The sequence below is a fragment of the Escherichia sp. WS568 genome, assembly GCF_046486085.1.
In the GTDB taxonomy this organism is placed as follows: domain Bacteria; phylum Pseudomonadota; class Gammaproteobacteria; order Enterobacterales; family Enterobacteriaceae; genus Escherichia; species Escherichia coli.
On sequence record NZ_JBJQMC010000009.1, the window covers coordinates 1 to 115343 of the forward strand.

General features: G+C 52.2%; 96 protein-coding genes and 1 rRNA gene (1 of these 97 running past the window's edge). 64 read left to right on the top strand and 33 right to left on the bottom strand.

The window, feature by feature from the left end; translation table 11 throughout:
• Both rrf and kgtP read left to right on the top strand, forming a co-directional pair.
• A 5S ribosomal RNA gene (gene rrf / locus ACJHWR_RS11915) occupies positions 1-103 on the top strand; the annotation flags it as partial.
• Between the two features lie 324 nt (positions 104-427).
• Positions 428-1726, top strand: coding sequence for an alpha-ketoglutarate permease (gene kgtP / locus ACJHWR_RS11920; RefSeq protein WP_000841104.1), 1299 nt, complete (start codon positions 428-430; stop codon positions 1724-1726).
• On the opposite strand, the gene ACJHWR_RS11925 is transcribed toward kgtP, so the two are convergent.
• From ACJHWR_RS11925 to trxC, 5 genes are all read right to left on the bottom strand, one after another.
• Positions 1723-2046 carry a YfiM family lipoprotein gene (locus ACJHWR_RS11925; protein WP_071601965.1) on the bottom strand — a complete coding sequence of 108 codons (324 nt, stop codon included), beginning with the start codon at positions 2044-2046 and terminating at the stop codon, positions 1723-1725. The genes kgtP and ACJHWR_RS11925 overlap by 4 nt on opposite strands.
• A 45-nt stretch (positions 2047-2091) precedes the next feature.
• Positions 2092-3447, bottom strand: a complete 1356-nt coding sequence (pssA, locus tag ACJHWR_RS11930; RefSeq protein WP_000949265.1) for a CDP-diacylglycerol--serine O-phosphatidyltransferase — start codon at positions 3445-3447, stop codon at positions 2092-2094.
• 113 nt (positions 3448-3560) lie between these two features.
• Positions 3561-6221 carry a peptidyl-lysine N-acetyltransferase PatZ gene (gene patZ / locus ACJHWR_RS11935; RefSeq protein WP_000083012.1) on the bottom strand — a complete coding sequence of 887 codons (2661 nt, stop codon included), beginning with the start codon at positions 6219-6221 and terminating at the stop codon, positions 3561-3563.
• Positions 6222-6252: 31 nt separating this feature from the next.
• Positions 6253-6951 carry a tRNA-uridine aminocarboxypropyltransferase gene (gene tapT, locus ACJHWR_RS11940; protein ID WP_001361606.1) on the bottom strand — a complete coding sequence of 233 codons (699 nt, stop codon included), beginning with the start codon at positions 6949-6951 and terminating at the stop codon, positions 6253-6255.
• Between the two features lie 68 nt (positions 6952-7019).
• Positions 7020-7439 (bottom strand): thioredoxin TrxC, encoded by a 420-nt coding sequence (gene trxC / locus ACJHWR_RS11945; RefSeq protein WP_001098726.1) that lies wholly within the window; start codon positions 7437-7439, stop codon positions 7020-7022.
• 206 nt (positions 7440-7645) lie between these two features.
• Between trxC and ACJHWR_RS11950 the strand changes: the two genes are divergently transcribed.
• The gene (locus ACJHWR_RS11950; protein ID WP_000997403.1) at positions 7646-8683 is read left to right on the top strand and encodes a tRNA/rRNA methyltransferase; all 1038 of its coding nucleotides are present in this window, start codon (positions 7646-7648) and stop codon (positions 8681-8683) included.
• Positions 8684-8730: 47 nt separating this feature from the next.
• Here the strand turns inward: ACJHWR_RS11950 and ung are convergent, their stop codons facing one another.
• Positions 8731-9420 carry a uracil-DNA glycosylase gene (gene ung, locus ACJHWR_RS11955; protein ID WP_001262723.1) on the bottom strand — a complete coding sequence of 230 codons (690 nt, stop codon included), beginning with the start codon at positions 9418-9420 and terminating at the stop codon, positions 8731-8733.
• 304 nt (positions 9421-9724) lie between these two features.
• Here ung and grcA point away from each other — a divergent pair, with 304 nt between their 5' ends.
• Positions 9725-10108 carry an autonomous glycyl radical cofactor GrcA gene (gene grcA, locus ACJHWR_RS11960; RefSeq protein WP_000627804.1) on the top strand — a complete coding sequence of 128 codons (384 nt, stop codon included), beginning with the start codon at positions 9725-9727 and terminating at the stop codon, positions 10106-10108.
• A 54-nt stretch (positions 10109-10162) separates the two neighbouring features.
• On the opposite strand, the gene eamB is transcribed toward grcA, so the two are convergent.
• The gene (gene eamB, locus ACJHWR_RS11965) at positions 10163-10750 is read right to left on the bottom strand and encodes a cysteine/O-acetylserine transporter (protein WP_000189211.1); all 588 of its coding nucleotides are present in this window, start codon (positions 10748-10750) and stop codon (positions 10163-10165) included.
• Between the two features lie 102 nt (positions 10751-10852).
• Between eamB and ACJHWR_RS11970 the strand changes: the two genes are divergently transcribed.
• A complete protein-coding gene (locus tag ACJHWR_RS11970; protein WP_000365853.1) occupies positions 10853-11734 on the top strand; it encodes a LysR family transcriptional regulator in 882 nt (293 codons plus the stop codon).
• A 32-nt stretch (positions 11735-11766) separates the two neighbouring features.
• Here the strand turns inward: ACJHWR_RS11970 and srmB are convergent, their stop codons facing one another.
• Complete coding sequence (srmB, locus tag ACJHWR_RS11975; RefSeq protein WP_000219193.1) at positions 11767-13101, bottom strand: ATP-dependent RNA helicase SrmB; 1335 nt, start codon at positions 13099-13101, stop codon at positions 11767-11769.
• A gap of 131 nt (positions 13102-13232) precedes the next feature.
• Between srmB and trmN the strand changes: the two genes are divergently transcribed.
• Complete coding sequence (trmN, locus tag ACJHWR_RS11980; RefSeq protein WP_001295363.1) at positions 13233-13970, top strand: tRNA(1)(Val) (adenine(37)-N(6))-methyltransferase TrmN; 738 nt, start codon at positions 13233-13235, stop codon at positions 13968-13970.
• Here the strand turns inward: trmN and nadB are convergent.
• Positions 13955-15577: an L-aspartate oxidase gene (gene nadB, locus ACJHWR_RS11985; protein WP_001094468.1), complete on the bottom strand. Its 1623-nt coding sequence runs from the start codon at positions 15575-15577 to the stop codon at positions 13955-13957. The two genes, trmN and nadB, sit on opposite strands and share 16 nt — an antisense overlap.
• Positions 15578-15832: 255 nt before the next feature.
• Between nadB and rseD the strand changes: the two genes are divergently transcribed.
• From rseD to shoB, 13 genes are all read left to right on the top strand, one after another.
• Entirely contained in the window at positions 15833-15988 is a 156-nt protein-coding gene (gene rseD, locus ACJHWR_RS11990) for a rpoE leader peptide RseD (RefSeq protein WP_001303621.1), read from the top strand.
• Positions 15985-16560, top strand: coding sequence for an RNA polymerase sigma factor RpoE (gene rpoE, locus ACJHWR_RS11995; RefSeq protein WP_001295364.1), 576 nt, complete (start codon positions 15985-15987; stop codon positions 16558-16560). Before rseD ends, rpoE begins: the two co-directional genes overlap by 4 nt.
• 32 nt (positions 16561-16592) lie before the next feature.
• A complete protein-coding gene (rseA, locus tag ACJHWR_RS12000) occupies positions 16593-17243 on the top strand; it encodes an anti-sigma-E factor RseA (RefSeq protein ID WP_001168459.1) in 651 nt (216 codons plus the stop codon).
• Entirely contained in the window at positions 17243-18199 is a 957-nt protein-coding gene (gene rseB, locus ACJHWR_RS12005) for a sigma-E factor regulatory protein RseB (RefSeq protein ID WP_000812053.1), read from the top strand. Before rseA ends, rseB begins: the two co-directional genes overlap by 1 nt.
• The gene (gene rseC / locus ACJHWR_RS12010) at positions 18196-18675 is read left to right on the top strand and encodes a SoxR-reducing system protein RseC (RefSeq protein ID WP_000589054.1); all 480 of its coding nucleotides are present in this window, start codon (positions 18196-18198) and stop codon (positions 18673-18675) included. The genes rseB and rseC overlap by 4 nt, the downstream gene beginning before the upstream one ends.
• Before the next feature lie 196 nt (positions 18676-18871).
• Entirely contained in the window at positions 18872-20671 is a 1800-nt protein-coding gene (gene lepA / locus ACJHWR_RS12015; protein WP_000790168.1) for a translation elongation factor 4, read from the top strand.
• Between the two features lie 15 nt (positions 20672-20686).
• Complete coding sequence (lepB, locus tag ACJHWR_RS12020; RefSeq protein WP_000002542.1) at positions 20687-21661, top strand: signal peptidase I; 975 nt, start codon at positions 20687-20689, stop codon at positions 21659-21661.
• A gap of 272 nt (positions 21662-21933) precedes the next feature.
• The gene (gene rnc, locus ACJHWR_RS12025) at positions 21934-22614 is read left to right on the top strand and encodes a ribonuclease III (RefSeq protein ID WP_001068343.1); all 681 of its coding nucleotides are present in this window, start codon (positions 21934-21936) and stop codon (positions 22612-22614) included.
• Positions 22611-23516, top strand: coding sequence for a GTPase Era (gene era / locus ACJHWR_RS12030; RefSeq protein ID WP_000020737.1), 906 nt, complete (start codon positions 22611-22613; stop codon positions 23514-23516). Before rnc ends, era begins: the two co-directional genes overlap by 4 nt.
• 11 nt (positions 23517-23527) lie before the next feature.
• Positions 23528-24256 (top strand): DNA repair protein RecO, encoded by a 729-nt coding sequence (gene recO / locus ACJHWR_RS12035; protein WP_000399393.1) that lies wholly within the window; start codon positions 23528-23530, stop codon positions 24254-24256.
• Between the two features lie 11 nt (positions 24257-24267).
• Entirely contained in the window at positions 24268-24999 is a 732-nt protein-coding gene (gene pdxJ / locus ACJHWR_RS12040; protein ID WP_001571773.1) for a pyridoxine 5'-phosphate synthase, read from the top strand.
• Complete coding sequence (gene acpS, locus ACJHWR_RS12045) at positions 24999-25379, top strand: holo-ACP synthase (protein WP_000986047.1); 381 nt, start codon at positions 24999-25001, stop codon at positions 25377-25379. The genes pdxJ and acpS overlap by 1 nt, the downstream gene beginning before the upstream one ends.
• Before the next feature lie 420 nt (positions 25380-25799).
• A complete protein-coding gene (shoB, locus tag ACJHWR_RS12050) occupies positions 25800-25880 on the top strand; it encodes a type I toxin-antitoxin system toxin ShoB (protein WP_000128777.1) in 81 nt (26 codons plus the stop codon).
• A gap of 193 nt (positions 25881-26073) precedes the next feature.
• Here shoB and yfhL read toward each other — a convergent pair whose 3' ends face one another.
• A complete protein-coding gene (gene yfhL, locus ACJHWR_RS12055) occupies positions 26074-26334 on the bottom strand; it encodes a 4Fe-4S dicluster ferredoxin YfhL (RefSeq protein WP_001196285.1) in 261 nt (86 codons plus the stop codon).
• Positions 26335-26389: 55 nt separating this feature from the next.
• Positions 26390-27238 carry a MurR/RpiR family transcriptional regulator gene (locus ACJHWR_RS12060; protein ID WP_410226698.1) on the bottom strand — a complete coding sequence of 283 codons (849 nt, stop codon included), beginning with the start codon at positions 27236-27238 and terminating at the stop codon, positions 26390-26392.
• A 208-nt stretch (positions 27239-27446) separates the two neighbouring features.
• Here ACJHWR_RS12060 and yfhb point away from each other — a divergent pair, with 208 nt between their 5' ends.
• Together yfhb and tadA are read left to right on the top strand one after the other, a co-directional pair.
• Complete coding sequence (gene yfhb, locus ACJHWR_RS12065) at positions 27447-28082, top strand: phosphatidylglycerophosphatase C (RefSeq protein WP_000190644.1); 636 nt, start codon at positions 27447-27449, stop codon at positions 28080-28082.
• Positions 28083-28139: 57 nt separating this feature from the next.
• Positions 28140-28643 (top strand): tRNA adenosine(34) deaminase TadA, encoded by a 504-nt coding sequence (gene tadA / locus ACJHWR_RS12070; protein WP_001297409.1) that lies wholly within the window; start codon positions 28140-28142, stop codon positions 28641-28643.
• On the opposite strand, the gene mltF is transcribed toward tadA, so the two are convergent.
• Positions 28640-30196: a membrane-bound lytic murein transglycosylase MltF gene (mltF, locus tag ACJHWR_RS12075; protein ID WP_000734234.1), complete on the bottom strand. Its 1557-nt coding sequence runs from the start codon at positions 30194-30196 to the stop codon at positions 28640-28642. The two genes, tadA and mltF, sit on opposite strands and share 4 nt — an antisense overlap.
• A 260-nt stretch (positions 30197-30456) precedes the next feature.
• Between mltF and purL the strand changes: the two genes are divergently transcribed.
• The 5 genes from purL (at position 30457) to glnB (ending at position 38949) form a co-directional block, all read left to right on the top strand.
• Positions 30457-34344 carry a phosphoribosylformylglycinamidine synthase gene (gene purL, locus ACJHWR_RS12080; RefSeq protein ID WP_012311809.1) on the top strand — a complete coding sequence of 1296 codons (3888 nt, stop codon included), beginning with the start codon at positions 30457-30459 and terminating at the stop codon, positions 34342-34344.
• A 576-nt stretch (positions 34345-34920) separates the two neighbouring features.
• A complete protein-coding gene (gene qseE, locus ACJHWR_RS12085) occupies positions 34921-36348 on the top strand; it encodes a two component system sensor histidine kinase QseE/GlrK (protein ID WP_001297612.1) in 1428 nt (475 codons plus the stop codon).
• A 164-nt stretch (positions 36349-36512) separates the two neighbouring features.
• Positions 36513-37226 carry a two-component system QseEF-associated lipoprotein QseG gene (gene qseG / locus ACJHWR_RS12090; protein ID WP_001215893.1) on the top strand — a complete coding sequence of 238 codons (714 nt, stop codon included), beginning with the start codon at positions 36513-36515 and terminating at the stop codon, positions 37224-37226.
• Positions 37216-38550 carry a two-component system response regulator GlrR gene (gene glrR, locus ACJHWR_RS12095; protein WP_001298983.1) on the top strand — a complete coding sequence of 445 codons (1335 nt, stop codon included), beginning with the start codon at positions 37216-37218 and terminating at the stop codon, positions 38548-38550. Before qseG ends, glrR begins: the two co-directional genes overlap by 11 nt.
• A 60-nt stretch (positions 38551-38610) precedes the next feature.
• The gene (gene glnB / locus ACJHWR_RS12100; RefSeq protein ID WP_000717694.1) at positions 38611-38949 is read left to right on the top strand and encodes a nitrogen regulatory protein P-II; all 339 of its coding nucleotides are present in this window, start codon (positions 38611-38613) and stop codon (positions 38947-38949) included.
• 44 nt (positions 38950-38993) lie between these two features.
• Here the strand turns inward: glnB and hmpA are convergent, their stop codons facing one another.
• Positions 38994-40184, bottom strand: coding sequence for an NO-inducible flavohemoprotein (gene hmpA / locus ACJHWR_RS12105; protein ID WP_000883103.1), 1191 nt, complete (start codon positions 40182-40184; stop codon positions 38994-38996).
• A 327-nt stretch (positions 40185-40511) separates the two neighbouring features.
• Between hmpA and glyA the strand changes: the two genes are divergently transcribed.
• Positions 40512-41765, top strand: coding sequence for a serine hydroxymethyltransferase (gene glyA, locus ACJHWR_RS12110; RefSeq protein ID WP_000919159.1), 1254 nt, complete (start codon positions 40512-40514; stop codon positions 41763-41765).
• Positions 41766-41828: 63 nt separating this feature from the next.
• On the opposite strand, the gene ACJHWR_RS12115 is transcribed toward glyA, so the two are convergent.
• The gene (locus ACJHWR_RS12115) at positions 41829-43022 is read right to left on the bottom strand and encodes an ROK family protein (RefSeq protein ID WP_001299519.1); all 1194 of its coding nucleotides are present in this window, start codon (positions 43020-43022) and stop codon (positions 41829-41831) included.
• Positions 43023-43139: 117 nt separating this feature from the next.
• Between ACJHWR_RS12115 and ACJHWR_RS12120 the strand changes: the two genes are divergently transcribed.
• The 6 genes from ACJHWR_RS12120 (at position 43140) to ACJHWR_RS12145 (ending at position 52069) form a co-directional block, all read left to right on the top strand.
• Positions 43140-46421 (top strand): DUF5107 domain-containing protein, encoded by a 3282-nt coding sequence (locus tag ACJHWR_RS12120; protein ID WP_012311811.1) that lies wholly within the window; start codon positions 43140-43142, stop codon positions 46419-46421.
• 96 nt (positions 46422-46517) lie between these two features.
• On the top strand, positions 46518-47501 hold the full coding sequence (locus ACJHWR_RS12125; RefSeq protein WP_001124888.1) for a substrate-binding domain-containing protein: 984 nt from the start codon (positions 46518-46520) through the stop codon (positions 47499-47501).
• Positions 47502-47523: 22 nt separating this feature from the next.
• A complete protein-coding gene (locus ACJHWR_RS12130) occupies positions 47524-49035 on the top strand; it encodes a sugar ABC transporter ATP-binding protein (protein WP_000493507.1) in 1512 nt (503 codons plus the stop codon).
• A gap of 24 nt (positions 49036-49059) precedes the next feature.
• Entirely contained in the window at positions 49060-50058 is a 999-nt protein-coding gene (locus tag ACJHWR_RS12135; RefSeq protein ID WP_001276657.1) for an ABC transporter permease, read from the top strand.
• A 32-nt stretch (positions 50059-50090) separates the two neighbouring features.
• Complete coding sequence (locus tag ACJHWR_RS12140; protein WP_000700787.1) at positions 50091-51185, top strand: zinc-dependent alcohol dehydrogenase family protein; 1095 nt, start codon at positions 50091-50093, stop codon at positions 51183-51185.
• A gap of 11 nt (positions 51186-51196) precedes the next feature.
• Entirely contained in the window at positions 51197-52069 is an 873-nt protein-coding gene (locus ACJHWR_RS12145) for an aldose 1-epimerase (RefSeq protein ID WP_000158523.1), read from the top strand.
• Between the two features lie 47 nt (positions 52070-52116).
• On the opposite strand, the gene ACJHWR_RS12150 is transcribed toward ACJHWR_RS12145, so the two are convergent.
• The 6 genes from ACJHWR_RS12150 to hcaE all read right to left on the bottom strand — a co-directional run bounded on the left by ACJHWR_RS12150 (position 52117) and on the right by hcaE (position 56853).
• Positions 52117-52539: a DoxX family protein gene (locus ACJHWR_RS12150; protein ID WP_001087250.1), complete on the bottom strand. Its 423-nt coding sequence runs from the start codon at positions 52537-52539 to the stop codon at positions 52117-52119.
• Between the two features lie 96 nt (positions 52540-52635).
• Positions 52636-53838 carry a phenylpropionate dioxygenase ferredoxin reductase subunit gene (gene hcaD / locus ACJHWR_RS12155; RefSeq protein ID WP_000660760.1) on the bottom strand — a complete coding sequence of 401 codons (1203 nt, stop codon included), beginning with the start codon at positions 53836-53838 and terminating at the stop codon, positions 52636-52638.
• A gap of 9 nt (positions 53839-53847) precedes the next feature.
• A complete protein-coding gene (gene hcaB / locus ACJHWR_RS12160) occupies positions 53848-54660 on the bottom strand; it encodes a 3-phenylpropionate-dihydrodiol/cinnamic acid-dihydrodiol dehydrogenase (RefSeq protein WP_001281368.1) in 813 nt (270 codons plus the stop codon).
• The gene (locus ACJHWR_RS12165) at positions 54657-54977 is read right to left on the bottom strand and encodes a bifunctional 3-phenylpropionate/cinnamic acid dioxygenase ferredoxin subunit (protein WP_001080102.1); all 321 of its coding nucleotides are present in this window, start codon (positions 54975-54977) and stop codon (positions 54657-54659) included. The genes hcaB and ACJHWR_RS12165 overlap by 4 nt, the downstream gene beginning before the upstream one ends.
• Positions 54977-55495: a 3-phenylpropionate/cinnamic acid dioxygenase subunit beta gene (gene hcaF / locus ACJHWR_RS12170; RefSeq protein ID WP_001276076.1), complete on the bottom strand. Its 519-nt coding sequence runs from the start codon at positions 55493-55495 to the stop codon at positions 54977-54979. The genes ACJHWR_RS12165 and hcaF overlap by 1 nt, the downstream gene beginning before the upstream one ends.
• Positions 55492-56853 carry a 3-phenylpropionate/cinnamic acid dioxygenase subunit alpha gene (gene hcaE, locus ACJHWR_RS12175; RefSeq protein ID WP_000211170.1) on the bottom strand — a complete coding sequence of 454 codons (1362 nt, stop codon included), beginning with the start codon at positions 56851-56853 and terminating at the stop codon, positions 55492-55494. The genes hcaF and hcaE overlap by 4 nt, the downstream gene beginning before the upstream one ends.
• 135 nt (positions 56854-56988) lie before the next feature.
• Here hcaE and hcaR point away from each other — a divergent pair, with 135 nt between their 5' ends.
• Entirely contained in the window at positions 56989-57879 is an 891-nt protein-coding gene (hcaR, locus tag ACJHWR_RS12180; protein WP_000423250.1) for a DNA-binding transcriptional regulator HcaR, read from the top strand.
• A 159-nt stretch (positions 57880-58038) separates the two neighbouring features.
• On the top strand, positions 58039-59178 hold the full coding sequence (locus ACJHWR_RS12185) for a 3-phenylpropionate MFS transporter (RefSeq protein WP_000244188.1): 1140 nt from the start codon (positions 58039-58041) through the stop codon (positions 59176-59178).
• Here ACJHWR_RS12185 and csiE read toward each other — a convergent pair.
• The 3 genes from csiE to suhB form a co-directional block, all read right to left on the bottom strand.
• Positions 59170-60450, bottom strand: a complete 1281-nt coding sequence (gene csiE / locus ACJHWR_RS12190; protein WP_000983022.1) for a stationary phase inducible protein CsiE — start codon at positions 60448-60450, stop codon at positions 59170-59172. The genes ACJHWR_RS12185 and csiE overlap by 9 nt on opposite strands.
• Positions 60451-60640: 190 nt before the next feature.
• The gene (locus ACJHWR_RS12195) at positions 60641-61495 is read right to left on the bottom strand and encodes an alpha/beta hydrolase (RefSeq protein WP_233336598.1); all 855 of its coding nucleotides are present in this window, start codon (positions 61493-61495) and stop codon (positions 60641-60643) included.
• A gap of 144 nt (positions 61496-61639) precedes the next feature.
• Positions 61640-62443, bottom strand: a complete 804-nt coding sequence (gene suhB, locus ACJHWR_RS12200) for an inositol-1-monophosphatase (protein ID WP_000553451.1) — start codon at positions 62441-62443, stop codon at positions 61640-61642.
• Positions 62444-62561: 118 nt separating this feature from the next.
• Between suhB and trmJ the strand changes: the two genes are divergently transcribed.
• The 11 genes from trmJ (at position 62562) to sseB (ending at position 71428) form a co-directional block, all read left to right on the top strand.
• Entirely contained in the window at positions 62562-63302 is a 741-nt protein-coding gene (gene trmJ, locus ACJHWR_RS12205) for a tRNA (cytosine(32)/uridine(32)-2'-O)-methyltransferase TrmJ (RefSeq protein ID WP_000940019.1), read from the top strand.
• 270 nt (positions 63303-63572) lie between these two features.
• Positions 63573-64061: a Fe-S cluster assembly transcriptional regulator IscR gene (gene iscR / locus ACJHWR_RS12210; RefSeq protein WP_001241357.1), complete on the top strand. Its 489-nt coding sequence runs from the start codon at positions 63573-63575 to the stop codon at positions 64059-64061.
• Positions 64062-64172: 111 nt separating this feature from the next.
• Positions 64173-65387: a cysteine desulfurase gene (iscS, locus tag ACJHWR_RS12215; RefSeq protein WP_001295373.1), complete on the top strand. Its 1215-nt coding sequence runs from the start codon at positions 64173-64175 to the stop codon at positions 65385-65387.
• A gap of 27 nt (positions 65388-65414) precedes the next feature.
• Positions 65415-65801: a Fe-S cluster assembly scaffold IscU gene (iscU, locus tag ACJHWR_RS12220; RefSeq protein WP_000331707.1), complete on the top strand. Its 387-nt coding sequence runs from the start codon at positions 65415-65417 to the stop codon at positions 65799-65801.
• 16 nt (positions 65802-65817) lie between these two features.
• Positions 65818-66141: an iron-sulfur cluster assembly protein IscA gene (iscA, locus tag ACJHWR_RS12225; RefSeq protein ID WP_000028953.1), complete on the top strand. Its 324-nt coding sequence runs from the start codon at positions 65818-65820 to the stop codon at positions 66139-66141.
• Positions 66142-66236: 95 nt separating this feature from the next.
• Positions 66237-66752 carry a co-chaperone HscB gene (gene hscB, locus ACJHWR_RS12230; protein WP_000384408.1) on the top strand — a complete coding sequence of 172 codons (516 nt, stop codon included), beginning with the start codon at positions 66237-66239 and terminating at the stop codon, positions 66750-66752.
• 16 nt (positions 66753-66768) lie between these two features.
• On the top strand, positions 66769-68619 hold the full coding sequence (gene hscA, locus ACJHWR_RS12235) for a Fe-S protein assembly chaperone HscA (protein ID WP_001196609.1): 1851 nt from the start codon (positions 66769-66771) through the stop codon (positions 68617-68619).
• Position 68620: 1 nt separating this feature from the next.
• On the top strand, positions 68621-68956 hold the full coding sequence (gene fdx, locus ACJHWR_RS12240) for an ISC system 2Fe-2S type ferredoxin (protein WP_001124469.1): 336 nt from the start codon (positions 68621-68623) through the stop codon (positions 68954-68956).
• An 11-nt stretch (positions 68957-68967) separates the two neighbouring features.
• Positions 68968-69168 (top strand): Fe-S cluster assembly protein IscX, encoded by a 201-nt coding sequence (iscX, locus tag ACJHWR_RS12245; protein WP_000523611.1) that lies wholly within the window; start codon positions 68968-68970, stop codon positions 69166-69168.
• Positions 69169-69226: 58 nt separating this feature from the next.
• The gene (pepB, locus tag ACJHWR_RS12250) at positions 69227-70510 is read left to right on the top strand and encodes an aminopeptidase PepB (protein ID WP_000133588.1); all 1284 of its coding nucleotides are present in this window, start codon (positions 69227-69229) and stop codon (positions 70508-70510) included.
• Positions 70511-70651: 141 nt separating this feature from the next.
• Positions 70652-71428: an enhanced serine sensitivity protein SseB gene (gene sseB, locus ACJHWR_RS12255; RefSeq protein ID WP_012311892.1), complete on the top strand. Its 777-nt coding sequence runs from the start codon at positions 70652-70654 to the stop codon at positions 71426-71428.
• Positions 71429-71459: 31 nt separating this feature from the next.
• On the opposite strand, the gene timP is transcribed toward sseB, so the two are convergent.
• Together timP and sseA are read right to left on the bottom strand one after the other, a co-directional pair.
• Complete coding sequence (timP, locus tag ACJHWR_RS12260) at positions 71460-71585, bottom strand: small toxic inner membrane protein TimP (protein WP_004974226.1); 126 nt, start codon at positions 71583-71585, stop codon at positions 71460-71462.
• Positions 71586-71924: 339 nt separating this feature from the next.
• A complete protein-coding gene (gene sseA, locus ACJHWR_RS12265) occupies positions 71925-72770 on the bottom strand; it encodes a 3-mercaptopyruvate sulfurtransferase (RefSeq protein ID WP_000108610.1) in 846 nt (281 codons plus the stop codon).
• A 206-nt stretch (positions 72771-72976) separates the two neighbouring features.
• Here sseA and yfhM point away from each other — a divergent pair, with 206 nt between their 5' ends.
• The 14 genes from yfhM to ACJHWR_RS12335 all read left to right on the top strand — a co-directional run bounded on the left by yfhM (position 72977) and on the right by ACJHWR_RS12335 (position 101269).
• Positions 72977-77935, top strand: a complete 4959-nt coding sequence (gene yfhM, locus ACJHWR_RS12270; RefSeq protein WP_000736183.1) for an alpha2-macroglobulin — start codon at positions 72977-72979, stop codon at positions 77933-77935.
• Positions 77936-80248 (top strand): peptidoglycan glycosyltransferase PbpC, encoded by a 2313-nt coding sequence (pbpC, locus tag ACJHWR_RS12275; RefSeq protein ID WP_001137706.1) that lies wholly within the window; start codon positions 77936-77938, stop codon positions 80246-80248.
• A gap of 148 nt (positions 80249-80396) precedes the next feature.
• A complete protein-coding gene (gene ndk / locus ACJHWR_RS12280; protein ID WP_000963841.1) occupies positions 80397-80828 on the top strand; it encodes a nucleoside-diphosphate kinase in 432 nt (143 codons plus the stop codon).
• A gap of 149 nt (positions 80829-80977) precedes the next feature.
• The gene (locus tag ACJHWR_RS12285; protein ID WP_000003317.1) at positions 80978-82132 is read left to right on the top strand and encodes a bifunctional tRNA (adenosine(37)-C2)-methyltransferase TrmG/ribosomal RNA large subunit methyltransferase RlmN; all 1155 of its coding nucleotides are present in this window, start codon (positions 80978-80980) and stop codon (positions 82130-82132) included.
• A 284-nt stretch (positions 82133-82416) separates the two neighbouring features.
• Positions 82417-83427, top strand: a complete 1011-nt coding sequence (gene rodZ, locus ACJHWR_RS12290; RefSeq protein ID WP_001090830.1) for a cytoskeleton protein RodZ — start codon at positions 82417-82419, stop codon at positions 83425-83427.
• Between the two features lie 26 nt (positions 83428-83453).
• Entirely contained in the window at positions 83454-84572 is a 1119-nt protein-coding gene (gene ispG, locus ACJHWR_RS12295; protein ID WP_000551813.1) for a flavodoxin-dependent (E)-4-hydroxy-3-methylbut-2-enyl-diphosphate synthase, read from the top strand.
• Positions 84573-84682: 110 nt separating this feature from the next.
• Positions 84683-85957 carry a histidine--tRNA ligase gene (gene hisS, locus ACJHWR_RS12300; protein WP_001107167.1) on the top strand — a complete coding sequence of 425 codons (1275 nt, stop codon included), beginning with the start codon at positions 84683-84685 and terminating at the stop codon, positions 85955-85957.
• Between the two features lie 17 nt (positions 85958-85974).
• A complete protein-coding gene (yfgM, locus tag ACJHWR_RS12305) occupies positions 85975-86595 on the top strand; it encodes an ancillary SecYEG translocon subunit YfgM (protein WP_000409205.1) in 621 nt (206 codons plus the stop codon).
• Between the two features lie 10 nt (positions 86596-86605).
• Positions 86606-87784, top strand: coding sequence for an outer membrane protein assembly factor BamB (gene bamB / locus ACJHWR_RS12310; RefSeq protein WP_001177032.1), 1179 nt, complete (start codon positions 86606-86608; stop codon positions 87782-87784).
• 117 nt (positions 87785-87901) lie between these two features.
• Positions 87902-89374 carry a ribosome biogenesis GTPase Der gene (der, locus tag ACJHWR_RS12315; protein WP_001309661.1) on the top strand — a complete coding sequence of 491 codons (1473 nt, stop codon included), beginning with the start codon at positions 87902-87904 and terminating at the stop codon, positions 89372-89374.
• A 62-nt stretch (positions 89375-89436) separates the two neighbouring features.
• Complete coding sequence (locus tag ACJHWR_RS12320) at positions 89437-89652, top strand: zinc ribbon domain-containing protein (protein ID WP_001196900.1); 216 nt, start codon at positions 89437-89439, stop codon at positions 89650-89652.
• Between the two features lie 209 nt (positions 89653-89861).
• Positions 89862-92036 carry an intimin-like inverse autotransporter SinH gene (gene sinH, locus ACJHWR_RS12325; RefSeq protein ID WP_012311748.1) on the top strand — a complete coding sequence of 725 codons (2175 nt, stop codon included), beginning with the start codon at positions 89862-89864 and terminating at the stop codon, positions 92034-92036.
• A gap of 55 nt (positions 92037-92091) precedes the next feature.
• A complete protein-coding gene (locus tag ACJHWR_RS12330; RefSeq protein ID WP_000802332.1) occupies positions 92092-93084 on the top strand; it encodes a SinI family autotransporter-associated protein in 993 nt (330 codons plus the stop codon).
• 109 nt (positions 93085-93193) lie between these two features.
• On the top strand, positions 93194-101269 hold the full coding sequence (locus ACJHWR_RS12335; RefSeq protein WP_410226699.1) for an adhesion domain-containing protein: 8076 nt from the start codon (positions 93194-93196) through the stop codon (positions 101267-101269).
• 53 nt (positions 101270-101322) lie between these two features.
• Here the strand turns inward: ACJHWR_RS12335 and xseA are convergent, their stop codons facing one another.
• On the bottom strand, positions 101323-102690 hold the full coding sequence (gene xseA / locus ACJHWR_RS12340) for an exodeoxyribonuclease VII large subunit (RefSeq protein ID WP_000937902.1): 1368 nt from the start codon (positions 102688-102690) through the stop codon (positions 101323-101325).
• Between the two features lie 161 nt (positions 102691-102851).
• On the opposite strand from xseA, the gene guaB reads away from it, so the two are divergent.
• Both guaB and guaA read left to right on the top strand, forming a co-directional pair.
• Entirely contained in the window at positions 102852-104318 is a 1467-nt protein-coding gene (guaB, locus tag ACJHWR_RS12345) for an IMP dehydrogenase (RefSeq protein WP_001299507.1), read from the top strand.
• Between the two features lie 68 nt (positions 104319-104386).
• A complete protein-coding gene (gene guaA, locus ACJHWR_RS12350) occupies positions 104387-105964 on the top strand; it encodes a glutamine-hydrolyzing GMP synthase (protein WP_000138282.1) in 1578 nt (525 codons plus the stop codon).
• 94 nt (positions 105965-106058) lie between these two features.
• Here the strand turns inward: guaA and ACJHWR_RS12355 are convergent, their stop codons facing one another.
• From ACJHWR_RS12355 to ACJHWR_RS12365, 3 genes are all read right to left on the bottom strand, one after another.
• A complete protein-coding gene (locus ACJHWR_RS12355; RefSeq protein ID WP_000755178.1) occupies positions 106059-106598 on the bottom strand; it encodes a DUF5384 family protein in 540 nt (179 codons plus the stop codon).
• 15 nt (positions 106599-106613) lie between these two features.
• Complete coding sequence (locus ACJHWR_RS12360; protein WP_001295476.1) at positions 106614-107132, bottom strand: glycine zipper 2TM domain-containing protein; 519 nt, start codon at positions 107130-107132, stop codon at positions 106614-106616.
• A 310-nt stretch (positions 107133-107442) separates the two neighbouring features.
• A complete protein-coding gene (locus ACJHWR_RS12365) occupies positions 107443-107634 on the bottom strand; it encodes a YfgG family protein (protein WP_000076001.1) in 192 nt (63 codons plus the stop codon).
• 17 nt (positions 107635-107651) lie between these two features.
• On the opposite strand from ACJHWR_RS12365, the gene ACJHWR_RS12370 reads away from it, so the two are divergent.
• Positions 107652-107804: a hypothetical protein gene (locus ACJHWR_RS12370; protein WP_000017565.1), complete on the top strand. Its 153-nt coding sequence runs from the start codon at positions 107652-107654 to the stop codon at positions 107802-107804.
• A 181-nt stretch (positions 107805-107985) separates the two neighbouring features.
• Complete coding sequence (gene pdeF, locus ACJHWR_RS12375) at positions 107986-110229, top strand: cyclic-guanylate-specific phosphodiesterase PdeF (protein WP_000772740.1); 2244 nt, start codon at positions 107986-107988, stop codon at positions 110227-110229.
• Between the two features lie 38 nt (positions 110230-110267).
• Here pdeF and ppx read toward each other — a convergent pair whose 3' ends face one another.
• From ppx to purM, 4 genes are all read right to left on the bottom strand, one after another.
• On the bottom strand, positions 110268-111809 hold the full coding sequence (gene ppx, locus ACJHWR_RS12380) for an exopolyphosphatase (protein ID WP_001121363.1): 1542 nt from the start codon (positions 111807-111809) through the stop codon (positions 110268-110270).
• Between the two features lie 4 nt (positions 111810-111813).
• Entirely contained in the window at positions 111814-113880 is a 2067-nt protein-coding gene (ppk1, locus tag ACJHWR_RS12385; protein ID WP_000529576.1) for a polyphosphate kinase 1, read from the bottom strand.
• Between the two features lie 171 nt (positions 113881-114051).
• Positions 114052-114690, bottom strand: coding sequence for a phosphoribosylglycinamide formyltransferase (gene purN, locus ACJHWR_RS12390; RefSeq protein WP_001028626.1), 639 nt, complete (start codon positions 114688-114690; stop codon positions 114052-114054).
• On the bottom strand, positions 114690-115343 hold the 3' portion of the coding sequence (gene purM / locus ACJHWR_RS12395) for a phosphoribosylformylglycinamidine cyclo-ligase (protein WP_001295474.1). Its footprint extends 384 nt past the window's final position; the window shows 654 of its 1038 coding nt (coding positions 385-1038); its start codon lies beyond the right edge, outside the window — the gene reads right to left on this strand; it ends in the stop codon at positions 114690-114692. The genes purN and purM overlap by 1 nt, the downstream gene beginning before the upstream one ends.

Sequence of the window (115343 nt, forward strand, 5' to 3'; positions counted from 1 at the left end):
GCGCGGTGGTCCCACCTGACCCCATGCCGAACTCAGAAGTGAAACGCCGTAGCGCCGATGGTAGTGTGGGGTCTCCCCATGCGAGAGTAGGGAACTGCCAGGCATCAAATTAAGCAGAAGGCCATCCGTCAGGATGGCCTTTTTGCATTGGTGCAGAAAAAAATGCCTGATGCGATGCTGCGCGTCTTATACTCCCACATATGCCAGATTCAGCAACGGATACGGTTTCCCCAACTTGCCTACTTCCATACGTGTCCTCCTTACCAGAAATTTATCCTTAAGCTCCTCAATAACCATTTTCCTGCTAACTAAATTCATGGTTAAGGTTGCATAATGATACGCAACAAATGTATAACATTTTTTTACCAAAAAAAATAAACAACAGCGACTGACAAAAGCATCGGATTACGGCAGGAGACATAATGGCATGGCTGAAAGTACTGTAACGGCAGACAGCAAACTGACAAGTAGTGATACTCGTCGCCGCATTTGGGCGATTGTGGGGGCCTCTTCAGGTAATCTGGTCGAGTGGTTCGATTTCTATGTCTACTCGTTCTGTTCACTCTACTTTGCCCACATCTTCTTCCCTTCCGGGAACACGACGACTCAACTACTACAAACAGCAGGTGTTTTTGCTGCGGGATTTCTGATGCGCCCAATAGGCGGTTGGCTATTTGGCCGCATAGCCGATAAACATGGTCGCAAAAAATCGATGCTATTATCGGTGTGTATGATGTGTTTCGGCTCACTGGTTATCGCCTGTTTGCCAGGCTACGAAACAATCGGTACCTGGGCTCCGGCATTATTGCTTCTTGCTCGTTTATTCCAGGGATTATCCGTTGGCGGAGAATATGGCACCAGCGCCACCTATATGAGTGAAGTTGCCGTTGAAGGGCGCAAAGGTTTTTACGCATCATTTCAGTATGTGACGTTGATCGGCGGGCAACTGCTAGCTCTACTGGTTGTCGTGGTTTTACAACACACCATGGAAGACGCTGCACTCAGAGAGTGGGGATGGCGTATTCCTTTCGCGTTAGGAGCTGTGTTAGCTGTTGTGGCGTTGTGGTTACGTCGTCAGTTAGATGAAACTTCACAACAAGAAACGCGCGCTTTAAAAGAAGCTGGATCTCTGAAAGGATTATGGCGCAATCGCCGTGCATTCATCATGGTTCTCGGTTTTACCGCTGCGGGCTCCCTTTGTTTCTATACCTTCACCACTTATATGCAGAAGTATCTGGTAAATACTGCGGGAATGCATGCCAACGTGGCGAGTGGCATTATGACTGCCGCATTGTTTGTATTCATGCTTATTCAACCACTCATTGGCGCGCTGTCGGATAAGATTGGTCGCCGTACCTCAATGTTATGTTTCGGTTCGCTGGCAGCCATTTTTACCGTTCCTATTCTCTCAGCATTGCAGAACGTTTCCTCGCCTTATGCCGCTTTTGGTCTGGTGATGTGCGCCCTGCTGATAGTGAGTTTTTATACTTCAATCAGTGGAATACTGAAGGCTGAGATGTTCCCGGCACAGGTTCGCGCATTAGGCGTTGGTCTGTCATATGCGGTCGCCAATGCTATATTTGGTGGGTCGGCGGAGTACGTAGCGTTGTCGCTGAAATCAATAGGAATGGAAACAGCCTTCTTCTGGTATGTGACCTTGATGGCCGTGGTGGCGTTTCTGGTTTCACTAACATTGCACCGTAAAGGAAAAGGGATGCGGCTTTAGTGACGAGTCAGTTGCCAGACGGTATAGCCGGTGCTTGCACCGGCGATATCCCAGGCAAAATCCTTCCAGCTCCAGCCGCTCCCCTCAGGGCGGCTATCCCAAAGCTCTTTTGACGCCCCCAGACTGACAGAGAACATCAATCCAAACATGGCACTGCGATCCCGGCTCATCCCCTGATGCTGTGCATATTCATTTCCGGCGGCGGAAAGCATCGCCGAGGCGATAAAGTGTTGAGCTTTATCCTGCCCGCTCCAGCTATCGTTAGCCATATGGCTGCATCCAGAAAGTAACAATAGCGAGCAGACAAAAAGAATACGCAAAACGTGGCCTCCAAAAAACAAACCCCGTACAGGACGGGGTTGTGATTACAGGATGCGGCTAATTAATCGGTCGATGCGGATACGGCGCAAACGACGGATGAGTTTACGAACCTTCACCGGATAATCGGCAATACTTTGCAGATCGCGATAGTGCTTAACGATGGTGGTATGCTCGCGGATCAGCTCCAGTTCTTTCTCTCGCTGTGGCGCAAGCTCCAGTTGCGGATCGTGGATCAAAATGGCGTTTTCCAGATCCAGACGCCAGGCGCGCGGGTTCAGGTTATTACCGGTGATCAACATCCACTTATCATCAACCCACATCCCTTTCAGGTGATAGGTGTTGTCGTCATCTTTCCATAACCGAACCACTAATTGGTCAGTATTGACGTAATACTGCAAACGGCTCAGGAAACGACGCAGATTGATCTCATAGAGATAAGGCAATGCGCCAATTATCTTGAAAGGTTCATCTTCCGGAATGTAGAAGTCATTCGCGGTTTTATCACCAACAATAATTTCGACCTTTTTCCCTTCGCGCAGCAACTGGATAATATTGCGCACAAGGATTGCTGGCAGGTTGAAGTAAGGTGTGCAGATGGTTAGTTTCTGCTCGGCACAAGGCATAAGATGGAAAATAGTCTTGTTCAACAGACTCGATTTCCCCAGCCCCACTAGCGGCGTTACGGAAAGCTGATCGTTGTCGGCATCGCCCTGGAAATGATAAGCGGCATCACGCAGCTCCTGGCGGAACAGGCGAATGTCGTTCTTGATTTCCGGGCTTTTTGGCCGATTAACATCATCCAGACGATTAACGCCGCGGCCATTCATAATATTCTGTGTAACCCATTCAAACATAATGTCTGACATCTTACGGTTACGGATCAGATGATAACGGTCGTAGCGATATTTATCGTGCTGATGCAGGTAAACATCGTTCAGGCTGGCACCGCTATAAAGTACGCTATCGTCGATGATAAAGCCTTTAAAGTGCAGAACACCAAGGGCTTCACGGGTATTGATTGGAACGCCATAAACCGGAACATCTACGCCCGGATTTTCCTGCGCCATGCGGCAGTACCAGTCAGCGTTAGTGTTAGATGCCGCAGCGCCAATGCGTCCACGTTGTGCACGATGCCAGTCGACCAGCACCCGCACATCCAGTTCCGGACGCTGCCTTTTAGCCTCATACAACGCGTTCAGAATGCCTTTGCCACCGTCATCCTGTTCGAGATACAGGGCGACAATGCAAATGCGCTGCTTCGCGCTGGCTATTTTTTCCAGCAGCGTCTCCCGGAAGTCGGCGGGAGCGTAAAAGAAATCGACATCATCAACTGATTGAGAAATCTTGGGTAGTTGGGCAAGGTGTTGTTGATGTTTATTACGCTTAAATTTTGACAACATCACAGTGCATTTCTTCTCTGTTCATTGAAGGGTCCTCTGTGCAATGCAGACGACATAAGCGGGCAATAATAACACCAGTCCCGATTAAGTGGTCAACATTTCCAGTACCTTACTCATGATTCCTCGCGCTGGGCAAGATTTAGCGTAAGCCCAACGATCCCCTCTTCGAGCTGGATATCAACGTTAAACCCGAGCTTGCGGGCCAGCGCCACCATGCCACGATTGTTTGGCATCGTAATACCATTCAGACGTTGCAGTCCGTGATCTCGCGTATAGGTAATCAACTTTTCCATTAAGCGTCGACCTAAGCCTAACCCTTTGAGATCCGAGCGAACCAGCACGGCAAATTCGGCATCGATGTTATCAGGGTCGGAGATCGCACGCGTGACGCCGAGGATCTCTTCCGTTTGATCAATACGTCGTACCGCTACAAATGCCATTTCCCGATCGTAGTCGATCTGCGTCATGTTGGCTAAATCTTCATGGGTAAATTCGTTGATCTCGCTAAAGTAGCGGTAATAAAGATCTTCTTTGGTGACTCGCGAAATGAACTGCTGAAGTTGTGGCTCATCTTCTGGCAAAATCGGGCGGAACAAGCAGCGTTCACCGTTTTTCAATTCTACCCACTCTTCCAGCTGATGCGGATAAGGGCGCACTGCCAGCCGGCTCTCGTTATCGCCTTCAAACGGCGCGATATCCAGCGTGACATCCAGCGCGGTAAATTCACTGCCAGAAGCCAGCAAAGGATGAATATCCAGACGTTGAATTTCCGGACAATCGACAATCAAGTTGGAAACCTGTACCAGAAGCTGGCTCAAGCCTGCAACATCCAATGGGCGTAGCGCACTGCGCGCACGAATCTTTTTACTTTTGATCCCCTGAATAACCAGATAGCGGGCCAGGTTCATGTTCAGCGGTGGTAACGCGACGACGGCTTGATCTTCAGGACGCCACTCCACACCGCCTTCGCCCAGCATGATCAACGGCCCGAAAACCGGATCGTGCTCAACCACAACCCGCAACTCCTGAGCGCCAGCACGGTTAGCCATACTTTGCACCAACAGGCCGTGGATCCGCGCCTGCGGCCAGGCCATTTTTACGCGATCGAAAATAGCGTTTGCCGCTTGCTGGACTTCATTAGCTGTACGCAGGTAGAGCATGACGCCCTGAACTTCCGATTTATGTGGAATATCCGGCGAACGCAATTTCAGCGCCACCGGATAACCAATCTGTTCGGCAATATGCACCGCTTCGGTGCTATCGCTGGCAATCCAGGTGGGGAGCGTGTTCATGCCATATGCTTGCAGGATGGGCTGAACTTCATGGGTATCGAGTGACGTTGCTCCTTCGGCAATCGCCTGTTGCAACAGAAGATGCGCTTCTGCGGTATTGGAGGTCAGATTGCTGGGCAACGCCGGCGTTTCGCGTAGTTGCTTCTGATTACGCCGGTACTCCACCATATGCATAAAAGCAGTGATGGTTCCTTCCGGCGTGCGATAGGTCGGCAGCCCGGCTTCACTGAATAATCGTCGTGCCTCTTGCGAGGAGTGCTCGCCACACCAGTTCGTCAGCAGAGAAACATACTTGCTGCGGGGATGATGCTTTACCGCTTCAATTAATGCTTGCGCGCTTTCTGTTGCGGGAGCAGCGGCGCTGGGCGAATGAATAACCATCAGCGCGTCAAAATCCTGGCTGTGGAGCAGGATATCCAGCGTTTTAATATAGTGCTCACTGCTGGCGTCATCGCGTAGATCGAGCGGGTTAGAGATTGCCACATGTTCTGGCAGTGCATCGCGCAGTTTCTGGCAGGTTTCTTCGCTTAGCGTTGCCAGCTTGCCATTGCGTGACCATAAGGCATCCAGCGCCAGCGCGGCAGGCGCAGCACCGTTGCTGATAATCATCAACCGGTCACCACGCAGCGGGCGCATATGGCTAAGGGTTTCCACCGCCGAAAACAGTTCGTGGGTATCCTGTACCCGCAACAAACCGGCACGCTGAATAGCCGCATCCCACGCTGGATCCATTCCTGCCGTGGTGTTCAACAGACGTTGAGCCGCCGGGCTACGTCCGCTTTTAATCACCAGAATCGGTTTATTGCGCGAGGCACTACGGGCCGCCGAAACAAAGCGTCGCGCGTCGCTTAACTGTTCGAGATAGAGCAGGATGGCGCTGGTTTTACTGTCGCGCGCCAGATAGTCGAGCAATTCATCAACGTCGATATCCAGGCTGTCGCCGAGCGCAATAAAGTAGGAAAAGCCCATCTCACGCTGTTGCGCCCAGTCGAGGATGGTGTTGGAGACAGCAGCCGATTGCGAAATAAACGCCAGCTTGCCGCGTTTAATCGGCACAGGCGAAAAGCTGGCATTCAGACCTTGCCAGGGAGCCAGTAAACCCAGACTGTTTGGTCCAAGCAGGCGCATGTTATGGCGCAGGGCGCAGGCGCGGAGATCTTCGTGTTGCGATGACGGGGCGGAAAGAATAATGCAGGTTTTACAGCCTTTCTCGCCGAGCTCTTCCAGAAGAGCAAGATTACGGCTGGCATTGGTACATAAAACCGCAAGGTCTGGTGTAAAGGGCAAGCTGGCAATATCCGGCCAGGCCAACACACCCAACACTGCTTTCCAGGCAGGCGTCACCGGGAGTACCGGTCCGTTAAAGCCTCCCGCCAGCAGGTTACGCATCATCAGGTAACCTGCGCGATTGGGTTTCATCGATGCGCCAATTACCGCAATCGATTTTGGTCGCAGTAGTGCTTCCAGTCCTCGCTGACTCATACCGGTCTCCCGCAGAAGTGACCGAATGATTTTAAACGCTTTCTAACTGTTCTGCTGTGATGCTACCCAGATGTTGCGTTTTTCCTGCCAGATAGCGTGTTTTAAAGCGGGTAAAATGCTCGCCTAACCCTGCCGCCGCCCCGGTATCGCCGACCATATCTAACAGTGCGATGGCTACCTCGGCAGTACAATATTGGCCTTCAGCCTGGGCTTCACGCAGGCGATAGGCAGAAAGCCGGGAAAGATCGACGGAAATGACGGGAAGATTATCCAGATACGGACTTTTACGAAACATCTTGCGAGCTTCCGGCCAGGTACCATCGAGCATGATAAATAGCGGAGGCTTACCGGCAGGTGGTGTGAAGATCACTTCCCGTTGCTCATCAGCATACGAGGCGGGAAAGACCACCATTGGCTGATAGTCCGGGTTTTGTACCAGATCCAGCAAATCTAGCGAGGGTTCGGTACGCGACCATTGAAACGCAACGGTATCAGGCAAAATATCAGCAATCAGACGCCCGGTATTACTGGGCTTCATTGGCTCGGTGTCGAACATCAGCAAACAGAAGCGACTTTTTGCTTGTGCTGGGGTAATTGTCGAACAGAGACATAATTTCTCTGGCAAAAGACAGCGTTGGCAGCGACGAACGCGATTACCGCGGGCAAGAAAAGGACGTGTTGCGCGCGCAATACGCTCGGCGCGTAACTGGAGAACAGCGTTTTCGGTCATAAGAGAGCGTCGAAAAAACGCCATTGTCGCAGAGGAGAAAACGGGGCACAAGATGCGCCCCGGTAAGATTAAAGAGATTCGTTCAGCCAGCTATCAAACGGCGCTTTCGGTACTGCGCCATTAAGCATGTCGACAACCTGACCGTTTTTGAAAATCATGATCGTCGGTATACTACGAATTCCAAAGCGACTGCTTAATTCACGTTCAGCTTCGGTATTCACTTTCACAAAGCGCACTTTACCGCTACGCTCTTGCGCGACATCTTCAAAAATTGGTGCGAAATTACGGCAGGGGCCGCACCACGGTGCCCAGAAGTCGATCACCACAGGTAGATCATCTTTCAGCAATTTGTCGAGCGTTTCACCGGTCGCATTAATCACCTCTCCGTCAAACAAGTCGTGACCGCAGCGTCCGCATTTTGCCGCATCTTCGATCCGATCGTCGGGAATGCGATTGATGGCCTGACAATGGGTACAAACGGTATTCATAACTAACCTCGGGATGAGTAAGGAGACTTATCGGCAACGACGCCGGTATGTTTCTAATATGTTACATATTATCGGGGACATTGTTCCAGACAACAATCTGTTTTATTCAATGGGTATGATAGACACAGGCTTTGGAACGAAATCATGGCGAACCGCGCGGACTTCGGGTAATCTGCGCGCTTCGCGCAGCGCTGGTGGAGAAAAGCATGAACGATGAAATGAAAGGTAAAAGCGGCAAGGTCAAAGTGATGTATGTCCGCAGTGATGATGATTCTGATAAACGTACCCACAACCCGCGTACCGGGAAAGGGGGCGGGCGTCCAGGAAAATCTCGTGCTGACGGTGGCCGTCGCCCCGCCCGCGATGACAAACAGAGTCAGCCCCGTGACCGCAAGTGGGAAGATTCGCCGTGGCGCACGGTTTCCCGCGCGCCGGGTGATGAGACGCCGGAAAAGGCCGATCACGGTGGCATCAGTGGTAAAAGTTTTATTGATCCGGAAGTTTTGCGTCGTCAGCGTGCGGAAGAAACCCGCGTCTACGGAGAAAACGCCTGTCAGGCACTGTTCCAGAGCCGTCCGGAAGCGATTGTTCGCGCCTGGTTTATCCAGAGCGTAACGCCACGTTTTAAAGAAGCCTTGCGCTGGATGGCGGCAAACCGCAAAGCGTACCATGTGGTGGATGAAGCGGAACTGACAAAAGCGTCAGGCACGGAACATCACGGCGGCGTTTGCTTCCTGATCAAAAAGCGTAACGGTACAACCGTGCAGCAGTGGGTAAGCCAGGCTGGCGCGCAGGATTGTGTACTGGCCCTGGAAAACGAATCTAACCCGCATAACCTGGGCGGCATGATGCGTAGCTGTGCGCACTTCGGCGTGAAAGGTGTTGTGGTGCAGGATGCAGCACTGCTGGAGTCTGGGGCGGCTATCCGTACCGCAGAAGGCGGCGCAGAGCACGTTCAGCCGATTACTGGCGACAACATTGTTAACGTGCTGGATGATTTCCGTCAGGCGGGTTACACCGTAGTGACAACTTCCAGCGAGCAGGGTAAACCGCTGTTCAAAACCAGTCTGCCAGCGAAAATGGTACTGGTGCTGGGTCAGGAATATGAAGGGTTACCGGATGCCGCACGCGATCCGAACGATCTGCGCGTGAAGATTGATGGTACTGGCAACGTTGCCGGGCTGAATATCTCTGTCGCAACCGGCGTTCTTCTTGGCGAATGGTGGCGTCAGAATAAAGCCTGATAAATCAGCCGGGTGGCAACTCTGCCATCCGGCATTTTCCCGCAAATTTACTCACTCTCTGCCGGTAATACTGGCATCCAGTCAATCGGCGTCTCGCCACGTTGTTCCAGCCACTGATTTGCCAGCACAAAATGGTTGCAGCCAAAGAATCCACGATGCGCCGAAAGCGGCGACGGATGCGGTGCTTTCAGTACATGATGGCGTTGCTTATCTATAATCGCCCCTTTCTTTTGCGCATGCGATCCCCACAACAAAAACACCACGCCTTCGCGATGCTGGTTAATCAGGCTGATCACTTTATCGGTGAAGGTTTCCCAGCCGAGGCTGGCGTGGGAATGCGCCTGACCTGCGCGTACCGTCAACACAGTATTGAGTAGCAGAACGCCCTGACGCGCCCAGCTTTCAAGATAACCATGATTAGGGCGGGTGAAACCGGGAATAGTATTTTCCAGCTCTTTATACATATTCAGCAGTGACGGCGGTGTCGCAATGCCGGGGCGAACGGAAAATGCCAGACCATGCGCCTGTCCCGGTCCGTGATAAGGATCCTGGCCGAGAATCACCACTTTAACGTCACCCAACTCTGTAAAGCGGAACGCGTTAAAGACATCCTTTTGTGGCGGATAGATAGTGACGCCGGACTGCCGCTCGCTGGCGACGGTCTGAAGGGTATTAAGAAAATAGGGTTGCTGCTTCTCTTCAGCCAGCACATCATGCCAGGTTAATTCGTTAGCCATCTCGCTCTCCTGCGAATCTTCAATCCGCCTAGCTTAACTGCTTCTTTCTACAGAACAAAATCATGCTCATTTTTTAGACTTAAACGAGTGCAAAAAAATGTAAATTGGTAAAATTTCACACCTGCATAAGTTGATGTAAAACAATAAAATCCATTTGTGACCACATTCGATATGTGGTTTCTATTGATTTAAATCAAAGAATCAAGGGTGTTTGAGGAGTATATATACACTCAAGCAACAATGGTTTTACCAATTGGCCGCGACAGGCTGAACAAATCAAATAATTTTGCCGGGGAGGCATCACATGATTACAGGTATCCAGATTACTAAAGCCGCTAACGACGATCTGCTGAACTCTTTCTGGCTGCTGGACAGCGAAAAAGGCGAAGCGCGTTGCATCGTTGCGAAAGCAGGTTTTGCAGAAGACGAAGTGGTTGCAGTAAGCAAACTGGGTGACATTGAGTACCGTGAAGTTCCAGTAGAAGTGAAACCAGAAGTTCGCGTTGAAGGTGGTCAACACCTGAACGTAAACGTTCTGCGTCGTGAAACTCTGGAAGATGCAGTTAAGCATCCGGAAAAATATCCGCAGCTGACCATCCGTGTATCCGGTTATGCAGTTCGCTTTAACTCTCTGACTCCGGAACAGCAGCGCGACGTTATCGCTCGTACCTTTACTGAAAGCCTGTAAGGCTTAAGTAGCAAGTTACTAAGCGGAAGAGGGCGACCTCTTCCGCTTTTTTCATTAATAGAAAATGCGTACCGCGCAATAGACCAGCAGCAGCGCGAGCACGATATTTAACTGGCGACCATACTGGCGAAACAATCGCTGAAACAGGTGCCCCGCCAGCGCCCAGCACACATTGCCAAACGTCCCAATCATCGCCAGCAAAACGCTGACGCCAATCACCCAGCTTAACGCCTGCGTTTGTGGCAGGACAAATGTCGACAGTGCTGTAATGCCATACAAAATGATTTTGACGTTCACAAACTGCAAAGCAAAGCTGGCCCAAAAACTGATTGGTTTTGTCTGAAGCCCATCTTCCTTTGTTGGACTGGTAGCGATTTTCCACGCCAGCCAGACAATATATGCCGCCCCCGCCCAACTCAAAAGGTGTACCACTGCCGGGTCAATCACTGCCAGTGAAAATGAAATGCCCGCACACAGTAACATCACAATCAAAAATCCCAGACTCATCCCTGCCAGCACGCGAGTACTTTGACGAAATCCATGCGACGTAGCAGAGCTAAGGGCGAGAATATTGTTCGGTCCTGGCGTCATGGCGGTAATCAGGGTGTAAGTCCAAAAAGCACTTAAAAGGGTCGGTGTCACTTGTTATCTCCTCTGTTTTGGTAGACAGTACCCGACACGAAACATTTAAAAAAATGAATGTTTTAATATTCTAAATTCGATATTTTCGATAGGTTTGGGGTTATGGATCTGCGCCGTTTTATTACACTTAAAACCGTGGTGGAAGAGGGTTCCTTTTTGCGAGCTTCGCAAAAATTGTGCTGCACACAATCGACGGTGACTTTTCATATTCAGCAGCTTGAGCAGGAGTTCTCAGTCCAGTTATTTGAGAAAATTGGTCGACGAATGTGCCTTACCCGCGAAGGAAAAAAGCTGCTGCCGCACATCTATGAACTCACCAGAGTGATGGATACCCTTCGTGAGGCTGCCAAAAAAGAGTCGGATCCGGACGGGGAACTACGCGTTGTTTCAGGCGAAACGTTGCTTTCTTACCGAATGCCGCAGGTGTTGCAGCGTTTTCGGCAACGCGCACCAAAAGTGTGTTTATCGTTGCAGTCTCTGAACTGTTACGTGATCCGTGATGCGCTACTGAATGATGAGGCTGATGTCGGCGTCTTTTACCGCGTAGGGAATGATGATGCTCTGAACCGACGAGAGTTGGGTGAACAATCGCTGGTGCTGGTAGCTTCACCGCAAATTGCAGATGTCGATTTTACTGAGCCGGGAAGACATAACGCCTGTAGTTTTATTATCAATGAACCGCAATGTGTCTTCCGCCAGATATTTGAGAGCACGCTGCGCCAGCGACGGATCACGGTGGAAAACACCATTGAGCTTATAAGTATCGAAAGCATCAAGCGTTGTGTCGCGGCAAATATCGGGGTCAGTTACCTGCCGCGCTTTACAGTGGCAAATGAACTTGCGAGTGGCGAATTAATCGAATTGCCTTTTGGCGAACAGTCGCAGACCATTACGGCAATGTGCGCTCACCATGCCGGAAAAGCGGTTAGCCCGGCGATGCACATTTTTATTCAGTGTGTTGAAGAGTGTTTTTTGCCGGGATAAAAATAATGCCGGGCTTAAACCCGGCATTGAGATTACTCTTCTGTCGTTTGCGGTGGCACGCCCGTTCCGCTCGGTTTACGGCGCTTACCAATATTTTTGGTGTCGCGATGGCGTTTTTTCACCCGCGGCTTCTCTTTCTCTTTAGCTTTTTTCTTCTCGGCGCGTTTTGCCAGTACTTTCTTCGATGGCTTGCCGGTCTGCTTCTCGCTTGGCGCACGCGTTTTCGGGCGTAACTCGTCAATTACGCGAGCTTTAATTGGCTCTTCAATATAGCGACCAACTTTGCCCAGCAGCAGATGGTCATGGGCTTCCACCAGCGAAATCGCGGTGCCTTTACGACCGGCGCGCGCGGTACGTCCGATACGGTGCAAATAAGTATCGCCACTGCGCGGCATATCGAAGTTAAAGACGTGGCTGACGTCAGGAATGTCGATACCGCGCGCGGCAACATCGGTTGCAACCAGTACGTTTACGCGACCTTCGGTCAAACGCTTGATCGCTTCGTTACGCTTGCCCTGTACCATCTCACCTTCGAGATAGCAGTTGTTGATGCCCGCTTCGCGCAGCCAGTTTGCCAGCTCATGCACACGCTCACGCTTACGCACAAACACAATTGAGCGGGTCGCTTCCGGCTGTTTTAACAGGTGCACCAGCAATGCGGTTTTATGTTCCAGGTCATCGGCGCGGTAATACCACTGATGAATTTTTTTGCGCTCACGGGTGGACGGATTGGCAGAAACCTCCACCGGATCTTCCAGCAGACGCTCGGCAAAGTCCTGAATCGCATCGCCTTCCAGCGTTGCCGAAAAGAGCAGGGTCTGTTTACGCCAGCGCGTTTCGCCAGCAATATGTTCGATATCCTGAGCGAAGCCCATATCCAGCATACGGTCTGCTTCGTCGAGGATCAGCGTTTCAACCGCGCGGCAATCGAAGTTCTCTTCTTTTATGTATTGCAGCAGACGTCCGGTCGTGGCGACCACGATGTCCTGATTTTCGCTGAACACTTCCGCGTGGTTCATATAGGCCACGCCGCCGGTGATGGTGGCGATATCCAGATGCGTATGTTTCGCCAGTTCGCGGGCATGATCGGCCACCTGCATCGCCAGCTCGCGAGTTGGGGTGAGGATCAAAATACGCGGCGGACCGGATTTCTTACGTGGGAAATCGAGCAGGTGCTGCAACGCTGGCAGCAGATACGCCGCCGTTTTACCGGTGCCTGTCGGCGCAGAACCGAGTACATCACGGCCATCGAGCGCAGGCGGAATGGCGGCAGCCTGAATGGCGGTCGGGCGAGTGAAACCTTTATCCTGGAGGGCTTCCAGCAGGCTTTCGTCGAGTTCAAGTTCGGAAAAAGTCGTTACAGTCATGTTCTACCTCTGTGTGGGGCGCTGATTATAGACGTTACGGCTGCAATCTTCATCTGTTTGTATGGATATCGCTTCTCGGGTATTGTTCTCACCCGGTGCTATCGCCGTTTTTCCTGCAAGGTTTTATTTTCATGTCACAGTCTACATCCGTGCTTCGTCGTAATGGATTTACTTTTAAACAGTTTTTTGTTGCTCACGATCGTTGTGCGATGAAAGTGGGAACGGATGGCATTTTGCTGGGCGCATGGGCACCGGTGGCTGGGGTAAAACGTTGCCTTGATATCGGCGCGGGTAGCGGGTTGCTGGCATTAATGCTGGCGCAGCGAACCGATGACAGCGTAATGATTGATGCAGTTGAACTGGAAAGTGAAGCTGCCGCGCAGGCGCAGGAAAATATCAACCAGTCCCCGTGGGCAGAGCGGATTAACGTCCATACGGCGGATATTCAGCAGTGGATCACACAGCAGACAGTACGCTTCGATTTAATCATCAGTAACCCACCTTACTATCAGCAGGGAGTAGAGTGCTCGACACCTCAACGGGAACAGGCTCGCTATACCACTACGCTTGATCACCCATCGTTGCTGACCTGTGCGGCGGAGTGCATTACCGAAGAGGGATTTTTCTGCGTGGTGCTGCCAGAGCAGATTGGTAATGGTTTTACTGAACTGGCATTAAGTATGGGCTGGCATTTACGTTTGCGGACGGATGTGGCGGAAAACGAAGCGCGACTGCCGCATCGGGTGCTGCTGGCATTCTCCCCGCAGGCGGGAGAATGCTTTAGCGATCGCTTAGTCATTCGTGGGCCAGACCAGAACTATTCCGAAGCGTATACGGCGCTGACCCAGGCTTTTTATCTGTTTATGTAATGATTGCCGGGAGAAAGGATCGACGGACCGGAATGGGTGAGCAGTTCCGGATAATCCAGCGTGAAATGCAACCCCCGACTCTCCTTGCGCATCATCGCACAGCGAACAATCAACTCGGCAACCTGTACCAGATTACGCAGCTCCAGCAAATTATTTGAGACGCGGAAATGGGCGTAATATTCGTCTATTTCTTGTTGGAGCATGGTTATCCGCCGCAGGGCGCGTTCCAGGCGCTTCGTTGTGCGCACAATGCCAACGTAATCCCACATAAACAGACGTAGCTCGTGCCAGTTATGTTGAATCACCACCCGTTCGTCAGGGTTCTCAACACGGCTTTCATCCCACGGCGGTAACGTACTGACGTCGTGGGCATAAGGCATACGCCTGGTAATATCCTCCGCCGCTGACCAGCCGTAAACCAGACACTCCAGTAATGAATTCGAGGCCATGCGGTTAGCGCCGTGTAAGCCGGTATAACTCACTTCGCCAATGGCGTACAAACCTTCGACGTCCGTACGCCCATGATCATCCACCATTACACCACCGCAGGTATAGTGTGCAGCAGGCACAATCGGCACAGGGCCTTTCGTGAGATCAATCCCCAGTCCCAATAACTTTTCATAAATCATCGGGAAATGCTGACGAATAAAATCGGCGGGCTTATGGCTGATATCGAGGAACATACAATCTGCGCCGAGGCGTTTCATTTCGTGATCAATAGCACGGGCGACAATATCGCGCGGAGCCAGTTCGCCGCGCTCATCAAAATCGGGCATAAAACGCGTGCCATCCGGGCGCTTGAGATAAGCGCCTTCGCCGCGCAGTGCTTCTGTTAACAGGAAATTGCGTGCCTGTGGGTGATACAGCGCGGTAGGGTGGAACTGATTAAATTCGAGATTGGCAACCCGGCAGCCTGCGCGCCACGCCATAGCAATGCCATCGCCAGAAGAAATATCCGGATTGGTGGTGTACTGATAAACCTTCGACGCACCGCCGGTTGCCAGTACCACTGCTTTTGCGTGGCAGGTTTCCACCGTTTCTTTATTTCGGTTCCATACCCACGCGCCAACAACCCGTCGCGTGCCCGGCAGGCCAATTTTGTCAGAAACAATCAGATCAACCGCGTTGCTGCGCTCCAGCACGCGAATATTCGGATGGTTCAGCGCCTTGCTCACCAGCGTGGTTTCTACTTCTCTACCGGTGGCGTCGGCGGCATGAAGAATTCGACGGTGACTATGTCCACCTTCACGGGTCAGATGGTAGCTTTCTGCGCCATTCGGTTGAATGTGGGTATCAAACAACACCCCCTGGTCGATTAGCCATTGCACACAGGATCGTGCATTGCTGGCGACAAATTCAACTGCATGACGATCGCAAATACCAGCCCCGGCAATCAATGTGTCTTCCACATGCGAGTCAATGCTGTCAGTCTCATCAAACACGGCGGCTATACCGCCCTGGGCATAAAATGTTGAACCTTCCGTTACCGGGCCTTTACTTAGAACGATGACCTGATGCTGGTCAGCCAGGCGTAGCGCCAGTGAAAGTCCAGCTGCGCCGCTACCGATAATCAACACGTCACATGAATGTTCAGGGAGAGTATTCATTTTCTTTGTTTAATTTACTAAACATGGTTTGGTCAGCATAGCATCATGTTGTGCGAATAAACACCTGCTATTTTAATATTTGTTACAGTTGCTAAACACGCTGACGCAGGGCGGCGAGAAAAAGAGAAGTTACTGGCTGGTGGAGGATTAGGTGGTGAAATAAAAAGGCCGTTGGGTTACTCTTCAGGCAGTTAAATGGGCATTTCTACACAGATAATGCGATGTTCAGATTCTGTAGACTTATAATGATAGATAATGATCCGTCTACAGCATGACAAACAAAAACAGATGCGTTACGGAACTTTACAAAAACGAGACACTCTAACCCTTTGCTTGCTCAAATTGCAGCTAATGGAGTGGCGTTTCGATAGCGCGTGGAAATTTGGTTTGGGGAGACTTTACCTCGGATGAGCGAGCAGTTAACGGACCAGGTCCTGGTTGAACGGGTCCAGAAGGGAGATCAGAAAGCCTTTAACTTACTGGTAGTGCGCTATCAGCATAAAGTGGCGAGTCTGGTTTCCCGCTATGTGCCGTCGGGTGATGTTCCCGATGTGGTACAAGAAGCTTTTATTAAAGCCTATCGTGCGCTGGATTCGTTCCGGGGAGATAGCGCTTTTTATACATGGCTGTATCGGATTGCTGTAAATACAGCGAAAAATTACCTGGTTGCTCAGGGGCGTCGTCCACCTTCCAGTGATGTGGATGCCATTGAAGCTGAAAACTTCGAAAGTGGCGGCGCGTTGAAAGAAATTTCGAACCCTGAGAACTTAATGTTGTCAGAAGAACTGAGACAGATAGTTTTCCGAACTATTGAGTCCCTCCCGGAAGATTTACGCATGGCAATAACCTTGCGGGAGCTGGATGGCCTGAGCTATGAAGAGATAGCCGCTATCATGGATTGTCCGGTAGGTACGGTGCGTTCACGTATCTTCCGAGCGAGGGAAGCTATTGATAACAAAGTTCAACCGCTTATCAGGCGTTGACGATAGCGGGATACTGGATAAGGGTATTAGGCATGCAGAAAGAACAACTTTCCGCTTTAATGGATGGCGAAACGCTGGATAGTGAGCTGCTTAACGAACTGGCTCATAACCCAGAAATGCAGAAAACCTGGGAAAGCTATCACTTAATCCGTGACTCAATGCGGGGTGATACTCCCGAGGTGCTCCATTTCGATATCTCTTCACGAGTGATGGCCGCCATTGAAGAAGAGCCAGTACGTCAACCGGCGACATTGATCCCGGAAGCCCAGCCTGCGCCGCATCAATGGCAGAAAATGCCATTCTGGCAGAAAGTACGTCCGTGGGCGGCACAGCTTACCCAAATGGGCGTAGCCGCATGCGTATCGCTTGCAGTTATCGTTGGCGTCCAGCACTATAATGGACAATCTGAAACGTCCCAGCAGCCCGAAACGCCGGTATTTAATACACTGCCGATGATGGGTAAAGCCAGCCCGGTAAGCCTGGGAGTACCTTCTGAAGCGACCGCAAACAATGGTCAACAGCAGCAGGTACAGGAGCAGCGTCGTCGCATTAATGCAATGTTGCAGGATTACGAACTGCAACGCCGACTCCACTCTGAACAGCTTCAGTTTGAGCAGGCGCAAACCCAGCAAGCCGCTGTACAGGTGCCAGGAATTCAAACTTTAGGAACGCAATCGCAGTAATGAAGCAACTTTGGTTTGCCATGTCATTAGTGACAGGTAGCCTGTTATTCTCTGCTAACGCCTCGGCCACTCCCGCGTCCGGGGCGTTATTACAGCAGATGAACCTGGCCAGTCAGTCACTGAATTACGAGCTGTCATTCATCAGCATCAATAAACAGGGTGTTGAGTCTCTGCGTTATCGACATGCACGCCTCGATAACCGTCCTCTTGCACAATTGTTGCAAATGGATGGCCCGCGCCGGGAAGTGGTACAGCGCGGCAATGAGATCAGCTATTTTGAACCGGGACTTGAACCGTTCACGCTTAATGGCGATTACATTGTTGATTCTCTGCCATCGCTCATCTATACCGATTTCAAACGCCTTTCTCCTTACTACGACTTTATCTCCGTCGGGCGCACGCGTATTGCTGATCGTCTTTGCGAAGTTATTCGCGTGGTTGCCCGAGATGGTACACGCTACAGCTACATCGTGTGGATGGACACCGAATCGAAATTACCGATGAGGGTTGATCTCCTTGATCGCGATGGTGAAACGCTGGAACAATTTCGCGTGATTGCTTTTAATGTCAATCAGGATATCAGCAGCAGTATGCAGACGCTGGCGAAGGCAAATTTGCCGCCGTTGCTTTCTGTTCCTGTAGGTGAAAAAGCTAAATTCAGCTGGACGCCAACCTGGTTGCCACAGGGTTTTAGCGAAGTTTCCAGTAGTCGACGTCCGCTACCGACGATGGACAACATGCCTATTGAATCACGTCTCTATTCCGACGGATTATTCAGCTTCTCGGTAAACGTTAACCGCGCTACGCCATCGAGCACCGATCAGATGTTGCGCACCGGACGCAGAACCGTCAGTACAAGCGTACGTGATAACGCCGAAATCACCATTGTCGGTGAACTGCCGCCGCAAACGGCGAAACGCATTGCCGAGAATATTAAGTTCGGGGCAGCGCAATGATCAAAGAGTGGGCTACCGTCGTCTCCTGGGAAAACGGGCAGGCGCTGGTTAGTTGTGATGTTAAAGCCTCATGCAGCAGCTGCGCTTCACGCGCCGGTTGCGGTAGCCGCGTGTTGAATAAACTTGGCCCGCAAACCACGCATACCATTGTCGTACCCTGTGATGAACCGTTAGTGCCGGGGCAAAAAGTAGAATTAGGAATCGCCGAAGGCAGCCTGCTTAGCTCCGCATTACTGGTTTATATGTCGCCGTTGGTGGGACTATTCCTCATCGCTTCACTATTTCAGCTACTCTTTGCTTCAGATATTGCAGCATTATGCGGTGCGATTCTCGGTGGCGTTGGTGGATTCCTGATTGCACGTGGCTGCTCTCGAAAGTTTGCTGCCCGGTCTGAATGGCAACCGATCATCTTAAGCGTGGCCTTGCCGCCTGGCCTTGTGCGATTTGAAACATCTTCGGAAGACGCGAGCCAGTGATTTCACTGGCTTTGTTGCATTTTGCATAACAAATGCGAGGACGTTTCCAGATACCCAATCCATACGGTATGAACATTTCCTCGCCTCAATGTTGTAGTGTAGAATGCGGCGTTTCTATTAATACAGACGTTAAGCTCAGAACAGCGACTTCTAAAAGCCTGGTTAACCGGGCATTAAGGCACAATAATCATACTTTATGAAGAATATACGTAACTTTTCGATCATAGCTCACATTGACCACGGTAAATCGACGCTGTCTGACCGTATTATCCAGATCTGCGGTGGCCTGTCTGACCGTGAAATGGAGGCGCAGGTTCTCGATTCCATGGATCTTGAGCGTGAGCGTGGCATTACCATCAAAGCGCAAAGCGTGACGCTGGACTACAAAGCGTCTGACGGCGAAACCTATCAGCTTAACTTTATCGACACCCCGGGCCACGTAGACTTCTCCTATGAAGTTTCCCGTTCGCTGGCTGCCTGTGAAGGTGCATTGCTGGTGGTCGACGCCGGGCAGGGCGTAGAAGCGCAAACCCTGGCAAACTGCTACACCGCCATGGAAATGGATCTCGAAGTGGTGCCGGTACTGAACAAGATTGACCTGCCGGCAGCCGATCCTGAACGCGTGGCGGAAGAAATTGAAGATATCGTCGGCATCGATGCCACCGACGCGGTGCGCTGTTCAGCGAAAACCGGCGTTGGCGTGCAGGACGTTCTCGAACGTCTGGTGCGCGACATTCCGCCGCCGGAAGGCGATCCGGAAGGCCCGTTGCAGGCACTCATTATCGACTCCTGGTTCGACAACTACCTGGGCGTTGTTTCACTTATCCGTATTAAAAACGGCACCCTGCGTAAGGGCGACAAAGTGAAAGTCATGAGTACCGGGCAGACCTATAACGCCGACCGTCTGGGCATCTTCACGCCGAAGCAGGTTGACCGTACTGAACTGAAATGTGGCGAAGTAGGCTGGCTGGTATGTGCTATTAAAGATATCCACGGCGCTCCAGTAGGCGATACCTTAACGTTGGCGCGTAATCCGGCAGAAAAGGCGCTGCCTGGCTTTAAGAAAGTCAAACCGCAGGTATACGCCGGTCTGTTCCCGGTAAGTTCCGACGACTATGAAGCCTTCCGTGACGCGCTGGGCAAACTCAGCCTGAACGATGCTTCACTGTTCTATGAGCCGGAAAGCTCCAGCGCGCTGGGCTTTGGTTTCCGCTGCGGCTTCCTCGGCCTGCTGCACATGGAGATCATCCAGGAACGTCTGGAACGTGAATACGATCTGGATCTGATTACCACTGCGCCGACCGTAGTGTATGAAGTTGAAACCACGTCAAGAGAAGTTATCTACGTTGACAGCCCATCCAAGCTGCCTGCGGTAAATAACATTTACGAACTGCGCGAGCCGATTGCAGAGTGTCACATGCTGCTGCCGCAGGCATATCTCGGCAACGTTATTACGCTGTGCGTAGAAAAACGCGGCGTGCAGACCAATATGGTTTACCACGGTAATCAGGTGGCGCTGACGTACGAGATCCCGATGGCGGAAGTGGTGCTCGACTTCTTCGATCGCCTGAAATCTACCTCGCGTGGTTATGCGTCTCTGGATTACAACTTCAAACGCTTCCAGGCGTCCGACATGGTACGTGTAGACGTATTAATCAACGGTGAACGTGTTGATGCGCTGGCGTTGATCACCCATCGTGATAATTCGCAAAACCGCGGTCGCGAGCTGGTGGAGAAGATGAAAGATCTGATCCCACGCCAGCAGTTTGATATCGCCATTCAGGCAGCGATTGGTACGCACATCATTGCGCGCTCCACCGTGAAACAGCTGCGTAAAAACGTACTGGCTAAATGTTATGGCGGCGATATCAGCCGTAAGAAAAAGCTGCTGCAGAAGCAGAAAGAAGGTAAGAAACGCATGAAGCAGATCGGTAACGTCGAGCTGCCGCAGGAAGCGTTCCTCGCCATTCTGCACGTCGGCAAAGACAACAAATAACCCTTAGGAGTTGGCATGGCGAATATGTTTGCCCTGATTCTGGTGATTGCCACACTAGTGACGGGCATTTTATGGTGCGTGGATAAATTCTTTTTCGCACCTAAACGGCGGGAACGTCAGGCAGCGGCGCAGGCGGCTGCCGGTGACTCACTGGATAAAGCAACGTTGAAAAAGGTTGCGCCGAAGCCTGGCTGGCTGGAAACCGGTGCTTCTGTTTTTCCGGTGCTGGCTATCGTATTGATTGTGCGTTCGTTTATTTATGAACCGTTCCAGATCCCGTCAGGTTCGATGATGCCGACTCTGTTAATCGGTGATTTTATTCTGGTAGAGAAGTTTGCTTATGGCATTAAAGATCCTATCTACCAGAAAACGCTGATCGAAACCGGTCATCCGAAACGCGGCGATATCGTGGTCTTTAAATATCCGGAAGATCCAAAGCTTGATTACATCAAGCGCGCGGTGGGTTTACCGGGCGATAAAGTCACTTATGATCCGGTCTCGAAAGAGCTGACGATTCAACCGGGATGCAGTTCCGGCCAGGCATGTGAAAACGCGCTGCCGGTCACCTACTCCAACGTGGAACCGAGCGATTTCGTTCAGACCTTCTCACGCCGTAATGGTGGGGAAGCGACCAGCGGATTCTTTGAAGTGCCGAAAAACGAAACCAAAGAAAATGGAATTCGTCTTTCCGAGCGTAAAGAGACACTGGGTGATGTGACGCACCGCATTCTGACAGTGCCGATTGCGCAGGACCAGGTGGGGATGTATTACCAGCAGCCAGGGCAACAACTGGCAACCTGGATTGTTCCGCCGGGACAATACTTCATGATGGGTGACAACCGCGACAACAGCGCGGACAGCCGTTACTGGGGCTTTGTGCCGGAAGCGAATCTGGTCGGTCGGGCAACGGCTATCTGGATGAGTTTCGATAAGCAAGAAGGCGAATGGCCGACAGGTGTGCGCTTAAGTCGCATTGGCGGCATCCATTAATAGCCCATCTTCGTTCACGTTGTCGCCGTTATGGCGACAACGTGAATTATTTATGAGATAAATCTCCCGTGGCTAACGACATCCCCCGTCGTTGTGTATAGAATATTCCCCCGAAGTTTAAGGTTGGCACCTCCAGGTTGCCACGGCACACGAAACAGCGTTGGTCCCCATATACCGGTAAACTGAAACTGCAGCGAAGCAGTTAGCAGAACCATGTATATCAGGTCTGTTTCGTGTGCTGAATTGTTGACGCATTTATTTATTGGTATCGCATGAACCCCATCGTAATTAATCGGCTTCAACGGAAGCTGGGCTACACTTTTAATCATCAGGAACTGTTGCAGCAGGCATTAACCCATCGTAGTGCCAGCAGCAAACATAACGAGCGTTTAGAATTTTTAGGCGACTCTATTCTGAGCTACGTTATCGCCAATGCGCTTTATCACCGTTTCCCTCGTGTGGATGAAGGCGATATGAGCCGGATGCGCGCCACGCTGGTCCGTGGCAATACGCTGGCGGAACTGGCGCGCGAATTTGAGTTAGGCGAGTGCTTACGTTTAGGGCCAGGTGAACTTAAAAGCGGTGGATTTCGTCGTGAGTCAATTCTCGCCGACACCGTCGAAGCATTAATTGGTGGCGTATTCCTCGACAGTGATATTCAAACCGTCGAGAAATTAATCCTCAACTGGTATCAAACTCGTTTGGACGAAATTAGCCCAGGCGATAAACAAAAAGATCCGAAAACGCGCTTGCAAGAATATTTGCAGGGTCGCCATCTGCCGCTGCCGACTTATCTGGTCGTCCAGGTACGTGGCGAAGCGCACGATCAGGAATTTACTATCCACTGCCAGGTCAGCGGCCTGAGTGAACCGGTGGTTGGCACAGGTTCAAGCCGTCGTAAGGCTGAGCAGGCTGCCGCCGAACAGGCGTTGAAAAAACTGGAGCTGGAATGAGCATCGATAAAAGTTACTGCGGATTTATTGCTATCGTCGGACGTCCGAACGTTGGCAAATCCACATTGTTGAATAAACTGTTGGGGCAGAAGATCTCCATCACCTCCCGCAAGGCGCAAACAACTCGTCACCGCATTGTGGGGATCCATACTGAAGGCGCGTATCAGGCGATCTACGTTGATACCCCTGGCCTGCATATGGAAGAAAAACGCGCCATTAACCGCCTGATGAACAAAGCGGCGAGCAGCTCTATCGGCGACGTTGAGCTGGTGATTTTTGTCGTAGAAGGCACCCGCTGGACGCCGGACGATGAAATGGTGCTCAACAAACTGCGCGATGGCAAAGCGCCGGTAATCCTCGCGGTGAACAAAGTGGATAACGTGCAGGAAAAAGCCGATCTGCTGCCACACTTACAGTTCCTGGCAAGCCAGATGAACTTCCTCGATATCGTGCCGATCTCTGCCGAAACCGGGCTGAATGTCGACACTATCGCGGCAATCGTGCGTAAGCATCTGCCTGAAGCGACTCATCACTTCCCGGAAGATTACATCACCGATCGCTCACAGCGTTTTATGGCGTCTGAAATCATCCGCGAAAAACTGATGCGTTTCCTCGGCGCTGAACTGCCGTACTCCGTGACCGTGGAGATCGAACGTTTCGTCTCTAACGAGCGCGGCGGTTATGACATCAACGGTTTGATTCTCGTTGAGCGTGAAGGGCAGAAGAAGATGGTCATTGGCAACAAAGGGGCCAAGATCAAAACCATCGGGATTGAAGCGCGTAAAGACATGCAGGAAATGTTCGAAGCGCCTGTTCACCTTGAGCTGTGGGTAAAAGTGAAATCCGGTTGGGCCGACGACGAACGCGCACTGCGCAGTCTCGGTTACGTTGACGATCTTTAAGAGTAACTCCGATGGAAGGCTGGCAGCGCGCATTTGTCCTGCATAGTCGCCCGTGGAGCGAAACCAGCCTGATGCTGGACGTCTTCACGGAGGAATCGGGTCGCGTGCGTCTGGTTGCCAAAGGCGCACGCTCTAAACGCTCTACTCTGAAAGGTGCATTACAGCCTTTCACCCCTCTCTTGCTACGTTTTGGCGGGCGTGGCGAAGTCAAAACGCTGCGCAGTGCTGAAGCTGTCTCGCTGGCGCTGCCATTAAGCGGTATCACGCTTTACAGCGGTCTGTACATCAACGAACTTCTCTCCCGCGTACTGGAATACGAGACGCGCTTCTCTGAACTCTTTTTCGATTACTTGCACTGCATTCAGTCACTTGCAGGTGCCACTGGTACGCCAGAACCCGCGCTGCGCCGCTTTGAACTGGCACTGCTCGGGCATCTGGGCTATGGCGTCAATTTTACTCATTGTGCGGGTAGCGGCGAGCCGGTAGATGACACCATGACGTATCGTTATCGCGAAGAAAAAGGGTTTATCGCAAGCGTCGTTATCGACAATAAAACGTTCACCGGAAGGCAGTTAAAAGCGTTAAACGCGCGGGAATTTCCTGACGCAGACACACTGCGCGCCGCGAAACGCTTTACCCGCATGGCGCTTAAGCCGTATCTTGGCGGTAAACCATTAAAGAGCAGGGAACTGTTCCGGCAGTTTATGCCTAAGCGAACGGTGAAAACACATTATGAATGATGAGGATTGTCATGGCTGAATTACTGTTAGGCGTCAACATTGACCATATTGCAACGCTGCGTAACGCACGCGGTACTGCTTACCCAGATCCGGTGCAGGCGGCGTTTATTGCTGAGCAGGCGGGAGCGGACGGCATTACCGTGCATTTACGTGAAGATCGCCGCCACATTACCGACCGCGATGTGCGCATCCTGCGTCAGACGCTGGATACCCGCATGAATCTGGAGATGGCGGTGACCGAAGAGATGCTGGCGATCGCCGTTGAGACGAAGCCACATTTTTGCTGTCTGGTACCGGAAAAGCGTCAGGAAGTAACAACCGAAGGCGGCCTGGACGTCGCTGGACAGCGTGAAAAAATGCGCGATGCCTGCAAACGTCTGGCGGAGGCCGGGATCCAGGTTTCTCTGTTTATCGACGCCGATGAAGAGCAGATCAAAGCTGCGGCAGAGGTTGGCGCACCGTTTATCGAGATCCACACAGGTTGCTATGCTGATGCCAAAACTGACGCCGAACAGGCGCAAGAGCTGGCGCGTATCGCCAAAGCCGCGACCTTTGCCGCTAGTCTCGGTCTGAAAGTTAACGCTGGTCACGGTCTGACCTATCACAACGTGAAAGCCATTGCCGCCATCCCTGAGATGCATGAACTGAATATCGGTCATGCCATTATTGGTCGTGCAGTGATGACTGGACTGAAAGATGCGGTGGCAGAAATGAAGCGTTTGATGCTGGAAGCGCGTGGCTAATGGCAATATTAGGTTTAGGTACGGATATTGTGGAGATCGCTCGCATTGAATCGGTGATCGCCCGATCCGGTGAGCGCCTGGCACGCCGCGTATTAAGCGATAACGAATGGGCAATCTGGAAAACGCACCACCAGCCGGTGCGTTTTCTGGCGAAGCGTTTTGCTGTGAAAGAAGCGGCGGCAAAAGCGTTTGGCACCGGGATCCGCAATGGTCTGGCGTTTAATCAATTTGAAGTATTCAATGATGAGCTCGGCAAACCACGGCTACGGCTATGGGGTGAGGCATTAAAACTGGCGGAAAAGCTCGGCGTTGTAAATATGCATGTAACGCTGGCAGATGAACGCCACTATGCTTGTGCCACGGTAATTATTGAAAGTTAAAAAAATACCGTTCTCTTTATAAAGTAAAACCCCCGAACTGGTAAGGAACGGGGGTTTTACTTTACAACTTTAATTTTGTGCAGCACACGATTCCAACGGAAATGATTATGGATCAATTTAGTTGACCTGTACAAGCAACTTGCAATCTCTGACATAAAAAACGCGAGCCTTTACGAAGAAATCGACATTGATGAAAAGATTAACGTGACCGCTTTTTGATAAGTACATTAAAATCGGTTTCGTTATTGGCAATTTTGCTGTGCTTTACACCATGCCACTGAATTCCCCCATTGAAACGAGTGGTGTCGTCAAAGCTCTGGTGTGGAGTGCAGCACTCGATTCCAATAACTCGCACGTTCAGTTTTGGGGTGATGTAAGGGCTAATCTGAACGGCTGCATTCCTTGTTTAAGGAAAAACGAATGACTGATTGCCGATACCTGATTAAACGGGTTATCAAAATCATCATTGCTGTTTTACAGCTGCTCCTTTTGTTCTTATAACACAAGGAAACGTACTTAAGGTGCGTCCGGTGAACCAATCGGACGCGCCTTTAATAACTATAAATAAGTGTCTGGGCAGATACTATATAAATTTACTTAGTGAATGATTATGCTAATTTCATCATTTAAATAAATATAATAGCGTTAAGGTTTCTCTATAAAATAATTAACACTCTACTTCCAGAGCAGAATATTAAATTTTATCCGCGTGGTGCATCAGCACAAATTTATCCCACAACTGTTCTTCCGTCTCTACATGTTGCGGATCTTTCACAATAGTATTGGGGATCGGGCACACCTTCTGGCAGGTTGGTGTCTCGTAGTGCCCTACGCACTCGGTACACTTATCGCTGTTAATCTCGTAGATATGATCGCCCATTGAAATCGCCTCATTCGGGCATTCGGGTTCACACATATCACAATTGATGCATTTTTTAGTGATTAACAGCGCCATAAGGAAACTCTCAAAACAACACAAACCGGGCGGGCATTATACGCGCATTCTTTACTCAGACCAGTTTTTTCACCAGCGCTTCACTATGACGAATACGTTCTGGTGCCAGTTCCAGATCCTGCTGAATCAGCGCAATGAACAGCAAATCCGTTAACATTCCCTGCGCGTGACAAGCAGAGATTGAAGCACTGTTTGTCGCTTGTTCTTCGGCAATGGTATACAGGCAATGAGAAGCATGCTGTTGCAGGGCATTGGGAGTAAAGCCGGTAATCGCCAGCACTTTTCCGCCCACTCGCAGCATCTCATCTGCCGCCAGGTTTAACTCGCGTCGTACACCGGTGTAGGAAATGGCTAATAACAGATCGTCAGGGGACGACGCCTGTACTGTAGCGAGTAGCGCATGCATATCGCGCACTGCGGCAGCATTGAAGCCAATCTTCATCAGCTTCCAGGCAAAGTTTTGCGCCACCAGACCCGAAGCGCCAATACCGGTCAGAATTATCCGCCGCGCAGAGCGCAACATTGTTACGCATTCATGCAGTTTCTCTTCACTATTAACGTTTAGCGTTGCGTACATGGCGGCAGTATTTTCTTTAATCAGTTTTTCGCCGACCAGCCGTAACGGATCATCACCGCGGATTTGGTTATGAATGGGCACGGAGGGAGATTCCGGCTGGCTTGCCAGCGCTTCACTCAACGCCAACTTAAGTGCCGGAAAACCTTTATAGCCGAGTTTTTGCGCGAACTTCACGACGCTGGACTGACTGACTCCGGCTTCGTTGGCCAGTTGCTGAGAGCTTAAATGGCGCGCCGTATCAGGTTGTAGCAGCAGATAATCCGCCAGTTTTTTATCACTCTGGGCAAGCCCCTGGTAACGCTGACGGATACGAAGTAAGCCGTTCATATCTTTCCTCGCGATGAAATAGTGGCGACAACAGGCAATATGAGACAAACGCGAGTGAATTTTATATTCCATTGCCGCTAATTGCCATGAATTAAAAATTCCAGTTAGCCATGATGCGGTCGATTGTTGCCGGAAAAGTGATGATCTATCTGTTAGGCTATGTAGTAGCGAAAATTAATCAGGATGTTTCAGTCCAGAGGAGTATGGTTTGGCAACTCACGAGCGTCGTGTGGTGTTTTTTGACTTAGATGGAACATTGCATCAGCAGGATATGTTCGGCAGTTTTTTGCGTTATTTACTGCGTCGCCAACCGCTGAATGCGTTGCTTGTCCTGCCGTTGTTGCCGATCATAGCCATTGCGTTATTGATAAAAGGCCGTGCGGCACGCTGGCCGATGAGTCTGCTTCTGTGGGGATGCACTTTTGGTCACAATGAAGCGCGTTTGCAGGCGTTGCAGGCCGATTTCGTACGCTGGTTTCGTGACAATGTTACCGCCTTTCCGCTGGTTCAGGAGCGATTAACCACCTACCTGTTAAGTTCCGATGCTGATATCTGGTTGATTACCGGCTCTCCGCAGCCGCTGGTTGAAGCGGTTTATTTCGATACGCCCTGGTTGCCGCGGGTTAATCTTATCGCCAGTCAGATTCAGCGTGGCTATGGTGGTTGGGTATTGACGATGCGTTGCCTCGGGCATGAGAAGGTCGCGCAACTGGAGCGCAAAATCGGCACGCCGCTGCGGCTGTACAGTGGCTATAGCGACAGTAATCAGGACAACCCGCTGCTTTATTTCTGTCAGCATCGTTGGCGAGTAACCCCGCGCGGTGAACTCCAGCAACTGGAATAGAGTAAAGCATAGCGTCCGTGTATAATGCGCCGCGCTTTTATAACCGGAGTTTTCTTTTTGTCTGAAGTCGAATTTAGCCACGAATACTGGATGCGTCACGCGCTGACGCTGGCAAAGCGTGCCTGGGATGAGCGGGAAGTGCCGGTCGGCGCGGTATTAGTGCATAACAATCGTGTTATTGGCGAAGGCTGGAACCGTCCGATTGGTCGACATGATCCCACCGCACATGCAGAAATCATGGCCCTGCGGCAGGGCGGTCTGGTGATGCAAAATTATCGACTGATCGACGCCACGTTGTATGTCACGCTTGAACCCTGTGTAATGTGTGCCGGAGCGATGATCCACAGTCGCATTGGTCGCGTGGTCTTTGGTGCGCGTGACGCGAAAACTGGCGCTGCGGGATCTTTAATGGATGTGCTGCATCATCCGGGTATGAATCACCGAGTGGAAATTACCGAAGGAATACTGGCGGATGAGTGCGCGGCGTTGCTCAGTGACTTCTTTCGCATGCGCCGCCAGGAAATTAAAGCGCAGAAAAAAGCGCAATCCTCGACGGATTAATTTTGTTTCTCTTCACTCCCTTTCCTGGAAAACAGCAGAGAGGGAGAGTGGGTCAAATAGTTTGATGACGACTGGGAAAGAAACGAGAGAAAAGGAAATTTCTCTTTGCCCAACTCCGTAGGCGATACCGCCGGATAATCCTGCGCCAGTTGCATCGCCGCTTCTGTAGCCTGCTTCTCTTTCTCTTGCAGATAACCCACCAGGCTAATCTGATACTTACGAATATTTTCGACATAAGCGTAGGCTTCATGCCCACGAGCGTAGCCGTAAGTCAGCTTGCTGTAATAGGGTTTCTGGCTAAGTAAAGGCAGACGCTGTTTTACGTCAGCCCAACTGTCAGGATTCCCTTTGGTTTTTGCCGTCAGAGCGCGGGCATCCAGCATATGCGCATAGCCCATATTGTACGCGGCGAGGGCAAACCAAATCCGTTCGTTCTCCGGCACACTTTCCGGCACTTTACTCATCATATCCTGCAAATAACGCACGCCGCCGCTGATGCTCTGTTCGGCATCGGTACGATCCGTAATGCCGAGGCTTTGCGCGGTGTTTTTGGTTAACATCATCATGCCGCGCACACCCGTCGGTGAAGTGGCCTGAGCATCCCAGTGCGATTCCTGATAAGCAATAGCGGCCAGCAAACGCCAGTCAATTTCTTCGGCGTATTTCTCAAACAGGGGCTTTAACTGCGGCAGTACCGCATCGACGGCGCGTAAAAATGTGCGCGTATCGACGTAATCAAAATCATCGCCATGCCCCAGGTATTTCTCTTCAATGCGTGCCAGCGTACCGTCTTCATTCATCTCATTGAAGAAATCGAGCAGAGCGGCGGAAAGGGTATTATCGCCATCTAACGGGCTAAACCAGGTCACCGGTTGTTCATCGGTGATATCGAGCGCTACGGCGAGTTCCGGATGAACGCGCTGAAACAGGCTAATGGCAACAGAATCAGCAATGGTGTAATCGAGTTTTCCTTCGATGACATCTTCCATTAATTCCGCAGAGCCTTTTTTGTCGTCAACCTTCCAGCTTAATTCCGGGAATTTTGTTTCTTTCAGGGTCTGGAGATCGTTAACCACCACATGACCCGGTGCAACGGTGAGTTGCTCCGCCGTCAGGTTGCCCAGTGTACGTGGGCGATACTGACCCACTTTATAAACCAGTTGTTGTGACACGGAATAATAGGTAGGGCCAGGCTGATAATTTTTTACACGCTCACTGTTATAGACCAGGCCTGCCGCCAGCAGGTCGGCGTTACCATTATCGAGGTCGTCAAACAGCTGGCTGATATTCTGCCGCACGGTCACTTTCAGTTTTACGCCGAGGTAATCGGCAAACTGTTTCGCCAGTTCGTAATCCAGGCCAAAAGGTTTCCCGTTGATTTCGTTATACGTCAGGGGAGTATTAATGGTGCTCACACGCAACTCTCCCCGCGCTTGAATGGCGGCGATACGGTTGTCGGCTTTACCAAACCAGGGAATGGATGGCCAGAGAGCGACCGCGAGCAGCAGTGCCAGAATGCCGATGAACAGATAATTAATCTTTAATTTTTTCAATTAGTTAATTCTCTGTGTCGTGCGCGTCCCAGCTTGAAAAAACGTAATAATAGTGAAAGGTTTACTCATAAATGAGCGGCATTTTGCGTAAACCTGCGCCAGTTGGCAACTTATTACAGCCATTGGCGGCACGCGTTGCTAATTCACGATGGTGATTTTATTTCCACGCAAACGGTTTCGTCAGCGCATCAGATTCTTTATAATGACGCCCGTTTCCCCCCCCCCTTGGGTACACCGAAAGCTTAGAAGACGAGAGACTTATGATGGAAATTCTGCGTGGTTCGCCTGCATTGTCGGCATTCCGAATCAACAAACTGCTGGCACGTTTTCAGGCTGCCAGGCTCCCGGTTCACACTATTTACGCCGAGTATGTCCATTTTGCTGACCTCAATGCGCCGTTAAACGATGATGAGCACGCACAACTTGAACGCCTGCTGAAATATGGCCCGGCACTCGCCAGCCACGCCCCGCAAGGCAAACTCCTGCTGGTGACCCCGCGTCCTGGCACCATCTCTCCCTGGTCTTCGAAAGCGACCGATATCGCCCATAATTGCGGTCTACAACAGGTAAACCGCCTTGAGCGCGGCGTGGCTTACTATATAGAAGCCGGTACGCTGACCAATGAACAATGGCAGCAGGTGACCGCTGAACTGCACGACCGCATGATGGAAACGGTCTTTTTTGCTTTAGATGATGCAGAGCAGTTGTTTGCTCATCATCAGCCAACCCCGGTCACCAGCATTGATTTGCTGGGGCAGGGCCGTCAGGCGCTAATCGACGCTAACCTGCGTCTTGGTCTGGCGCTGGCGGAAGATGAGATTGACTATCTGCAGGATGCGTTCACAAAGCTTGGTCGTAACCCGAACGACATCGAGCTGTATATGTTCGCGCAGGCGAACTCCGAGCACTGCCGTCACAAAATTTTTAACGCCGACTGGATTATCGACGGTGAACAGCAGCCGAAATCGCTGTTCAAGATGATCAAAAACACCTTCGAAACCACGCCAGACCACGTTCTCTCTGCTTATAAAGATAACGCCGCCGTAATGGAAGGTTCTGAAGTGGGTCGCTACTTTGCCGACCACGAAACGGGCCGCTACGATTTCCATCAGGAACCGGCGCATATTCTGATGAAAGTTGAAACCCACAACCACCCGACGGCGATTTCTCCGTGGCCGGGCGCGGCGACCGGTTCCGGCGGTGAAATCCGCGATGAAGGTGCCACCGGCCGCGGCGCGAAGCCGAAAGCTGGCCTGGTCGGTTTCTCCGTATCCAACCTGCGTATTCCTGGCTTTGAACAACCGTGGGAAGAAGATTTCGGTAAGCCTGAGCGCATTGTCACCGCGCTGGACATCATGACAGAAGGTCCGCTGGGCGGCGCGGCATTTAACAACGAATTTGGTCGTCCGGCACTGAACGGCTACTTCCGTACCTATGAAGAAAAAGTGAACAGCCACAATGGCGAAGAGCTGCGCGGTTATCACAAACCGATCATGCTGGCGGGTGGGATCGGCAACATTCGCGCCGATCACGTACAAAAAGGCGAGATCAACGTTGGTGCGAAGCTGGTCGTTCTCGGCGGCCCGGCAATGAACATCGGTCTTGGCGGCGGCGCGGCGTCTTCTATGGCATCTGGTCAGTCTGATGCGGACCTCGACTTTGCTTCCGTACAGCGCGACAACCCGGAGATGGAGCGTCGCTGCCAGGAAGTGATCGACCGTTGCTGGCAGCTTGGTGATGCCAACCCAATCCTGTTTATCCACGACGTTGGCGCAGGCGGTCTTTCTAACGCCATGCCGGAACTGGTGAGCGACGGCGGGCGCGGCGGTAAATTTGAACTGCGCGATATCCTGAGCGACGAGCCAGGCATGAGCCCGCTGGAGATCTGGTGTAACGAATCCCAGGAACGCTACGTGCTGGCGGTTGCTGCCGATCAGTTACCGCTGTTTGACGAACTGTGTAAGCGTGAACGAGCACCCTACGCGGTGATTGGCGAGGCCACCGAAGAATTACATCTTTCTCTGCACGATCGTCATTTTGATAATCAACCCATCGATCTGCCGCTGGACGTACTGCTTGGTAAAACGCCGAAGATGACCCGCGAAGTACAAACGCTGAAAGCGAAGGGTGATGCGCTGGTTCGTGAAGGGATTACCATTGCTGACGCGGTGAAACGCGTGCTGCACCTGCCGACCGTGGCGGAGAAAACTTTCCTGGTGACCATTGGTGACCGCAGCGTAACCGGCATGGTAGCGCGCGATCAGATGGTGGGTCCGTGGCAGGTGCCGGTCGCTAACTGCGCGGTCACTTCCGCCAGCCTCGATAGCTACTACGGCGAAGCGATGGCGATTGGCGAGCGTGCGCCGGTTGCGCTGCTGGATTTCGCCGCCTCTGCCCGTCTGGCGGTCGGTGAAGCGTTAACCAATATTGCCGCAACACAGATTGGCGATATCAAACGCATTAAACTTTCCGCCAACTGGATGGCGGCGGCAGGCCACCCTGGTGAAGATGCGGGCCTGTATGAAGCCGTTAAAGCTGTGGGCGAAGAACTTTGTCCGGCGCTGGGCCTGACGATCCCGGTGGGTAAAGACTCTATGTCGATGAAAACCCGCTGGCAGGAAGGTAACGAAGAGCGCGAAATGACGTCGCCGCTGTCGCTGGTGATTTCTGCATTTGCCCGTGTGGAAGATGTGCGTCACACCATCACGCCGCAGCTTTCTACCGAAGATAACGCATTACTGCTGATTGATCTGGGCAAAGGCAATAACGCGCTGGGCGCAACGGCGCTGGCGCAGGTTTATCGTCAGCTTGGCGACAAACCGGCAGATGTACGCGACGTTGCCCAACTGAAAGGCTTCTATGACGCGATTCAGGCGCTGGTTGCACAGCGTAAGCTGCTCGCGTACCACGACCGCTCGGATGGCGGCCTGCTGGTAACGCTGGCGGAAATGGCGTTTGCTGGTCATTGTGGCATTGACGCAGATATCGCCTCTCTGGGTGACGATCGCCTGGCTGCGTTGTTTAACGAAGAACTGGGTGCGGTGATTCAGGTTCGTGCCGCTGACCGTGAAGCGGTCGAGTCCGTACTGGCACAGCATGGACTTGCGGATTGCGTCCATTATGTAGGGCAGGCGGTTTCCGGTGACCGTTTTGTGATTACCGCCAACGGGCAGACTGTATTCAGCGAAAGCCGCACTACGTTGCGTGTCTGGTGGGCAGAAACTACCTGGCAGATGCAGCGCCTGCGTGACAACCCGGAGTGTGCCGATCAGGAACATCAGGCGAAATCTAACGACGCCGATCCGGGCCTGAATGTGAAACTGTCGTTTGATATCAACGAAGATGTGGCAGCACCGTATATTGCCACCGGTGCGCGTCCGAAAGTTGCCGTGCTGCGTGAGCAGGGTGTGAACTCGCATGTTGAAATGGCGGCAGCTTTCCACCGTGCAGGCTTCGATGCAATCGATGTGCATATGAGCGACCTGCTGGCTGGACGCACGGGACTGGAGGATTTCCACGCCCTGGTCGCGTGCGGTGGTTTCTCCTACGGTGATGTACTGGGTGCCGGTGAAGGTTGGGCGAAGTCTATCCTGTTCAATGACCGTGTACGCGATGAGTTTGCAACCTTCTTCCACCGTCCGCAAACGCTGGCGCTGGGGGTATGTAACGGTTGCCAGATGATGTCTAATCTGCGCGAACTGATCCCAGGCAGTGAGTTGTGGCCACGTTTTGTGCGCAATACCTCCGATCGCTTTGAAGCGCGTTTCAGCCTGGTTGAAGTAACCCAAAGCCCGTCTCTGCTGTTGCAGGAGATGGTGGGCTCGCAAATGCCGATTGCTGTCTCTCATGGTGAAGGGCGCGTGGAAGTGCGTGATGCGGCGCATCTGGCGGCGCTGGAAAGTAAAGGGCTGGTGGCACTGCGCTATGTCGATAACTTCGGCAAAGTCACTGAAACCTACCCGGCTAACCCGAACGGTTCTCCGAATGGTATTACGGCGGTCACGACTGAAAGTGGTCGAGTCACTATTATGATGCCGCACCCGGAACGTGTTTTCCGTACTGTCAGCAACTCCTGGCATCCGGAAAACTGGGGCGAGGATGGCCCATGGATGCGCATTTTCCGCAATGCACGTAAGCAGTTGGGGTAAGCCGTCAAACTCATTGTTTTTGCAGCCCGGATGAGGCATTCACGCCGCATCCGGCATTAAGCACCAACCGCTATTATAAGCTCCCAACTTCGGGAGCTTTTTTGTGTCTGTAAATCACGACAATGGGTGGTTTACCGTGTCGCTTTCTGGCGACACTTAACTGATTGATTTTAATATTATCTAATAAGTTTATCTTAAGTTGTCTCTTTTTAGCGACACAGTGGCTGATTTACATTCAAATAGCGAAGAAGCCATAAATCCCTCAAAGCAGCGTATAATCAGTACGTTACCAAACTATTTTCTTTATTGGCACAGTTACTGCATAATAGTAACCAGTGGCTCATTCACCGACTTATGTCAGCCCCTTCGGGACGTGCTACATAAAATTCGAATGACGCACAACAAGGTGCCTGCCGTCCAACTTCTGATATCAGCGTAGCTATATCAACCCTCGGGCGAAACGTCGAGTTAGGCACCGCCTTATTCCATAACAAAGCCGGGTCATTCCCGGCTTTGTTGTATCTGAACTTCCCCTCGGTTAGCATCAGGCTATTCGCGTCTGACGAGAGTAACACCTTGAAACGCTGGCCCGTTTTTCCCCGCTCATTACGACAACTGGTAATGCTGGCATTTTTGCTGATTCTGCTACCCCTGTTGGTGCTGGCATGGCAAGCCTGGCAAAGCCTGAATGCGCTTAGCGATCAGGCGGCGCTGGTTAACCGCACTACGCTTATTGATGCCCGGCGCAGTGAAGCGATGACCAACGCGGCGCTGGAGATGGAGCGTAGCTACCGTCAGTATTGCGTGTTGGACGACCCAACCCTGGCGAAGGTTTATCAAAGCCAGCGCAAGCGTTACAGCGAAATGCTCGATGCCCACGCAGGCGTGCTGCCGGACGATAAACTCTACCAGGCATTACGTCAGGACTTGAACAATCTGGCTCAACTTCAGTGTAACAACAGCGGTCCCGATGCCGCCGCCGCCGCGCGTCTGGAAGCCTTTGCCAGTGCCAATACCGAAATGGTGCAGGCCACGCGCACAGTGGTGTTCTCTCGTGGGCAGCAACTTCAGCGTGAAATCGCCGAACGTGGGCAATATTTTGGTTGGCAATCGCTGGTGCTATTTCTGGTGAGTCTGGTGATGGTGCTACTTTTCACGCGGATGATTATCGGGCCGGTGAAAAATATCGAGCGCATGATCAACCGGCTGGGGGAAGGGCGTTCTCTGGGCAATAGCGTCTCGTTCAGTGGACCGAGCGAGTTACGCTCGGTTGGGCAACGTATTCTTTGGTTAAGTGAGCGCCTGTCATGGCTGGAATCCCAACGCCATCAATTTTTAAGACATTTATCTCATGAATTAAAAACCCCGCTGGCGAGTATGCGCGAGGGCACTGAATTACTGGCAGACCAGGTTGTCGGGCCGCTTACGCCCGAGCAAAAAGAGGTGGTGAGCATCCTTGATAGCAGCAGCCGCAATTTGCAAAAACTGATCGAACAACTGCTTGATTACAACCGTAAACAAGCGGACAGTGCGGTGGAACTGGAGAATGTTGAGTTAGCACCGCTGGTGGAGACAGTAGTTTCTGCTCATAGCCTGCCCGCACGGGCTAAAATGATGCATACCGACGTTGATCTCAAAGCAACAGCTTGCCTGGCGGAGCCAATGCTGCTGATGAGCGTACTGGATAATCTTTACTCCAATGCGGTGCACTACGGGGCTGAATCCGGTAACATTTGCCTTCGCAGCAGTTTACATGGTGCGCGGGTTTATATTGATGTCATCAATACAGGCACGCCCATTCCGCAAGAGGAACGCGCCATGATCTTCGAACCCTTTTTTCAGGGAAGCCACCAGCGAAAAGGGGCGGTGAAGGGCAGCGGTCTGGGATTAAGCATTGCCAGGGATTGTATTCGCCGTATGCAAGGGGAACTGTATCTGGTCGACGAGAGCGGGCAAGATGTTTGTTTCCGCATTGAATTACCGTCGTCGAAAAACACGAAATAATGCTAACAGCCTATCCCATCAGGCTATTTTATTTGCCAGTTTGGCCCCGGGCAGTGCTCGAAATCTTCACGTACGACATGTACGCTCCGGTTTCTCCGCGCTGTCCATGTCCAAACTGCCTGCAACAATTACGCCCACTGGGATAGGCTTTAAGTCTGGTGAATATGCGACACATTTTTCAACGATTATTGCCCCGACGGCTGTGGCTGGCAGGGCTGCCATGTCTGGCATTGCTGGGTTGCGTGCAGAGTCACAATAAGCCAGCCATTGATACGCCAGCAGAAGAAAAAATTCCGGTTTATCAACTGGCTGACTATCTTTCTACTGAATGTAGCGACATCTGGGCGCTGCAAGGTAAATCAACCGAAACCAATCCGCTTTACTGGCTGCGGGCGATGGATTGTGCTGATCGTTTAATGCCTGCGCAGTCGCGTCAGCAAGCCCGCCAATATGACGACGGCAGCTGGCAAAATACCTTTAAACAAGGGATTTTGCTCGCCGACGCCAAAATTACGCCGTATGAGCGCCGCCAGCTGGTCGCGCGCATTGATGCGCTAAGTACCAAGATCCCGGCACAGGTTCGCCCTCTGTATCAACTCTGGCGCGACGGTCAGGCGCTGCAACTGCAACTGGCGGAAGAGCGCCAACGCTACAGTAAACTCCAGCAGTCCAGCGACAGCGAGCTGGATACTTTGCGCCAGCAACATCACGTTCTACAACAGCAACTGGAACTCACCACCCGCAAGCTGGAAAACCTGACTGATATTGAACGCCAGCTCTCGACCCGCAAACCGGCTGGAAATTTCTCGCCGGATACGCCACACGAGAGTGAAAAGCCCGCGCCATCCACCGATGAGGTCACTCCTGATGAGCCATAAACCTGCGCATTTATTATTGGTCGATGACGATCCGGGATTGCTGAAACTGCTTGGCCTGCGTCTGACCAGCGAAGGCTACAGCGTGGTCACAGCGGAAAGTGGCGCTGAAGGATTACGGGTACTGAATCGCGAAAAAGTAGATTTAGTCATCAGCGACCTGCGGATGGATGAAATGGACGGTATGCAGCTGTTTGCTGAAATCCAGAAAGTGCAGCCGGGAATGCCAGTAATTATTCTTACCGCGCATGGTTCTATTCCTGATGCCGTTGCTGCAACACAGCAGGGCGTGTTCAGTTTTCTCACCAAGCCTGTCGATAAAGATGCGCTATATCAGGCAATTGACGATGCGCTGGAACAATCCGCGCCAGCCACCGACGAACGCTGGCGCGAGGCGATTGTCACCCGCAGCCCGCTGATGCTGCGCTTGCTGGAACAGGCGCGGCTGGTGGCACAATCAGACGTTAGCGTTTTGATTAACGGCCAGAGCGGCACCGGGAAAGAGATTTTCGCCCAGGCTATCCACAACGCGAGCCCGCGCAACAGCAAACCATTTATTGCTATTAACTGTGGCGCATTGCCCGAGCAGTTGCTGGAGTCGGAGCTGTTTGGTCATGCACGTGGCGCGTTTACTGGCGCTGTCAGCAATCGCGAAGGTTTATTCCAGGCGGCGGAAGGCGGTACGCTATTTCTTGATGAGATTGGCGATATGCCTGCACCGTTGCAGGTCAAACTGCTGCGCGTGTTGCAGGAGCGTAAAGTGCGCCCGCTGGGCAGTAACCGCGATATTGATATCGACGTGCGGATTATTTCTGCCACTCACCGCGACCTGCCAAAAGCGATGGCGCGCGGGGAATTCCGCGAAGATCTCTATTACCGCCTCAACGTTGTCAGCCTGAAAATTCCGGCACTGGCGGAGCGCACAGAAGACATTCCGCTACTGGCAAATCACCTGTTGCGCCAGGCGGCAGAGCGACATAAACCGTTTGTCCGCGCGTTCTCCACCGATGCGATGAAACGCCTGATGACCGCTAGCTGGCCGGGTAATGTGCGCCAGTTGGTCAACGTGATTGAACAGTGCGTGGCGCTGACCTCATCTCCGGTGATTAGTGATGCGCTGGTGGAGCAGGCGCTGGAGGGTGAAAATACGGCGCTGCCAACCTTTGTTGAGGCACGTAATCAGTTTGAACTCAACTATTTGCGTAAGCTGCTGCAAATTACCAAAGGCAACGTCACCCACGCGGCGAGAATGGCGGGGCGCAACCGGACAGAATTTTATAAACTGCTTTCCCGACACGAGCTGGATGCAAACGATTTCAAGGAATGAATTGGCGTTATGTGTTACGTTTAGCAGATCAAAAGACAGGCGACCTTTTCAAGGAATAGCATGAAAAAGATTGATGCGATTATTAAACCCTTCAAGCTGGACGATGTTCGCGAAGCACTGGCTGAAGTCGGCATTACCGGCATGACGGTCACTGAGGTGAAAGGTTTTGGCCGCCAGAAAGGCCATACCGAGCTGTACCGCGGCGCGGAGTATATGGTGGATTTTCTGCCGAAAGTGAAAATTGAGATTGTCGTACCGGACGACATTGTCGATACCTGTGTCGATACCATTATTCGCACGGCGCAAACCGGCAAAATCGGTGACGGTAAAATCTTCGTCTTTGACGTGGCACGGGTCATTCGTATCCGTACCGGTGAAGAAGACGACGCGGCAATTTAAACCGCGTCAAGGGTTGCCGGATGTTTCCATCCGGCAACATCAAATCACAGCACCTTATGCGGGCCAAAGCATTCGTAATGAATGTTTTCCTGCTTCACGCCCAGATCCACTAACTGTTTCGCGGCAAACTGCATGAAGCCAACCGGGCCGCAGAGATAGAACTGCATTGTCGGATCGCTGAACGCACCTTCCAGTTTGCTCAAATCCATCAGACCTTCGCTATCAAACTGACCTTTAGCGCGATCGGCTTCGCTTGGCTGACGATACCAGGTGTGCGCGGTAAAGCGCGGCAGTGCTTGCCCCAGTTCCTTAACTTCATCGGCAAAGGCGTGAACATCGCCATTTTCTGCCGCATGGAACCAGTTCACTTGTGCTGTGTGGCCAGCTTTTGCCAGCGTGTCGAGCATTGCCAGCATTGGCGTTTGACCGACACCGGCAGAGATTAACGTCACTGGTGTGTCATCTGCGACAGCCATAAAGAAATCACCTGCTGGAGCAACCAGTTTCACGACATCGCCAACATTGGCGTGATTGTGCAGCCAGTTGGATACCTGCCCGCCATCTTCGCGTTTCACCGCAATACGATAGCCTTTGCCATCCGGTTTGCGAGTCAAAGAGTACTGACGAATTTCCTGATGCGGGAAACCTTCCGGCTTCAGCCAGACGCCGAGATATTGCCCCGGACGGTATTCTGCCACTGCGCCACCGTCGACCGGCTCCAGTTCGAAGCTGGTGATAAGCGCGCTGCGCGGTGTTTTAGCCACAATGCGGAAATCGCGAGTACCTTCCCAGCCACCGGCTTTGCTGGCGTTTTCGTTATAGATTTCCGCCTCGCGATTGATAAATACATTAGCCAGGACGCCATAGGCTTTACCCCACGCGTCCAGCACTTCCTGCCCCGGGCTGAACATTTCGTCCAGCGTTGCCAACAGGTGTTCACCGACGATGTTGTACTGTTCCGGTTTGATCTGGAAACTGGTGTGCTTCTGCGCGATTTTTTCTACCGCTGGCAGCAGCGCAGGCAGGTTTTCAATATTGCTGGCGTAGGCGGCAATAGCGTTAAACAGGGCTTCACGTTGATCGCCATTGCGCTGGTTACTCATGTTAAAAATTTCTTTGAGTTCTGGGTTATGAGTAAACATACGGTCGTAGAAATGGGCGGTTAACTTTGGTCCCGTTTCCACCAGTAAAGGGATGGTGGCTTTTACTGTAGCGATGGTTTGAGCGTCAAGCATATGGTCTTCCTTTTTTTGCATCTTAATTGATGTATCTCAAATGCATCTTATAAAAAATAGCCCTGCAATGTAAATGGTTCTTTGGTGTTTTTCAGAAAGAATGTGATGAAGTGAAAAATTTGCATCACAAACCTGAAAAGAAATCCGTTTCCGGTTGCAAGCTCTTTATTCTCCAAAGCCTTGCGTAGCCTGAAGGTAATCGTTTGCGTAAATTCCTTTGTCAAGACCTGTTATCGCACAATGATTCGGTTATACTGTTCGCCGTTGTCCAACAGGACCGCCTATAAAGGCCAAAAATTTTATTGTTAGCTGAGTCAGGAGATGCGGATGTTAAAGCGTGAAATGAACATTGCCGATTATGATGCCGAACTGTGGCAGGCTATGGAGCAGGAAAAAGTACGTCAGGAAGAGCACATCGAACTGATCGCCTCCGAAAACTACACCAGCCCGCGCGTAATGCAGGCGCAGGGTTCTCAGCTGACCAACAAATATGCTGAAGGTTATCCGGGCAAACGCTACTACGGCGGTTGCGAGTATGTTGATATCGTTGAACAACTGGCGATCGATCGTGCGAAAGAACTGTTCGGCGCTGACTACGCTAACGTCCAGCCGCACTCCGGCTCCCAGGCTAACTTTGCGGTGTACACTGCGTTGCTGGAACCAGGCGATACCGTTCTGGGTATGAATCTGGCGCATGGCGGTCACCTGACTCACGGTTCTCCGGTTAACTTCTCCGGTAAACTGTACAACATCGTTCCTTACGGTATCGATGCTACCGGTCATATCGACTACGCCGATCTGGAAAAACAAGCCAAAGAACACAAACCGAAAATGATTATCGGTGGCTTCTCTGCATATTCCGGCGTGGTGGACTGGGCGAAAATGCGTGAAATCGCTGACAGCATCGGTGCTTACCTGTTCGTTGATATGGCGCACGTTGCGGGCCTGGTTGCTGCTGGCGTCTACCCGAACCCGGTTCCTCATGCTCACGTTGTTACTACCACCACTCACAAAACCCTGGCGGGTCCGCGCGGCGGCCTGATCCTGGCGAAAGGTGGTAGCGAAGAGCTGTACAAAAAACTGAACTCTGCCGTTTTCCCTGGTGGTCAGGGCGGCCCGTTGATGCACGTAATCGCTGGTAAAGCGGTTGCTCTGAAAGAAGCGATGGAGCCTGAGTTCAAAACTTACCAGCAGCAGGTCGCTAAAAACGCTAAAGCGATGGTAGAAGTGTTCCTGGAACGCGGCTACAAAGTGGTTTCCGGCGGCACTGATAACCACCTGTTCCTGGTTGATCTGGTTGATAAAAACCTGACCGGTAAAGAAGCTGACGCCGCTCTGGGCCGTGCTAACATCACCGTCAACAAAAACAGCGTACCGAACGATCCGAAGAGCCCGTTTGTGACCTCCGGTATTCGTGTAGGTACTCCGGCGATTACCCGTCGTGGCTTTAAAGAAGCCGAAGCGAAAGAACTGGCTGGCTGGATGTGTGACGTGCTGGACAGCATCAATGATGAAGCTGTTATCGAGCGCATCAAAGGTAAAGTTCTCGACATCTGCGCACGTTATCCGGTTTACGCATAAGCGAAACGGTTAATCTGTTGAAAAAAGGCTTCCTTCGGGAAGCCTTTCTACGTTATTGCGCCATCAAATCTGCCGTAACTGCGCCTCAACATACAAATAGCCAATTCCCAGCACCTGCTGTGCGCGGCTTAATTGCCCAAAGCCAATTTGCGTCGCTTTCACGCTCGGTCCTTCGTCGCGGTCGAACGGGTTAAATCCCGTCTGGCGAATAATGGTATTAAGCCAGTTCTCACCAAAGGCACAACTGCGACCGTACAACCAAATCTGATTAATATTGAGGATGTTGAGGAAGTTATACAGACTCAAACCAATGGCGTTGGCAGAGCGATCAACCCAACTGGTGATCCACGGTTCTCCACTCTGCCAGGCAGCGATTAACTGCGCGGTAGTCAGTTTTTCAGGATCAAGCTGAGTATTAACCGGTTGTGATTTTAGCCATACCCGCGCCTGTTTTTTTAATGCGCTTAACGAGGCGACGGTTTCCAGGCAGCCGTAACGCCCGCAGTCGCAGACGACGCCATCCGGATTAACGATGGTGTGACCAATTTGCCCGCTACCATACAAACTGCCGCGATAAATTTGCTCGTTAATCACGAACGACGAGCCAATGCCGTAATCAACGTTGATCACGCAGAAATCCCGTTCCTGCGAATTATTTTGCCATTTCTCCGCCAGCGCCAGCATCACGCAGTCATTATCGACCATCACCCGAATGCCGAGCTTCTCTTCCAGCAGATACTTTACCTCAACCGGCGTTGTCCACGGCGCTTGCGGCATGGTTTGCGACACGCCAGTCACCGGATCAACCTGACCGTGGATTGCCAGCGCCAGGTTGATGGTACGGTCCGGCCACAATTTACGGTGGCGATGCCAGCATTTTTCGATTTCGGACAGCAGCGCCTGCGGCGTCGGTGCATCAATCTGTAAATACTCAAATTCACCTTTCGGACTTAAACAGGCGTTAGCGACCTGACACTCAATACTGGTGGGCGTCACGTTCAGGCACAGCGTCCAGTCACCTTCCGGCGCAATCAGCCATGTACCGCTACTATGCCCGCGCGTCTGGCTTTCATCGTCGATATTTACCACCCGTTTTTCGCTTTCCAGTTCCTGCAAAATATTACTGACTGCCGGAATCGAAATTTGCGCCAGCCGGGCCAGCGTTGATTTATTGGCGCGCTTTTGCCGGTACAGCAGTTCCAGAATCACGCATTTGTTATGGTGGCGAATCTGTTGATTATTAATGCAGGCTCTCATCTTCACTAAACCTTGTTTAGTTAATTGCGTGATTATTCCGCGAAAACATTGCCAGATTGTTCAATACACTGCCACAAATCTTTTAATTCAGTATGTCTTGTTAATATTGAGGGCACCATGACTCCAGTAAAAGTGTGGCAAGAGCGCGTTGAGATCCCGACCTATGAAACCGGGCCGCAGGATATACATCCCATGTTCCTGGAAAATCGCGTTTATCAGGGATCGTCCGGCGCGGTTTATCCCTACGGCGTGACCGATACGCTGAGCGAGCAGAAAACCCTGAAATCCTGGCAGGCGGTGTGGCTGGAAAATGACTACATCAAAGTGATGATCCTGCCGGAACTGGGCGGTCGGGTGCATCGCGCATGGGATAAAGTGAAACAGCGCGATTTTGTCTATCACAATGAAGTCATTAAACCTGCGCTGGTGGGGCTGCTGGGACCGTGGATCTCCGGCGGGATTGAGTTTAACTGGCCGCAACACCATCGCCCGACCACCTTTATGCCCGTTGATTTCACCCTCGAAGCCCATGACGACGGCGCACAGACGGTGTGGGTCGGCGAAACGGAGCCGATGCACGGTTTACAGGTGATGACAGGTTTCACCCTGCGTCCTGACCGGGCGGCGCTGGAAATCGCCAGTCGCGTCTATAACGGCAACGCCACGCCGCGTCATTTCTTGTGGTGGGCCAACCCGGCAGTGAAAGGGGGTGAAGGGCATCAGAGCGTCTTCCCGCCGGATGTAACGGCGGTGTTTGATCACGGCAAACGGGCCGTCTCCGCTTTCCCCATCGCCACCGGCACTTACTACAAAGTGGACTACTCCGCCGGAGTGGACATTTCTCGCTATAAAAATGTGCCCGTTCCAACCTCATATATGGCTGAAAAATCACAGTACGATTTTGTTGGCGCGTGGTGTCACGATGAAGATGGTGGTTTGCTACACGTTGCCAACCACCATATTGCGCCAGGTAAAAAACAGTGGAGCTGGGGACACAGTGAATTTGGCCAGGCGTGGGATAAGAGCCTGACTGACAATAACGGCCCGTATATCGAACTGATGACCGGTATTTTTGCCGATAACCAGCCTGATTTTACCTGGCTTGATGCTTACGAGGAGAAGCGTTTCGAGCAGTATTTCCTGCCTTATCATTCTCTGGGCATGGTGCAAAATGCCTCCCGCGATGCGGTGATAAAACTCCAGCGTAGTGAGCGGGGGATTGAGTGGGGGCTGTATGCCATCTCTCCGTTGAACGGATACCGCCTGGCGATCCGCGAAATCGGCAAATGCAACGCGTTGCTCGATGATGCCGTGGCCCTGACACCAGCGACCGCCATCCAGGGCGTGTTGCACGGTATCAATCCTGACAGACTGACCATTGAGCTCTCCGATGCCGACGGCAATATTGTACTGAGTTATCATGAACATCAGCCGCAAGCGTTGCCGTTGCCGGACGTCGCCAAAGCGCCACTGTCAGCACAAGACATTACCAGTACAGATGAAGCCTGGTTTATCGGTCAGCATCTGGAGCAATATCATCACGCCAGCCGTTCACCGTTCGATTACTACCTGCGCGGCGTGGCGCTGGATCCGCTGGATTATCGCTGTAACCTGGCGCTGGCGATGCTGGAATATAACCGCGCCGATTTCCCGCAAGCGGTGGCGTATGCCACTCAGGCGCTGAAACGCGCACATGCGCTGAACAAAAATCCGCAGTGCGGACAGGCCAGTTTGATTCGCGCCAGTGCTTACGAACGTCAGGGACAATATCAACAAGCCGAAGAGGATTTCTGGCGGGCGGTCTGGAGCGGCAATAGTAAAGCAGGTGGCTATTATGGTCTGGCACGACTGGCGGCGCGTAATGGTCACTTCGATGCTGGTCTGGATTTTTGCCAACAAAGTCTTCGCGCCTGCCCAACCAATCAGGAAGTGCTTTGCCTGCATAATCTGCTGCTGGTGTTAAGTGGTCGTCAGGACAACGCGCGTTTGCAGCGCGAGAAACTGCTGCGCGATTATCCGCTGAACGCCACTCTGTGGTGGCTGAACTGGTTCGATGGTCGTAGCGAATCAGCCCTCGCGCAGTGGCGCGGTCTGTGTCAGGGACGCGACGTTAACGCCCTGATGACCGCCGGGCAACTGATTAACTGGGGAATGCCTACCCTGGCGGCAGAGATGCTGAACGCACTGGACTGCCAGCGCACGCTGCCGCTTTATCTGCAGGCGAGTTTATTGCCGAAAGCCGAACGCGGCGAACTGGTCGCAAAAGCCATTGATGTCTTCCCGCAGTTTGTCCGTTTCCCGAATACGCTGGAAGAAGTGGCGGCGCTGGAGAGTATTGAAGAGTGCTGGTTTGCCCGTCATTTATTGGCCTGCTTCTACTACAACAAGCGTAGCTACGGCAAAGCCATTGCCTTATGGCAACGTTGCGTAGAGATGTCGCCGGAGTTTGCCGACGGCTGGCGCGGGTTAGCGATCCATGCGTGGAATAAGCAACACGATTATGAGCTGGCCGCGCGTTATCTTGATAATGCTTATCAGCTTGCGCCGCAGGATGCACGTCTGCTTTTCGAACGGGATTTGCTGGATAAGTTAAGTGGAGCCACACCGGAGAAACGACTGGCGCGTCTGGAAAATAATCTGGAAATTGCGCTGAAACGCGACGACATGACCGCAGAACTGCTCAATTTGTGGCATCTCACGGGTCAGGCAGACAAAGCGGCGGACATTCTCGCCACGCGCAAATTCCACCCGTGGGAAGGCGGGGAAGGGAAGATCACCAGTCAGTTTATCCTCAACCAGTTATTACGCGCCTGGCAGCATCTTGATGCCAGAGAGCCGCAGCAGGCCAGCGAACTGCTTCATGCCGCGCTGCATTATCCGGAGAATTTAAGCGAAGGCCGTTTACCGGGGCAAACTGATAACGACATCTGGTTCTGGCAGGCGATATGCGCCAACGCGCAGGGAGATGAAACTGAAGCGATGCGTTGTTTACGTCTGGCGGCGACTGGCGATCGCACCATTAACATTCACAGTTATTACAACGATCAGCCGGTTGATTATCTCTTCTGGCAAGGAATGGCGCTGCGACTGCTGGGCGAACAACAAATCGCACAGCAACTGTTTAGTGAAATGAAACAGTGGGCGCAAGAGATGGCGAAAACCAGTATTGAGGCGGATTTCTTTGCTGTTTCACAACCTGACCTGTTGTCGCTGTATGGCGATTTACAACAGCAGCATAAAGAAAAATGCCTGATGGTGGCGATGCTGGCGTCCGCGGGACTCGGGGAGGTTGCGCACTATGAATCTGCTCGCGCTGAATTGACGGCGATTAATCCGGCCTGGCCGAAAGCGGCATTATTCACCACTGTGATGCCTTTTATTTTTAACTACGTTCACTAAACCCTATTAACTGTAATATTTGAGCGGCACGCGCTGCCGCTCACGCTCAAATAATTAAAATAAGCCGTTGTAAATAAAAACCCTACAGGAGGCACTATGCCTAAAAAAATGAGAACAACCCGTAATCTATTATTAATGGCTACGCTATTAGGTAGCGCACTATTTGCCAGGGCTGCGGATAAAGAAATGACCATTGGCGCAATATACCTTGATACCCAGGGATATTACGCTGGCGTGCGTCAGGGTGTTCAGGATGCGGCAAAAGATTCTTCAGTACAGGTACAGTTAATTGAAACTAACGCCCAGGGTGATATTTCGAAAGAAAGTACCTTTGTTGATACCCTCGTGGCGCGTAATGTCGATGCCATTATTTTATCGGCAGTGTCTGAAAATGGCAGTAGCCGTACCGTTCGTCGCGCCAGTGAAGCGGGTATTCCGGTGATTTGCTACAACACCTGTATTAATCAAAAAGGCGTCGATAAATATGTCTCGGCGTATCTGGTCGGCGATCCGCTGGAATTTGGTAAAAAACTGGGTAATGCTGCCGCCGATTATTTTATTGCCAACAAAATTGACCAGCCGAAAATTGCCGTCATCAATTGCGAAGCCTTTGAAGTTTGTGTGCAGCGACGTAAAGGGTTTGAAGAAGTATTAAAAGCCCGCGTTCCCGGCGCGCAAATTGTCGCTAATCAGGAAGGGACTGTTTTAGATAAAGCGATTTCCGTTGGTGAAAAACTAATTATCTCCAGGCCGGATCTCAACGCCATTATGGGTGAATCGGGCGGAGCGACACTCGGCGCGGTAAAAGCGGTACGTAATCAAAATCAGGCCGGAAAAATTGCTGTTTTCGGTTCGGATATGACCACTGAAATTGCTCAGGAGCTGGAAAACAATCAGGTGCTGAAAGCGGTAGTGGATATTTCCGGCAAGAAAATGGGCAATGCTGTTTTCGCGCAAACATTGAAGGTTATCAATAAACAAGCCGACGGTGAAAAAGTGATTCAGGTGCCTATCGATCTCTATACCAAAACGGAAGACGGTAAACAGTGGCTGGCAACGCACGTTGATGGTCTGCCCTAATCGCTGATTCGCAGAGGTCCCTATGTTCACGGCAACAGAGGCAGTCCCGGTAGCAAAAGTGGTGGCAGGAAATAAGCGTTATCCCGGCGTCGTTGCGTTGGATAACGTTAACTTCACGCTCAATAAAGGCGAAGTTCGTGCGCTGTTAGGCAAAAACGGCGCGGGCAAATCGACCCTCATTCGAATGCTTACCGGTAGCGAACGTCCGGATAGCGGTGATATCTGGATTGGCGAGACGCGACTGGAAGGTGACGAAACTACGCTGACTCGCCGTGCCGCTGAACTGGGGGTTCGTGCGGTTTATCAGGAATTAAGTCTGGTGGAAGGGCTGACGGTGGCGGAAAACCTCTGCCTCGGTCAGTGGCCCCGCCGCAACGGCATGATTGATTACCTGCAAATGGCGCAGGATGCCCAACGTTGCTTACAGGCGCTGGGCGTTGACGTTAGCCCTGAACAACTTGTTTCAACGCTAAGCCCGGCGCAAAAGCAACTGGTGGAAATTGCGCGGGTGATGAAGGGCGAGCCGCGCGTGGTCATTCTTGATGAACCCACCAGCTCGCTTGCCAGTGCGGAAGTTGAACTGGTGATCAGCGCGGTGAAAAAGATGTCGGCACTGGGCGTGGCGGTGATTTATGTCAGCCACCGGATGGAAGAAATTCGCCGCATTGCCTCCTGTGCCACCGTTATGCGCGATGGTCAGGTGGCGGGCGATGTGATGCTCGAAAACACCTCTACGCATCATATTGTGTCGCTAATGCTCGGGTGCGATCACGTTGATATTGCGCCGGTTGCCCCTCAGGAAATTATGGATCAGGCCGTGCTGGAAGTCCGTGCGTTACGCCATAAGCCCAAGCTGGAGGATATCAGCTTTACGCTACGTCGCGGCGAAGTGCTCGGCATTGCTGGCCTGCTGGGGGCAGGGCGCAGTGAATTGTTGAAAGCCATAGTTGGGCTGGAGACGTATGAACAGGGCGAAATTGTTATCAACGGCGAGAAAATCACGTGCCCCGATTACGGCGACATGCTGAAACGCGGCATTGGATATACGCCAGAAAACCGCAAAGAAGCGGGGATCATTCCCTGGCTGGGCGTTGACGAAAATACAGTGCTGACCAATCGGCAAAAAATCAGCGCCAACGGTGTGCTGCAATGGTCCACCATCCGCCGCCTGACCGAAGAGGTGATGCAGCGGATGACGGTCAAGGCCGCCAGTAGCGAAACGCCCATCGGCACGCTTTCTGGCGGCAATCAGCAAAAAGTGGTGATCGGTCGTTGGGTCTATGCCGCCAGCCAGATTTTGTTGCTCGACGAGCCAACGCGTGGCGTCGATATCGAAGCCAAACAGCAGATTTACCGTATTGTCCGCGAGCTGGCTGCCGAAGGAAAAAGCGTGGTGTTTATCTCCAGTGAAGTGGAGGAGTTACCGTTGGTGTGCGACCGCATTCTGTTGTTACAGCACGGTACGTTCTCGCAGGAGTTTCACTCTCCGGTCAATGTGGATGAGCTGATGTCCGCCATTCTGTCTGTGCACTGATGAATTTTACCGAGGAACCTGAAGATGTCTGCTTCGTCATTACCATTGCCGCAGGGCAAGAGCGTCTCGCTCAAACAATTTGTCAGTCGCCATATTAATGAGATCGGTTTGCTGGTGGTGATTGCCATTTTGTATCTGGTCTTCTCCCTGAACGCGCCGGGTTTTATCTCATTGAATAACCAGATGAACGTGCTGCGTGATGCCGCCACCATTGGGATCGCCGCCTGGGCGATGACGCTGATTATTATCTCCGGTGAAATTGATGTCAGCGTTGGGCCGATGGTGGCTTTTGTCTCGGTGTGCCTGGCATTTTTGCTGCAATTTGACGTTCCGCTGGCGATTGCTTGTCTGCTGGTGTTGCTGTTAGGTGCGCTGATGGGAACGCTCGCCGGGGTGCTGCGCGGCGTGTTTAACGTGCCAAGTTTTGTTGCCACGCTGGGTTTATGGAGCGCCCTGCGCGGAATGGGGCTGTTTATGACGAACGCCTTGCCAGTGCCAATTAACGAAAACGAAGTGCTGGACTGGCTGGGCGGACAATTTCTCGGTGTGCCGGTATCCGCGCTGATCATGATGGTGTTATTTGCGCTGTTTGTGTTCATTAGCCGCAAAACCGCCTTCGGGCGCTCGGTTTTTGCTGTTGGCGGTAATGCCACTGCAGCGCAGTTGTGCGGTATTAACGTTCGTCGGGTACGCATTCTTATTTTTACCCTTTCGGGATTATTAGCGGCGGTGACCGGCATTTTGTTGGCGGCGCGCCTCGGTTCCGGTAACGCAGGTGCCGCAAACGGTCTGGAGTTTGACGTCATCGCCGCGGTCGTCGTCGGCGGTACGGCGCTTTCCGGTGGTCGCGGCTCGTTGTTCGGTACGCTGCTTGGCGTACTGGTGATTACGCTAATCGGTAACGGTCTGGTGCTGCTCGGGATTAACTCCTTTTTCCAGCAGGTGGTGCGCGGCGTCATCATCGTGGTGGCGGTGCTGGCGAATATCTTGCTGACCCAGCGTAGCAGTAAAGCGAAACGCTAAACCTTAACGCCCCTGGCGCGGGTGCGGCAGGGATGAAAATTAATCGTATTGTTAATGAGGGATTTATGAAAACGATGCTGGCAGCTTATTTACCAGGAAATTCGACCGTCGATCTGCGGGAAGTTGCGGTGCCGACGCCGGGTATTAACCAGGTACTGATCAAAATGAAATCCTCCGGAATTTGCGGAAGCGATGTCCACTATATCTACCACCAGCACCGCGCTACGGCGGCGGCACCCGATAAACCGTTATACCAGGGATTTATCAACGGTCATGAACCGTGCGGGCAAATTGTGGCGATGGGGCAAGGCTGCCGCCATTTTAAAGAGGGCGACCGTGTGCTGGTGTATCACATTTCTGGCTGTGGTTTTTGCCCGAACTGCCGTCGTGGTTTTCCTATCTCTTGTACTGGCGAAGGAAAAGCGGCTTACGGCTGGCAGCGTGACGGCGGCCATGCTGAATACCTGCTGGCGGAAGAAAAAGATCTGATCCTCCTGCCGGATGCACTGAGTTACGAAGATGGTGCGTTTATCAGTTGCGGCGTTGGTACAGCGTATGAAGGGATTTTGCGCGGCGAAGTTTCCGGCAGTGATAACGTGCTGGTGGTCGGTCTGGGGCCGGTCGGCATGATGGCGATGATGCTGGCAAAAGGTCGCGGTGCAAAAAGGATCATCGGCGTTGATATGTTGCCGGAACGTCTGGCGATGGCGAAACAGTTAGGAGTGATGGATCACGGCTATTTAGCGACTACCGAAGGTCTGCCGCAGATAATCGCCGAACTCACTCACGGCGGCGCGGATGTTGCGCTTGATTGTTCCGGTAATGCCGCAGGTCGCTTACTGGCACTGCAATCCACCGCTGACTGGGGACGGGTGGTTTACATCGGGGAAACCGGAAAAGTGGAGTTCGAGGTTAGCGCTGATCTGATGCATCATCAACGGCGGATTATTGGCTCCTGGGTGACCAGTCTGTTCCATATGGAAAAATGCGCCCACGATTTAACGGACTGGAAACTGTGGCCGCGTAATGCCATTACCCATCGCTTCTCACTGGAACAGGCAGGAGATGCCTATGCGCTGATGGCGAGCGGCAAATGCGGGAAAGTTGTGATTAACTTCCCGGATTAAGGAGTTAGCGGATGACCATCTATACCTTATCTCACGGGCCGCTAAAGCTGGACGTTTCTGACCGGGGCGGCGTCATCGAAGGCTTCTGGCGTGACGCGACGCCGCTCTTACGTCCCGGTAAAAAAAGCGGTGTGGCAACCGATGCCTCTTGTTTTCCGCTGGTGCCGTTTGCAAACCGGGTGAGCGGCAATCGTTTTGTCTGGCAGGGGCGTGAGTATCAACTGCAACCGAATGTTGAGTGGGATGCGCATTATCTACACGGCGATGGCTGGTTGGGCGAGTGGCAATGTGTCTCGCGCAGCGATGATAGCTTGTGTCTGGTGTATGAACATCTCAGCGGTGTTTATCACTATCGGGTAAGCCAGGCATTTCATTTAACGGCGGATACGCTGACAGTGACGCTCGCTGTCACCAATCAAGGGGCAGAGACGCTGCCATTTGGTACCGGCTGGCATCCTTATTTTCCGTTGTCGCCGCAAACGCGGATTCAGGCACAGGCGAGCGGTTACTGGCTGGAGCGGGAGCAGTGGCTGGCGGGTGAGTTTTGCGAGCAGCTACCGCAGGAACTGGATTTTAACCAGCTCACGCCGTTGCCGCGCCAGTGGGTAAACAATGGTTTTGCCGGATGGAATGGTAAGGCCCGCATCGAGCAGCCGCAGGAGGGTTATGCCATCATCATGGAAACGACGCGGCCTGCACCGTGTTATTTCATCTTTGTTTCCGACCCGGCGTTTGATAAAGGATATGCGTTTGATTTCTTCTGTCTGGAACCGATGAGCCATGCGCCAGATGATCATCATCGCCCGGAAGGTGGTGATCTCATTGCGCTTGCACCAGGGGAATCAACAACTTCAGAGATGTCGTTGCGGGTTGCGTTACTGTAATTTATAAAATGCCGGATAAGGCGTTCACGCCGCATCCGGCATCTTTCCTAACGCCGATCGAGAGAAATCGCCCCCGGCCCGGTAATTGCCAACAGCAGGAATGCGCCAGCGATACTGACATTCTTCCAGAAATTAATCATATTTGGCCCAACCGCATCGCCGGTCATATCCCAGTAATGGTGACCAATTACCGCTGTACCCAGCGTGTAGAAAATAAACAGCACCGCCAGCGGACGGGTGAAAAAGCCAAGCACGATTAATATCGCGGCGGGCACTTCCATAACTACCGCAATAATCGCTGCCAGCATCGGCATTGGCGCGCCCAGCGAGGCCATATATTGGACCGTACCGTCAAAGCCCATCATTTTGGGAAAACCAAAAATAATGAAAATTAAGACCACGGCGATACGGGCAATTAATAACAAAACGGGGCGTGCAGCACCAAAATCAAAATAACGTAGTGAGTTCATAACCAATCCCTTTGCAAGATAATGTGATTTAAACGTAATACACACTCTGGCACCTCGCCACGCCCCAGGAGTTTAGATATTCGCTAATTATCCTGGTTACAGTGATTTAAGCGCGATGTCCTCATCTGTCAGCAGTTTCGCATCAAACGTTTTGCCGCTCTGGATCCATTTGCGGATTGGGCGAATCTCACGGCCCTGATTCAGCGTGACTGCACCGATAAGCACGCCGTTTTGCAGATTAAACCAAATCGCCTTCTGAGTTTCCGGGTTGCCACGACAAAGCCAGTCATCGCCATGCATATCGCCAATAAACTGTAAGTTATCACTGTACTGATCGCTCCAGAACCACGGCGGCGGCAGTCGCGGAAGCGGTAGCCCCAACATTGCGGAAGCGGCAATTTGCGCCTGGTTATTGGCGTTTTCCCAGCTTTCGCAGCGGTGTAGTGCACCATTATCAAGACGGGTGATTGCCACATCGCCACCGGCAAAGATCGCGGGATCGCAGGTGCGGCAAGCCTCATCAATGACAATGCCATTGGCAGTATCAAGGTTGGCCTCGCGAGCCAGTTGGTCGTTGGCGCTGATACCAATACCGTAAATCACCACATCGGCCCGAAGCGTTTCGCCACTTTGCAGCGTCAGTTCTACGTTTTCACCATCGACCACATGTTCAATGGCATTATTGAGCAGAATGCGCACACCAGCCTGCTGATGGCGCTGTAAAAGATAGTGTTGCACGGGCGGTGGTGCATTACGGCCCATGACGGTTGCCGCCAGTTCAATCACTGTCACCTTACATCCACGCTGCGTGGCGCTGGCAGCCAGTTCCAGACCAATAGTTCCGGCACCGACAATCACGACTGACCGTTCGGGCTGCAGAACTTCTCGCAGTCTGGCGGCATCGCCGGCATGGCGCAGAGTAAAGCAGCGTTCTCCCAGTGCATCAAGCAACGGCAGCGGTCTGGCTGCCGCGCCGGTTGCTATAAAAAGCTGATCCCAGTGCCAGCTTTCGCCGTTAGCTAACACTAACTCTCGTGTGTCGCGGCCCAATGTTTTGATGGTTACACCGGAATGCAGATGAACATTGTTTTCCTGCCACCAGTGAGCGGGTAACACAGACTGCAACTGTGGGGAATCTTCCAGCAACATGGATTTCGAGAGCGGGGGGCGTTCATAAGGAAGATGTTGCTCATCGGAAAACAGATGCAGCTCACCGGTGAACCCTTGCTGGCGTAGCGAGGCCGCAGCCATTGCCGCCGCTTGCCCGCCACCGACAATAATGATCGTTTTTTCTTTCATCGTGCTTCCTTAAAGATCCAGCCCAGCCGCTACGTGGCGAATGCCGCGAATCGCTAAACCCGCATCAGCGTTGATCATCACACCGCTTAATGCGCGATTATTGCGCCGCGATGCCAACATCACATACGGACCCGTAAAATCCGCCGGTTGCGGGAAAAATTGCAGCGGTAATATGGCGGCAATTTTCTCCGGCGTCAGAGACTGCATTATCGAGGTTTCACTTTGCCCGAGCGCCTGTGGGCCGCGCAGGTCGCTGGCCATACCACACGGGCCGACGCCATTCACCCGCACTTTCGGTGCCAGTTCATAAGCCAGTTGGCGAATAAGTCCGGTTGCGGCATGTTTACTGGCGGTGTACAGCGGGCCACCGCCGCCGGGATACCAGGCGGCATTTGACAGTGTGAAAATCATGCTGCCTTCACTGGCGATTAACGCCGGAGCGCAGGCTTTTGCGCCCAGCAGGTAACCGAGTACGTTGACGTTAAACAGCTCGTGGAAGCCGGTTTCGAGCGTCTCTGCGGGAGTATTAACCAGTGAGGCATTGTGATCCCAGATGCCCGCATTGCCGATAAAACAATCCAGTTTGCCAGAACGAGTCAGGATCTGATCGAGCGCGCGTTGATAATCGGCATAACAGGTCACGTTGCCTTCCACCGCCAGAATATGTTCACCAAATCGCTGACGCAGACTGGCGACTTTCGCCGCCGACAGTTCCAGCGTGGCAACCTGCGCGCCTTCTTCGATAAATCGCTCGACCAGCGCCAGGCCTAATCCCGATCCGCCGCCGGTAATAAAGATGGACTCGTTATGCAGATCGCTCATGGCTGCGCCTCCGGTAAGTCGATGAAGATGTCACCACCTTCAACGTGTACTGGATAAGTGGTTAGCGGATCGGTGGCGGGCAGGCATAATGCTTTCCCCGTTTTCAGGCAAAAACTGGCGGCGTGCAGCGGGCACTCCACCGTGGCGTCATCTTCCAGATACCCTTCTGACATCGACGCATTACCATGGCTGCAACGATCGTTAATGGCATAAAACTCGCCGCCTACGTTGAACAGGGCGATGACGGGCGAGGTATCGATCCGGAGAGCCTCACCCTCCGGCACATCCGCAACGGGACACGCATAAATTCGATTCATCAGAACAGTACACTCAGGTTATGGGAAGTGATCACCGCTTGATCCAGGACGATATCCCGTTCCAGCAAGCGCCAGTTGTCATCTTCCAGACGGCGAACTTTGTCGAAACGCGTTCCAACATAGAATGTTTCATCGCGCTCTTTTTGTGCCCGATAAAGTAGATAATTCACCCGCACAGCAAATACGTTTGGGATGTCGGTTTCGCTTACCTGGCAGTTGCTGATTAAGTGACGAGTGCGTGATGGCGGCTCTTCTGCCCAGGCCATGCCCGTTTCCAGACGGGCGATTCGCCGCTCCAGCTGGTCTTTAGTGTCATTAAAAATCCAGGTCGTTGGTGGCTGGACGCCTTTGCGGCGGTCGCGTGTTTGCGCGTTAACTGTGGTGCGCATGGTGTAACGAATTTCTTCGTCGAGCTGTGCCAGCCAGTCACGAAATTTCCAGTCATCCAGCAGACTGGCTTCGTGAAAGAGAAACTGGCTAATGCGGTGATGTAACTCCAGTGAAACTTGCGCACTCATTTCATCACCTCCTGCTGGTAAGCGGCGGTTTTATCGAGCACTTCCTGCCAGCTTTCGCTACTCAGAAGATCGGCCCAGCGTTGGTACATTCCACGAGCGGCCGTTTCTGAAAAGATATAGTTAGTAATGCCAGGAATGCCGTCGTCGCGGTGCTTTTCCTGACCAAGCCCCATTTCCAGACACAGTTTGCTGTTGCGGGCGCGGTGGCCTTTAAGCAATTTCTGGATTTCACACCAGTTCTCCGAGTCATCCTGCTCGAGAAAACCAGCAGGACCAAAAGCACGAGTGGCGCTGTTTTCAAAAGCGGCTTTAACTTCATCGGAGGCAGCTTTGTCAGTAATACAGAACGCCCACACTTCGACTTGATCAGGGCCGCGCGGATGCCAGACGCGGAGCGTGGCAGTGCCGTTGAGCCATGAAAGCGTGGGGAAAATATTGTTATGACCCGCCAGGCGCAGGGCACGAACTTCACCTAAACGTTGTTCTGCTTCGGCATAGGTTTCGCGGTAATAGCTGGAAACTGCGCCATCGACCCAGACATTAGCATCCGGTTTTTCAGTAAAGAAGAAACCGCTGCCGTGACCGTCCTGACCAAACTGCAGCGCATCTTTGGCGGTTTCCCACACCGGGCGGGCAGTTTGTCCATCACCGAGACGCTTATCGCTGCCATCATCTTTCGCCCCTAATACCTGAACGGCAGAAGCATGGCTGAACAGAGCATGATACTGGTCACTGGCGAACTGCTCTGCCGGGAATTTCCAGTTGCAGTTGATCACCCACTTTTGTACGCCGCCGACAATTTCGGTGCCGCCTTCGCGACGATCCAGCATGCCATCCAGATACCAGGCAATGTCACCAAGGTAATCACGCAGGCCCGGTGCGCTGGTATCCCAGTTGCCAAAAATCAGCCCTTTATAACTCTCCACACAAGGAACTTCGTTTAGTCCCCAGTGGGATTTACACAACCCTTGTGGGTAGGCGCGAGGTTCCAGCGGTACATCGATCAACTCGCCGTTAATGCCATAAGACCAGCCGTGATACGGACAGGTAAAGGCGCGAGTGTTGCCGCAATCTGCATAACTCACACGCATGGCCCGGTGGCGGCACTGGTTGAGAAACGCCTTGATGCTGCCGTCTTTCTGGCGCACCACGACAACTGCATCTTCCCCCATGTAGGTGTTAAAGAAATCACCAGGTTTTGGGATCTGGCTTTCGTGGGCGAGAAATAGCCAGCAACGACCGAAAATGCGCTCAAGCTCCAGTTGGTAAATGTCCGGGTCGGTATAAATACGCGGAGTGACCCGACCGTTTTGGGTGTCAATCAGTTGGTAAATGTTCAAATCTGAGGGTGTGGTCATATTTTTTAATCCTGAAAGATAAGATGTATTGACCTTCTATTTTTGTGCCATAAGGATGTTGCTGGTTGGTTGCTGATATGTGAAATAGTTAATTTCTACCAGCTGAGACGTTTTTTCGATAACAAGGGGAAGGTGATGGAACTACGGCATTTACGCTATTTCGTCGCAGTGGCGCAGGCACTGAACTTTACCCGTGCGGCGGAAAAACTGCATACCTCACAGCCTTCGTTAAGCAGCCAGATCCGCGATCTTGAAAACTGTGTCGGTGTTCCGTTACTGGTGAGGGATAAGCGCAAAGTCGCGTTGACGGCGGCGGGAGAATGTTTTCTCCAGGACGCGCTGGCAATCCTCGAACAAGCGGAAAATGCCAAATTACGGGCGCGGAAAATTGTTCAGGAAGACAGACAATTAACCATTGGCTTTGTGCCATCGGCGGAAGTGAATTTACTGCCAAAAGTATTACCGATGTTTCGTCTCAGACAGCCAGACACCTTAATTGAGCTGGTGAGTTTAATCACCACGGAACAGGAAGAAAAAATTCGCCGTGGTGAACTCGACGTCGGCTTAATGCGCCATCCCGTTTATAGCCCGGAGATTGATTATCTGGAGCTTTTTGACGAACCATTAGTGGTGGTGTTACCGGTTGATCACCCTTTAGCACATGAAAAAGAGATCACTGCCGCGCAACTGGATGGCGTGAATTTCGTCAGTACTGATCCAGCGTATTCCGGTTCGCTTGCGCCGATCGTTAAAGCGTGGTTTGCGCAAGAAAACAGCCAGCCAAATATCGTCCAGGTGGCAACGAATATTCTGGTGACCATGAATCTGGTGGGGATGGGGCTGGGCGTCACTTTGATACCCGGTTATATGAATAATTTTAATACCGGCCAGGTGGTATTTCGACCCATTGCCGGAAATGTGCCTGCCATTGCTTTACTGATGGCGTGGAAGAAAGGGGAGATGAAGCCGGCATTACGCGATTTCATCGCCATTGTGCAGGAACGTTTGGCAAGCGTAACGGCATAATTACGCATTATTTTTGCAACATGCGTCGCGGATCGCAGTTTTTTAGTGCTTGTGAACTGGTGTTACAGACATCGGGAAGCAGGCTCGAATATTCTTATTTTTCAACTTGCACCAACATTCGATTAACCCCAGACTAACGCCTCCTGACGGGAGGGACTCATGGTTTTGCAATCCACGCGCTGGTTGGCGCTCGGCTATTTCACATACTTTTTTAGTTACGGCATTTTTCTACCTTTCTGGAGCGTCTGGCTTAAAGGTATTGGTTTAACGCCAGAAACCATCGGCCTGTTATTGGGGGCGGGTCTGGTTGCCCGTTTCCTCGGGAGTTTGCTCATCGCGCCCCGCGTCAGCGATCCTTCCCGCCTGATTTCCGCCTTGCGCGTGCTGGCACTGCTGACACTTCTCTTTGCTGTCGCCTTCTGGGCGGGGGCGCACGTAGCGTGGCTGATGCTGGTGATGATTGGCTTTAACCTCTTTTTCTCACCGCTGGTACCGTTGACCGATGCACTGGCGAATACGTGGCAAAAGCAGTTCCCGCTTGATTACGGCAAAGTGAGACTGTGGGGCTCGGTAGCGTTTGTCATTGGCTCGGCGCTGACGGGCAAACTGGTCAGTATGTTTGATTATCGGGTGATCCTCGCGCTGTTGACGTTGGGCGTGGCATCCATGCTGCTCGGCTTTCTCATCCGTCCGACGATTCAGCCACAAGGGGCAAGCCGCCAGCAGGAGAGCACCGGTTGGTCTGCGTGGTTGGCGTTGGTTCGCCAGAACTGGCGCTTTCTGGCCTGCGTTTGTTTATTGCAGGGGGCACATGCGGCCTATTACGGTTTTAGCGCCATTTACTGGCAGGCAGCTGGCTACTCGGCCTCGGCGGTGGGCTATTTGTGGTCGCTGGGCGTGGTGGCAGAAGTCATTATCTTTGCGCTGAGTAATAAGCTTTTCCGCCGTTGTAGCGCCCGTGATATGTTGCTGATCTCGGCAGTATGTGGGGTATTGCGTTGGGGAATTATGGGGGCAACCACTGAGCTACTGTGGTTGATTATGGTGCAAATTTTGCATTGCGGCACCTTCACCGTGTGCCATCTGGCCGCTATGCGCTACATTGCTGCTCGCCAGGGTAGCGAAGTCATCCGTTTACAGGCGGTTTACTCTGCCGTCGCGATGGGCGGCAGTATCGCCATCATGACCGTTTTCGCCGGTTTCCTGTATCAATATCTCGGCCACGGCGTGTTCTGGGTGATGGCGCTGGTGGCGCTTCCGGCAATGTTTTTGCGCCCGAAAGTTGTTCCCTCATGCTGATTCGAGCATTTTGCGGATCTGCTCCTGTTGATGTGTTGTCAACGTCAGGTCCGTATAGATCAGCGGTGGTGAAAAGAGCGGTAACGGCATGGTATAAGGAGCAATAATCAGTGCCGCGCCGCGCGGAGCGCCTGTCTGCAAAAATGCCTTTACCGACATATGTTTAATGTTGAGCGGCAGTAACGTTAGTTCGCGTAGCTGCTGCTCAATCTGCGCTTCTCGCTCGCTATCATTCCCGGTCAGTAGAATAATCTGTTTCTCATGCAGGTCGTTTTCCTGCATTAGCCAGGCACCGAAAATCACCGCGACCAGACCGCTTTCCTCATCAGAAAGATGGACGCCGTATTCACTTTCAAATCCGGCCAGCGCCGCGCGGGTGGTGCGCACCAGGCGTGGATACAGGCGGGCGAACTCTTCCGGCAGGGTGTTATCAATACCGATGGCAAACAAACTGCGATTTAACGCCTGGGCGAGGTGGGTATAAAGCTGATCGCACAACCCCTGTTCATCATAAAAACGAACATTTCCCAGCTCACGAAAATGGTTTACCAGACGTTTGATAGACTGACGCAGTTGTCTGTCCCGCTGATGCGCATCCCGCAGTGGATCGGGAACCCGCAACATGGAAAAAAGTAATGCCATGAACAGTGGCTCATCAGGCGGTACAGGCTGGAGCGCCCGACGCTGCCAGTGGCGTCCAATTTCCTGCGCTACCTGAAATTCAAGGCAGGATTCCGCCCAGCGACGTTGGAGCGGATTAAACTGAGGCGTAATTCCAGCGTGGTGTTGCAGCAAACAATATTGCAGATACAGACACAGGAAATGAATATCGCGCGTTTCAAAGCGTTTTTGCAGCCGTCGGGAGCAGAGATTCACTAACGCTTGTAGATTGGTATCGTCGTAAAAGTTACGCGCAATTCCGCGCCGCTTCAGTTCACTCTTCAGGGCGGGGGTGAAATGGCTGGTAATAAATGACGGACACAGACGGAAACCACGTCGTAGCCAGTGAAATAAACACAAACGTTGGTTAAGCACTGTACCTTCAACCCGGTAGCTACCGTCATAACCAGTAGTCAGTGTGAGTTGATGATAGCGCAGGATCTCCCGTCCTGTTTCGCTGATATCAAGACTGGCAATATCATCATCCACACCATTAAGCTCGCTGAAAGTTGCCGTGGTGGCGGTCAACCCCGGCTGAAAGAGTGTCAGCAAGATCTGGCAGCGGCGCTGGGGAGCCGAAAGGACAGATGGTGGAGCAAGCGTAGGCATCATCTGTAGATCTCCCATAAGCATAATTGATAAGAATAGCTAAAGTTTGCTCAGGGAAATGGCGAAGGGAATGCTAATCATCAGAAATGTTGGCAAGCGTCACAGAATTTTTCTCATCTTAAACTGTTCTGACCAGTGGATTAGCATGTCTTAAGGTGGTTTTGTGAATGATTATCGTGCTAGCGATCATGGGTTAGTTCTGCGGATTCAACGCGCTAAGGATAAAATCCACCATCTGTTCGCGATAAACATCGCCGTGACGATCAGAAAAAGCATCAATGTGTTCGCCATCCGGGATTAGGATCAACCGTTTTGGCTCTTTTGCCAGGCTATACAACTTTTCGCTGTGCTGCCATGGGATAACGTGATCAGCTTTACCGTGAATGAGTAAAAGCGGGATCGGGCTGACGCTGGCGATGTAATTTTCGCCGCTGTAACTCTCATCAAGTAAGTAGCCACTGCCGGGGATCATCTGGTTGGCGATGGTCGCATAAGAGGCAAATGTGGAGTCGAGGATCACCGCACGTATGCCTTCACGATCACCCTGACCAATAACATCAAGAATATTCGCCCCGCCAATACTCTGCCCGAACAGCACCAGCCGTTGTGGGTTTACATCACTGCGATGGCGCGCCACATTGATGGCACTTTGCGTATCGTCTAATAACCCTGCCTGAGAAGGTTTTCCTTTTGATTTACCAAACCCGCGATAATCAAACATAAAAACGTTGAAATTACGCTCGGGTAACCAACTGACCAGCGGCCAGTGGGCGGACATATTTCCGGCATTGCCGTGAGCATGAATAATGGTAGCAATGGCGTTATCAGCAGGGCCCGTCGAAGAAGGAATAAACCAGCCTTGCAGACGAGTACCGTCCTTAGCCGTAAATTCGACGGATTCCGCCGGCCAGGGGTCGGGACCGTATATTTTATCGTCAGGATAATAGAAGAAGTTGATGGCGACGCGCGGCACTAAATAAACGCAGAAGGCAACAACAAAGAGAATAAACAGAATTTTGAGAACGCGTTTGTTCACTGGCAGCGCCATAACCTTTCCTTGCGACTTCTTTATCATCCATTAATCGGGGAAAGATGGTGGGAGAGTGACGAAAGAAAGTAAAGCGGTGAGGAAGTATTTCGGAATAGCGCCTGAAAGGCGAGGGCGGGTGAGTGACATCACCCGCCAGAGTCATTAACGCTTCAGGGCGTCGCTTAACTCGTCACGCATATTCGCCAGCATGGCTTTCACAACGCGCGGGTTACCAGCAACGATGTTACCGGTCAGCATATAGTTATGACCACCGGTGAAGTCGCTGACGATGCCGCCCGCTTCACGAACCAGCAGCTCGCCTGCCGCGAAATCCCACGGGCGCAGACCGATTTCAAAGAAACCGTCAACACGACCCGCAGCGACGTAAGCCAGATCCAGCGCCGCAGAACCGGTACGACGGAAGTCTGCACATTCGTTGAACAGTTTGCCGACGATGTTGATGTAGGTAGTGGCGTACTGTTTTGCTTTGAACGGGAAGCCGGTCGCCAGAATAGTACCGTCGAGATCGCGAGCGGTGCTGCCGCGCAGACGGTAGCCGTTCAGCTGTGCGCCCTGACCGCGAGTGGCGGTGAACAGTTCGTTACGCATAGGATCGTATACCACAGCAACTTCGGTGCGGCCTTTGATACGAACGGCGATAGATACCGCGAAGTGCGGCAGACGTTTGATAAAGTTGGTAGTGCCATCCAGTGGATCGATAACCCATTGAACATCCTGATCGGTACCTTCAAGTTCACCGCTTTCTTCGGTGATGATGGTGTGCTGTGGGTAAGATTTACGAATCGTGTCGATAATCACCGCTTCGGCAGCTTTATCTACGTTGGTCACGAAATCGTTACTGCCTTTCTGGCTCGCTTCTACAGCGTCCGGGGTTTCATAGTTTTTGGCAATTAAATTACCCGCCTTGCGCGCTGCGCGCACGGCGATGTTCAGCATCGGATGCATCGGTCTCTCTCACTGGATGTTAAAGAACGGGAAAACGGCGCAGAGTATAGCAGCGAGATCGGCATCTGTCTTCGTTTTATGATAAGATGCGCGAATAATCTTTAGACGAAGAAAGACAATGCTGCAAAATATTCGAATTGTGCTGGTGGAGACGTCACACACCGGCAATATGGGTTCTGTTGCCCGTGCCATGAAAACAATGGGATTAACCAATCTGTGGCTGGTTAATCCACTGGTGAAACCTGACTCCCAGGCGATTGCCCTGGCAGCAGGGGCCAGCGATGTGATTGGTAATGCTCACATCGTCGATACGCTCGACGAAGCGTTGGCTGGTTGTAGCCTGGTGGTGGGCACCAGCGCACGTTCCCGCACGCTGCCGTGGCCGATGCTCGACCCGCGCGAATGCGGTCTGAAAAGCGTCGCTGAAGCGGCAAATACCCCGGTGGCGCTGGTTTTTGGTCGTGAGCGTGTTGGCTTGACCAATGAAGAGTTGCAGAAATGCCATTATCATGTCGCGATTGCCGCGAACCCGGAATACAGTTCGCTGAACCTGGCGATGGCGGTTCAGGTTATTGCCTATGAAGTGCGCATGGCCTGGCTGGCAACTCAGGAAAATGGCGAGCAGGTCGAGCATGAAGAGACGCCGTATCCGCTGGTCGATGATCTGGAGCGTTTTTATGGTCATCTGGAGCAAACGCTGCTGGCAACCGGTTTTATCCGTGAAAACCATCCGGGGCAGGTGATGAATAAATTGCGCCGTCTGTTTACCCGTGCACGCCCGGAAAGCCAGGAATTGAATATCCTGCGCGGGATTCTGGCTTCTATTGAGCAGCAGAATAAAGGTAACAAGGCCGAATAACAGTGGTTGCCTGATGTGATGCTTAACGCGTCTTATCAGGCTTGTAAGTGCACGGAATCCCAGGTCGGATAAGGTGTTCACACCGCATCCGACAACAGGTACAAACGCCACGATAAAAAAATGGCACTGAAGGTTAAATACCCGACTAAATCAGTCAAGTAAATAGTTGACCAATTTACTCGGGAATGTCAGACTTGACCCTGCTATGCAATACCCCCACTTTTACAATAAAAAACCCCGGGCAGGGGCGAGTTTGAGGTGAAGTAAGACATGAGACTGACATCTAAAGGGCGCTATGCCGTGACCGCAATGCTTGACGTTGCGCTCAACTCTGAAGCGGGCCCGGTACCGTTGGCTGATATTTCCGAACGTCAGGGAATTTCCCTTTCTTATCTGGAACAACTGTTTTCCCGTCTGCGTAAAAATGGTCTGGTTTCCAGCGTACGTGGACCAGGCGGTGGTTATCTGTTAGGCAAAGATGCCAGCAGCATCGCCGTTGGCGAAGTGATTAGCGCCGTTGACGAATCTGTAGATGCCACCCGTTGTCAGGGTAAAGGCGGCTGCCAGGGCGGCGATAAATGCCTGACCCACGCGCTGTGGCGTGATTTGAGCGACCGTCTTACCGGTTTTCTCAATAACATTACTTTAGGCGAACTGGTTAATAACCAGGAAGTGCTGGATGTGTCTGGTCGTCAGCATACTCACGACGCGCCACGCACCCGCACACAAGACGCGATCGACGTTAAGTTACGCGCTTAATAAAAAGAATTCAGAATCAGGCCGGAGTGCTAAACACTCCGTAAACACGGTCGTACATCCAGCCGGTAGCCTGGTTCCTTGCATTGAGTGATGTACGGAGTTTATAGAGCAATGAAATTACCGATTTATCTCGACTACTCCGCAACCACGCCGGTGGACCCGCGTGTTGCCGAGAAAATGATGCAGTTTATGACGATGGACGGAACCTTTGGTAACCCGGCCTCCCGTTCTCACCGTTTCGGCTGGCAGGCTGAAGAAGCGGTTGATATCGCCCGTAATCAGATTGCAGATCTGGTCGGCGCTGACCCGCGTGAAATCGTCTTTACCTCTGGTGCAACCGAATCTGACAACCTGGCGATCAAAGGTGCAGCCAACTTTTATCAGAAAAAAGGCAAGCACATCATCACCAGCAAAACCGAACACAAAGCGGTACTGGATACCTGCCGTCAGCTGGAGCGCGAAGGTTTCGAAGTCACCTACCTGGCACCGCAGCGTAACGGCATTATCGACCTGAAAGAACTTGAAGCAGCGATGCGTGACGACACCATCCTCGTTTCTATCATGCACGTGAATAACGAAATCGGCGTGGTGCAGGATATCGCGGCTATCGGCGAAATGTGCCGTGCTCGCGGCATTATCTATCACGTTGATGCAACCCAGAGCGTGGGCAAACTGCCTATCGACCTGAGCCAGTTGAAAGTTGACCTGATGTCATTCTCCGGTCACAAAATCTATGGCCCGAAAGGTATCGGTGCGCTGTATGTGCGTCGTAAACCGCGCGTACGCATCGAAGCGCAAATGCACGGTGGCGGTCACGAGCGCGGTATGCGTTCCGGCACTCTGCCTGTTCACCAGATCGTTGGTATGGGCGAAGCCTATCGCATCGCAAAAGAAGAGATGGCGACCGAGATGGAACGTCTGCGCGGCCTGCGTAACCGTCTGTGGAACGGCATCAAAGATATCGAAGAAGTTTACCTGAACGGTGACCTGGAACACGGTGCGCCGAACATTCTCAACGTCAGCTTCAACTACGTTGAAGGTGAGTCGCTGATTATGGCGCTGAAAGACCTCGCGGTTTCTTCAGGTTCCGCCTGTACGTCAGCAAGCCTCGAACCGTCCTACGTGCTGCGCGCGCTGGGGCTGAACGACGAGCTGGCACATAGCTCTATCCGTTTCTCTTTAGGTCGTTTTACTACTGAAGAAGAGATCGACTACACCATCGAGTTAGTTCGTAAATCCATCGGTCGTCTGCGTGACCTTTCTCCGCTGTGGGAAATGTACAAGCAGGGCGTGGATCTGAACAGCATCGAATGGGCACATCATTAATCGGTATCGGAATCAGGAGAATTTATAATGGCTTACAGCGAAAAAGTTATCGACCATTACGAGAATCCGCGTAACGTGGGTTCTTTTGACAACAACGACGAGAACGTCGGCAGCGGCATGGTGGGTGCACCGGCCTGTGGCGACGTGATGAAGTTGCAGATTAAAGTCAACGATGAAGGTATCATTGAAGACGCGCGTTTTAAAACTTACGGCTGCGGTTCTGCTATCGCTTCCAGCTCCCTGGTCACCGAATGGGTGAAAGGGAAGTCTCTCGACGAAGCGCAGGCGATCAAAAACACCGATATTGCTGAAGAACTTGAACTGCCGCCAGTGAAAATTCACTGTTCTATTCTGGCAGAAGACGCGATCAAAGCCGCCATTGCGGACTATAAAAGCAAACGTGAAGCAAAATAAGAGTTGAGGTTTGGTTATGTCGATTACACTGAGCGACAGTGCAGCAGCGCGAGTAAATACCTTTCTGGCTAACCGTGGCAAAGGGTTTGGCCTGCGTCTGGGCGTGAGAACCTCCGGATGTTCAGGTATGGCTTATGTACTGGAATTTGTTGACGAACCGACGCCGGAAGACATCGTGTTTGAAGACAAAGGCGTGAAAGTCGTGGTCGATGGCAAAAGCCTGCAATTTCTGGACGGTACGCAGCTGGACTTCGTAAAAGAAGGCCTGAACGAAGGGTTTAAATTCACCAACCCGAACGTTAAAGATGAGTGTGGTTGCGGCGAAAGCTTCCACGTTTGATGCGCATACCGATAACCCCACCGTGGTCGCCTGCGCGTGGGGTTTGTTTTACCTGATTCGCCGTTATCGCGGCGGATCGCAGCCCTGAGAATGTTATGGATTACTTCACCCTCTTTGGCTTGCCTGCCCGTTATCAACTCGATACCCAGGCACTGAGCCTGCGTTTTCAGGATCTACAACGTCAGTATCATCCTGATAAATTCGCCAGCGGAAGCCAGGCGGAACAACTCGCCGCCGTACAGCAATCTGCAACCATTAACCAGGCCTGGCAAACGCTGCGTCATCCGTTAATGCGCGCGGAATATTTACTTTCTTTGCACGGTTTTGATCTCGCCTGCGAGCAGCATACTGTGCGCGACACCGCGTTCCTGATGGAACAGCTGGAACTGCGCGAAGAACTGGACGAGATCGAACAGGCGAAAGATGAAGCGCGGCTGGAAAGCTTTATCAAACGTGTGAAAAAGATGTTTGATACCCGCCATCAGTTGATGGTTGAACAGTTAGACAACGAGACGTGGGACGCGGCGGCGGATACCGTGCGTAAGCTGCGTTTTCTCGATAAACTGCGAAGCAGTGCCGAACAACTCGAAGAAAAACTGCTCGATTTTTAATTTCTGGAAGCTAAACATGGCCTTATTACAAATTAGTGAACCTGGTTTGAGTGCTGCGCCGCATCAGCGTCGTCTGGCGGCCGGTATCGACCTGGGCACAACCAACTCGCTGGTGGCGACAGTGCGCAGCGGTCAGGCCGAAACGTTAGCCGACCATGAAGGCCGTCACCTGCTGCCATCTGTTGTTCACTATCAACAGCAAGGGCATTCGGTGGGTTATGACGCGCGTACTAATGCAGCGCTCGATACCGCCAACACCATTAGTTCTGTTAAACGTCTGATGGGGCGCTCGCTGGCTGATATCCAGCAACGCTATCCGCATCTGCCTTATCAATTCCAGGCCAGCGAAAACGGCCTGCCGATGATTGAAACGGCGGCGGGGCTGCTGAACCCAGTGCGCGTTTCTGCGGACATCCTCAAAGCACTGGCGGCGCGGGCAACTGAAGCCCTGGCAGGCGAGCTGGATGGTGTCGTTATCACCGTTCCGGCGTACTTTGACGATGCCCAGCGTCAGGGCACCAAAGACGCGGCGCGTCTGGCGGGGTTGCATGTTCTGCGCTTACTTAACGAACCGACCGCTGCGGCTATTGCCTACGGGCTGGATTCCGGTCAGGAAGGCGTGATCGCTGTTTATGACCTCGGCGGCGGTACGTTTGATATTTCCATTCTGCGCTTAAGTCGCGGCGTGTTTGAAGTGCTGGCAACCGGCGGTGATTCCGCGCTCGGCGGCGATGATTTCGACCATCTGCTGGCGGATTACATTCGCGAGCAGGCGGGCATTCCTGATCGTAGCGATAACCGCGTTCAGCGTGAACTGCTGGATGCCGCCATTGCAGCCAAAATCGCGCTGAGTGATGCGGACTCCGTGACCGTTAACGTTGCGGGCTGGCAGGGCGAAATCAGCCGTGAACAATTCAATGAACTGATCGCGCCACTGGTAAAACGAACCTTACTGGCTTGTCGTCGCGCGCTGAAAGATGCGGGCGTAGAAGCTGATGAAGTGCTGGAAGTGGTGATGGTGGGCGGTTCTACTCGCGTGCCGCTGGTGCGTGAACGGGTAGGCGAATTTTTCGGTCGTCCACCGTTGACTTCCATCGACCCGGATAAAGTCGTCGCTATTGGCGCGGCGATTCAGGCGGATATTTTGGTGGGTAACAAGCCGGACAGCGAAATGCTGCTGCTTGATGTGATCCCGCTGTCGCTGGGCCTCGAGACCATGGGCGGCCTGGTGGAGAAAGTGATCCCGCGTAATACCACGATTCCGGTAGCCCGCGCCCAGGATTTCACCACCTTTAAAGATGGTCAGACGGCGATGTCTATCCATGTAATGCAGGGTGAGCGCGAACTGGTGCAGGACTGCCGCTCGCTGGCGCGTTTTGCGCTGCGAGGTATTCCGGCGCTACCGGCTGGCGGCGCGCATATTCGCGTGACGTTCCAGGTCGATGCCGACGGTCTTTTGAGCGTGACGGCGATGGAGAAATCCACCGGCGTTGAGGCGTCTATCCAGGTCAAACCGTCTTACGGTCTGACCGATAGCGAAATCGCTTCGATGATCAAAGACTCAATGAGCTATGCCGAGCAGGACGTAAAAGCCCGTATGCTGGCAGAACAAAAAGTAGAAGCGGCGCGTGTGCTGGAAAGTCTGCACGGCGCGCTGGCTGCTGATGCCGCGCTGTTAAGCGCCGCAGAACGTCAGGATATCGACGATGCTGCCGCTCACCTGAGTGAAGTGGCGCAGGGCGATGATGTTGACGCCATCGAACAAGCGATTAAAAACGTAGACAAACAAACCCAGGATTTCGCCGCTCGCCGCATGGACCAGTCGGTTCGTCGTGCGCTGAAAGGCCATTCCGTGGACGAGGTTTAATATGCCAAAGATTGTTATTTTGCCTCATCAGGATCTCTGTCCTGATGGCGCTGTTCTGGAAGCTAATAGCGGTGAAACCATTCTCGACGCAGCTCTGCGTAACGGTATCGAGATTGAACACGCCTGTGAAAAATCCTGTGCTTGCACCACCTGCCACTGCATCGTTCGCGAAGGTTTTGACTCGCTGCCGGAAAGCTCAGAGCAGGAAGACGACATGCTGGACAAAGCCTGGGGGCTGGAGCCGGAAAGCCGTTTAAGCTGCCAGGCGCGCGTTACCGACGAAGATTTAGTGGTCGAAATCCCGCGTTACACTATCAACCATGCGCGTGAGCATTAACAGAGGTTAGTATGGGACTTAAGTGGACCGATAGCCGCGAAATTGGCGAAGCACTGTACGATGCGTATCCCGATATTGATCCGAAAATGGTTCGATTCACCGATATGCATCAGTGGATTTGCGCTCTGGAAGATTTCGACGACGACCCGCAGGCATCGAATGAGAAAATCCTCGAAGCGATTTTGTTGGTCTGGCTGGACGAAGCCGAGTGAATGAACGGGCTGCCTGAGGGTAGCCCGTTTTGCTGTTAAACGAATAAGGATAACTAAAATGACAGAAGCGATGAAAATTACCCTCTCTACCCAACCTGCCGATGCGCGCTGGGGAGAAAAAGCAACTTACAGCATTAATAATGATGGCATTACCCTGCACTTGAACGGAGCGGACGATCTGGGGCTGATCCAGCGTGCGGCGCGCAAGATTGACGGTCTGGGCATCAAACATGTTCAGCTAAGCGGTGAAGGCTGGGATGCGGATCGTTGCTGGGCATTCTGGCAAGGTTACAAAGCCCCGAAAGGCACGCGTAAAGTGGAGTGGCCGGATCTGGACGATGTCCAGCGCCAGGAACTGGATAACCGCCTGATGATCATCGACTGGGTGCGTGACACCATTAACGCACCGGCGGAAGAGCTGGGGCCATCGCAACTGGCACAGCGTGCTGTTGATCTGATCAGCAATGTCGCGGGCGATCGTGTGACTTACCGGATCACCAAAGGCGAAGATCTGCGTGATCAAGGTTATATGGGGCTGCACACGGTCGGACGCGGTTCAGAACGTTCTCCGGTATTGCTGGCGCTGGATTACAACCCGACTGGCGATAAAGAAGCGCCAGTGTACGCGTGCCTGGTAGGTAAAGGTATCACTTTTGACTCCGGCGGCTACAGCATCAAACAGACCGCATTTATGGACTCGATGAAGTCGGACATGGGCGGCGCGGCAACGGTTACCGGGGCGCTGGCGTTTGCCATTACGCGCGGACTGAACAAGCGCGTGAAGCTGTTCCTCTGCTGTGCGGATAACCTGATCAGCGGCAACGCGTTCAAACTGGGCGATATTATTACCTATCGCAACGGTAAAAAAGTTGAAGTGATGAACACTGATGCGGAAGGGCGTCTGGTGCTGGCCGATGGCCTGATTGATGCCAGTGCGCAGAAACCGGAACTGATCATTGATGCGGCGACCCTCACCGGGGCGGCGAAAACTGCGCTGGGTAATGATTATCACGCGCTGTTCAGTTTTGACGATGCGCTTGCCGGTCGCTTGCTGGCGAGTGCCGCGCAGGAGAATGAACCGTTCTGGCGTCTGCCGCTGGCGGAGTTCCACCGCAGCCAGCTGCCGTCTAACTTTGCCGAACTGAACAATACCGGAAGCGCGGCGTACCCGGCAGGCGCGAGCACGGCGGCGGGCTTCCTGTCGCACTTTGTTGAGAACTATCAGCAAGGCTGGCTGCATATCGACTGCTCGGCGACTTACCGTAAAGCGCCGGTTGAACAGTGGTCTGCGGGTGCTACGGGACTTGGTGTGCGCACGATTGCTAATCTGTTAACGGCGTAAACTAATATGCCGGATGCGGCGTAAACGCCTTATCCGGACTACAAATTGCGAAAATCCAATAGATTGCGACTCCCTTGTAGGCCTGATAAGCGTGGCGCATCAGGCACTTGTGCCCCGAACGTTGAATGAATTGTGGTTCTTATGTCCGAAACAAAAAATGAACTTGAAGACCTGCTGGAAAAAGCAGCAACCGAACCGGCGCACCGCCCGGCCTTTTTCCGTACTCTACTGGAATCCACCGTCTGGGTGCCGGGTACGGCGGCGCAGGGCGAGGCTGTGGTTGAAGATAGCGCGCTTGATTTACAGCACTGGGAAAAAGAAGACGGCACCAGCGTCATTCCTTTTTTTACCTCGTTAGAAGCACTTCAACAGGCGGTTGAAGACGAACAGGCATTTGTCGTAATGCCCGTTCGCACATTGTTTGAGATGACCCTTGGCGAAACGCTCTTCCTTAATGCCAAACTGCCAACCGGTAAAGAATTTATGCCGCGTGAAATCAGTTTGTTGATTGGTGAAGAAGGAAATCCGCTGAGCAGCCAGGAAGTACTGGAGGGCGGTGAATCGCTGATATTATCGGAAGTCGCAGAGCCACCAGCACAAATGATTGATTCTCTCACCACCTTATTTAAAACTATTAAGCCGGTGAAGCGTGCTTTTATTTGTTCAATTAAAGAGAACGAAGAGGCACAGCCTAATTTACTTATTGGCATTGAAGCCGATGGTGATATCGAAGAAATTATTCAGGCGGCGGGAAGTGTAGCGACCGATACAATACCTGGCGATGAACCCATCGATATTTGTCAGGTGAAAAAAGGGGAAAAAGGAATTAGCCACTTTATTACCGAACATATTGTGCCATTCTATGAACGTCGCTGGGGTGGTTTTTTGCGTGACTTTAAACAGAACCGGATAATCTAAAATATGCCGCCCCAAAGGGCGGCATTCGGGCTTACCTGCTGTTCTGAAGGTTGTTAACCACCAATAAATTGTTACCGGAGAGACTCCGGTTATTATTTACCTCGGTTAACAGCGCACCAGAAACAATAAGTACGATACAAAAGCACCGTATCTTCATTGTGCGGTCCATGCGAAGACCGCATCACGACAGCACCACTGGCGATATTGCCGCGATAGCAAGCGCTGTGAAACACCTGCATTTACGGCCATGGAACATCCTTTCCTTAAGCCAGCGCCCGTTTGCGAGACGGCGGAAAGGGCCGGTGTCGATAATACGCTAAATAAACAATGATTACTCTCTTTCGCTTGACAAAAAGAGAGTTACTGGCGAGTATTGCTTTGCTGTGAAGCACCTGCGTTGCTCATGCAACACAAGCCAATCTGCTGGAAAGGCCGCGAACCAGACCAGCAATAAAAAACCGCCAAATTCGGCGGTTTTTTATTGCCTGTTAAAAGCTTATTTCTCTGGCTCAACCGGTAAATCTGCTCGTGCGCCCCATTCACTCCATGCGCCGTCGTACAGTTTCACGTTTGGCACATCAAGTGTCGCGAGTGCCAACAAAACCACGGCTGCCGTTACACCAGAGCCGCAGCTGACGATAATCGGTTTGTCATAGCTGACGCCGCGACCAAAAAATATCGCATCCAGTTCATCGGTCGTTTTTAGTTCGCCTTCGCGCACCAGTTCCGTCCACGGAACGTTCAATGCACCGGGAATATGTCCGCGACGTAAACCTGGGCGAGGTTCATCAACTTCTGCGTTAAAACGTGCAGCCGGGCGGGCATCAATAATTTGCGCCGTATTTTCATGGCTTGCCAATAACACATCGGTGACTTTCACCACGGCTTCAGGATTAAACGTGGCGTTAAACTCTCCTTCCGGCAGCTCTACTGCACCTTCTTCTAACAGCAGATCATCGCGCTGCCAGCCTGCAAGTCCACCCCCCAGAATCGACACTTTCTCTACACCAAAGGTGCGCAGCATCCACCATGCTCGTGGGGCTGAGAAAAGATTACCTTCGTCATAGATAATCAGGTGCTTATCCTGGTTAACGCCTAATTCACGCATCGCCACGGCGAACGTTTCCGGGCGCGGCAGCATGTGCGGAAGCGGGGAAGTGTGATCAGAAAGCGCTTCGATATCAAAAAACACTGCGCCGGGAATATGTCCATTCAGATACTCCTGAGCAACGTTACGATCTTCCTGTCCAGGCGACGCCATGCGGGCATCGATAATCTGAATTTCCGGGTCATCAATATGTTCGGCGAGCCAGTCGGCTCCTACAAACCATGTCGTGGACATAGGCATCTCCATTTTTGCCGGGGTTAGGCTAAATTGTCGGATGTTTAGTGAAAAGCGACAAGCAAAAGAGGCTGATTTGGCTGTCTGAGCCACAATTCTCACTAAAATTCGGATTGTATGGGCGTGATACTGAATTACATAACGTAAATTCTCACGCATAATAATTATTCGACGTTGCTAACGGGCCATTGTGGCAGGGATGAAAAATGAAAAAGTTACGCTTAGCCGCCTGCATGCTAATGCTGGCGCTGGCAGGGTGCGACAACAACGATAACGCGCCAACAGCGGTGAAAAAAGATGCACCTTCTGAAGTTACTAAAGCGGCATCTTCAGAAAACGCGAGTTCAGCAAAACTCTCTGCACCGGAGCGACAGAAACTGGCCCAACAGAGTGCCGGTAAGGCGCTGACATTGCTGGATCTCTCTGAAGTCCAACTTGATGGCGCAGCCACGCTGGTGCTGACCTTCTCTATCCCTCTCGACCCGGATCAGGATTTCTCGCGCGTTATTCACGTCGTTGATAAAAAAAGCGGCAAAGTGGATGGGGCCTGGGAGCTGTCAGATAATCTTAAAGAGCTGCGTTTACGCCACCTCGAGCCGAAACGTGATTTGATCGTTACTATTGGCAAGGAGGTCAAGGCACTCAACAACGCAACCTTCAGTAAAGATTACGAAAAAACTATAACTACCCGCGATATCCAGCCCAGCGTCGGTTTTGCCAGCCGTGGTTCGCTGCTGCCTGGAAAAGTCATTGAAGGGCTGCCGGTAATGGCGCTCAATGTTAACAATGTCGATGTTAACTTCTTCCGTGTTAAGCCAGAATCTCTGCCAGCATTTATTAGCCAATGGGAATACCGCAATTCGCTGGCGAACTGGCAGTCAGATAAACTGCTGCAGATGGCGGATCTGGTCTACACCGGACGGTTTGATCTCAATCCTGCGCGTAACACCCGTGAAAAATTATTGCTGCCGCTGGGCGATATCAAACCGCTTCAGCAGGCGGGCGTGTATCTGGCTGTGATGAATCAGGCTGGACGTTACGATTACAGTAATCCCGCGACGCTGTTTACGTTAAGTGATATTGGCGTTTCAGCTCACCGTTATCACAATCGTCTGGATATCTTTACCCAAAGTCTGGAAAACGGCGCGGCCCAGCAAGGAATTGAAGTCTCTTTATTAAATGAGAAAGGGCAGACTCTGACTCAGGCAACCAGTGACGCTCAGGGGCATGTGCAGCTGGAAAATGATAAAAACGCGGCATTACTGCTGGCGCGTAAAAACGGTCAGACAACGCTGCTCGATTTAAAACTCCCGGCGCTGGACTTAGCGGAATTTAACATTGCTGGCGCGCCGGGCTATAGCAAACAGTTTTTCATGTTTGGCCCGCGCGATCTTTATCGCCCGGGTGAAACGGTCATCCTCAATGGTTTGCTGCGTGATGCAGACGGTAAAGCATTGCCCGATCAACCCATCAAGTTAGACGTGATTAAACCCGACGGGCAGGTACTCAGGAGCGTCGTTAGTCAGCCGGAGAATGGCCTCTACCACTTTACCTGGCCACTCGATAGCAATGCGGCAACCGGTATGTGGCATATTCGCGCTAACACGGGCGATAACCAGTATCGGATGTGGGATTTCCACGTCGAAGATTTTATGCCAGAGCGTATGGCGCTGAATCTGACCGGTGAGAAAACCCCGCTAACGCCGAAAGATGAAGTGAAATTCTCCGTGGTGGGGTACTACCTGTATGGTGCACCTGCTAATGGTAATACTTTGCAAGGGCAACTTTTCCTGCGCCCACTGCGTGAAGCTGTGTCAGCCTTACCTGGTTTTGAATTCGGCGATATAGCTGCCGAAAATCTTTCCCGCACGCTGGATGAAGTTCAGTTGACGCTGGATGATAAAGGGCGTGGCGAAGTTTCCACTGAAAGCCAGTGGAAGGAAACGCATTCCCCATTACAGGTTATTTTCCAGGGGAGTTTGTTGGAATCGGGCGGTCGCCCGGTGACGCGCCGCGCTGAGCAGGCTATCTGGCCTGCCGATGCATTGCCGGGGATCCGTCCGCAGTTCGCCTCGAAATCGGTTTACGATTATCGCACTGACAGCACGGTGAAACAGCCCATTGTTGATGAAGGCAGTAACGCCGCTTTTGACATCGTTTATAGCGATGCGCAAGGCGTAAAAAAAGCCGTGTCGGGCTTGCAGGTGCGCCTGATTCGCGAACGCCGCGATTACTACTGGAACTGGTCAGAAGATGAAGGCTGGCAGTCACAGTTTGATCAAAAAGATCTGATTGAAAATGAACAAACTCTGGATCTGAAAGCGGACGAAACCGGCAAGGTCAGTTTCCCGGTAGAGTGGGGCGCTTATCGTCTGGAAGTCAAAGCGCCGAATGAAGCGGTCAGTAGTGTGCGTTTCTGGGCTGGCTATAGCTGGCAGGACAACAGCGACGGGAGCGGTGCCGTGCGACCCGACCGTGTCACGCTGAAACTGGATAAAGCCAGTTATCGCCCTGGCGATACCATTAAGTTGCATATTGCCGCGCCAACGGCGGGTAAAGGTTATGCGATGGTCGAGTCCAGTGAAGGGCCGCTGTGGTGGCAAGAGATTGATGTTCCGGCTCAAGGGCTGGATCTGACGATTCCGGTAAATAAAACCTGGAATCGTCATGATCTTTATTTGAGTACGCTGGTGGTGCGTCCTGGCGATAAATCTCGCTCCGCGACGCCAAAACGCGCGGTTGGGGTGTTGCATCTGCCGCTTGGTGATGAAAACCGTCGCCTCGATCTGGCGCTGGAAACCCCCACCAAAATGCGCCCCAATCAGCCATTAACCGTGAAAATTAAAGCCAGCACTAAAAATGGTGAGATGCCAAAACAGGTGAATGTGCTGGTGTCTGCCGTTGATAGCGGTGTGCTGAATATTACTGATTACGTCACGCCAGATCCGTGGCAGGCGTTCTTTGGTCAGAAACGCTATGGCGCAGACATTTACGATATTTACGGTCAGGTTATTGAAGGTCAGGGGCGTCTGGCAGCTCTGCGTTTCGGTGGCGATGGTGATGAGCTGAAACGTGGTGGTAAACCGCCGGTCAATCACGTCAATATTGTCGCGCAGCAGGCGCTGCCGGTAACGCTCAACGAACAGGGCGAAGGCTCGGTTACACTGCCAATTGGCGATTTTAATGGTGAGTTACGAGTCATGGCGCAGGCCTGGACAGCAGATGATTTCGGTAGCAACGAAAGCAAAGTGGTTGTTGCCGCACCGGTGATAGCAGAACTGAACATGCCGCGCTTTATGGCCAGCGGTGACACCTCACGTCTGACGCTGGATATCACTAATCTTACCGATAAACCGCAAAAACTGAACGTTGCCCTGACCGCCAGTGGTTTGCTTGAACTGGTCAGCGATTCACCCGCAGCCGTTGAATTAGCGCCAGGTGTGCGTACTACGCTGTTTATCCCGGTGCGAGCATTGCCGGGTTATGGTGATGGTGAAATTCAGGCCACCATTAGCGGGTTAGCGTTACCCGGGGAAACCGTTGCCGATCAGCATAAACAGTGGAAAATCGGCGTCCGTCCGGCGTTCCCGGCACAAACGGTCAATTACGGTACGGCGTTGCAGCCTGGTGAGACATGGGCGATTCCGGCGGATGGATTGCAAAACTTCTCGCCTGTTACGCTGGAAGGGCAATTGTTGTTGAGCGGCAAACCACCGCTGAACATCGCAAGTTATATCAAAGAGTTAAAAGCGTATCCGTACGGCTGTCTTGAGCAAACCGCCAGCGGCCTGTTCCCGTCACTTTATACCAACGCAGCCCAACTGCAGGCGTTGGGCATCAAAGGCGACAGTGATGAGAAACGCCGTGCATCGGTCGATATCGGCATTTCCCGTTTGCTGCAAATGCAACGTGATAACGGCGGCTTTGCGCTGTGGGATAAAAACGGTGACGAAGAGTACTGGCTGACGGCTTACGTGATGGATTTCCTGGTCCGCGCAGGTGAGCAGGGTTACAGCGTGCCGACAGACGCCATTAACCGGGGAAATGAGCGTCTGCTGCGCTATTTACAAGATCCGGGCATGATGTCGATCCCGTACGCGGATAATCTCAAAGCCAGTAAATTCGCCGTACAGTCTTACGCTGCGCTGGTGCTGGCCCGTCAGCAAAAAGCTCCACTGGGTGCGCTGCGTGAAATCTGGGAGCATCGTGCAGATGCCGCTTCTGGTTTACCGCTGCTGCAACTTGGCGTTGCGCTGAAAACCATGGGTGATGCGACGCGTGGTGAAGAAGCAATTGCGCTGGCGCTGAAAACGCCGCGTAATGATGAGCGGAAATGGCTGGGTGATTACGGTAGCCCACTGCGCGACAACGCGTTAATGCTCTCCTTGCTGGAAGAAAATAAACTGCTACCCGATGAGCAGAACACTTTGCTGAATACGCTTTCGCAGCAGGCGTTTGGTGAACGCTGGCTATCGACGCAGGAAAGTAACGCGTTGTTCCTGGCTGCCCGTACGGTTCAGGATTTACCGGGTAAATGGCAGGCGCAAACCTCTTTCTCAGCTGAGCCGCTGACAGGCGAGAAAGCGCAAACCAGCAATCTGAATAGCGATCAACTTGCCACCTTGCAGGTGACCAACAGTGGCGATCAGCCGTTATGGCTGCGTGTGGATGCCAGCGGTTATCCGCAATCCGCACCTTTACCGGCGAACAATGTGCTGCAAATCGAGCGTCATATTCTTGGTACTGATGGTAAGAGCAAATCGCTGGACTCGTTACGTAGCGGCGATCTGGTGCTGGTGTGGTTGCAGGTTAAAGCCAGTAACAGCGTGCCGGATGCGTTGGTCGTGGATCTGCTGCCAGCGGGTCTGGAACTGGAAAACCAGAATCTGGCGAACGGTAGCGCCAGCCTGGAGCAAAGTGGTGGCGAAGTGCAGAACTTACTGAACCAGATGCAGCAGGCGAGTATTAAGCACATTGAGTTCCGTGACGATCGCTTTGTGGCGGCGGTTGCCGTTGATGAATACCAACCGGTAACGCTGGTGTATCTGGCGCGGGCGGTGACGCCGGGAACGTATCAGGTACCGCAACCGATGGTGGAATCAATGTATGTTCCCCAATGGCGGGCGACCGGCGCGGCTGAAGATTTGCTAATTGTCAGACCGTAAATGCCTCGCTTGTTAACCAAACGCGGCTGCTGGATAACGCTGGCAGCTGCGCCATTTCTCCTTTTTCTTGCAGCGTGGGGAGCAGATAAACTCTGGCCTCTACCGCTGCATGAAGTCAATCCCGCACGAGTGGTTGTGGCGCAGGATGGGACGCCGCTCTGGCGCTTTGCCGATGCGGAAGGCATCTGGCGTTATCCGGTAACAATCGAAGATGTTTCTCCACGTTACCTTGAAGCGCTGATCAATTATGAAGATCGCTGGTTCTGGAAGCATCCGGGGGTGAATCCATTCTCGGTGGCGCGCGCAGCATGGCAAGATCTCACTTCGGGAAGGGTTATTTCCGGTGGCAGCACGCTCACTATGCAGGTTGCTCGTCTGCTTGATCCTCACCCCAAAACATTTGGCGGCAAAATTCGCCAGCTCTGGCGCGCGTTGCAACTGGAGTGGCATCTGTCTAAGCGTGAAATTCTGACCTTGTATCTTAACCGCGCTCCGTTTGGCGGTACGTTGCAGGGGATCGGTGCGGCAAGTTGGGCTTATCTCGGAAAATCGCCTGCGAATTTAAGCTATTCCGAGGCGGCAATGCTGGCGGTGTTGCCGCAAGCGCCCAGCCGACTGCGCCCGGATCGCTGGCCGGAACGTGCCGAAGCCGCGCGTAATAAAGTGCTCGAAAGGATGGCCGTGCAAGGTGTGTGGTCCCGTGAGCAGGTAAAAGAGTCAAGGGAAGAACCCATCTGGCTGGCACCCCGACAAATGCCGCAACTGGCACCGCTGTTTTCGCGCATGATGCTCGGTAAAAGCAAAAGCGACAAAATCGTTACGACGCTGGATGCCGGTCTTCAACGACGTCTGGAAGAACTGGCGCAAAACTGGAAAGGACGATTACCACCGCGCAGCTCACTGGCGATGATCGTGGTTGATCATACCGATATGCGTGTTCGCGGCTGGGTGGGTTCGGTTGATCTCAACGATGATTCACGCTTTGGTCATGTTGATATGGTCAATGCGATCCGATCGCCAGGATCGGTGCTCAAACCGTTTGTTTATGGTCTGGCGCTGGATGAAGGCTTGATCCACCCGGCATCGCTGTTGCAAGACGTCCCCCGACGCACCGGTGATTACCGACCTGGCAACTTTGACAGCGGTTTTCATGGCCCGATCAGCATGAGTGAGGCGCTGGTGCGATCGCTGAACTTACCTGCTGTGCAGGTGCTGGAAGCCTATGGACCGAAACGGTTTGCGGCAAAGTTACGCAATGTTGGATTGCCGTTATATTTGCCCAACGGTGCTGCACCGAATCTTTCGCTCATTCTCGGCGGCGCTGGCGCAAAACTGGAAGATATGGCGGCAGCGTATACCGCGTTTGCTCGCCACGGCAAGGCAGGCAAATTGCGCTTACAGCCTGACGATCCGCTGCTTGAACGGCCTTTAATGTCGTCGGGGGCTGCGTGGATCATTCGCCGGATTATGGCTGATGAAGCGCAACCCTTGCCGGATGGTGCCTTGCCGCGCGTCGCCCCACTGGCATGGAAAACGGGCACCAGCTATGGCTATCGTGATGCCTGGGCGATTGGGGTTAACGCTCGCTATGTCATTGGGATCTGGACTGGCAGACCGGACGGCACGCCCGTTGTTGGTCAGTTTGGCTTTGCCAGCGCCGTACCATTGTTGAATCAGGTCAATAATATCTTACTGTCGCGCAGTGCGAATCTGCCGGAAGACCCACGTCCTGACTCTGTAAGTCGTGGCGTTATCTGCTGGCCGGGCGGACAGTCTTTGCCGGAAGGTGACAGTAACTGTCGCCGCCGCCTGGCAACCTGGCTGCTGGACGGGAGTCAGCCGCCAACTCTATTACTGCCGGAGCAGGAAGGCATTAATGGCATTCGTTTCCCCATCTGGCTGGATGAAAACGGCAAACGTGTTGCCGCTGATTGCCCTCAGGCGCGACAAGAAATGATAAATGTCTGGCCGCTACCGCTGGAACCCTGGCTGCCCGCATCAGAACGTCGCGCTGTGCGCTTGCCACCGGCCTCGACAATTTGCCCGCCATACGGTCACGATGCACAACTCCCGCTGCAGCTAACAGGTGTGCGCGATGGCGCGATTATTAAACGTTTACCGGGCGCAGCGGAAGCGACTTTGCCGTTACAATCAAGTGGAGGGGCAGGTGAACGCTGGTGGTTTCTGAACGGCGAACCGTTAACTGAACGTGGGCGCAACGTGACCCTGCATTTGACGGATAAAGGCGATTATCAATTGCTGGTGATGGATGAGGTGGGGCAAATAGCGACAGTGAAATTTGTCATGCAATAGTCTGTTTTGTCCCTGATTGTTGCTTAAACTGGGTTTATTTTAAAAAAATGTTACCTTCATCAATAGTCAACGGCTCTGTTGCTCATTATAATCCGCGCCATCTCGTACGCTGGTACAGACAACAACAGAACAATTTACAGAGGTAAAAATGGCTATTGAACGTACTTTTTCCATCATCAAACCGAACGCGGTAGCAAAAAACGTGATTGGTAGTATCTTTGCGCGCTTTGAAGCTGCAGGGTTCAAAATTGTCGGCACCAAAATGCTGCACCTGACCGTTGAACAGGCTCGTGGCTTTTATGCTGAACACGATGGAAAACCGTTCTTTGATGGTCTGGTTGAATTCATGACTTCTGGCCCGATCGTTGTTTCCGTGCTGGAAGGTGAAAATGCTGTTCAGCGTCACCGCGATCTGCTGGGCGCGACCAATCCGGCAAACGCACTGGCCGGTACTCTGCGTGCTGATTACGCTGACAGCCTGACCGAAAATGGTACCCACGGTTCTGATTCCGTCGAATCTGCCGCTCGCGAAATCGCTTATTTCTTCGGCGAAGGCGAAGTGTGCCCGCGCACCCGTTAATAATTTCGTAAATGCCGCGTGCAAACGTGGCATCCGTGCGCCAGAATTTGTACAATGCAGCGCCCCCGGACGAGCAGCCGCTCACCGGGGCGTTTCTTTTTTCAACCCTCCAGGGGCCATAACGTGTAATAACGAGGCCGGAATAGCATATGTCTGAACAATTAGTCACACCTGAAAACGTCACCACTAAAGATGGAAAAATCAACCTGCTGGATCTCAACCGTCAGCAGATGCGGGAGTTTTTTAAAGATTTAGGTGAAAAACCCTTCCGCGCCGATCAGGTGATGAAGTGGATGTATCACTATTGCTGCGACAACTTTGATGAGATGACCGACATCAATAAAGTGTTGCGCGGCAAACTGAAAGAGGTGGCGGAAATCCGTGCACCGGAAGTGGTTGAAGAACAGCGTTCATCTGACGGCACCATTAAATGGGCGATCGCCGTTGGCGATCAACGCGTCGAAACGGTGTATATCCCGGAAGACGACCGCGCAACGCTCTGCGTCTCTTCGCAGGTGGGGTGTGCGCTGGAGTGTAAATTCTGTTCCACCGCCCAGCAGGGCTTTAACCGCAACCTGCGGGTATCGGAAATTATCGGCCAGGTGTGGCGTGCGGCGAAAATCGTCGGCGCAGCAAAAGTCACCGGTCAGCGCCCAATCACTAACGTCGTGATGATGGGTATGGGCGAGCCGCTGCTCAACCTGAACAATGTCGTTCCGGCGATGGAGATCATGTTGGATGACTTTGGTTTTGGTCTGTCTAAACGTCGCGTCACGCTTTCCACTTCCGGTGTAGTTCCGGCGCTGGATAAACTGGGCGATATGATCGACGTTGCACTGGCAATTTCCCTGCACGCGCCGAACGACGAAATTCGTGACGAAATTGTGCCGATCAACAAAAAGTACAATATCGAAACGTTCCTTGCGGCGGTGCGCCGTTATCTGGAGAAATCCAACGCCAATCAGGGCCGAGTCACTATTGAATACGTGATGCTTGACCACGTTAACGACGGCACTGAACACGCGCACCAACTGGCGGAGCTACTGAAAGATACGCCGTGTAAGATCAACCTGATCCCGTGGAACCCGTTCCCTGGCGCGCCGTATGGACGCAGTTCGAACAGCCGTATCGACCGTTTCTCAAAAGTGCTGATGAGCTACGGTTTCACCACTATTGTGCGTAAAACTCGTGGTGATGATATCGATGCTGCCTGTGGTCAGTTGGCGGGCGATGTTATCGACCGTACGAAACGTACCCTGCGTAAACGGATGCAGGGTGAAGCCATCGATATTAAAGCGGTCTGATAGCCATTACGCCACGGTTACTTTATGTACCGTGGCGTAATCTTTTATGAATGAAGTATTAAGTTGCAATTCTCTGGTCAATATTAACGGTGCGTTTTTGCTGACTTTAAGGCAGTATGTAACGATGCAACAGTAAGTTAGCCTTAGTGAATGTGGGCTTTGTCACGAGCACACAGACGGTCTTATACTGTATGATAACGGTTAACTTAACGGATGTTTCGCGGTGTGGGTGAGCATGATGGTTCACCGGCATCTCAATTCTCATTTAAACGTACCTGCAGCGAATGAATACTGAAGCCACGCACGACCAAAATGAAGCACTTACTACCGGCGCTCGCCTGCGTAATGCTCGCGAACAACTAGGACTTAGTCAGCAGGCCGTTGCTGAGCGACTTTGCCTGAAGGTTTCCACGGTACGCGACATTGAAGAAGATAAGGCACCTGCCGATCTTGCTTCAACATTCCTGCGCGGATATATCCGCTCTTATGCGCGTCTGGTACATATTCCAGAAGAAGAACTGCTACCGGGGCTGGAAAAACAGGCTCCACTACGAGCTGCAAAAGTTGCGCCGATGCAGAGTTTTTCCCTCGGTAAACGCCGCAAAAAACGTGACGGCTGGCTGATGACCTTCACCTGGCTGGTGTTGTTTGTGGTTATTGGCCTGAGCGGTGCCTGGTGGTGGCAAGACCACAAAGCTCAGCAGGAAGAGATCACCACTATGGCCGATCAATCTTCTGCGGAACTGAATAATAATCAAAGCCAGAGTGTACCGTTAGATACGTCGACAACCACAGATCAGGCTATGGCGACCACGCCGACATCACCTGTGGATACCACCGCAACTAACACGCAAACACCTGCCGCGACGACGGCTCCATCGCCAACCGTCGATTCACAACAGAATGCGGTTGTTCCACCTTCGCAGGCAAATGTTGATACCGCTGCGACTCCGGCACCAGCGGCAACAACAATGCCAGATGGTGCTGCGCCGTTGCCAACCGATCAGGCAGGCGTGACTACGCCGGCGGCTGATCCGAATGCGCTGGTGATGAACTTTACTGCCGATTGCTGGCTGGAGGTTACTGATGCTACCGGTAAAAAACTGTTTAGCGGTATGCAGCGTAAAGACGGTAATTTGAACTTAACCGGCCAGGCACCGTACAAACTGAAAATTGGTGCGCCAGCCGCAGTACAGATCCAGTATCAAGGGAAACCTGTCGATCTGAGTCGTTTTATCAGAACTAACCAGGTTGCGCGTCTGACCCTCAATGCCGAACAATCACCGGCGCAGTAACAGACGGGTAACGCGGGAGATTTTTCATGCATAACCAGGCTCCAATTCAACGTAGAAAATCAACACGTATTTACGTTGGGAATGTGCCGATTGGCGATGGTGCTCCCATCGCCGTACAGTCCATGACCAATACGCGTACGACAGACGTCGAAGCAACGGTCAATCAAATCAAGGCGCTGGAACGTGTTGGCGCTGATATCGTCCGTGTCTCCGTACCGACGATGGACGCGGCAGAAGCGTTCAAACTCATCAAACAGCAGGTTAACGTGCCGCTGGTGGCTGACATCCACTTCGACTATCGCATTGCGCTGAAAGTAGCGGAATACGGCGTCGATTGTCTGCGTATTAACCCTGGCAATATCGGTAATGAAGAGCGTATTCGCATGGTGGTTGACTGTGCGCGCGATAAAAACATTCCGATCCGTATTGGCGTTAACGCCGGATCGCTGGAAAAAGATCTGCAAGAAAAGTATGGCGAACCGACGCCGCAGGCGTTGCTGGAATCTGCCATGCGTCATGTTGATCATCTCGATCGCCTGAACTTCGAACAGTTCAAAGTCAGCGTGAAAGCGTCAGACGTCTTCCTCGCTGTTGAGTCTTATCGTTTGCTGGCAAAACAGATCGATCAGCCGCTGCATCTGGGGATCACCGAAGCGGGTGGTGCGCGCAGCGGGGCGGTTAAATCCGCCATTGGTTTAGGTCTGCTGCTGTCTGAAGGCATCGGCGACACGCTGCGCGTATCGCTGGCGGCCGATCCGGTCGAAGAGATCAAAGTCGGTTTCGATATTTTGAAATCGCTGCGTATCCGTTCGCGCGGGATCAACTTCATCGCCTGCCCGACCTGTTCGCGTCAGGAATTTGATGTTATCGGTACGGTTAACGCGCTGGAGCAACGCCTGGAAGATATCATCACTCCGATGGACGTTTCGATTATCGGCTGCGTGGTGAATGGCCCAGGTGAGGCGCTGGTTTCTACACTCGGCGTCACCGGCGGCAACAAGAAAAGCGGCCTCTATGAAGATGGCGTGCGCAAAGACCGTCTGGACAACAACGATATGATCGATCAGCTGGAAGCGCGCATTCGTGCGAAAGCCAGTCAGCTGGACGAAGCGCGTCGAATTGACGTTCAGCAGGTTGAAAAATAATAACGTGATGGGAAGCGCCTCGCTTCCCGTGTATGATTGAACCCGCATGGCTCCCGAAACATTGAGGGAAGCGTTGAGGGTTCATTTTTATATTCAGAAAGAGAATAAACGTGGCAAAAAACATTCAAGCCATTCGCGGCATGAACGATTACCTGCCTGGCGAAACGGCCATCTGGCAGCGCATTGAAGGCACACTGAAAAACGTGCTCGGCAGCTACGGTTACAGTGAAATCCGCTTGCCGATTGTAGAGCAGACCCCGCTATTCAAACGTGCGATTGGTGAAGTCACCGACGTGGTTGAAAAAGAGATGTACACCTTTGAGGATCGCAATGGCGACAGCCTGACTCTGCGCCCTGAAGGGACGGCGGGCTGTGTACGCGCCGGCATCGAGCATGGTCTTCTGTACAATCAGGAACAGCGTCTGTGGTATATCGGGCCGATGTTCCGTCACGAGCGTCCGCAGAAAGGGCGTTATCGTCAGTTCCATCAGTTGGGCTGCGAAGTTTTCGGTCTGCAAGGTCCGGATATCGACGCTGAATTGATTATGCTCACCGCCCGCTGGTGGCGCGCGCTGGGTATCTCCGAGCACGTAACTCTTGAGCTGAACTCTATCGGTTCGCTGGAAGCACGCGCCAATTACCGCGATGCGCTGGTGGCATTCCTTGAGCAGCATAAAGAAAAGCTGGACGAAGACTGCAAACGCCGCATGTACACTAACCCGCTGCGCGTGCTGGATTCAAAAAATCCGGAAGTGCAGGCGCTTCTCAACGACGCTCCGGCATTAGGCGATTATCTGGACGAGGAATCTCGTGAGCATTTTGCCGGTCTGTGCAAACTGCTTGAGAGCGCGGGGATCGCTTACACCGTCAACCAGCGTCTGGTGCGTGGTCTGGATTACTATAACCGTACCGTTTTCGAGTGGGTGACTAACAGCCTCGGTTCCCAGGGCACCGTGTGTGCAGGCGGTCGTTATGACGGTCTGGTGGAACAACTGGGCGGTCGTGCAACACCGGCTGTCGGTTTTGCGATGGGCCTCGAACGTCTTGTATTGTTAGTACAGGCCGTTAATCCGGAATTTAAAGCCGATCCTGTTGTCGATATATACCTGGTGGCTTCAGGTGCTGATACACAATCTGCGGCTATGGCATTAGCTGAGCGTCTGCGTGATGAATTACCGGGCGTGAAATTGATGACCAACCACGGCGGCGGCAACTTTAAGAAACAGTTTGCCCGTGCTGATAAATGGGGTGCCCGCGTTGCTGTGGTGCTGGGTGAGTCTGAAGTGGCTAACGGCACAGCAGTAGTGAAGGATTTGCGCTCTGGTGAGCAAACGGCAGTTGCGCAGGATAGCGTAGCCGCGCATTTGCGCACGTTACTGGGTTAAGGAAGGAGAAGGACAGCGTGGAAATTTACGAGAACGAAAACGACCAGGTTGAAGCGGTTAAACGCTTTTTTGCTGAAAATGGCAAAGCACTGGCTGTTGGGGTGATTTTGGGCGTTGGCGCACTGATTGGCTGGCGCTACTGGAACAGCCATCAGGTTGATTCTGCACGCTCCGCTTCTCTTGCCTATCAAAATGCGGTTACCGCAGTGAGCGAAGGCAAACCGGATAGCATCCCGGCGGCGGAAAAATTTGCTGCTGAAAATAAAAATACTTATGGTGCGCTGGCTTCTTTGGAACTTGCGCAGCAATTTGTTGACAAAAATGAACTAGAGAAAGCTGCCGCCCAGTTACAACAGGGGCTGGCAGACACGAGCGATGAAAATCTCAAAGCCGTGATAAATCTGCGTCTTGCTCGCGTTCAGGTACAGCTCAAGCAGGCTGATGCCGCGCTGAAAACCCTTGATACCATCAAAGGTGAAGGGTGGGCTGCCATTGTTGCCGACCTGCGTGGTGAAGCATTGCTGAGCAAAGGTGATAAGCAAGGTGCGCGTAGTGCATGGGAAGCAGGCGTGAAAAGCGATGTTACCCCGGCACTGAGCGAAATGATGCAGATGAAAATTAATAATTTGTCCATCTGAGAGGGACCCGATGCAATTGCGTAAATTACTGCTGCCAGGACTGCTTTCCGTTACCCTTTTAAGCGGCTGTTCGCTGTTTAACAGCGAAGAAGATGTGGTAAAGATGTCCCCATTGCCAACCGTTGAAAACCAGTTTACGCCGTCTACTGCGTGGAGCACTTCCGTTGGTAGCGGCATTGGCAACTTCTATTCCAATCTTCATCCGGCACTGGCGGACAACGTTGTCTATGCTGCGGACCGCGCTGGTTTAGTAAAAGCGCTGAATGCGGATGACGGCAAAGAAATCTGGTCTGTCAACCTGGCCGAGAAAGATGGCTGGTTCTCTAAAGATCCTGCATTACTTTCTGGCGGCGTGACCGTGTCTGGTGGGCATGTCTACATTGGCACCGAAAAGGCGCAGGTTTACGCGCTGAATACCAGCGATGGTACTGTGGCATGGCAAACTAAAGTCGCGGGTGAAGCACTTTCGCGCCCGGTGGTCAGCGACGGTCTGGTGTTAATCCACACCAGTAACGGTCAGTTACAAGCGCTGAACGAAGCTGACGGCGCTGTCAAATGGACAGTTAACCTCGATATGCCTTCGCTCTCTTTGCGTGGCGAGTCTGCGCCGGCAACGGCTTTTGGTGCGGCCGTCGTGGGTGGCGATAATGGTCGCGTCAGCGCAGTGCTGATGGAACAGGGCCAGATGATTTGGCAGCAGCGTATTTCCCAGGCGACCGGTTCTACCGAAATTGACCGTCTGAGCGATGTTGACACGACACCCGTCGTTGTTAACGGCGTTGTTTTCGCGCTGGCCTATAATGGTAACCTGACGGCGCTTGATCTGCGCAGTGGTCAGATTATGTGGAAACGCGAACTGGGTTCGGTGAATGATTTCATCGTCGACGGCAATCGCATCTATCTGGTCGATCAAAATGACCGGGTGATGGCGTTGACCATTGATGGCGGCGTTACGCTGTGGACACAAAGCGATCTGCTGCATCGCCTGCTGACTTCTCCGGTGCTGTATAATGGCAACCTGGTGGTAGGTGACAGTGAAGGTTATCTGCACTGGATTAACGTCGAAGATGGTCGTTTCGTTGCCCAGCAAAAAGTTGATAGTTCCGGTTTCCAGACTGAACCGGTTGCCGCTGACGGCAAACTGCTGATCCAGGCAAAAGACGGAACCGTGTACTCTATTACACGTTAATCGTCTCTGTCGTTCACTTTGAAAACGGCTCCTGGACAGGGGCCGTTTTCCTGTTTTTAACAACGACACGAATATAGCGTGCGTTGTCTGATGATTTATAAAAATGAGGCTTTAAACATGGTACCTGTGGTCGCGCTTGTCGGGCGCCCTAACGTAGGAAAATCCACGTTATTTAACCGTCTAACTCGCACCCGAGATGCGCTGGTTGCGGATTTCCCGGGTCTGACTCGTGACCGTAAGTACGGTCGTGCGGAAATTGAAGGCCGTGAGTTTATCTGCATTGATACCGGCGGGATTGATGGCACAGAAGACGGTGTAGAAACCCGCATGGCGGAACAGTCGCTGCTGGCGATTGAAGAAGCGGACGTCGTACTGTTTATGGTGGATGCGCGCGCGGGCCTGATGCCGGCGGATGAAGCGATTGCTAAACATCTGCGCTCCCGTGAAAAACCGACCTTCCTGGTGGCAAACAAAACTGACGGTCTGGATCCCGATCAGGCAGTGGTTGATTTCTACTCGCTTGGTTTAGGTGAAATCTACCCGATCGCCGCGTCTCACGGTCGTGGCGTATTAAGTCTGCTGGAGCACGTGCTGCTGCCGTGGATGGAAGATCTCGCACCGCAAGAAGAAGTCGACGAAGACGCCGAATACTGGGCGCAATTTGAAGCGGAAGAGAACGGCGAAGAAGAAGAGGAAGACGACTTCGACCCGCAAAGTCTGCCGATCAAACTGGCGATTGTGGGTCGTCCGAACGTCGGTAAGTCTACACTCACTAACCGTATTCTTGGTGAAGAGCGCGTTGTTGTTTACGACATGCCTGGCACGACGCGTGACAGTATCTACATTCCAATGGAACGCGACGGACGTGAGTATGTGCTCATTGACACCGCTGGCGTACGTAAACGCGGCAAAATCACCGATGCGGTAGAGAAGTTCTCGGTAATCAAAACGTTGCAGGCCATTGAAGATGCCAACGTGGTGATGTTGGTGATTGATGCGCGTGAAGGTATTTCCGATCAGGATCTCTCCTTGCTGGGCTTTATTCTCAATAGTGGGCGCTCACTTGTGATTGTAGTGAACAAGTGGGACGGCCTGAGCCAGGAAGTGAAAGAGCAGGTGAAAGAGACGCTGGACTTCCGTCTGGGCTTTATCGATTTTGCTCGTGTGCACTTTATCTCTGCCTTGCACGGCAGTGGTGTTGGTAACTTGTTTGAATCAGTACGTGAAGCGTATGACAGCTCCACCCGTCGTGTGGGGACCTCTATGCTGACGCGCATCATGACGATGGCTGTTGAAGATCACCAACCGCCGCTGGTACGCGGTCGTCGAGTGAAGCTGAAATATGCCCACGCCGGGGGTTATAACCCGCCGATTGTGGTGATTCACGGTAATCAGGTGAAAGACCTGCCTGATTCCTACAAGCGTTACCTGATGAACTACTTCCGCAAATCGCTGGACGTAATGGGATCGCCGATTCGTATTCAGTTCAAAGAAGGGGAAAACCCGTATGCGAACAAGCGTAATACCCTGACGCCGACTCAGATGCGCAAGCGTAAGCGTCTGATGAAGCACATCAAGAAAAGTAAGTAATCACTTATCTGGTTTCCCTTTCCACACGGAGAGGGAAACCGAATAACACGCGAGGAGTATTTATGGCACTCAACTGTCCAACCTGCAAAACCCCTCTCGAACGCAATGGCGGGACTGCTCACTGTGCAACTTGTGCCAAAGATTTCACCATTCAGGCTCTTTGTCCTGACTGCCACCAGCCATTGCAGGTATTAAAAGCATGCGGTGCGGTGGATTATTTCTGCCAATATGGGCACGGTTTAATTTCTAAAACACGCGTTGAATTTGTTATTGTGTAATATCATTTAAATATATGATTTTATCATTCATATTTATAATATGGATGATTATGCCATTTTTGTATTAGTTGAATTACTAATATGAGTGGAAAAAATCACTTATTTAAAAAATAATGATATATTTATCCTTTCTGGCATGCCTTTCTGAATAATCAGGGATACAATATTAAAGCTTATTTTTGACTTTATCATTGTCACAGGAAAAGTGCATGCTGCGATGGACACGCTGTATTATGCTAACATTTATCTCTGGGGCTGCTTTTGCGGCTCCAGAGATAAATGTTGAGCATAAAGAATCATTACCTGATTTAGGTAGTCAGGCCGCACAACAAGAAGAACAAACCAACAAGGGGAAATCGCTAAAAGAGCGTGGTGCCGATTACGTCATTAACTCCGCTACGCAAGGGTTTGAAAACCTGACACCCGAGGCGCTGGAGTCCCAGGCCAGAAGCTATCTGCAAAGTCAAATTACCTCTACGACACAATCTTATATTGAGGATACACTCTCCCCCTACGGTAAGGTTCGAACGAATCTTTCTCTTGGCCAGGGCGGCGATCTGGATGGCAGTTCCATCGACTATTTTGTTCCCTGGTATGATAATCAAACTACTGTTTATTTCAGCCAATTTTCTGCACAACGAAAAGAAGATCGTACGATCGGGAATATTGGGCTTGGTGTAAGACATAATTTTGATAAATGGTTGTTGGGTGGAAATATATTTTATGATTATGATTTTACCCGTGGGCATCGCCGTTTAGGTTTAGGTGTCGAAGCGTGGACTGATTATTTAAAATTCTCTGGCAACTATTATCACCCGCTTTCTGACTGGAAAGACTCCGAAGATTTCGATTTTTATGAGGAGCGTCCTGCGCGCGGCTGGGATATTCGCGCCGAAGCCTGGCTTCCCGCTTATCCGCAGCTTGGTGGTAAAATTGTTTTCGAACAGTATTACGGTAATGAAGTCGCGCTTTTTGGCACTGATAATCTGGAGAAAGATCCCTTCGCTGTCACGCTGGGTGTGAAATACCAGCCCGTTCCGCTCATTGCTGTCGGTACAGATTTCAAAGCTGGCACTGGCGATAATACCGATCTTTCTGTTAACGCAACGCTTAATTATCAGTTTGGCGTCCCGCTCAAAGACCAGCTTGATCCTGACAAAGTGAGCGCTGCTCACTCGCTTATGGGCAGCCGTCATGACTTTGTTGAACGTAACAACTTTATTGTTCTGGAATACAAAGAAAAAGATCCCCTCGACGTCACTTTGTGGCTGAAAGCCGACGCCACGAATGAACATCCCGAGTGCGTGATTAAAGATACGCCTGAAGAAGCTATCGGGCTGGAAAAATGTAAATGGACCATTAACGCGCTCATTAACCATCACTACAAAATCGTCGCTGCCTCCTGGCAGGCGAAAAACAATGCTGCACGTACGCTGGTGATGCCGGTTATCAAAGAAAACACGCTTACCGAAGGTAACAACAACCACTGGAATCTGGTGCTGCCTGCCTGGCAGTACAGTTCTGATAAAGCCGAACAAGAAAAACTCAATACCTGGCGGGTTCGTCTGGCGCTGGAAGATGAAAAAGGTAATCGACAGAATTCCGGCGTGGTGGAAATCACCGTTCAGCAGGATCGCAAAATTGAGCTCATCGTTAACAACATCGCCGATGTACCAGATGAGAACAATCACAGTCATGAAGCCAGCGCACAGGCCGATGGTGTAGATGGTGTGGTGATGGATCTCGATATTACTGATAGCTTTGGCGACAACACTGACCGCAACGGTAATGTCTTGCCGCAGGATAATCTCAACCCGCAGTTGTTTGACGCCAACGATAAAAAAGTGACGCTGACGAATAAACCCTGCACTACCGAGACTCCCTGTGTCTTTATCGCCAAACAAGATAAAGAAAAGGGGACCGTTACGCTCTCCAGTACATTGCCTGGCACCTTCCGTTGGAAGGCGAAAGCCGCTCCCTATGATGACAGTAACTATGTTGACGTAACGTTCCTGGGTTCTGACATCGGCGGGCTGAATGCCTTTATCTATCGTGTTGGTGCGGCTAAGCCCGTGAATCTTATCGGCAATAAAGAGCCGTTGCCTCTCAATAGCAGCTATCGCTTTGTGTTGTGGCGTGACGCTAACAAAGACGGCGTGTTCCAGCTATCAGAGAAATTCACTGAAGAGGAGATGAAACAGTATGACTATCAGTGGGAATTCACGGGACATAGCGTGAATGGCAATACCGGTGCGCAAGCCAATACCACTAACGCCGATATAGAGATCCCGGCAACGAACAAGGACGCGGCAACGAAGTTTAGTGCCCAGGTAACCGATGGCGTGCAGGGATACGGTTTGCAGGTCAATTACAGCAAGAAATAGGATCAGCGCCATGGCTGATCGGGCCACCGCTGAATGTTAACCAAGGAGAGTGTTTATGAAACCTCATATGAAACGTGGCCTGACAAGAGTCGCGCTGGCACTGATGCTGGCTGGATACTGTGCCGTGCCAGCCGCTATGGCGGAAGATGCCGCCTGGGTAGCCAGTGGGACGACCGCTGAATTCGAAGGGACCATACCCTGGCTTTATCGCGAGGGTGGGAATGCCACGATTAACTCGGATGATGCGGATCACATCAAAGTAACGTCTGATGGTAAAGGTACTCGTCCTTCAGGTAGCGAGACGGATAAACGCCTTTACTCAGGAGATACCATCACGTTGGGGTGGGATATCGGCGATACCGAAGGGGATATCGACGATGGTCCAGACGGTATTGATGCGAAAACGACAGCCACTATCAAATGGTACAGTTACAGCGATAATGCGGGTGGCGGTAAAACGGAGCTGACCGCAGCGGCAGGCAAGACGAGTTATAAACTCACTGATGACGAACGTGGGCGTTATATCGGTGTTGAAATCCAGCCCATCACCCAGACCGGTAATCCTTTCCAGGGAACATCGCTGACTCTGCTGGATATTTCAACGGCCAGCGGTGGCGGCAGCGATACGGATAATGTTGATCCTGGCCCGGTTGTGAACCAGAACCTGAAAGTTGCCATCTTCGAGAAAGGCACCAGTACCAACCTTATCGGTGGTAATACAGCCATTGCGCTTAACAAAACGTATGTGGCCAAACTGTACTCGGATGAAAACCAGAATGGTAAGTACGATGCGGGTACGGATGTGGACGTTACCGCTAACTACGACTTTGCGTGGGTCTTTAACGGTAACAGTAAACAACTTGCGGCGGCGGGCGGTATTGCCAACGCCAGCTTCGATAACAATGACATTGTTATTCCGCAAACTAACGAACAAGCAAGAACCAGCCTTAACGGTAGTGACCGTAATGGTAAGACCGGCCTTGCAATCCCGGCAAACGGCGACGGCGTTCAGGGCTATACGCTGTCTATCATTTACAAACACCACTAATGCGCACAACAGCATTCCCGTATGGGAATGCTGTTTTCCGCCTGTTTTGCTTAGCGACGCGTTAAGCAAAACGGGTTGACGTTTTGTTTATCATGCTGGAGTTTTCTACATGTCGGTATGTCTGAAACCAGGAAAAATCATTGTGCTTCTGGGCATGTTGGCAGCCTTTATGCTGTCTGACTTTGCACGGGCAGGAGTGGAATGGCAGACATATCCTGGTTCTACAGGCGAGTTTAACGGTACAGTTCCTATTGCCGATAGCGCTAGCGTACCCGTTTATCAGGGAAGCGTTCAGCTTGATCCTGCTGCATCTCATGATGTGGCGTTTTCTGCTAAACCGAATGAATTTAGCGTTGACGATGACGCTGCTAACCTGATAGTCGCTAATCCTCAGGACAGTGAAGGCGACCAGTTTTCCACACCACCTGCGCTGCGCTGGGAAAACCAGACGCCGCCGACCGTCAGTCTGGTGTGGGCGGATGCCGCCACGCCGGATACGCCGCTCAACCCGCAGCCCATCGCCAACCGCAGCTTTTGCGCGCAAGGTCTGGCCGGGCGTTCGCTGGTGGCCTGGCCGCAGATAGATACACAACAAACCATTCCACTGCTTTACCTGCTGACCTCGACCGGTTATCCCTATGAGGGGACGGTGGCGCTGGCTGAACAGAAAGTGACGCTGAACATCGCGCCCGCACAGGGCGATTTAATTTCGGTGAGCGCCAGTGGTTATAACGAAACGATCGCGGCGGCAAAAACCACCGTTGGTGGCACTATCACGCTGACCGTCACCACCAAAGATTGTCAGGGCAACGTCGCGGGTAATATTCCGTTTATTATCAAACGTAAAGATGCCCAAAACCGTCAGGGCGCGGTGAATAATACCGCGCCGGTGGTGCTGGGGAGTACCGAGTTAACGACGACGGCAACCGAGTATCGTGGCACATCGGATGCCAACGGTACGGCAACCATCACGGTGACCCAACCTAACGGCCCCGGCGTCAAAACGCCGCTGGTGGCGAGTATTTCCGGCATTGCGCAAACCAGCGAAACGGCGGTGATTTTTACCGTACTTACCAGCCCGGACGTGGCGCAGGCCACGATGTGGGGCCATATGGCGGAAACGGTTGAGGCACACGGCTACACGTTCAGCAGGCCAAAACTGGCGGCGGAAGTCAGCAATGAAAATGCCACGGTCGTCGATCACAACGAAACCTGGTCCACTTTCACCTGGAGCGGGGCAGACAGCCATTGCACCGTGCTGCCGGGCATGCGCCATTTCGGCGCACTGGCGACGGTGATTCCCTCCACGGTACAGACTGTCCTTGGCTGGCCGATGCAGGATGATTATTACTGGACATCGCTGGCGGGCACTACCGGGCAGCACCATGCAGCGGATGTCTCTAACCGTGCTGAAGCGCAAAAGCCGGATAGCACCACGTTTCTTGTAAGCTGCGTGGACAAACCCGCGCCTGACGTCGAACCGAAAATCGTCCTTACGCCAGAAAACTATGATGATACGGCACAGGCGATGAAAGCGAAGGTGGGTGAGGATGCCACGATGCGTCTGACGATCACCGACAATAAAAACAACGATCAACCGCTGGCGTATTATTACTTCTCGCTGCATCTGGATGACGGCGTTAACCGTAAGAATCAAACCGACTCCGCCTGGGAAGCCCATCCGGTGCAGATTACTGGCGGCAGTAATTTTCGCCAGGTCGACGCACATACCTATGAAGGCATGACCGACGCCAACGGCCAGGCTTCGCTCACCCTGAGCCAGCCCGGCGGCGCGGGGGTGAAAACCCATATCACGGCGAAAATGCGCAGCGATTTTAACGCCACGGATGCCAAAGATGTGATTTTTACCGTAATCACCAGCCCGGACAGCGACAAAGCGCGGATGTGGGGCCATATGCGCGGCATTATTGAGTCCGGCAGTCTGTATAAACGCCCGTTGCTGGCGGATGAAACCGAGCATGAACTGGGAACAGTGCGGGAAAACAACGAAGACTGGGCGTTGTACGATCAAAACACCAGTATGCAGGCGGAATGCGGGGTGGGTCATATACCGCGTCAGAGCTCACTGGAAAGCCTGTTTTCAGCCCATCCCGGTAACGCGATTGGCACTGAGTATGGCTGGCCTACCGCACAACAGAGCTACCTAAGCGCGGTGGAGCAAGAAACGCATTCATCGGTGAATCTGGGGAACGGGAGCGTCGACAGCTATTCCGGCTTTAAGCAGAATTACCTCTCCTGTTCGGGTAATGAGATGGTAGCGAATGTTGAAGTCAGCACCGATCATGATGTGTCTGTTGGCACCCAAGCGCAAGCCAAAGTGGGTGACACCATCGTAATGACCGTGCGTACGATTAACGCGCTAAATAATTCCCCGGTACCCTTTAGCGCATTCACCATTACCAAAGGTATGGGATATAACCGAGCGGGACAGGTGAGCGGGTTTGATGACCCGAGTAGCGGCTCAATCACGATGGATAACTCGCAATATGGTACATCACAGCCATCGATGGTTTATGCGGGAACAACCGATGTCCGGGGCGTGGCGACGGTCGAGATTAAGCAACCACAGGGCGTCGGGCTAAAAACGGTGCTGAGCGTAACACCGGTAAATTCCTACCTGCCGAATACCGTTAACTACAGCGTTATTTTTACTACCCCAACCAGCCCGGACGTTTCCGGCGCGCAGATGTGGGGCCATATGGATGAAACGATTACCGTTGATTCATCAACCTTTACCCGGCCTAGGCTGGCGGCGGAAATCGCCAGCCCGGACGGAACCCTGACTGAAAATAACGAAATCTGGGCGCGCGTGAGCCAGGCCAATACGTCCAGTACCAGCAAAGGCGGCTGCGGCACCAATATGCTGCCGCGTCGCTCCCAGCTAAGCGCGTTGTATAGCGCCAACAGTGGTAATGCAGTGCAAACGACGCACGGCTGGCCAACGCAGCGTCAGCCCTACTGGAGCAGCTCTCCGGCGGATGTGACGCCGCACTTTTTCACGATAGCGCTGAACGATGGCGCACAAGCTATCGGCGGCGATACGCCGGTTTACGTCAGTTGCCTGACGACGGCGAACAAACCTGCCAGCAGCATTACGCTGGAGGTGGTTGATAAAGCGCAATGGAATGCCGGGAATAACGCGGCAACGCTGAAAAAAGGCGAAACGCTACAGGTTAAGGTGACGGTAAAAGATGCACAGGGCAACGCGTTAGCGGATATGCCATTTACCCTCAGTCGCGGTGATGGCTATACCCGTAGCGGCGAAAAACATATTGCCGGTAGCGGCGATGCGCTGGTGGCGCCGGTGGTGGTCAATGGCGGGCTGGCCGATGAAACAACGTTGAATGACACCGCAACGGTGTATACCGCCATGACCGGCAGTGACGGCAGCAAAATTCTTAATATTACCCGTCCGGATACCCACGGCACCAAAACGGCGCTGACGGCAACGCTTTACTCCGATGCGACGAAAAAAGACAGCCTGGACACGATCTTTACGGTGGTTACCAGCCCGGATAGCAGCCAGGCGAAAATGTGGGGGCATATGCCGGAAACGGTGACGGCTGAGGACGGTACGGTCTTTAAACGCCCGCGGTTACTGAAGGAACTGAGCAGTCAGACTGGGCGAACATCAACGCTTGAAGACAACGAAAACTGGGCGTTGTTTAACATTAATTATGCGAGCTCTTCCACGACGTATAGTGGCTGTGGAACCAACTATATTCCGACTCAGGCCGGTCTGACGTCACTGTTTGCTAATAATGCGGGCAACACCATGAAAACCGTGCAGGGCTGGCCGGTGGCAACGCGCTATTTGTCCAACACGTCCGACAATGGCAGCATGGAGCAGCGTAACTACAAGGCGGTCGATCTCAGCAATGGCACGAGTGCGGCAGTGTCATCAACGGCGCTGCAACTGCTGACCTGTCAGACTACACCGGTAACCACGGTGAGCCAAATCCTGCTGGAAGCGGCAGATCCGGCGACGCTGGATACCACCTATAACGTGGTAAAAGCGAAAAAAGGCGAAGAATCCGTGGTGCGCGTCACCACCAAAGATGCACAAGGCAACCTGGTGGGCAATACGGCATTTATCCTGACGCGTGCCAACAGCGTGAGTCGGGCTAATGCATCAGCGACGATGAGCGTGGGCTCGTTGACGGTGACGGATGCCTGGGGCAATACGCGAAATAATTTCCAGTCGACAAGTGAAACCATTTACGGCGTGACCGGTGCCGACGGGTCAACGACATTGACCCTGAAACAGGATAACAGTACCGGGTTAAGAACCGATCTCACGGCAAAACTGGATACGTCCAGCAGCGTCAAGGCAACGCTACCGGTGGTCTTTACCGTCGTGACCAGCCCGGATTCGCCAAAAGCGAATTTTTGGGGACATATGGCCGAAACGGTGGCGGCCTCCGATGGTTCAGTCTATAAACGCCCACTGTTGCTGGCAGAGCTGGCCAACACTGGCGGGCGACAAATCAGTTCAGAGAACGGGGAAAGCTGGGTACGATTCACCTGGAATCAGTCGACAGATCCTTCTGTAAGCGGCTGCGGCGTTGCGTATATGCCAACGTTGGCAGGCCTGCAAGCGTTGTATGACGCTAATAGTGGTAATGCAATGAGTACGGTACAGGGATGGCCGGTAAAAGCGACCTATCTCACCAATACCCCAAGTGACACGCAAACGGGGAGCCGTTACTACAATGTGGTGCAACTGGATTCTGGCGCAGCCTCGCAAATCACGACGAACACGGGTGTACTGCAAACCTGCCGTACAACGCCGTTGACGGCTGCCAGCCAGATTACGCTGGAGGCCGTGGATCCTGCGCAATTTGTCAGCATTGACAGCACGCTTAGCGCTGTCAAAGTGCAGAAAGGCGATAGCGTGCCGATCCGCATTTCGACTAAAGATGCGCAGGGCAATTTCGTCGGCAATACGCCGTTTGCCCTGAAACACGCGAACTCGATCAATCGTCAAAATGTGTCGTCATCGCAGAAAGTGTCGGTCACGACGGAGGTGGGTACGACGGTGGATACCAGTGCAACAACCACCCTGTATGGCGTAACCGGGCCAGACGGAACCACCACGATGACGCTCCGACAGGATGCGTCCACCGGGTTAAGAACCGACTTTTATGCCCTGTTGAACGATACCGGCGTGTCGTCGGACACCTTGCCGGTGATCTTTACCGTCATCACCAGCCCGGATACGCCGCTGGCGGCCAACTGGGGCCATATGGCGGAAACCTTTACCAGTAGCGAAGGCGTCACCTTCAAGCGGCCTTCCCTCAAAGCTGAACTCTCTGGCGGTACGGCCATAACGGTCAATAATGAAGTCTGGTCGCGCCTGACAGCGGCGGAGAAAGTGGATGCCAGCAAGGCCGGGTGTGATGAGACGTATCAACCGCTGGTGAATGACATGCAGGGGTTGTATGCGGATTACCCTAACGGCCAGTTAGGATCGGTGCTCGGCTTGCCGACGTCTGCCGGGTATTGGTGGGCCTACGACATGATGATGGTTTCTGGCAACTGGACTAATCAGGCATTTTCACCTGTTAATGGTCAGTTGATGCAGGCATCGTCCAGCTATACGGCGATCGTGATGTGTCTGGTAGAACCACATACGGAAGCAGCCACAATAGAGCTTACTTCAACGGCGCAGGACGCAGCAAAATCGGCCAGTAATGGTGGACGACCGAGCGCCGTAGCGAAGAAAGGCGAGACGATTCCGTTGACGGTGACCGTGCGTGATAGCGCCGGGAACCCGATGCCATATGCTGAGTTTACCCTCACGCGTGAAACGACGCTGGATCGCTCGAAAGCAACCGTTAACACGAGTGCGGACGACCTTACCGTAACGGCATTGGTACCCGCGAATACAAATAGTGTGTTGGCAGCAAGTGGAGCAAAACTGATCGGCACGACGGGCAGCGATGGCAAAGCGACCTTTGAGGTGAGTCAGAATGCGACGACCGGGCTGGCGACGCCGTTAACCGTGACGCTGGCGCGTGATACGACGAAAGCCGCCACGCTGGATGTTATCTATACGGTGATCACCAGCCCGGATTCGCCGAGTGCGAAATTCTGGGGGCATATGCCGGACACCTTTACCAGCTCGACGGGCGTCACCTTCAAACGACCGCTGCTGAAAGCAGAAACCAGCTCAGGCTCATCGATTAGCTCTAACGGCGAAGTTTGGTCATATATGAGCAACGCGCAAAATTTAACATCGACAGATTGCCCGCTCGAAAATCAACCGCGCAGTAATGAGCTGTTGGATTTGTATAGTGATCACCCGAACGGCACGCTAATGACCGACCTGGGGTTACCCGTATATGCAGGTAACTGGTGGGCCTATGATATGGTCATGCTGAGTGGAACGTCGTGGACTTATCAACTCATCAGCCTGAAAGACGGAACCATTACGCAGAAGGGGACAACCAGTGCGTTGATGCTTTGCCTGGCACAGCCGCATCCGGCCGGCGTCAGCGTAACATTGACGTCATCCGCACAGGATGACGCCAGAACCACCAGCAATGGCGGCCGTCCCAGCGCGTCAGCGAAAAAAGGTAACTCAATACCGATTGTGGTAACGGTAAAAGATCGTGATGGCAACCCGTTGGCGGGCGAAGCGGTGACGCTCAAACGTGATTCAGCGTTGAGCCGTTCAGGAACAATCGTGGGGACGCCAGCGAATGAAATAAAGTTGACGGAACTGACGCCCGTGTCGGCGACATTCCCGCTGGTTTCAAATGGTACACAATGGCTTGGTTTCACCGGTAGCGATGGTACGGCGACATTCAATGTTGAACAGCCTGATACTGTCGGCCTGGCAATCCCCTTTAACGCCATCCTGGCCCGTGACACGGCAAAGGTATCTACTCTGGATCTGATTTTTACCGTCCTCACCAGCCCGGATGCCGCATTAGCAACTTACTGGGGCCATATGCCGGATACCGTCACGGCGGAAAACGGTGCTGTCTTTGAGCGCCCTAAACTGTGGAAAGAGCTGCCGTCGACATCCGGGGTAAGTCAGATAACGAATAGCAATGAAGCCTGGCCAGTGTTTAACGCAACGCAGAGGGCTGACAGCAATCTCAGCCCTTGTGAAGCGGCGCGTCGACCATTGAGCGATGATTTAGAAGCGCTCTATACACGTTATCCAGGAAACACGATTACCGCGCAAATTGGCTGGCCTACGCAGTATGCATGGTGGGCGGTGGATAACTGGGAAGGGGGCAGTAATCCGCAGGCCGTCAGCCTGGTAAATGGTTCGAGAGGCCAATATAATCCCGCTCATCAGGCCTGCCTGGTTAACCCGCGTGCGAGCGTTTCCAGCGTCACGCTGACATCAACGGCGCTGGATGACGCCACACAGGCGGCGACGGTGAAAAAAGGCGACGCCGCGCCCATTGTCGTTACCGTAAAAGACAGCGCCGGGAAGCCGGTGCCGAATATCGCTTTTATCCTAAAACGCGGTGAGGCCGTGCCGCGTAACAGCGGGGCGACGCTGTATGGCGATGTGGATGCGATGGACGATTTGACTGTGCAACCTTCATCCGGTGCGGCAGTCACGTTGGCTGACAGTGGAAATACCATCGACGGAGTCACGGGAGCGGACGGTACGGCAAGCTTTACCGTTCGTCAGGATAATACGCCAGGATATAAAACGCCGTTGACGGTGACGCTGACGGATAACGCCACCATAACGGCGACGCTGGACACGATTTTCACCGTGCCGACCAGCCCGAATGTCGCCACGGCGTATTTCTGGGGTCATATGGCGGATACCGCCACGGTAAGTGGCAAGACGCTGCATCGCCCGCTATTAAAATCGGAGTTGCCGTCAGGCGCTACCGCAGCAGCAACGCCTGATGTAAATAATGAAACCTGGGCACTGGCGCATGTTATGGATTCCTCTAAATGGGATGTCGCGCAGCAGTGTGGCAGTATGAATAACGTGCCGAGCAGTGCCGAATTACAAACATTACACTCCGGCTTTAGCACATTGGGATGGCCGTCCTCGATAAGCTTCCCGTATTTATCTACTGATAAGGCTGGGTCGTTCTATTGTGGTGTTGATGAAGGCTCTGGCAGTCTCAACTGTGGCATTCAGCCTGCGAAAACGCCGGGGTTTGCAACCTGCTTCCAGTAACCTTATCCACCTTGTCAATATGAGGTTCCGAAAGCCTGATACGCAACGCGCTATCAGGCTTTTTTACGTGGCTTGCGGCTTTTCGTCACCGCACTCACTTCACTGATCACTACGCCATCGCCCAGGCGAGTGGTCAGTGTCTCACCCACTTTCACCTGCTTAACCTGTTTTAACACCGCGCCATCAGCGGCGCTGGTAACGCTATAACCGCGAGCGAGTGTGGACAGCGGACTCACCGCTTCGAGATGCGTTACTGCATTACCGAAACGTTCACGCGTGGCGCTAAGCTGTGCGCGCAGGGTTTCTGCTAAACGATATTCCAGTTGCTGAATGCGCGTTTGCGCGCGATGAATCTTCGGCTGTGGATTTTGCTGATTCAGCCGCTGTGTTAATCGCTGCTGGTGTTGCCCGGCACGCTTAAGCTGATTTTCCAGCGCAAAGCTCATCCGTTTTTGCAGGCGTTCAAGCATGGTTTGTTGGCGTGCCAGCCGGAGCTGTGGATGCTGCTGCTGCAAGCGATGATGGATCTGCGTAAAACGACGCGTGCGGTTGGCGAGATAATAATCCATCGCCATCTCCAGCCGTTGACGGGCCGATTGCACCTGGCGCAGTAATTCTTGCTGATTGCGGCTCACTACTTCAGCGGCGGCAGACGGCGTTGGCGCACGCAGATCAGCAACAAAGTCGGCAATCGTCACATCCGTCTCATGCCCGACGGCACTCACTACCGGAATGCGGCTGGCAAAAATCGCCCGCGCTACGCGTTCGTCGTTAAAACTCCATAAATCTTCCAGCGAACCGCCGCCGCGCCCGACGATTAATACGTCACACTCGTTGCGCTGATTCGCCAGTTCAATGGCGCGAACAATTTGCCCCGGCGCGTCATCGCCCTGAACGGCGGTGGGGTAGATGATCACCGGCAAAGACGGATCGCGACGTTTTAACACATGCAAAATATCATGTAGCGCAGCACCGGTTTTTGAGGTGATCACACCAACGCAATGCGCAGGGGAGGGGAGTGAATTTTTGTATTGCAGATCGAACAAACCTTCAGCCTGCAACTTCGCTTTAAGCTGTTCGTACTTCTGTTGCAGCAACCCTTCACCGGCAGGCTGCATACTCTCGACTATAATCTGATAATCGCCGCGCGGTTCATAGAGTGTAATATTGGCGCGCACTAAAACTTGTTGTCCGTGCTGCGGGCGAAAGGTCACCCGACGGTTGCTGTTGCGGAACATCGCACAGCGCACCTGGGCGGTGTCGTCTTTGAGCGTAAAATACCAGTGACCGGAAGCTGGTTGTGTGAAATTAGAGATTTCGCCGCTGATCCACACCTGTCCCATCTCATGCTCAAGCAGCAGACGAACCGTTTGATTCAGGCGACTAACGGTAAAAATTGCAGGGGATTGAGAAGGTAACATGTGAGCGAGATCAAATTCTAAATCAGCAGGTTATTCAGTCGATAGTAACCCGCCCTCCGGGGATAGCAAGCATTTTTTGCAAAAAGGGGTAGATGCAATCGGTTACGCTCTGTATAATGCCGCGGCAATATTTATTAACCACTCTGGTCGAGATATTGCCCATGCTACGTATCGCTAAAGAAGCTCTGACGTTTGACGACGTTCTCCTCGTTCCTGCTCATTCTACCGTTCTGCCGAATACTGCTGACCTCAGCACCCAGCTGACGAAAACTATTCGTCTGAATATCCCTATGCTTTCCGCAGCAATGGATACCGTAACGGAAGCGCGCCTGGCTATTGCTCTGGCTCAGGAAGGCGGTATCGGCTTTATCCACAAAAACATGTCCATTGAACGCCAGGCAGAAGAAGTTCGCCGTGTGAAAAAACACGAATCTGGCGTGGTAACTGATCCGCAGACCGTGCTGCCGACAACCACCCTGCGTGAAGTGAAAGAACTGACCGAGCGTAACGGCTTTGCGGGCTACCCGGTGGTTACCGAAGAAAACGAACTGGTCGGCATCATCACCGGTCGTGACGTGCGTTTTGTGACCGATCTGAATCAACCGGTTAGCGTTTACATGACGCCGAAAGAGCGTCTGGTAACCGTGCGTGAAGGCGAAGCCCGTGAAGTGGTGCTGGCAAAAATGCACGAAAAACGCGTTGAAAAGGCGCTGGTGGTTGATGACGAATTCCACCTGATCGGCATGATCACTGTGAAGGACTTCCAGAAAGCGGAACGTAAACCGAACGCGTGTAAAGACGAACAAGGCCGTCTGCGTGTAGGTGCAGCGGTTGGCGCGGGTGCGGGTAACGAAGAGCGTGTTGATGCGCTGGTTGCCGCAGGCGTTGACGTTCTGCTGATCGACTCCTCTCACGGTCACTCTGAAGGTGTTCTGCAGCGTATCCGTGAAACTCGCGCTAAATATCCTGACCTGCAAATCATCGGCGGCAACGTGGCAACAGCAGCAGGTGCCCGCGCGCTGGCAGAAGCCGGTTGCAGTGCCGTTAAAGTGGGTATCGGCCCTGGTTCTATTTGTACTACCCGCATTGTTACTGGCGTCGGTGTTCCGCAGATCACCGCCGTTGCTGACGCAGTAGAAGCCCTGGAAGGCACCGGAATTCCGGTTATCGCTGACGGTGGTATTCGTTTCTCCGGCGACATCGCCAAAGCTATCGCCGCTGGCGCAAGCGCGGTAATGGTGGGTTCCATGCTGGCAGGTACTGAAGAATCTCCGGGTGAAATTGAACTCTACCAGGGCCGTTCTTACAAATCTTACCGTGGTATGGGTTCCCTGGGCGCGATGTCCAAAGGTTCTTCTGACCGTTACTTCCAGAGCGACAACGCTGCCGACAAACTGGTGCCGGAAGGTATCGAAGGTCGCGTGGCCTATAAAGGTCGCCTGAAAGAGATCATTCACCAGCAGATGGGCGGCCTGCGCTCCTGTATGGGCCTGACCGGCTGTGGTACTATCGACGAACTGCGTACTAAAGCGGAGTTTGTACGTATCAGCGGTGCGGGCATTCAGGAAAGCCACGTTCACGACGTGACCATTACTAAAGAGTCCCCGAACTACCGTCTGGGCTCCTGATTCTCTTCGCCCGACTTCATGTCGGGCGATTTATATTATCTGTTTCACTTGCCTCGGAATAAGCGTCAATGACGGAAAACATTCATAAGCATCGCATCCTCATTCTGGACTTCGGTTCCCAGTATACTCAACTGGTTGCGCGCCGCGTGCGTGAGCTGGGCGTTTACTGCGAACTGTGGGCGTGGGATGTGACAGAAGCACAAATTCGTGACTTCAATCCAAGCGGCATTATTCTTTCCGGCGGCCCGGAAAGCACCACCGAAGAAAACAGCCCGCGTGCGCCGCAGTATGTCTTTGAAGCAGGCGTACCGGTATTCGGCGTTTGCTATGGCATGCAGACCATGGCGATGCAGTTGGGCGGTCACGTTGAAGCCTCTAACGAACGTGAATTTGGCTACGCGCAGGTTGAAGTCGTAAACGACAGCGCACTAGTTCGCGGTATCGAAGATGCGCTGACCGCAGACGGTAAACCTCTGCTCGATGTCTGGATGAGCCACGGCGATAAAGTTACCGCTATCCCGTCCGACTTCGTCACCGTAGCCAGCACCGAAAGCTGCCCGTTTGCCATTATGGCTAACGAAGAAAAACGCTTCTATGGCGTACAGTTCCACCCGGAAGTGACTCACACCCGCCAGGGTATGCGCATGCTGGAGCGTTTTGTGCGTGATATCTGCCAGTGTGAAGCCCTGTGGACGCCAGCGAAAATTATCGACGATGCTGTAGCCCGTATCCGCGAGCAGGTAGGCGACGATAAAGTCATCCTCGGCCTCTCTGGTGGCGTGGATTCCTCCGTGACCGCAATGCTGCTGCACCGCGCTATCGGTAAAAATCTGACTTGCGTATTCGTCGATAACGGCCTGCTGCGTCTCAACGAAGCAGAGCAGGTTCTGGATATGTTTGGCGATCACTTTGGTCTGAACATTGTTCACGTTCCGGCAGAAGATCGCTTCCTGTCAGCGTTGGCCGGCGAAAACGATCCGGAAGCAAAACGTAAAATCATCGGGCGCGTTTTCGTTGAAGTATTCGATGAAGAAGCACTGAAACTGGAAGACGTGAAGTGGCTGGCGCAGGGCACTATCTACCCTGACGTTATTGAATCTGCCGCATCTGCAACCGGTAAAGCACACGTCATCAAATCTCACCACAACGTGGGCGGCCTGCCGAAAGAGATGAAGATGGGCCTGGTTGAACCGCTGAAAGAGCTGTTCAAAGACGAAGTGCGTAAGATTGGTCTGGAGCTGGGCCTGCCGTACGACATGCTGTACCGTCACCCGTTCCCGGGACCAGGCCTTGGCGTTCGTGTTCTGGGTGAAGTGAAGAAAGAGTATTGTGACCTGCTGCGCCGTGCTGACGCCATCTTCATTGAAGAACTGCGTAAAGCGGACCTGTACGACAAAGTCAGCCAGGCGTTCACCGTCTTCCTGCCGGTACGTTCCGTTGGCGTAATGGGCGATGGTCGTAAGTATGACTGGGTTGTCTCTCTGCGTGCTGTCGAAACCATCGACTTTATGACCGCACACTGGGCGCATCTGCCGTACGATTTCCTCGGTCGCGTTTCCAACCGCATTATCAATGAAGTGAACGGTATTTCCCGCGTGGTGTATGACATCAGCGGCAAGCCGCCAGCTACCATTGAGTGGGAATGATTTTGATCCCTGCACTATGAATGAACAAAACCCTCTGTTACTACAGAGGGTTTTTTATACTCACGAATCATAGGCTTGAAGTTACTGACATCGCTTAGTTAAACCAGCTGTCCGATTTGTTCTCTTCTGCTTTGCCCACGCTTTTCATCAGATCGCGACCGCCTTCAGTCATATTTCTGTTTGCGTCAGCTTCAGATTGCACCACATCGGTTTGCGCAGCTTTGTGCTTCAGTTCCTGATCGATAAATTCGTTTTCTCGCTTAACGCGGGCTTCTTCTTTCGCCAGCGCCAGTTTTTGTTTCTGAATCTCTAAGCTGCGTAGCTCATCTTCATAACTTTGATCGCGTTTTTTGTCCGCAGTGGCTTCGGCGTCCAGTTTATCCTGACGAGCTTTCTTATTCGCTGCTGCCGTTGCCGCTCTTTTATTAGCCGCGGCCTGGGCGTTTGCGCGACGTTGCTTCTCTTGCTGGATTTCCCTGTTGCGCTCCGCGACCCATTCGTCATGCTGCCTTTGCTCTTCATTTTTACCTTGCTGTTCCGCTTCTGCGACAGCAGAGAGTTGATCCTGCAATGATGAGGCGATAGCCGGATAGCTTAAGGAGGCTAAGATGGCGCAAAGAAAAACTTTCTTCATGACTCCTCCTGATTATTAGCTCTTTTCAGGACATTTGGTATTTGGCTGAATACGCGTTTCGTTATACGTCGTGGTAATAACAACGGCTAAACCTGTCGTAAACTGGCACTCTTTACCCACCTGGGTGGAGGTATACACTTTGGTGCCTTCCTTATACGTTAGAGAAACACCTTCCACTAAGGTTTTATCATTCACCATAGAACCCGCTGCCGCGCCAACAGCTCCGCCGCCAACTGCACCTGCCGTCGTTCCGGAATTGCTGCCAGACCCCACGTTGTGGCCGATTACACCGCCAGCGACTGCACCAATAAGTGCGCCGAAGGCTTGTGCGTTTCGTTTATTTTGGGAGTTGTCTACGGCAACTTTTGCGGGAAGAATGGAAATAATATTAACGGTTTTAGTTTCTTGTTTGGTATTCAGTTGATCGGTTTGATAAACATCGGCGGCATGATCATCAGCATTTGACTGGCATCCTGCCAGAGTGAATGACGCTAACATTGCCACAGGCAGAAGACATTTTTTAAATTTCATCACTATTCCTTGTTATACACATTACGAAAAATAAGACATTTAAGATCATCAAAAGAGGAAAGTAAATGTATTGCGTATAAAGGAATAGATTAAATTTATTAAAATTCATGTGGGAAATAATTTATAAAAATACATCATTAAAATATATGTATTAATTTTATATTTATTTCGCAGCCAAACAGGATAAACATCAGTCAGGACAAAGACGTAAAATTTAAGATGAAAGAATATCTGCCGCTTTGATAATCCCAAAGAGCAAAAGCATCCGACAGCGAGGTGCCGTTATGTTCTGTGAAAGTGGAGAAGGTAACCGCTAACGTTGTACCGGTGATTCGACGGAGAGTGTGGATTGCTGAGCTTCTTTTTTGCTCTGATGGTGCTGCCATGCACCGACGGACGAGTAGATAAAACGGCCAAAGAAGAAGATAAAGCTGATGAGCAGTACGATACGGGTCATGCGACTGTTAAATCGGTGTCGTTTTCGCATACTGGTTGCCTGACTCACAAAAGGTTCCTTGAAGTATGTCCCACGCTGTGGACAGTACTTACATTAAGGCACAACAGGACAAAATGGTCAATTCTTCGTTATGTAAAAAAGCGTCAGTGGATACATATTTTAATGTTATGGAAGTTAATTTAATTATTTACAATGATGATGTAATAATGATGAATTAACATGATAAACGTAATAATTCATTAATCAGGGTTATTTTGTTTGATATATATCAATTGGAACTTTCATATGACACTTAGAATCAATGCTCTCTATAGTGATGAATAATCATCATTCGAAGTCAGGTGGGATGCCTGTCTGAATACACCTCCTTCAGGATGTGGGGGATTCTGCTGAGCATCTATGAAACTGAATGCAACTTATATAAAAATACGTGATAAATGGTGGGGGCTTCCGCTGTTCCTGCCTTCTTTAATCTTGCCCATTTTCGCCCACATTAATACTTTCGCGCATATTTCTTCCGGTGAGGTTTTTCTCTTTTATCTGCCTCTGGCTCTGATGATCAGCATGATGATGTTTTTCAGCTGGGCGGCATTGCCAGGGATCGCCTTAGGGATTTTTGTCCGCAAATATGCAGAGCTGGGTTTTTACGAAACGCTCTCATTAACGGCTAATTTTATTATCATTATCATTCTCTGTTGGGGCGGTTACAGGGTCTTTACTCCCCGGCGTAACAACGTTTCACATGGTGATACCCGTTTAATTTCCCAGCGTATATTCTGGCAGATTGTGTTTCCTGCAACGCTGTTTCTGATACTTTTCCAGTTTGCTGCGTTTGTAGGATTACTGGCGAGCAGAGAAAATCTGGTCGGCGTCATGCCTTTTAACCTCGGGACCTTAATCAATTATCAGGCCTTACTGGTGGGCAATCTGATTGGTGTCCCGCTGTGCTACTTCATCATTCGTGTAGTGCGAAATCCGTTTTATTTACGCAGTTATTATTCGCAATTAAAACAGCAGGTTGATGTCAAAGTCACCAAAAAAGAGTTCGCACTCTGGCTACTGGCATTAGGTGCTTTACTGCTGCTGTTATGCATGCCGTTAAATGAAAAAAGCACAATTTTTAGCACCAACTATACCTTGTCATTATTGCTGCCCCTGATGATGTGGGGAGCGATGCGCTATGGTTATAAGCTGATTTCGCTGCTCTGGGCGGTCGTGTTGATGATCAGCATCCACAGCTATCAAAATTACATTCCCATTTATCCTGGCTATACCACGCAACTGACCATAACCTCCTCCAGTTATCTGGTATTCTCTTTTATTGTCAATTATATGGCTGTACTGGCAACCCGTCAGCGAGCGGTAGTCAGACGCATTCAGCGGCTTGCGTATGTGGACCCGGTGGTTCATCTGCCAAATGTTCGCGCCCTGAATCGCGCGTTGCGTGATGCCCCCTGGTCTGCGCTTTGTTATTTACGCATCCCTGGCATGGAAATGCTGGTTAAGAACTATGGCATCATGCTACGGATTCAATACAAGCAAAAACTTTCTCACTGGCTGTCACCCTTGCTGGAACCGGGTGAAGATGTTTATCAGCTTTCGGGTAACGATCTCGCGCTGCGACTGAATACAGAATCGCACCAGGAGCGCATTACCGAACTGGATAGCCATCTCAAGCAATTTCGTTTCTTTTGGGATGGAATGCCGATGCAACCGCAGATTGGCGTCAGTTACTGCTATGTGCGCTCGCCAGTGAATCATATCTACCTGCTGCTGGGAGAGCTAAATACGGTCGCCGAGCTTTCCATCGTGACCAACGCCCCGGAAAATATGCAGCGTCGCGGGGCAATGTATTTGCAACGCGAATTGAAAGATAAAGTCGCGATGATGAATCGGCTACAGCAGGCGCTGGAACACAACCATTTTTTCCTGATGGCCCAGCCGATTACCGGTATGCGTGGTGATGTCTACCATGAAATTCTTCTGCGCATGAAAGGTGAGAATGATGAACTGATCAGCCCCGACAGCTTCTTGCCGGTCGCGCACGAATTTGGTTTATCGTCGAGTATCGACATGTGGGTCATTGAGCATACGCTGCAATTTATGGCTGAAAACAGAGCGAAGATGCCCGCTCACCGTTTTGCGATTAATCTGTCGCCAACCTCGGTATGTCAGGCGCGTTTTCCCGTTGAAGTCAGTCAGCTGCTGGCTAAATATCAAATTGAAGCGTGGCAACTTATTTTTGAAGTCACCGAAAGTAATGCTCTGACCAATGTTAAGCAGGCGCAAATCACCTTGCAGCATCTTCAGGAATTAGGCTGCCAGATTGCGATTGATGATTTCGGCACCGGCTATGCCAGCTATGCGCGGCTTAAAAATGTGAATGCCGATTTGCTTAAAATTGACGGCAGTTTTATCCGCAATATTGTGTCAAATAGTCTGGATTATCAGATAGTGGCGTCGATTTGCCACCTGGCGCGAATGAAGAAAATGCGGGTAGTGGCAGAGTACGTTGAAAACGAAGAGATCCGCGAGGCGGTGTTCTCTTTGGGGATCGATTATATGCAGGGTTATCTTATTGGTAAGCCGCAACCGTTAATTGATACGCTGAATGAAATCGAACCCATTCGCGAAAGTGCCTGAATAATGCGGGCCGACATTTCTCGTCGGCCCGCAAAGCATTAAGCGGCGATTTCTGGGGTACTTTCTTCTTCAATTTTCAACCGCCAGCCAGCCACGCCTTCCCAGTATTCTTGCTCCTTTTCCAGATCAAGCAGTACCAGCGCATTCTGACTAAACCAGTCATGCGGGAAACGCAGTGTCCAGTGACTGTCATCGGTAATCAGCGTCAATGTTGGCGGTGTGGTGGTTGCCTGACGTTGATTATTGAGTAATACGCCAAGGCGCAATAGCTGAATCAGTGGCAGAAACTGTTTCTTCTTAAACAAGGTAAAGCGCGGCAGATCGTCGAGCTTAATCGCTTTACGGTGATAGCGCACCAGCGTCGCCATCATCAACTGCTGTTCCTGATTAAAACCCGGCAAGTCGCTGTTTTGCAGAATATAAGCGGAGTGGCGATGCAAACCGCTGTGGTTGATATTCAACCCGACCTCATGCAGCATGGCGGCCCATCGCAGTAGCGCCTCCAGTTGCGGATGCGCCAGCTTCGGTTGCTGTTCCCGCCACTGTTCGTACATTTGCATAGTGGTATCCAGCACCCGTCGGGCCTGTTCGCTGTCGATGTGATACTGGTTGGCGAGGCTGCTGGCGGTGCGACTACGCACATCCTGATGACGGAAACGTCCTTCCATTTCATACAGTACGCCTTCGCGTAACGCCCCGTCAGAAAGGCGCAGTTCACGGATGGCTAAAGCATCAAACACACCGCATAAAATCGCCAGTCCAGGAACGAAGACTGTTTTCCGCTCTTCGGAAAGACCCGGTAAACTCAGCGATGCGAAATTACGGTGACGTAAAACTTCTTTTACCAGTTTTTCCAGACGTTCCGGGGTAATTATCCCGTCTTTCTCGCCCATTTCCATTAACACTTCATGGGCGGCTTTTATGGTACCGGAAGCGCCCATTGCCACGTTCCAGCCCTGAATACGGAATTGCCAGGTTAACGTTTCCAGTTTTTGTGCTGCCGCCATACGAGCGCGCTGGAAATTCTCTTTATTGATGACCCCGCCAGGGAAATAAAGCTGGGCAAAGCTGACACAACCCATCCGGCGGCTTTCAACGAGAATAGGTTCGAAATTTTCACCAATCACCAGTTCCGTAGATCCGCCGCCAATATCAATAACCAGTTTGCGACCTTTCTCCGGTTGGGTATGTTCCACGCCCATAAAAATCAGACGGGCTTCTTCATTACCGGAAATAATTTCAATCGGGTAGGGAATGACCTTTTCCGCGCGTTTCAGAAAGTCAGTGGCGTTCAGCGCCTGACGCAGTGTATGGGTGCCAACTATACAGACGCTGGCAGGAGAAAACCCTTGTAGCCGTTCGGCAAACAGCGACAGACAGTTTAAACCGCGCGTCATTGCTTCTTCACTCAACATATTATCTGGCCCCAGGCCGTCCGCCAGATGCACCCGCTGTTTCAGGCGGCCAATAATCTGCATGGCACCATCTACCACACGGGCTATGACCATGTGAAAACTGTTTGAACCAAGATCGACCGCAGCAAACTCCTGCGGACGAGGGGATTTATCGTGTATTGGCATAGGGTTATTCAGGTTGTTCGAGTGATTTGATGTAGTCGTAAATCGCCAACTGCGCCCGTACTTTGCGGCGATTGCCGCGGGGAACGTAGCGATTACTGAGTTCTTTATCGATATAACGTGCTTTGACTGTATCGCTGAATAATATGTCGATGATGTCCAGCACCCGCTGCTTCAGGCGCGGATCGAGCAGCGGCGTCGCCACTTCAATACGATAATCAATATTGCGCGTCATCCAGTCGGCGGAAGAAAGGTAGACCTTTTTATCGCCGCCATTTTCAAAAATATAAACCCGGTCATGTTCAAGGTAACGGTCAACAATACTGATGGCACGAATGTTGTCGCTAATGCCTTCCAGATTGGGGATCAGAGAACACATTCCGCGCACCAGCAGATTAACCGGTACGCCGGAGCTGGAGGCCGCATACAGACGATCAACCAGGCCTTTATCGACAAGGTTATTTAGCTTCAGGGTGATACCACTGGGCAGCCCTTGCTGCGCGTTGGCGATCTCGCGGTCCACCATTTCATACAACAGACGGCGAGAGTTTTGCGGCGACACCATTAAATAATCAAATGTCACCGGACGGTATGGGTTTTCAATAAAGTTGAACACCCGCCGTACTTCGTTAGTGATGCGCGCATCGGCGGTCAGCAACGAATAGTCAGTATAAAGACGCGCGGTTTTTTCGTTAAAGTTCCCGGTCCCGATGTGTGCGTAACGCACCACTTCACCGTTTTCTTTACGTGAAATCAGGAACAGTTTGGCGTGAATTTTCAGCCCCGGCGCAGAGAAGATAACGTGCACGCCTGCTTCAGTCAGGCGCTTCGCCCAGTGAATGTTGGCTTCTTCGTCGAAACGCGCCTGTAACTCAACCACCACGGTGACTTTCTTACCGTTGTGTGCGGCGTGGATCATCGAGTCGATGATGCGTGAATCTTTCGCCACGCGGTAAATGTTAATTTTAATCGCCAGTACGCTCGGGTCGAACGAAGCCTGACGCAGCAGTTCCAGTACATGCTCAAAGGTATGATAAGGATAATAGAGCAACACATCGCGTTCGCGAATAGCATCAAAACCATTGCGGAACTGGGCTTTATCAAACCAAATGTGGCGTAAACGCGGCAGTGGTTTGTTCACCAGATTGGCTTTGCCGACATTGGGGAAATTAATAAAGTCTTTAAAATTATGATAACGACCACCAGGGACGATGGAGTCGTAGCGGGAAATAGTCAGTTTTTCGCGTAACACTTCAACCAGCGCATTGGGCATATCGCGCTGATAAACAAAACGCACCGGCTCAGCAGTTAAACGCTGCTTGAGACTGGAAGACATCAACTCCATCAGGCTGGCTTCCATCTCATGCACTAAATCGTATTCGGCATCGCGGGTCATCTTCATTGAATAGGCATTCAGCGCGTCATAATCAAAGAAGCCTTTGAAAATATCATCAAGGCAGTAACGCAGAATGTTATCCAGAAGAATCATCGGCTTGCGTCGACGCGGCGCTTCTGGCGGTAAATTCACAAAGCGCGGCACTTTATCTGATGGGATCTCCAGCAGCGCGTAACGGATGGTATCGCCACGGATAATTTCCACCGCCAGATAGGTGTAATCATCTTTCAGGAACTGCACTAAATCAGTGTCAGGATTGATTAAAATCGGCGTAATGTGCTGACGCAGATACTGCTTAAAATAATGACGCAGCCAGTTTTGTTGATTGACGGAGAGCTGGCGTTCATTAATCAGGAAGATCTGGTTGCGCGCCATCTCCAGCAACAACTCGTTGTAGAGGCCGTCGAATTCCTGATCGGCTTTCAGCACCCGGGACTGAATTTTGCCCAGTAAATGGCGGGAATGAGAGTTGGAGCCTTGTTCTTCGCTAATAATGATGCGTCGCTTCAGTTCAGCGAAGCGGACTTTATAGAACTCATCAAGGTTATTGGAATAGATCCCCAGGAAACGCATCCTTTCAATCAGCGGGTTAGATTTGTCCGCCGCTTCCTGAAGCACGCGTTCATTGAACGATAACCAACTGAGCTCTTTTTCGATGTATAGCTTTTCCTGACCCATTACCACTTTTACTCCGTTTTATTCACGGGACACTGCCTGGATATTATGGCGAGCAATATTGGCAGATGTCCAACTATGCCAGAAAAGGGGGAAAAAAACTGCTGGAGCTTGCGATTTACAGGTGAATTGAAAAACGCCAGCGGCAGAGCTGGCGCTTTAACTACGGGGGCATTACTCGTCGGCAGCGTAGCCCTGCGGCGGCAGACGTTGACCATCCAGCCACGCGGCGTTTTCGTGCATTTTCAGACGACCATCGGCAAACCAGCTAATCACCAGTGGATAAATAGCGTGTTCCTGGGTTTGCACGCGGGCGGTGATGTCATCTTCCGTATCACCAGCAAATACCGGGACTTTCGCCTGTAAAATAACCGGGCCACCGTCCAGTTCATCGGTGACGAAATGCACCGATGTACCGTGCTCCTCATCGCCATTTTCCAGCGCCTGACGATGGGTGTGTAATCCGGGATATTTCGGCAGCAGAGAAGGGTGAATGTTCAGCAAACGCCCGGCATAATGGGAGACAAACGCCGGGCTGAGAATGCGCATAAAACCAGCCAGCACGACCACATCGGGTGCGTACATGTCGATTTCATGAATCAACTCCCGGTCATAGGCTTCACGACTGTCAAACGCGCTGGTGATGAGCGTATGTGTTGCAATACCCGCCTGGCGGGCGCGTTCAAGGCCGAACGCGTCGGCCTTATTGCTGAAAACTGCCCGTACGGTGCCTTTAATTTTGTTGGTTTTGCAGGCGTCAATAATTGCCTGCAAATTACTTCCGTTGCCGGAAATAAGCACCACAATATTCATTATTCGATAACCACGCGTTGTTCGGAATCAGAGGCTTTGATGATACCGATTTTCCACGCGTTTTCACCGTTGGCATTGAGCAGGGCGAGGGCTTTGTCCACTTCCGGAGCAGGAAGGGCAATAATCATACCGACGCCGCAGTTGAAGGTGCGATACATTTCATGGCGCTCAACGTTACCTGCCGTTTGCAGCCAGTTGAACACTTCCGGCCACTGCCAGGAAGATTCATCAATCACTGCCTGGGTATTATCTGGCAATACGCGCGGAATGTTTTCCCAGAAGCCGCCGCCGGTCAGGTGCGCAATGGCATGCACATCGACCTTTTCAATCAACTCCAGCACTGACTTCACGTAAATGCGGGTCGGTGCCAGCAGATGATCGGCTAATGGCTTACCATCAAGTTCGGTGGTTTGCGGATCACAACCGCTGACTTCAAGAATTTTGCGCACCAGCGAATAGCCGTTCGAGTGCGGACCGCTGGAGCCGAGTGCAATCAGCACATCGCCGTCGCTGACTTTAGATCCGTCAATGATTTCTGATTTTTCTACCACGCCAACGCAGAAACCAGCGACATCGTAATCTTCACCGTGATACATCCCCGGCATTTCTGCCGTTTCGCCACCCACCAGTGAACAGCCCGATTGCAGACAACC

Excerpts from the sequence above, each read along its gene's own strand:
- kgtP (WP_000841104.1), top strand. The coding sequence starts at position 428 with ATGGCTGAAAGTACTGTAACGGCAGACAGCAAACTGACAAGTAGTGAT.
- pssA (WP_000949265.1), bottom strand. The coding sequence starts at position 3,447 with ATGTTGTCAAAATTTAAGCGTAATAAACATCAACAACACCTTGCCCAA.
- patZ (WP_000083012.1), bottom strand. The coding sequence starts at position 6,221 with ATGAGTCAGCGAGGACTGGAAGCACTACTGCGACCAAAATCGATTGCG.
- tapT (WP_001361606.1), bottom strand. The coding sequence starts at position 6,951 with ATGACCGAAAACGCTGTTCTCCAGTTACGCGCCGAGCGTATTGCGCGC.
- trxC (WP_001098726.1), bottom strand. The coding sequence starts at position 7,439 with ATGAATACCGTTTGTACCCATTGTCAGGCCATCAATCGCATTCCCGAC.
- ACJHWR_RS11950 (WP_000997403.1), top strand. The coding sequence starts at position 7,646 with ATGAACGATGAAATGAAAGGTAAAAGCGGCAAGGTCAAAGTGATGTAT.
- ung (WP_001262723.1), bottom strand. The coding sequence starts at position 9,420 with ATGGCTAACGAATTAACCTGGCATGATGTGCTGGCTGAAGAGAAGCAG.
- grcA (WP_000627804.1), top strand. The coding sequence starts at position 9,725 with ATGATTACAGGTATCCAGATTACTAAAGCCGCTAACGACGATCTGCTG.
- ACJHWR_RS11970 (WP_000365853.1), top strand. The coding sequence starts at position 10,853 with ATGGATCTGCGCCGTTTTATTACACTTAAAACCGTGGTGGAAGAGGGT.
- srmB (WP_000219193.1), bottom strand. The coding sequence starts at position 13,101 with ATGACTGTAACGACTTTTTCCGAACTTGAACTCGACGAAAGCCTGCTG.
- trmN (WP_001295363.1), top strand. The coding sequence starts at position 13,233 with ATGTCACAGTCTACATCCGTGCTTCGTCGTAATGGATTTACTTTTAAA.
- nadB (WP_001094468.1), bottom strand. The coding sequence starts at position 15,577 with ATGAATACTCTCCCTGAACATTCATGTGACGTGTTGATTATCGGTAGC.
- rseD (WP_001303621.1), top strand. The coding sequence starts at position 15,833 with ATGATCCGTCTACAGCATGACAAACAAAAACAGATGCGTTACGGAACT.
- rpoE (WP_001295364.1), top strand. The coding sequence starts at position 15,985 with ATGAGCGAGCAGTTAACGGACCAGGTCCTGGTTGAACGGGTCCAGAAG.
- rseA (WP_001168459.1), top strand. The coding sequence starts at position 16,593 with ATGCAGAAAGAACAACTTTCCGCTTTAATGGATGGCGAAACGCTGGAT.
- rseB (WP_000812053.1), top strand. The coding sequence starts at position 17,243 with ATGAAGCAACTTTGGTTTGCCATGTCATTAGTGACAGGTAGCCTGTTA.
- rseC (WP_000589054.1), top strand. The coding sequence starts at position 18,196 with ATGATCAAAGAGTGGGCTACCGTCGTCTCCTGGGAAAACGGGCAGGCG.
- lepA (WP_000790168.1), top strand. The coding sequence starts at position 18,872 with ATGAAGAATATACGTAACTTTTCGATCATAGCTCACATTGACCACGGT.
- lepB (WP_000002542.1), top strand. The coding sequence starts at position 20,687 with ATGGCGAATATGTTTGCCCTGATTCTGGTGATTGCCACACTAGTGACG.
- rnc (WP_001068343.1), top strand. The coding sequence starts at position 21,934 with ATGAACCCCATCGTAATTAATCGGCTTCAACGGAAGCTGGGCTACACT.
- era (WP_000020737.1), top strand. The coding sequence starts at position 22,611 with ATGAGCATCGATAAAAGTTACTGCGGATTTATTGCTATCGTCGGACGT.
- recO (WP_000399393.1), top strand. The coding sequence starts at position 23,528 with ATGGAAGGCTGGCAGCGCGCATTTGTCCTGCATAGTCGCCCGTGGAGC.
- pdxJ (WP_001571773.1), top strand. The coding sequence starts at position 24,268 with ATGGCTGAATTACTGTTAGGCGTCAACATTGACCATATTGCAACGCTG.
- acpS (WP_000986047.1), top strand. The coding sequence starts at position 24,999 with ATGGCAATATTAGGTTTAGGTACGGATATTGTGGAGATCGCTCGCATT.
- shoB (WP_000128777.1), top strand. The coding sequence starts at position 25,800 with ATGACTGATTGCCGATACCTGATTAAACGGGTTATCAAAATCATCATT.
- yfhL (WP_001196285.1), bottom strand. The coding sequence starts at position 26,334 with ATGGCGCTGTTAATCACTAAAAAATGCATCAATTGTGATATGTGTGAA.
- ACJHWR_RS12060 (WP_410226698.1), bottom strand. The coding sequence starts at position 27,238 with ATGAACGGCTTACTTCGTATCCGTCAGCGTTACCAGGGGCTTGCCCAG.
- purL (WP_012311809.1), top strand. The coding sequence starts at position 30,457 with ATGATGGAAATTCTGCGTGGTTCGCCTGCATTGTCGGCATTCCGAATC.
- qseG (WP_001215893.1), top strand. The coding sequence starts at position 36,513 with ATGCGACACATTTTTCAACGATTATTGCCCCGACGGCTGTGGCTGGCA.
- glrR (WP_001298983.1), top strand. The coding sequence starts at position 37,216 with ATGAGCCATAAACCTGCGCATTTATTATTGGTCGATGACGATCCGGGA.
- glnB (WP_000717694.1), top strand. The coding sequence starts at position 38,611 with ATGAAAAAGATTGATGCGATTATTAAACCCTTCAAGCTGGACGATGTT.
- hmpA (WP_000883103.1), bottom strand. The coding sequence starts at position 40,184 with ATGCTTGACGCTCAAACCATCGCTACAGTAAAAGCCACCATCCCTTTA.
- glyA (WP_000919159.1), top strand. The coding sequence starts at position 40,512 with ATGTTAAAGCGTGAAATGAACATTGCCGATTATGATGCCGAACTGTGG.
- ACJHWR_RS12115 (WP_001299519.1), bottom strand. The coding sequence starts at position 43,022 with ATGAGAGCCTGCATTAATAATCAACAGATTCGCCACCATAACAAATGC.
- ACJHWR_RS12120 (WP_012311811.1), top strand. The coding sequence starts at position 43,140 with ATGACTCCAGTAAAAGTGTGGCAAGAGCGCGTTGAGATCCCGACCTAT.
- ACJHWR_RS12125 (WP_001124888.1), top strand. The coding sequence starts at position 46,518 with ATGCCTAAAAAAATGAGAACAACCCGTAATCTATTATTAATGGCTACG.
- ACJHWR_RS12130 (WP_000493507.1), top strand. The coding sequence starts at position 47,524 with ATGTTCACGGCAACAGAGGCAGTCCCGGTAGCAAAAGTGGTGGCAGGA.
- ACJHWR_RS12135 (WP_001276657.1), top strand. The coding sequence starts at position 49,060 with ATGTCTGCTTCGTCATTACCATTGCCGCAGGGCAAGAGCGTCTCGCTC.
- ACJHWR_RS12140 (WP_000700787.1), top strand. The coding sequence starts at position 50,091 with ATGAAAATTAATCGTATTGTTAATGAGGGATTTATGAAAACGATGCTG.
- ACJHWR_RS12145 (WP_000158523.1), top strand. The coding sequence starts at position 51,197 with ATGACCATCTATACCTTATCTCACGGGCCGCTAAAGCTGGACGTTTCT.
- ACJHWR_RS12150 (WP_001087250.1), bottom strand. The coding sequence starts at position 52,539 with ATGAACTCACTACGTTATTTTGATTTTGGTGCTGCACGCCCCGTTTTG.
- hcaD (WP_000660760.1), bottom strand. The coding sequence starts at position 53,838 with ATGAAAGAAAAAACGATCATTATTGTCGGTGGCGGGCAAGCGGCGGCA.
- hcaB (WP_001281368.1), bottom strand. The coding sequence starts at position 54,660 with ATGAGCGATCTGCATAACGAGTCCATCTTTATTACCGGCGGCGGATCG.
- ACJHWR_RS12165 (WP_001080102.1), bottom strand. The coding sequence starts at position 54,977 with ATGAATCGAATTTATGCGTGTCCCGTTGCGGATGTGCCGGAGGGTGAG.
- hcaF (WP_001276076.1), bottom strand. The coding sequence starts at position 55,495 with ATGAGTGCGCAAGTTTCACTGGAGTTACATCACCGCATTAGCCAGTTT.
- hcaE (WP_000211170.1), bottom strand. The coding sequence starts at position 56,853 with ATGACCACACCCTCAGATTTGAACATTTACCAACTGATTGACACCCAA.
- hcaR (WP_000423250.1), top strand. The coding sequence starts at position 56,989 with ATGGAACTACGGCATTTACGCTATTTCGTCGCAGTGGCGCAGGCACTG.
- ACJHWR_RS12185 (WP_000244188.1), top strand. The coding sequence starts at position 58,039 with ATGGTTTTGCAATCCACGCGCTGGTTGGCGCTCGGCTATTTCACATAC.
- csiE (WP_000983022.1), bottom strand. The coding sequence starts at position 60,450 with ATGATGCCTACGCTTGCTCCACCATCTGTCCTTTCGGCTCCCCAGCGC.
- ACJHWR_RS12195 (WP_233336598.1), bottom strand. The coding sequence starts at position 61,495 with ATGGCGCTGCCAGTGAACAAACGCGTTCTCAAAATTCTGTTTATTCTC.
- suhB (WP_000553451.1), bottom strand. The coding sequence starts at position 62,443 with ATGCATCCGATGCTGAACATCGCCGTGCGCGCAGCGCGCAAGGCGGGT.
- trmJ (WP_000940019.1), top strand. The coding sequence starts at position 62,562 with ATGCTGCAAAATATTCGAATTGTGCTGGTGGAGACGTCACACACCGGC.
- iscR (WP_001241357.1), top strand. The coding sequence starts at position 63,573 with ATGAGACTGACATCTAAAGGGCGCTATGCCGTGACCGCAATGCTTGAC.
- iscS (WP_001295373.1), top strand. The coding sequence starts at position 64,173 with ATGAAATTACCGATTTATCTCGACTACTCCGCAACCACGCCGGTGGAC.
- iscU (WP_000331707.1), top strand. The coding sequence starts at position 65,415 with ATGGCTTACAGCGAAAAAGTTATCGACCATTACGAGAATCCGCGTAAC.
- iscA (WP_000028953.1), top strand. The coding sequence starts at position 65,818 with ATGTCGATTACACTGAGCGACAGTGCAGCAGCGCGAGTAAATACCTTT.
- hscB (WP_000384408.1), top strand. The coding sequence starts at position 66,237 with ATGGATTACTTCACCCTCTTTGGCTTGCCTGCCCGTTATCAACTCGAT.
- hscA (WP_001196609.1), top strand. The coding sequence starts at position 66,769 with ATGGCCTTATTACAAATTAGTGAACCTGGTTTGAGTGCTGCGCCGCAT.
- fdx (WP_001124469.1), top strand. The coding sequence starts at position 68,621 with ATGCCAAAGATTGTTATTTTGCCTCATCAGGATCTCTGTCCTGATGGC.
- iscX (WP_000523611.1), top strand. The coding sequence starts at position 68,968 with ATGGGACTTAAGTGGACCGATAGCCGCGAAATTGGCGAAGCACTGTAC.
- pepB (WP_000133588.1), top strand. The coding sequence starts at position 69,227 with ATGACAGAAGCGATGAAAATTACCCTCTCTACCCAACCTGCCGATGCG.
- sseB (WP_012311892.1), top strand. The coding sequence starts at position 70,652 with ATGTCCGAAACAAAAAATGAACTTGAAGACCTGCTGGAAAAAGCAGCA.
- timP (WP_004974226.1), bottom strand. The coding sequence starts at position 71,585 with ATGAAGATACGGTGCTTTTGTATCGTACTTATTGTTTCTGGTGCGCTG.
- sseA (WP_000108610.1), bottom strand. The coding sequence starts at position 72,770 with ATGTCCACGACATGGTTTGTAGGAGCCGACTGGCTCGCCGAACATATT.
- yfhM (WP_000736183.1), top strand. The coding sequence starts at position 72,977 with ATGAAAAAGTTACGCTTAGCCGCCTGCATGCTAATGCTGGCGCTGGCA.
- pbpC (WP_001137706.1), top strand. The coding sequence starts at position 77,936 with ATGCCTCGCTTGTTAACCAAACGCGGCTGCTGGATAACGCTGGCAGCT.
- ndk (WP_000963841.1), top strand. The coding sequence starts at position 80,397 with ATGGCTATTGAACGTACTTTTTCCATCATCAAACCGAACGCGGTAGCA.
- ACJHWR_RS12285 (WP_000003317.1), top strand. The coding sequence starts at position 80,978 with ATGTCTGAACAATTAGTCACACCTGAAAACGTCACCACTAAAGATGGA.
- rodZ (WP_001090830.1), top strand. The coding sequence starts at position 82,417 with ATGAATACTGAAGCCACGCACGACCAAAATGAAGCACTTACTACCGGC.
- ispG (WP_000551813.1), top strand. The coding sequence starts at position 83,454 with ATGCATAACCAGGCTCCAATTCAACGTAGAAAATCAACACGTATTTAC.
- bamB (WP_001177032.1), top strand. The coding sequence starts at position 86,606 with ATGCAATTGCGTAAATTACTGCTGCCAGGACTGCTTTCCGTTACCCTT.
- der (WP_001309661.1), top strand. The coding sequence starts at position 87,902 with ATGGTACCTGTGGTCGCGCTTGTCGGGCGCCCTAACGTAGGAAAATCC.
- ACJHWR_RS12320 (WP_001196900.1), top strand. The coding sequence starts at position 89,437 with ATGGCACTCAACTGTCCAACCTGCAAAACCCCTCTCGAACGCAATGGC.
- sinH (WP_012311748.1), top strand. The coding sequence starts at position 89,862 with ATGCTGCGATGGACACGCTGTATTATGCTAACATTTATCTCTGGGGCT.
- ACJHWR_RS12330 (WP_000802332.1), top strand. The coding sequence starts at position 92,092 with ATGAAACCTCATATGAAACGTGGCCTGACAAGAGTCGCGCTGGCACTG.
- ACJHWR_RS12335 (WP_410226699.1), top strand. The coding sequence starts at position 93,194 with ATGTCGGTATGTCTGAAACCAGGAAAAATCATTGTGCTTCTGGGCATG.
- xseA (WP_000937902.1), bottom strand. The coding sequence starts at position 102,690 with ATGTTACCTTCTCAATCCCCTGCAATTTTTACCGTTAGTCGCCTGAAT.
- guaB (WP_001299507.1), top strand. The coding sequence starts at position 102,852 with ATGCTACGTATCGCTAAAGAAGCTCTGACGTTTGACGACGTTCTCCTC.
- guaA (WP_000138282.1), top strand. The coding sequence starts at position 104,387 with ATGACGGAAAACATTCATAAGCATCGCATCCTCATTCTGGACTTCGGT.
- ACJHWR_RS12355 (WP_000755178.1), bottom strand. The coding sequence starts at position 106,598 with ATGAAGAAAGTTTTTCTTTGCGCCATCTTAGCCTCCTTAAGCTATCCG.
- ACJHWR_RS12370 (WP_000017565.1), top strand. The coding sequence starts at position 107,652 with ATGTCCCACGCTGTGGACAGTACTTACATTAAGGCACAACAGGACAAA.
- pdeF (WP_000772740.1), top strand. The coding sequence starts at position 107,986 with ATGAAACTGAATGCAACTTATATAAAAATACGTGATAAATGGTGGGGG.
- ppx (WP_001121363.1), bottom strand. The coding sequence starts at position 111,809 with ATGCCAATACACGATAAATCCCCTCGTCCGCAGGAGTTTGCTGCGGTC.
- ppk1 (WP_000529576.1), bottom strand. The coding sequence starts at position 113,880 with ATGGGTCAGGAAAAGCTATACATCGAAAAAGAGCTCAGTTGGTTATCG.
- purN (WP_001028626.1), bottom strand. The coding sequence starts at position 114,690 with ATGAATATTGTGGTGCTTATTTCCGGCAACGGAAGTAATTTGCAGGCA.